Annotated in this window: 122 protein-coding genes, 1 pseudogene and 1 other annotated feature (1 of these 124 running past the window's edge); of the genes and pseudogenes, 102 read left to right on the top strand and 21 right to left on the bottom strand. The window is 34.7% G+C overall.

The window, feature by feature from the left end:
* Positions 1-2490, top strand: the final stretch of a protein-coding gene (locus tag Q5Y73_RS16655; protein WP_305993051.1) for a fibronectin type III domain-containing protein. The gene continues 2541 nt to the left of window position 1, outside the view; 2490 of the gene's 5031 nt are visible here — the last part of the coding sequence; its start codon lies beyond the left edge, outside the window; its stop codon occupies positions 2488-2490.
* Between the two features lie 226 nt (positions 2491-2716).
* Here Q5Y73_RS16655 and Q5Y73_RS16650 read toward each other — a convergent pair whose 3' ends face one another.
* Positions 2717-3025: a hypothetical protein gene (locus tag Q5Y73_RS16650; protein WP_305993050.1), complete on the bottom strand. Its 309-nt coding sequence runs from the start codon at positions 3023-3025 to the stop codon at positions 2717-2719.
* A gap of 91 nt (positions 3026-3116) precedes the next feature.
* On the opposite strand from Q5Y73_RS16650, the pseudogene Q5Y73_RS16645 reads away from it, so the two are divergent.
* From Q5Y73_RS16645 to Q5Y73_RS16635, 3 genes and pseudogenes are all read left to right on the top strand, one after another.
* Positions 3117-4038: pseudogene (locus Q5Y73_RS16645) on the top strand (TIGR01777 family oxidoreductase).
* 57 nt (positions 4039-4095) lie between these two features.
* A complete protein-coding gene (locus Q5Y73_RS16640) occupies positions 4096-4605 on the top strand; it encodes a hypothetical protein (protein ID WP_305993049.1) in 510 nt (169 codons plus the stop codon).
* A gap of 58 nt (positions 4606-4663) precedes the next feature.
* Positions 4664-5056 carry a barstar family protein gene (locus Q5Y73_RS16635; RefSeq protein WP_305993048.1) on the top strand — a complete coding sequence of 131 codons (393 nt, stop codon included), beginning with the start codon at positions 4664-4666 and terminating at the stop codon, positions 5054-5056.
* Here Q5Y73_RS16635 and Q5Y73_RS16630 read toward each other — a convergent pair.
* Both Q5Y73_RS16630 and Q5Y73_RS16625 read right to left on the bottom strand, forming a co-directional pair.
* Positions 5016-5966 (bottom strand): helix-turn-helix transcriptional regulator, encoded by a 951-nt coding sequence (locus Q5Y73_RS16630; RefSeq protein ID WP_305993047.1) that lies wholly within the window; start codon positions 5964-5966, stop codon positions 5016-5018. The genes Q5Y73_RS16635 and Q5Y73_RS16630 overlap by 41 nt on opposite strands.
* 158 nt (positions 5967-6124) lie before the next feature.
* Entirely contained in the window at positions 6125-7711 is a 1587-nt protein-coding gene (locus tag Q5Y73_RS16625) for a multicopper oxidase family protein (protein ID WP_305993046.1), read from the bottom strand.
* Positions 7712-7891: 180 nt separating this feature from the next.
* Between Q5Y73_RS16625 and Q5Y73_RS16620 the strand changes: the two genes are divergently transcribed.
* The 6 genes from Q5Y73_RS16620 (at position 7892) to Q5Y73_RS16595 (ending at position 12865) form a co-directional block, all read left to right on the top strand.
* Positions 7892-8389, top strand: a complete 498-nt coding sequence (locus Q5Y73_RS16620) for a GyrI-like domain-containing protein (RefSeq protein WP_305993045.1) — start codon at positions 7892-7894, stop codon at positions 8387-8389.
* A gap of 97 nt (positions 8390-8486) precedes the next feature.
* Complete coding sequence (locus tag Q5Y73_RS16615; RefSeq protein ID WP_305993044.1) at positions 8487-8960, top strand: DinB family protein; 474 nt, start codon at positions 8487-8489, stop codon at positions 8958-8960.
* A 57-nt stretch (positions 8961-9017) separates the two neighbouring features.
* Positions 9018-10196 (top strand): MFS transporter, encoded by a 1179-nt coding sequence (locus Q5Y73_RS16610; protein ID WP_305993043.1) that lies wholly within the window; start codon positions 9018-9020, stop codon positions 10194-10196.
* A gap of 89 nt (positions 10197-10285) precedes the next feature.
* A complete protein-coding gene (locus Q5Y73_RS16605) occupies positions 10286-10633 on the top strand; it encodes a YciI family protein (protein ID WP_305993042.1) in 348 nt (115 codons plus the stop codon).
* On the top strand, positions 10620-11096 hold the full coding sequence (locus Q5Y73_RS16600; RefSeq protein WP_305993041.1) for a DUF5680 domain-containing protein: 477 nt from the start codon (positions 10620-10622) through the stop codon (positions 11094-11096). The genes Q5Y73_RS16605 and Q5Y73_RS16600 overlap by 14 nt, the downstream gene beginning before the upstream one ends.
* Before the next feature lie 74 nt (positions 11097-11170).
* Positions 11171-12865, top strand: coding sequence for a M3 family oligoendopeptidase (locus tag Q5Y73_RS16595; protein WP_305993040.1), 1695 nt, complete (start codon positions 11171-11173; stop codon positions 12863-12865).
* A 56-nt stretch (positions 12866-12921) separates the two neighbouring features.
* Here the strand turns inward: Q5Y73_RS16595 and Q5Y73_RS16590 are convergent, their stop codons facing one another.
* Positions 12922-13455, bottom strand: a complete 534-nt coding sequence (locus tag Q5Y73_RS16590; protein ID WP_305993039.1) for a hypothetical protein — start codon at positions 13453-13455, stop codon at positions 12922-12924.
* Positions 13456-13699: 244 nt separating this feature from the next.
* On the opposite strand from Q5Y73_RS16590, the gene Q5Y73_RS16585 reads away from it, so the two are divergent.
* The 9 genes from Q5Y73_RS16585 to Q5Y73_RS16545 all read left to right on the top strand — a co-directional run bounded on the left by Q5Y73_RS16585 (position 13700) and on the right by Q5Y73_RS16545 (position 20973).
* The gene (locus tag Q5Y73_RS16585; protein WP_305993038.1) at positions 13700-14686 is read left to right on the top strand and encodes a quinone oxidoreductase family protein; all 987 of its coding nucleotides are present in this window, start codon (positions 13700-13702) and stop codon (positions 14684-14686) included.
* Positions 14687-14890: 204 nt separating this feature from the next.
* A complete protein-coding gene (locus tag Q5Y73_RS16580) occupies positions 14891-15892 on the top strand; it encodes a peptidylprolyl isomerase (RefSeq protein ID WP_305993037.1) in 1002 nt (333 codons plus the stop codon).
* 116 nt (positions 15893-16008) lie between these two features.
* Positions 16009-16296, top strand: coding sequence for a Dabb family protein (locus Q5Y73_RS16575; RefSeq protein ID WP_305993036.1), 288 nt, complete (start codon positions 16009-16011; stop codon positions 16294-16296).
* Positions 16286-17761, top strand: a complete 1476-nt coding sequence (locus Q5Y73_RS16570; RefSeq protein WP_305993035.1) for an MDR family MFS transporter — start codon at positions 16286-16288, stop codon at positions 17759-17761. The genes Q5Y73_RS16575 and Q5Y73_RS16570 overlap by 11 nt, the downstream gene beginning before the upstream one ends.
* A 326-nt stretch (positions 17762-18087) precedes the next feature.
* Positions 18088-18516, top strand: a complete 429-nt coding sequence (locus Q5Y73_RS16565) for a DUF86 domain-containing protein (RefSeq protein ID WP_305993034.1) — start codon at positions 18088-18090, stop codon at positions 18514-18516.
* A gap of 105 nt (positions 18517-18621) precedes the next feature.
* Complete coding sequence (locus Q5Y73_RS16560; protein WP_305993033.1) at positions 18622-19251, top strand: helix-turn-helix transcriptional regulator; 630 nt, start codon at positions 18622-18624, stop codon at positions 19249-19251.
* Between the two features lie 142 nt (positions 19252-19393).
* A complete protein-coding gene (locus Q5Y73_RS16555; protein WP_305993032.1) occupies positions 19394-19810 on the top strand; it encodes a hypothetical protein in 417 nt (138 codons plus the stop codon).
* Positions 19811-19839: 29 nt separating this feature from the next.
* Positions 19840-20457: a hypothetical protein gene (locus Q5Y73_RS16550; RefSeq protein ID WP_305993031.1), complete on the top strand. Its 618-nt coding sequence runs from the start codon at positions 19840-19842 to the stop codon at positions 20455-20457.
* A 75-nt stretch (positions 20458-20532) separates the two neighbouring features.
* On the top strand, positions 20533-20973 hold the full coding sequence (locus Q5Y73_RS16545; protein WP_305993030.1) for an Hsp20/alpha crystallin family protein: 441 nt from the start codon (positions 20533-20535) through the stop codon (positions 20971-20973).
* A 105-nt stretch (positions 20974-21078) separates the two neighbouring features.
* On the opposite strand, the gene Q5Y73_RS16540 is transcribed toward Q5Y73_RS16545, so the two are convergent.
* The 5 genes from Q5Y73_RS16540 to Q5Y73_RS16520 form a co-directional block, all read right to left on the bottom strand.
* Positions 21079-21183 carry a sporulation protein YjcZ gene (locus Q5Y73_RS16540; protein WP_305993029.1) on the bottom strand — a complete coding sequence of 35 codons (105 nt, stop codon included), beginning with the start codon at positions 21181-21183 and terminating at the stop codon, positions 21079-21081.
* A 173-nt stretch (positions 21184-21356) separates the two neighbouring features.
* A complete protein-coding gene (locus tag Q5Y73_RS16535) occupies positions 21357-21464 on the bottom strand; it encodes a sporulation protein YjcZ (RefSeq protein ID WP_305993028.1) in 108 nt (35 codons plus the stop codon).
* Between the two features lie 179 nt (positions 21465-21643).
* Positions 21644-21748 carry a YjcZ family sporulation protein gene (locus Q5Y73_RS16530; protein ID WP_305993027.1) on the bottom strand — a complete coding sequence of 35 codons (105 nt, stop codon included), beginning with the start codon at positions 21746-21748 and terminating at the stop codon, positions 21644-21646.
* A 184-nt stretch (positions 21749-21932) separates the two neighbouring features.
* Positions 21933-22037: a sporulation protein YjcZ gene (locus Q5Y73_RS16525; RefSeq protein ID WP_305993026.1), complete on the bottom strand. Its 105-nt coding sequence runs from the start codon at positions 22035-22037 to the stop codon at positions 21933-21935.
* Between the two features lie 89 nt (positions 22038-22126).
* Positions 22127-22246 carry a sporulation protein YjcZ gene (locus tag Q5Y73_RS16520; RefSeq protein ID WP_305993025.1) on the bottom strand — a complete coding sequence of 40 codons (120 nt, stop codon included), beginning with the start codon at positions 22244-22246 and terminating at the stop codon, positions 22127-22129.
* Positions 22247-22524: 278 nt separating this feature from the next.
* Between Q5Y73_RS16520 and Q5Y73_RS16515 the strand changes: the two genes are divergently transcribed.
* From Q5Y73_RS16515 to Q5Y73_RS16375, 29 genes are all read left to right on the top strand, one after another.
* The gene (locus tag Q5Y73_RS16515) at positions 22525-22944 is read left to right on the top strand and encodes a Fur family transcriptional regulator (RefSeq protein ID WP_305993024.1); all 420 of its coding nucleotides are present in this window, start codon (positions 22525-22527) and stop codon (positions 22942-22944) included.
* Between the two features lie 70 nt (positions 22945-23014).
* Positions 23015-23233 (top strand): membrane protein insertion efficiency factor YidD, encoded by a 219-nt coding sequence (yidD, locus tag Q5Y73_RS16510; RefSeq protein ID WP_305993023.1) that lies wholly within the window; start codon positions 23015-23017, stop codon positions 23231-23233.
* 154 nt (positions 23234-23387) lie between these two features.
* Positions 23388-23640 (top strand) — a binding site (T-box leader).
* 385 nt (positions 23641-24025) lie between these two features.
* Complete coding sequence (gene metG / locus Q5Y73_RS16505; protein ID WP_305993022.1) at positions 24026-26008, top strand: methionine--tRNA ligase; 1983 nt, start codon at positions 24026-24028, stop codon at positions 26006-26008.
* 200 nt (positions 26009-26208) lie between these two features.
* Positions 26209-27363, top strand: a complete 1155-nt coding sequence (locus Q5Y73_RS16500; RefSeq protein ID WP_305993021.1) for an MFS transporter — start codon at positions 26209-26211, stop codon at positions 27361-27363.
* Between the two features lie 115 nt (positions 27364-27478).
* Complete coding sequence (locus Q5Y73_RS16495; RefSeq protein WP_305993020.1) at positions 27479-28435, top strand: metal ABC transporter solute-binding protein, Zn/Mn family; 957 nt, start codon at positions 27479-27481, stop codon at positions 28433-28435.
* 36 nt (positions 28436-28471) lie between these two features.
* Entirely contained in the window at positions 28472-29179 is a 708-nt protein-coding gene (locus tag Q5Y73_RS16490; protein ID WP_305993019.1) for a cytochrome c biogenesis CcdA family protein, read from the top strand.
* A gap of 97 nt (positions 29180-29276) precedes the next feature.
* Positions 29277-29705 (top strand): transcriptional regulator MntR, encoded by a 429-nt coding sequence (mntR, locus tag Q5Y73_RS16485; protein ID WP_305993018.1) that lies wholly within the window; start codon positions 29277-29279, stop codon positions 29703-29705.
* A gap of 220 nt (positions 29706-29925) precedes the next feature.
* Positions 29926-30741, top strand: a complete 816-nt coding sequence (locus tag Q5Y73_RS16480) for an alpha/beta fold hydrolase (RefSeq protein WP_305993017.1) — start codon at positions 29926-29928, stop codon at positions 30739-30741.
* Positions 30742-30803: 62 nt separating this feature from the next.
* Positions 30804-31592, top strand: a complete 789-nt coding sequence (locus Q5Y73_RS16475; RefSeq protein ID WP_305993016.1) for a hypothetical protein — start codon at positions 30804-30806, stop codon at positions 31590-31592.
* Positions 31593-32100: 508 nt separating this feature from the next.
* Positions 32101-32568: a hypothetical protein gene (locus tag Q5Y73_RS16470; RefSeq protein WP_305993015.1), complete on the top strand. Its 468-nt coding sequence runs from the start codon at positions 32101-32103 to the stop codon at positions 32566-32568.
* A gap of 1 nt (position 32569) precedes the next feature.
* A complete protein-coding gene (locus Q5Y73_RS16465) occupies positions 32570-33598 on the top strand; it encodes a phage tail sheath subtilisin-like domain-containing protein (protein ID WP_305993014.1) in 1029 nt (342 codons plus the stop codon).
* Positions 33599-33630: 32 nt separating this feature from the next.
* Complete coding sequence (locus tag Q5Y73_RS16460) at positions 33631-34068, top strand: phage tail tube protein (RefSeq protein WP_305993013.1); 438 nt, start codon at positions 33631-33633, stop codon at positions 34066-34068.
* A 141-nt stretch (positions 34069-34209) separates the two neighbouring features.
* Positions 34210-34608: a phage tail assembly chaperone gene (locus tag Q5Y73_RS16455; protein ID WP_305993012.1), complete on the top strand. Its 399-nt coding sequence runs from the start codon at positions 34210-34212 to the stop codon at positions 34606-34608.
* Positions 34609-34793: 185 nt separating this feature from the next.
* Complete coding sequence (locus Q5Y73_RS16450; RefSeq protein ID WP_305993011.1) at positions 34794-37058, top strand: hypothetical protein; 2265 nt, start codon at positions 34794-34796, stop codon at positions 37056-37058.
* A 12-nt stretch (positions 37059-37070) separates the two neighbouring features.
* Positions 37071-37718: a LysM peptidoglycan-binding domain-containing protein gene (locus Q5Y73_RS16445; RefSeq protein WP_305993010.1), complete on the top strand. Its 648-nt coding sequence runs from the start codon at positions 37071-37073 to the stop codon at positions 37716-37718.
* Positions 37715-38677 (top strand): XkdQ/YqbQ family protein, encoded by a 963-nt coding sequence (locus tag Q5Y73_RS16440; RefSeq protein WP_305993009.1) that lies wholly within the window; start codon positions 37715-37717, stop codon positions 38675-38677. The genes Q5Y73_RS16445 and Q5Y73_RS16440 overlap by 4 nt, the downstream gene beginning before the upstream one ends.
* 21 nt (positions 38678-38698) lie before the next feature.
* Positions 38699-39124: a DUF2634 domain-containing protein gene (locus tag Q5Y73_RS16435; RefSeq protein WP_305993008.1), complete on the top strand. Its 426-nt coding sequence runs from the start codon at positions 38699-38701 to the stop codon at positions 39122-39124.
* Positions 39124-40206 carry a baseplate J/gp47 family protein gene (locus tag Q5Y73_RS16430; protein ID WP_305993007.1) on the top strand — a complete coding sequence of 361 codons (1083 nt, stop codon included), beginning with the start codon at positions 39124-39126 and terminating at the stop codon, positions 40204-40206. Before Q5Y73_RS16435 ends, Q5Y73_RS16430 begins: the two co-directional genes overlap by 1 nt.
* Positions 40196-40765: a YmfQ family protein gene (locus Q5Y73_RS16425; protein ID WP_305993006.1), complete on the top strand. Its 570-nt coding sequence runs from the start codon at positions 40196-40198 to the stop codon at positions 40763-40765. The genes Q5Y73_RS16430 and Q5Y73_RS16425 overlap by 11 nt, the downstream gene beginning before the upstream one ends.
* Positions 40735-41211, top strand: coding sequence for a DUF2577 domain-containing protein (locus Q5Y73_RS16420; RefSeq protein ID WP_305993005.1), 477 nt, complete (start codon positions 40735-40737; stop codon positions 41209-41211). Before Q5Y73_RS16425 ends, Q5Y73_RS16420 begins: the two co-directional genes overlap by 31 nt.
* 29 nt (positions 41212-41240) lie before the next feature.
* Positions 41241-43175, top strand: coding sequence for a hypothetical protein (locus Q5Y73_RS16415; protein ID WP_305993004.1), 1935 nt, complete (start codon positions 41241-41243; stop codon positions 43173-43175).
* Positions 43176-43239: 64 nt separating this feature from the next.
* Positions 43240-43440: a BhlA/UviB family holin-like peptide gene (locus tag Q5Y73_RS16410; RefSeq protein ID WP_371320225.1), complete on the top strand. Its 201-nt coding sequence runs from the start codon at positions 43240-43242 to the stop codon at positions 43438-43440.
* Between the two features lie 11 nt (positions 43441-43451).
* Positions 43452-44207, top strand: a complete 756-nt coding sequence (locus Q5Y73_RS16405) for an N-acetylmuramoyl-L-alanine amidase (protein WP_305993003.1) — start codon at positions 43452-43454, stop codon at positions 44205-44207.
* A 454-nt stretch (positions 44208-44661) separates the two neighbouring features.
* Positions 44662-45105 (top strand): sigma factor-like helix-turn-helix DNA-binding protein, encoded by a 444-nt coding sequence (locus Q5Y73_RS16400; protein WP_305993002.1) that lies wholly within the window; start codon positions 44662-44664, stop codon positions 45103-45105.
* Entirely contained in the window at positions 45086-45583 is a 498-nt protein-coding gene (locus Q5Y73_RS16395; RefSeq protein WP_305993001.1) for a hypothetical protein, read from the top strand. Before Q5Y73_RS16400 ends, Q5Y73_RS16395 begins: the two co-directional genes overlap by 20 nt.
* A gap of 379 nt (positions 45584-45962) precedes the next feature.
* Positions 45963-46904, top strand: a complete 942-nt coding sequence (locus Q5Y73_RS16390; protein ID WP_305993000.1) for a patatin-like phospholipase family protein — start codon at positions 45963-45965, stop codon at positions 46902-46904.
* Between the two features lie 419 nt (positions 46905-47323).
* On the top strand, positions 47324-47638 hold the full coding sequence (locus tag Q5Y73_RS16385; protein ID WP_305992999.1) for a serine hydrolase domain-containing protein: 315 nt from the start codon (positions 47324-47326) through the stop codon (positions 47636-47638).
* Between the two features lie 54 nt (positions 47639-47692).
* Entirely contained in the window at positions 47693-48130 is a 438-nt protein-coding gene (locus Q5Y73_RS16380) for a GNAT family N-acetyltransferase (protein WP_305992998.1), read from the top strand.
* A gap of 36 nt (positions 48131-48166) precedes the next feature.
* Positions 48167-48691, top strand: a complete 525-nt coding sequence (locus Q5Y73_RS16375; protein WP_305992997.1) for a 2'-5' RNA ligase family protein — start codon at positions 48167-48169, stop codon at positions 48689-48691.
* A gap of 96 nt (positions 48692-48787) precedes the next feature.
* Here the strand turns inward: Q5Y73_RS16375 and Q5Y73_RS16370 are convergent, their stop codons facing one another.
* The 3 genes from Q5Y73_RS16370 to Q5Y73_RS16360 all read right to left on the bottom strand — a co-directional run bounded on the left by Q5Y73_RS16370 (position 48788) and on the right by Q5Y73_RS16360 (position 50826).
* On the bottom strand, positions 48788-49354 hold the full coding sequence (locus tag Q5Y73_RS16370; protein ID WP_305992996.1) for a DNA-3-methyladenine glycosylase I: 567 nt from the start codon (positions 49352-49354) through the stop codon (positions 48788-48790).
* 148 nt (positions 49355-49502) lie between these two features.
* On the bottom strand, positions 49503-49814 hold the full coding sequence (locus tag Q5Y73_RS16365) for a hypothetical protein (protein ID WP_305992995.1): 312 nt from the start codon (positions 49812-49814) through the stop codon (positions 49503-49505).
* Between the two features lie 25 nt (positions 49815-49839).
* Complete coding sequence (locus Q5Y73_RS16360) at positions 49840-50826, bottom strand: DUF1385 domain-containing protein (protein WP_305992994.1); 987 nt, start codon at positions 50824-50826, stop codon at positions 49840-49842.
* A gap of 219 nt (positions 50827-51045) precedes the next feature.
* On the opposite strand from Q5Y73_RS16360, the gene Q5Y73_RS16355 reads away from it, so the two are divergent.
* From Q5Y73_RS16355 to Q5Y73_RS16335, 5 genes are all read left to right on the top strand, one after another.
* Positions 51046-51531, top strand: coding sequence for a YqhR family membrane protein (locus Q5Y73_RS16355; protein WP_305992993.1), 486 nt, complete (start codon positions 51046-51048; stop codon positions 51529-51531).
* A 219-nt stretch (positions 51532-51750) separates the two neighbouring features.
* The gene (gene aroQ / locus Q5Y73_RS16350; protein ID WP_305992992.1) at positions 51751-52239 is read left to right on the top strand and encodes a type II 3-dehydroquinate dehydratase; all 489 of its coding nucleotides are present in this window, start codon (positions 51751-51753) and stop codon (positions 52237-52239) included.
* Positions 52199-53275 (top strand): M24 family metallopeptidase, encoded by a 1077-nt coding sequence (locus tag Q5Y73_RS16345; RefSeq protein WP_305992991.1) that lies wholly within the window; start codon positions 52199-52201, stop codon positions 53273-53275. Before aroQ ends, Q5Y73_RS16345 begins: the two co-directional genes overlap by 41 nt.
* A gap of 28 nt (positions 53276-53303) precedes the next feature.
* Positions 53304-53861, top strand: a complete 558-nt coding sequence (efp, locus tag Q5Y73_RS16340; protein ID WP_305992990.1) for an elongation factor P — start codon at positions 53304-53306, stop codon at positions 53859-53861.
* 46 nt (positions 53862-53907) lie between these two features.
* A complete protein-coding gene (locus tag Q5Y73_RS16335) occupies positions 53908-55161 on the top strand; it encodes an aspartate kinase (RefSeq protein WP_305992989.1) in 1254 nt (417 codons plus the stop codon).
* A 347-nt stretch (positions 55162-55508) separates the two neighbouring features.
* Here Q5Y73_RS16335 and Q5Y73_RS16330 read toward each other — a convergent pair whose 3' ends face one another.
* The 3 genes from Q5Y73_RS16330 to comA all read right to left on the bottom strand — a co-directional run bounded on the left by Q5Y73_RS16330 (position 55509) and on the right by comA (position 57871).
* The gene (locus Q5Y73_RS16330) at positions 55509-55973 is read right to left on the bottom strand and encodes a DUF441 domain-containing protein (RefSeq protein WP_305993099.1); all 465 of its coding nucleotides are present in this window, start codon (positions 55971-55973) and stop codon (positions 55509-55511) included.
* Between the two features lie 337 nt (positions 55974-56310).
* On the bottom strand, positions 56311-57021 hold the full coding sequence (gene comB, locus Q5Y73_RS16325) for a 2-phosphosulfolactate phosphatase (RefSeq protein WP_305992988.1): 711 nt from the start codon (positions 57019-57021) through the stop codon (positions 56311-56313).
* A 49-nt stretch (positions 57022-57070) separates the two neighbouring features.
* A complete protein-coding gene (gene comA, locus Q5Y73_RS16320; protein WP_305992987.1) occupies positions 57071-57871 on the bottom strand; it encodes a phosphosulfolactate synthase in 801 nt (266 codons plus the stop codon).
* Positions 57872-58065: 194 nt separating this feature from the next.
* Here comA and Q5Y73_RS16315 point away from each other — a divergent pair, with 194 nt between their 5' ends.
* The 10 genes from Q5Y73_RS16315 (at position 58066) to Q5Y73_RS16270 (ending at position 66095) form a co-directional block, all read left to right on the top strand.
* Positions 58066-58329: a YqhV family protein gene (locus tag Q5Y73_RS16315; protein ID WP_371320224.1), complete on the top strand. Its 264-nt coding sequence runs from the start codon at positions 58066-58068 to the stop codon at positions 58327-58329.
* A gap of 78 nt (positions 58330-58407) precedes the next feature.
* Positions 58408-59394, top strand: a complete 987-nt coding sequence (spoIIIAA, locus tag Q5Y73_RS16310) for a stage III sporulation protein AA (protein WP_305992986.1) — start codon at positions 58408-58410, stop codon at positions 59392-59394.
* Between the two features lies 1 nt (position 59395).
* Positions 59396-59914 carry a stage III sporulation protein SpoIIIAB gene (spoIIIAB, locus tag Q5Y73_RS16305; RefSeq protein WP_305992985.1) on the top strand — a complete coding sequence of 173 codons (519 nt, stop codon included), beginning with the start codon at positions 59396-59398 and terminating at the stop codon, positions 59912-59914.
* Between the two features lie 12 nt (positions 59915-59926).
* Positions 59927-60130, top strand: a complete 204-nt coding sequence (gene spoIIIAC, locus Q5Y73_RS16300; protein ID WP_160643633.1) for a stage III sporulation protein AC — start codon at positions 59927-59929, stop codon at positions 60128-60130.
* Between the two features lie 9 nt (positions 60131-60139).
* Entirely contained in the window at positions 60140-60529 is a 390-nt protein-coding gene (gene spoIIIAD, locus Q5Y73_RS16295) for a stage III sporulation protein AD (protein WP_305992984.1), read from the top strand.
* 16 nt (positions 60530-60545) lie between these two features.
* A complete protein-coding gene (spoIIIAE, locus tag Q5Y73_RS16290) occupies positions 60546-61715 on the top strand; it encodes a stage III sporulation protein AE (protein ID WP_305992983.1) in 1170 nt (389 codons plus the stop codon).
* Positions 61716-61733: 18 nt separating this feature from the next.
* A complete protein-coding gene (spoIIIAF, locus tag Q5Y73_RS16285) occupies positions 61734-62438 on the top strand; it encodes a stage III sporulation protein AF (protein ID WP_305992982.1) in 705 nt (234 codons plus the stop codon).
* Positions 62439-62455: 17 nt separating this feature from the next.
* Positions 62456-63082: a stage III sporulation protein AG gene (gene spoIIIAG / locus Q5Y73_RS16280; protein WP_305992981.1), complete on the top strand. Its 627-nt coding sequence runs from the start codon at positions 62456-62458 to the stop codon at positions 63080-63082.
* 109 nt (positions 63083-63191) lie between these two features.
* Positions 63192-63857, top strand: coding sequence for a SpoIIIAH-like family protein (locus Q5Y73_RS16275; protein WP_305992980.1), 666 nt, complete (start codon positions 63192-63194; stop codon positions 63855-63857).
* Between the two features lie 336 nt (positions 63858-64193).
* A complete protein-coding gene (locus Q5Y73_RS16270; protein ID WP_305992979.1) occupies positions 64194-66095 on the top strand; it encodes a M14 family metallopeptidase in 1902 nt (633 codons plus the stop codon).
* Between the two features lie 114 nt (positions 66096-66209).
* On the opposite strand, the gene Q5Y73_RS16265 is transcribed toward Q5Y73_RS16270, so the two are convergent.
* The 3 genes from Q5Y73_RS16265 to Q5Y73_RS16255 form a co-directional block, all read right to left on the bottom strand.
* Positions 66210-66617 (bottom strand): NUDIX hydrolase, encoded by a 408-nt coding sequence (locus Q5Y73_RS16265; RefSeq protein WP_305992978.1) that lies wholly within the window; start codon positions 66615-66617, stop codon positions 66210-66212.
* A gap of 697 nt (positions 66618-67314) precedes the next feature.
* Positions 67315-67935 (bottom strand): hypothetical protein, encoded by a 621-nt coding sequence (locus Q5Y73_RS16260; RefSeq protein ID WP_305992977.1) that lies wholly within the window; start codon positions 67933-67935, stop codon positions 67315-67317.
* Between the two features lie 316 nt (positions 67936-68251).
* A complete protein-coding gene (locus tag Q5Y73_RS16255; protein WP_305992976.1) occupies positions 68252-69409 on the bottom strand; it encodes an NAD(P)-binding domain-containing protein in 1158 nt (385 codons plus the stop codon).
* Positions 69410-69589: 180 nt separating this feature from the next.
* Between Q5Y73_RS16255 and Q5Y73_RS16250 the strand changes: the two genes are divergently transcribed.
* The 20 genes from Q5Y73_RS16250 to Q5Y73_RS16155 all read left to right on the top strand — a co-directional run bounded on the left by Q5Y73_RS16250 (position 69590) and on the right by Q5Y73_RS16155 (position 91593).
* Entirely contained in the window at positions 69590-70975 is a 1386-nt protein-coding gene (locus Q5Y73_RS16250; protein ID WP_305992975.1) for an ABC transporter substrate-binding protein, read from the top strand.
* A 140-nt stretch (positions 70976-71115) separates the two neighbouring features.
* Positions 71116-71994, top strand: coding sequence for a carbohydrate ABC transporter permease (locus Q5Y73_RS16245; RefSeq protein WP_305992974.1), 879 nt, complete (start codon positions 71116-71118; stop codon positions 71992-71994).
* Complete coding sequence (locus Q5Y73_RS16240; RefSeq protein WP_305992973.1) at positions 71995-72813, top strand: carbohydrate ABC transporter permease; 819 nt, start codon at positions 71995-71997, stop codon at positions 72811-72813.
* Between the two features lie 7 nt (positions 72814-72820).
* The gene (locus tag Q5Y73_RS16235; protein WP_305992972.1) at positions 72821-74602 is read left to right on the top strand and encodes a cache domain-containing sensor histidine kinase; all 1782 of its coding nucleotides are present in this window, start codon (positions 72821-72823) and stop codon (positions 74600-74602) included.
* On the top strand, positions 74599-76203 hold the full coding sequence (locus Q5Y73_RS16230; RefSeq protein WP_305992971.1) for a response regulator: 1605 nt from the start codon (positions 74599-74601) through the stop codon (positions 76201-76203). Before Q5Y73_RS16235 ends, Q5Y73_RS16230 begins: the two co-directional genes overlap by 4 nt.
* A gap of 30 nt (positions 76204-76233) precedes the next feature.
* Entirely contained in the window at positions 76234-77826 is a 1593-nt protein-coding gene (nagZ, locus tag Q5Y73_RS16225; RefSeq protein ID WP_305992970.1) for a beta-N-acetylhexosaminidase, read from the top strand.
* Positions 77827-77993: 167 nt separating this feature from the next.
* On the top strand, positions 77994-78467 hold the full coding sequence (locus Q5Y73_RS16220; protein WP_305992969.1) for a hypothetical protein: 474 nt from the start codon (positions 77994-77996) through the stop codon (positions 78465-78467).
* A 35-nt stretch (positions 78468-78502) separates the two neighbouring features.
* Entirely contained in the window at positions 78503-79006 is a 504-nt protein-coding gene (locus Q5Y73_RS16215; protein ID WP_305992968.1) for a hypothetical protein, read from the top strand.
* A 35-nt stretch (positions 79007-79041) separates the two neighbouring features.
* Positions 79042-79515: a hypothetical protein gene (locus Q5Y73_RS16210; protein ID WP_305992967.1), complete on the top strand. Its 474-nt coding sequence runs from the start codon at positions 79042-79044 to the stop codon at positions 79513-79515.
* 853 nt (positions 79516-80368) lie between these two features.
* Positions 80369-81196 (top strand): electron transfer flavoprotein subunit beta/FixA family protein, encoded by an 828-nt coding sequence (locus Q5Y73_RS16205; protein WP_305992966.1) that lies wholly within the window; start codon positions 80369-80371, stop codon positions 81194-81196.
* Positions 81196-82221, top strand: a complete 1026-nt coding sequence (locus Q5Y73_RS16200; RefSeq protein WP_305992965.1) for an electron transfer flavoprotein subunit alpha/FixB family protein — start codon at positions 81196-81198, stop codon at positions 82219-82221. The genes Q5Y73_RS16205 and Q5Y73_RS16200 overlap by 1 nt, the downstream gene beginning before the upstream one ends.
* Complete coding sequence (locus tag Q5Y73_RS16195) at positions 82214-83509, top strand: FAD-dependent oxidoreductase (protein WP_305992964.1); 1296 nt, start codon at positions 82214-82216, stop codon at positions 83507-83509. The genes Q5Y73_RS16200 and Q5Y73_RS16195 overlap by 8 nt, the downstream gene beginning before the upstream one ends.
* 2 nt (positions 83510-83511) lie before the next feature.
* Positions 83512-83808, top strand: a complete 297-nt coding sequence (locus Q5Y73_RS16190; RefSeq protein ID WP_305992963.1) for a ferredoxin family protein — start codon at positions 83512-83514, stop codon at positions 83806-83808.
* 355 nt (positions 83809-84163) lie between these two features.
* Positions 84164-86035 carry an asparagine synthase (glutamine-hydrolyzing) gene (gene asnB / locus Q5Y73_RS16185; RefSeq protein ID WP_305992962.1) on the top strand — a complete coding sequence of 624 codons (1872 nt, stop codon included), beginning with the start codon at positions 84164-84166 and terminating at the stop codon, positions 86033-86035.
* A gap of 159 nt (positions 86036-86194) precedes the next feature.
* Positions 86195-87691 (top strand): UDP-N-acetylmuramoyl-L-alanyl-D-glutamate--2,6-diaminopimelate ligase, encoded by a 1497-nt coding sequence (locus Q5Y73_RS16180; protein ID WP_305992961.1) that lies wholly within the window; start codon positions 86195-86197, stop codon positions 87689-87691.
* A gap of 192 nt (positions 87692-87883) precedes the next feature.
* Positions 87884-88729, top strand: a complete 846-nt coding sequence (locus Q5Y73_RS16175; protein WP_305992960.1) for a helix-turn-helix domain-containing protein — start codon at positions 87884-87886, stop codon at positions 88727-88729.
* 75 nt (positions 88730-88804) lie between these two features.
* Positions 88805-89239 (top strand): SRPBCC family protein, encoded by a 435-nt coding sequence (locus Q5Y73_RS16170; RefSeq protein ID WP_305992959.1) that lies wholly within the window; start codon positions 88805-88807, stop codon positions 89237-89239.
* A 238-nt stretch (positions 89240-89477) separates the two neighbouring features.
* Positions 89478-90080, top strand: a complete 603-nt coding sequence (locus tag Q5Y73_RS16165) for an HAD family hydrolase (RefSeq protein ID WP_305992958.1) — start codon at positions 89478-89480, stop codon at positions 90078-90080.
* 67 nt (positions 90081-90147) lie between these two features.
* Complete coding sequence (locus Q5Y73_RS16160; RefSeq protein ID WP_305992957.1) at positions 90148-90345, top strand: hypothetical protein; 198 nt, start codon at positions 90148-90150, stop codon at positions 90343-90345.
* 495 nt (positions 90346-90840) lie between these two features.
* Complete coding sequence (locus Q5Y73_RS16155) at positions 90841-91593, top strand: polysaccharide deacetylase family protein (protein WP_305992956.1); 753 nt, start codon at positions 90841-90843, stop codon at positions 91591-91593.
* Positions 91594-91775: 182 nt separating this feature from the next.
* Here Q5Y73_RS16155 and Q5Y73_RS16150 read toward each other — a convergent pair whose 3' ends face one another.
* Both Q5Y73_RS16150 and Q5Y73_RS16145 read right to left on the bottom strand, forming a co-directional pair.
* On the bottom strand, positions 91776-92741 hold the full coding sequence (locus Q5Y73_RS16150; protein ID WP_305992955.1) for an NAD(P)-dependent alcohol dehydrogenase: 966 nt from the start codon (positions 92739-92741) through the stop codon (positions 91776-91778).
* Positions 92742-93078: 337 nt separating this feature from the next.
* Positions 93079-94044 carry an NAD(P)-dependent alcohol dehydrogenase gene (locus Q5Y73_RS16145; RefSeq protein WP_305992954.1) on the bottom strand — a complete coding sequence of 322 codons (966 nt, stop codon included), beginning with the start codon at positions 94042-94044 and terminating at the stop codon, positions 93079-93081.
* 241 nt (positions 94045-94285) lie between these two features.
* On the opposite strand from Q5Y73_RS16145, the gene Q5Y73_RS16140 reads away from it, so the two are divergent.
* From Q5Y73_RS16140 to Q5Y73_RS16075, 14 genes are all read left to right on the top strand, one after another.
* Complete coding sequence (locus tag Q5Y73_RS16140; protein ID WP_305992953.1) at positions 94286-94687, top strand: Rrf2 family transcriptional regulator; 402 nt, start codon at positions 94286-94288, stop codon at positions 94685-94687.
* A 249-nt stretch (positions 94688-94936) separates the two neighbouring features.
* A complete protein-coding gene (locus Q5Y73_RS16135; protein WP_305992952.1) occupies positions 94937-95842 on the top strand; it encodes an NAD(P)/FAD-dependent oxidoreductase in 906 nt (301 codons plus the stop codon).
* Between the two features lie 964 nt (positions 95843-96806).
* Positions 96807-97193 (top strand): hypothetical protein, encoded by a 387-nt coding sequence (locus Q5Y73_RS16130; RefSeq protein WP_305992951.1) that lies wholly within the window; start codon positions 96807-96809, stop codon positions 97191-97193.
* Positions 97194-97228: 35 nt separating this feature from the next.
* Positions 97229-97969: a DUF4405 domain-containing protein gene (locus tag Q5Y73_RS16125; protein ID WP_305992950.1), complete on the top strand. Its 741-nt coding sequence runs from the start codon at positions 97229-97231 to the stop codon at positions 97967-97969.
* Between the two features lie 146 nt (positions 97970-98115).
* Complete coding sequence (locus Q5Y73_RS16120) at positions 98116-98970, top strand: DUF3179 domain-containing (seleno)protein (RefSeq protein ID WP_305992949.1); 855 nt, start codon at positions 98116-98118, stop codon at positions 98968-98970.
* Positions 98971-99233: 263 nt separating this feature from the next.
* Positions 99234-99641 (top strand): hypothetical protein, encoded by a 408-nt coding sequence (locus Q5Y73_RS16115; protein ID WP_305992948.1) that lies wholly within the window; start codon positions 99234-99236, stop codon positions 99639-99641.
* Between the two features lie 110 nt (positions 99642-99751).
* Positions 99752-100141, top strand: a complete 390-nt coding sequence (locus Q5Y73_RS16110) for a VOC family protein (RefSeq protein ID WP_305992947.1) — start codon at positions 99752-99754, stop codon at positions 100139-100141.
* A 370-nt stretch (positions 100142-100511) separates the two neighbouring features.
* Entirely contained in the window at positions 100512-101822 is a 1311-nt protein-coding gene (locus Q5Y73_RS16105; RefSeq protein ID WP_305992946.1) for a substrate-binding domain-containing protein, read from the top strand.
* Positions 101823-101841: 19 nt separating this feature from the next.
* A complete protein-coding gene (locus Q5Y73_RS16100) occupies positions 101842-102606 on the top strand; it encodes an ABC transporter ATP-binding protein (protein ID WP_305992945.1) in 765 nt (254 codons plus the stop codon).
* Positions 102593-103297 (top strand): ABC transporter ATP-binding protein, encoded by a 705-nt coding sequence (locus Q5Y73_RS16095; protein WP_305992944.1) that lies wholly within the window; start codon positions 102593-102595, stop codon positions 103295-103297. The genes Q5Y73_RS16100 and Q5Y73_RS16095 overlap by 14 nt, the downstream gene beginning before the upstream one ends.
* A 41-nt stretch (positions 103298-103338) precedes the next feature.
* Positions 103339-104208 carry a branched-chain amino acid ABC transporter permease gene (locus Q5Y73_RS16090; protein WP_305992943.1) on the top strand — a complete coding sequence of 290 codons (870 nt, stop codon included), beginning with the start codon at positions 103339-103341 and terminating at the stop codon, positions 104206-104208.
* Positions 104205-105248: a branched-chain amino acid ABC transporter permease gene (locus tag Q5Y73_RS16085; RefSeq protein ID WP_305992942.1), complete on the top strand. Its 1044-nt coding sequence runs from the start codon at positions 104205-104207 to the stop codon at positions 105246-105248. Before Q5Y73_RS16090 ends, Q5Y73_RS16085 begins: the two co-directional genes overlap by 4 nt.
* 81 nt (positions 105249-105329) lie before the next feature.
* Entirely contained in the window at positions 105330-106169 is an 840-nt protein-coding gene (locus Q5Y73_RS16080) for an alpha/beta fold hydrolase (protein WP_305992941.1), read from the top strand.
* Between the two features lie 338 nt (positions 106170-106507).
* Complete coding sequence (locus tag Q5Y73_RS16075) at positions 106508-108532, top strand: extracellular catalytic domain type 1 short-chain-length polyhydroxyalkanoate depolymerase (protein WP_305992940.1); 2025 nt, start codon at positions 106508-106510, stop codon at positions 108530-108532.
* 52 nt (positions 108533-108584) lie between these two features.
* Here Q5Y73_RS16075 and Q5Y73_RS16070 read toward each other — a convergent pair whose 3' ends face one another.
* The gene (locus Q5Y73_RS16070; protein WP_305992939.1) at positions 108585-109196 is read right to left on the bottom strand and encodes a TetR/AcrR family transcriptional regulator; all 612 of its coding nucleotides are present in this window, start codon (positions 109194-109196) and stop codon (positions 108585-108587) included.
* Between the two features lie 227 nt (positions 109197-109423).
* Between Q5Y73_RS16070 and Q5Y73_RS16065 the strand changes: the two genes are divergently transcribed.
* The 5 genes from Q5Y73_RS16065 to Q5Y73_RS16045 all read left to right on the top strand — a co-directional run bounded on the left by Q5Y73_RS16065 (position 109424) and on the right by Q5Y73_RS16045 (position 115197).
* Positions 109424-110722, top strand: coding sequence for a GntP family permease (locus Q5Y73_RS16065; RefSeq protein ID WP_305992938.1), 1299 nt, complete (start codon positions 109424-109426; stop codon positions 110720-110722).
* 84 nt (positions 110723-110806) lie between these two features.
* Positions 110807-112012 carry a thiolase family protein gene (locus Q5Y73_RS16060; RefSeq protein ID WP_305992937.1) on the top strand — a complete coding sequence of 402 codons (1206 nt, stop codon included), beginning with the start codon at positions 110807-110809 and terminating at the stop codon, positions 112010-112012.
* 32 nt (positions 112013-112044) lie between these two features.
* Positions 112045-113607 (top strand): ATP-dependent acyl-CoA ligase, encoded by a 1563-nt coding sequence (locus tag Q5Y73_RS16055; RefSeq protein WP_305992936.1) that lies wholly within the window; start codon positions 112045-112047, stop codon positions 113605-113607.
* Between the two features lie 39 nt (positions 113608-113646).
* On the top strand, positions 113647-114393 hold the full coding sequence (locus Q5Y73_RS16050) for an SDR family NAD(P)-dependent oxidoreductase (protein ID WP_305992935.1): 747 nt from the start codon (positions 113647-113649) through the stop codon (positions 114391-114393).
* A 36-nt stretch (positions 114394-114429) separates the two neighbouring features.
* On the top strand, positions 114430-115197 hold the full coding sequence (locus tag Q5Y73_RS16045) for a 3-hydroxybutyrate dehydrogenase (protein WP_305992934.1): 768 nt from the start codon (positions 114430-114432) through the stop codon (positions 115195-115197).
* Positions 115198-115343 lie beyond the last annotated feature (146 nt).

Raw genomic sequence — 115343 nt, 5'->3', positions numbered from 1 at the left:
AACTACGCTGTGATTCAATGGGATGACTCCACAGATGATCGAGCTGTGGTTGGGTATGATGTTTTTGTAAATGGGGTATACCATACTTCGTCTGTTGAAAGTGAAGCTATAGTGGAAGGTTTATCTGTCACAACCGAATATAGCATTACGGTAAAAGCTAAAGATCAGGATACGATTTCTGAAGCTAGTGCTCCATTGATAATTACAACTACAATTGTGGATACTGAAGCACCTGCAATACCACAAGGTATCGTTAGTTTGAGTGAAACTTTTAATTCGATTACGTTAAGTTGGAGTGCTTCATCAGATAATATATTAACGGTAGAATATGATATTTACAGAGATAATGTGAAAATAGCAACATCTGAAGAGACCAGCTTCAAAGATACTGGTTTAGAAGCAGTAACAGTCTATGATTATCAAATTGTGGCAAGAGATGCTGAAGGGAATGAATCTCCACGGAGTGTAGTGACGAAACTGAGATCAGGATTTTTACCTGGACCTGGATATACACAAGAAATCGTGGAAAGCTCTGAAACTGAAGCTACCTTCTATCTCTATCCTAATAGCAGTATTGACACGGCAATATTACATCTACAAGTTGTTGGAGGTCCATTGGATAACCCTACATTAATTGAAAATGATGGAGTATTTTCTTATAATGCTTCAAACATTCCAGAAAATGCATCTCTTGAATATAGCTTTACAACCATTAGTAATGGTGTAGGTACAGATTCAGAAGTATTTAGCTATACAATGGGAGAGTTTGTGAATCAAGAGCCAGATTTAGACCCACCAACTGCACCATCTAATTTAGCTGCTTCAGGAATTACGGAAAGCACAGTAGATTTAAATTGGGATGCTTCTACAGATAATGTGGGAGTAGCAGGTTATGACATCTATCAAGATTCAACTTATATTGCCTCAACTACATCCACAACCTACACAGTAACAGGTCTTTTATCAAATACAACCTATACTTTTGAAGTGAAAGCGAAAGATGAGGCAGGGAATGAATCGAGCATAAGTAATTCAGCAACGGTTACAACAACTGCACCAGATCCAACTGCTCCAACCTCCCCACCTAATCTAGCTGCATCAGGAATAACAGAATCAACAGTAGATTTAAGTTGGGATGCTTCTACAGATGATGTTGGAGTTGTAGGTTATGATATTTATCAAAATTCAACTTATATTGCCTCAACTACATCCACAACCTACACAGCAACAGGACTTGCTGCAAATACAACCTATACATTTGAAGTTAGGGCCAAAGATGAGGCAGGGAATGAATCAGTTGGAAGTATAGTCTCAGCTACTACCTTAGAATCTTCATCTGGAGGAGAGACTATCATTGACGAAGATGATTATACAATTGAAATTGTAGATGAAGGATCAACAGTTACATTAAAATTCACACCAAAAGGAGCAACCTCAAGTTTTGTTGATTTGCATTATAAGGTGAACAACGGGGGGCAAATCAATGTTGGCACAGTAAACAATAATGGAACATGGGATTATGAGATAACAGGAGTAAGTGAAGGAGATGAGATTGATTTCTCCTATACTTACACCTTAGGGACACCTGCGTATGATTCACCAACTTATAGTTACACAGTTGGCTCTTCAGGTGGTGGAAATCCAGGAGATACAACCCCCCCAAGCGCACCATCCAATCTAACTGCAACAGGGATAACGGAAACGACAGTGGATTTAAGCTGGAATGCATCGACAGATAATGTAGGGGTAACTGGTTATGATGTTTATCAAGATTCAACCTATATAGGATCACCCGCATCTACATCATTTTTAGTAACAGGGCTTACAGCTGATACAACATATATGTTTGAAATCAAAGCCAAAGACGAAGCAGGGAATGAATCTTCTGCGAGCAATAGTGTGAATGTAACAACAGCTACGTCAGATACAACTCCCCCAAGCGCACCATCTAATATAACCTCATCTGGAATTACAGCAACCTCAGTGGATTTAAACTGGGATGCCTCCACAGATAATGTCGGCGTAACTGGCTACGATATCTATGATGGAGCCACGAAAATAGGTACGACTGCATCCACAACCTTCTCAGTCACTGAATTAACATCCAATACAACGTATACATTTGAAATAAGAGCAAAGGATGCGGCGGGAAATGAGTCTGCTGGTAGCTCAATTACAGTCACTACCTTAGATGCTTCTTCTGGAGGAGGAACCACCATTAATGAAGATGATTATACAATTGAAATCATTGATGATGGTACAACGGTGACAATGAAATTCACACCGATTGGAGCGACGTCCAGCTTTGTAGATCTTCATTATAAGGTGAATAATGGTGGACAAATCAATGTGAGAGCGAATGACATAAACGGTACGTGGGAATATGAAATAGTTAACTTAACTCAGGGAAATGAGATTGATTTCTTCTATACGTATACATTAGGCACCCCTGCTTACGATACCCCTTCATATAACTATACGGTTCAATAAAGAGAGCATGAGAACGTGATAAACGAATAATGAATTTCATAAGAAAACCGTCCAATTCGGACGGTTTTTTTACTTAAGAATAAGTGAGGTATAATATTGTTAATCTATTTTTTGTATAATAGATAGAAAAAAACACCAAAAATCGGTGTTCTGTTATATGCTTAAAAGAAGGATTCACATAAGTTTTCAAGAAGAGGTTTGAAAGTTGATTTACTGTTAGAACTGATTAAACTAACAATAATACTATAACAAGCAAAAGGAACAGAGATAAAACAAGAATGCCTCCACCGCCAAAAAAGAAACGATAGTTGTGTTGTGGGTAGTATTGTTGATTTGGATTGGAGACTCTTAAATATAAATTTTCTTGATCAACATTCACGATCGTACCCTCAAATATTTGTCCATGAATCGTTTGGATTCTAACCGGTTTGTTCATATGCTGCATGGCAATATGATAAGCTCTATTTCTAAAGTTTTGCATGGATTCCACCTCTTGACGAGAGGCTTGTAAAACAGCTTGCTCTTGTTGATACATAAATGACATCCTCCTCACCTTATTATACTTATATGTATTTTCATTCGTGTTGTGATATGATGAAAAGTTTAAAATGAAAGGAAGTTTATCCATGAAGATTGGGATCACAGGCGGTACCGGATTTATTGGAAAACATCTAACAAGGTTTTTTTTTGTCACAGAATCATAAAGTCATTATATTTACACGTAAACCTGATGCTTATGAGACAGATCACAAAAAACTTGAATACGTTGAATGGTCTTCGGACTCCATAACTTCTCTAATTGATAAAGCTGAAGGAATAGATGTTTTTATTAATTTAGCGGGTGAATCTATCAATAATGGTCGATGGACTGACAAACAGAAGGAAAGAATTATTCAAACCCGATTACAGGTAACAGATACCCTTACGAAGTTATTTAGTGAATTATATGATAGGCCAAAATTATTTATCAACGCATCTGCAGTAGGTTATTATGGTACATCTGCAAATAAAACCTTTACGGAAAAAGATATTTCTAAAAGTGATGATTTCTTAGCTACCACTGTTCAGCAATGGGAGAACCATGCATCAAAAGCAGAGAAGTTAGGAATACGAACTGTTTATGCTCGTTTCGGTATTGTACTAGATAAAAATGATGGTGCATTTCCTCGTATGGCTTTACCTTATAAATTGTTTGTAGGTGGGAAGGTTGGCTCAGGGAAACAATGGCTGTCTTGGATTCACATTAAAGATGTAGTAAATTTAATAGACTTTATTATACATCATGAAGATATAAATGGTTCGGTTAATTTCACAACTCCTCATCCATTAAAAATGAATGAATTTGGAAAAACGATCGGAGAAGTGCTTGGTCGTCCTCATTATCTTCCTGCACCTAGCTTTGCATTAAAAATGATATTAGGTGAGATGAGTACGTTAGTTTTGGACGGACAAAAAGTACTACCGAATAAAGCGACTAAGGCAGGATTCAAATTTGAATTTCCTACTCTAAAAGAAACATTAATGGATATTTATCGTAGTAGTAAATAGTGGATGACCGACTAATTAACGTCAAATCTCGTTTTGGGGACTGGAGGTTTTATGAAGATGGAAAATAATATTGTTTATTTTAAAGAAAATTTCTTCTCATCAGGTCTGACAGATATATATTCTGAGCAGAAGGAAAAAGTAGGAGAGTTGGATTTAAAAAGTGCTTTTTCATCCAGCATTGATGTACGTGATGAAAAAGGATTTACAGTTATAAAAGGAGGATTTCGTTTCTTTAGCAACAAATGGGTCATGAGTGATCGTATAGGACATGAATTAGGGATAGTTAGGGCTAAGATTTCATTGTTTTCAAAAAGATATGTTTACGAAACTAGAAGTGATGAATACTATATTACTTCTCCCAGTTTTTCTAGACAATATGAAATTCTAGATGATAAGCAGAAGTTAGTAGCAGAATTTAATAAAATCAACGGATTTTTTGAGTCTGCTGCTTATAAATTAACGAACAATTCATCAAAGTTATCTACACCTGAACTCATTGCTGTTGTGATGGGGGTAAATGCAATAAGAAAAAGGCATAATTCAAATGGAGCAAGTGCGACCACATAAATACTTAAAGTTACTATTTTATGTGCTGAAGAAGCAACTCCCGACTATGTAATATAGTATGTCTGACTTAATATATTTACAAAAACTAAGTGAACCATACTTTCATATAGCGTTTGGTACCGAAAGTGATTTATGTAACATGCATTGGAAGTCATATTTTCGTATTAATCAGCAAAAAATAGTCTCAAAAATGATAAGAGCTTCTAAATGCAAATCAGTAGACACTTTATTTGATGAATTTTCAGCAGCTTTTCAGTTTCCATATTACTTTGGTCAAAATTGGGGTGCTTTTAATGAATGTATAAATGATTTAGAGTGGATGAAGGGTGAAAATTATATATTATTCATAAGCAATGTAAATGAATTGTTAGAAAATGAAAGTGAAAGTGAGATGATCTCACAACAACAACTCACAAATAAACCCCTCTCAAATCCTCCAACTTCTCTTTGATATAACCAACCATCTCAGGTGGTTCAATAACTCGAGCATGTTTCCCCATGTTAAAGAAAAAATCTGCAAAGTACTCTATATCATTTTTTCTTAACTTCATGTTTAACTCTCCACCCCCATCCTCACCCTCATTAAGGTGACTATCTAAATAGGGGTCCATTTGACACCTTCTAAACCCTTCCTTTGTAAATCGAACCTTGATTTGAATCAATGGATTGGATTCATCATTTTGATCGTAATCATACCAGTTAATCACATTATAACGGCTTAAATCTACAGTGTTTTGCTCTTCAGATTCTTTTAAATGCATTATACGATCGGCTCGAAACAAACGAATATCCAACCTTTTAAAGCAATAAGCAGGACAATACCAAAAACCGTTTTGAGAATAGACACCGATGGGTTGAATTTTACGACAGCTGGTTTCTTTTAATGAATCATACTTGATTTCGATTACTTTTTGTTGAATGGCTGCTTCTAATAATGCTTGCAAATATGGGGATGATTGTTGCCTTGTTGGTGTCCAAAACACAATTTTATCTTTCATTCCGTCAATTCTATTTTTAATATCCTTAGCTAGATGATGATAAAACTTATTTAAAGCAGACACAGAATCTGCTTCAAATGGAATATCTTTGTAAAATTGCAGGGATTGATAGGCAAAAAACATCGCAATGGCTTCTTTTTCAGTAAAAGTGATCGGAGGAAGCATTCTTTCTTTAAGTATTGTATACCCTCCTGCAGCACCCACCTCTGAATACAAAGGAACACCGAGTTCCTGTAAATCCAGCAGATCTCTTTGAATCGTTCTTAAAGACACATTAAATTCATCTGCTAGCTGTTTTGCTGTAAATTGACGTTTGTCATTGATATACATAATCAGTTCAACTAAACGTTTGGATTTATTCATGTTAAGCTTCAAGCTCCTATAGGTTATTTGAATGATTCAATCTCTATAATAATAATCTCTCACAAAATTACGACAAGATTTGTCGTAATTCAATAATAACCTTTATTTTTAAGAAAAATCAATTCATTTAGGAATTTAAAATTGCAGTGTGGTATACTTCACTTTTTTGCCTTATTTAGTTTAAAACGGAAGAGTGTTTTGATTTTATCAAAAATTCTATTTCCATTAGTTATAACTTTATAAGGTCTCATCATTTCATAATCTTCATGTTCTAAAATATGGCAATGAAATACATATTTCCCTGGATAGGGCTGAAACTGTGCGATGATTCGGATGATCTCACCAGGACTAGAATTAACCGTATCCTTCCAGCCAATTTCGTTTTTTGCTGGAGGTATTTTTTCACCAGTCATTTTTATTTCTCCTGTTTTTAAAAAAAGGTCTTGGTCATATGGCTGTCTGTCTAATATTTGCACGTTCACTAAATGGAGATGTAAGGGATGGATGCTTACGGTTGCATTGATGAATGTCCAAATCTCTATATTTCCTAATTCCGGTTTTTCTGTAATAGGGTCATCCCATCTTTTGTTATCTATTAGTACAATTCTTCTGCCTATTTGATCCAGTGTCCTATCTAAAGTCAGCGTTCTATTTTTTACTGCATCTTCTTCTTTTAAAAAATATACGTTTCTTAATTTGTTAGGTATTTTACTCAGATCAGCTCCTTTAAGGGGAAGTACGATACGAAATTGCATAATTTGACCCGTAGTCTCTGTGAAAATTTTCCCTTCGTTTGGATATTCTTCAGGAGCTAAATTTAACATTACGATTTTTCTTGCTTGGTTGGTTGAAAAATCTATGATGACATCTGCACGTTCTGCGGGACCTAATAAAATCTCTTCCATAATGACTGGTTTTTCTAAAAAGCCTCCATCATTCCCAATCTGTATAAAGGGCTGATGATTATCAAGTTTTAAAATATAGTATCGGGAATTGGACCCATTTAAAATACGAAAGCGGTATTTTCGAGGTTCAACTTCTAAATATGGCCATGCTTTTCCGTTAACCACAATAGTGTCTCCAAAAAATTTCGGAGTAGGTTCGAAGGCATCAGAAGGTTGATCTGGGTAATTGAGTGAGCCATCTGGATTTAAAGTTCGATCTTGAATCATAAGCGGAATTTCATATTTCCCTTTTGGAAGAGATAACGAAAGTTCATTTTTGTCTCTAATCAAATAGAACCCTGCTAATCCCGCATAAATATTTAGTCTAGTTATACCAATTGTATGGTCATGATACCAAAGTGTAGTGGCTTCATGTGTATTGTAGTAGTGATAAACCTCCTGAGTAAAATCTGACCCAACTACTCTATAGCCATTCGTAAACCAAGCATCTGGGTATCCGTCACTATCAGCAGGAGTGATGCCTCCATGAACATGTATGACTGTTCTTACCTCAGGAGTATCTCCTTCTGCACCATGGATGGTTTTATCCACAGTAAAAAGATGTTTTGGAGGTAGATCATTCATCCATTTCACCTTTACTTCTTCAAACTGTTTAACTTCAAATGTTGGACCAGGATAAAACCCTTCAAATCCCCATACTAGTGTATCTGGCAAAGAGCTGTGTATGTTGAAGTAAAATTGGTTCATTCTCATTTCATAATAAGTTACTCCATTGATTTTTTTAGTAGGTTTCGCTATGGGGGGGATCGTTAATTTGTCAATGTATTTGATAAGGTTCATTGAAACACCTCAATTCCCTTTCAAAAGTGATTTATTTTAAACTCATTATCAGTTTATTAAGGATGATCAGAAGTCATTCACTTTATAAATTAGAACTTTGCATAACTACGACATGATTTGTCGCAATTCAATGATAACCTTTATTTGTAAACAAAATGAATCCATTTGGGAGGAATTAAAATGAAAAATCAAACTTCAGCGTTAGTACCTACGTTTGTTAAAAAGGATGAGTTCAAAATTGCAGGATTAGAGTGTCGTGCCATAATGAAGGAGAACGAAGATCAACAAGAATTAGGTCAGTTATGGGGAGCGTTCATGGGAATGTTGCCAAAAATAGAAAATAAAAAGAATGAAAATGTCACCTATGGATTAAGCTTTGATTTTGACCAACAAACGGGCGAATACTCTTATGTAAGTGGAGTTGAGATCGATGATTCAAACATTTCTTTGCCAGATAAAGTTGTTGTTAAAACAATTCCTGCAAGTCGTTATGCTGTTTTTACGTATAAAGGGGATATGAGTGGAGTGGGAGCAGCTTTTAAGTACATTTATGAAACATGGCTGCCTCAATCTGGTGAAGTGCCTGCTGCTGATTTTTCATTTGAGATTTATGATGAAAGATTTTTAGGTCCAGAAAATGAAAATTCAGAAACTGAGATTTACATTCCTCTTAAGTAGAACATTGAGATCTATAGTGGGAGCTAATAATGTTGGTTCCCACTTCAAAAAAAGGAATTTTTTTAATTAATAATTATATTTTATGAGGTGATCCATCATGTCAAATGAAAAAAAAGAATTGTTAGTGAAATTCAACCAATGGACTAAATTTGTAGAAAACCTTAAAGATGAAAGAGATGAAATATGGAACAAACCTATTGCGGTAGGGAAATGGACGATTAGAGAAGTGGTAAGCCACATCATGCTGTGGGATCAAATTTTTTATGAAAGAGCGATTGATAAGATTGCAAATCAAGTTCCATTGACGTTGAAGCATACTAACTTTGATGAATTCAACGAGCAAGCCAAACAATATGGCAGAACAACAAGCGTTAAGACACTATCAGAGAATTCTATTTTCTATAGGAAGAAAATCATAGAACAAATAGAAACACTTTCAGATGAAAATTATAACAAAGTTTATACAGATAAAGAAGGAAAAGCCTTTCATGTGACTCAATATCTTAAAGATTTTTTGTGGCATGATAAACATCATATGGATCAAATGAAAGAGTGCTTGGGGCTTAAATGAGATGCTCTAAAAGTCTTTCTAAATAAATTTATATTCAAGGAGCCTACTACCAATTATATGAAGAGTTTAAGTAGAAATTCAAAGTTATTGCTATATGGGCAGGCTTTATCTTACATGGGAGATTATTGTGTTTTACCAGCTTTACTGATCTTATCCACTTATTATCAGGATTATTGGGTGGTTTCAGGTGTAATTATCGTGAGAAGTATTCCATTCATTATTCAACCTTTTTTAGGTGTATTCGTAGATAAATTCAATAGAGTAAACATCATGTTTTGGACAGATTTGATAAGAGGGGGGATTTTCCTTGGTATTATATTATTGCCTCAAGGGGAATACCCCATTTTATTCTTAGTGCTTTTATTATTCTCTTATGGGAGTGGTGTTTTTTTTAATCCTGCCAGATTATCTGTCATGTCTTTATTAGGAGATGATATAAAAAAAATAAACACTATTTTTGCGAAAGCGACAACACTTTTTGTCATTATAGGGGCACTTATTGGAGGGGCTTTTCTTGTTTTAGGAACTGTAAAAGCTGCTGTTGCTTTTAATGCACTGACCTATTTTGTTTCAGCCAGTTTTATTCGATTGATCAAATTACATAAACAAAAGGTTGTTAAAGCTCAGGGTGAAAAAATGTATTTATCACTGATGGTAGGGTTTAAAGAAATTTTACATAATTCATTCGTATTAAATGCTGTATTTACTTTGATGACGATGGCTTTTTTATGGGGCATTGTATACAGTTATTTCCCTATTGTGAGTCAGTATTTTGGAAAAGGTGAAGTAGGAAACTTCCTTCTTACTATGGGGATGGGGATCGGAGGTTTAATAGGAGCATATCTAGTAAATAAATGGGGGTTTCATAGCCATAAAGGGTTGCTATATTTTGTATTTCTGAGTCTAATCTCTCTAGCTGTATATATGTTTTCAATTGAGTTTATGATCACATTTGTTTCAGCCGTTTTCTTTTTCATATCGATGGAGTATGGAGAAGTGATTTCGAAAATTAAAATTCAGGAAAATGCAGCAAATGAAATCCAAGGCAGAGTATTTGCAATTTGTGAATCCATCATTGGCATTTGTATGTCTATTGGGTCAACTATGATTAATTTTATGAATCCATTGCTTATTTTAATCTTGATGATAGTTATGATGTTAGGTCTTGCTATACATACGATTACAGTTAATCATTTATATCTTAAAAAATCTAAAAGCTTAGATGTAACCACGTGATTGATTGTAGTCTATTTAATAAATTTGATTGCTCAATATGATGTATAGAATTAGGATCTGCTCAATCATTTATAAATGGAGGAAACCAAGTGAAAAAGTTTGTGGTGATTTTAAATGATAAACAAAGAGGAACGTTAAATAAAAAGTTGTTATTTCAACACGTTGAGTATCTTCGTAAATTAAAACGTAGTGGAAATCTTCAATTATGTGGACCTTTTAAGGATGATAACAAAGCTATGATGATTTTAGTATGTCACGAAAAGGAAGAAACAATAAAAATGGTTAATAACGATCCATTTGTAAGAGACAGATATTATGCCTCTTATGAAATATATGAATGGATTGAAGCTAATAAGGATAACAATTGGTTAGTGGACACTCCTCAAACAATGAACAATATAAATAAGGTTAGGAGAATGTACAATGGAAATGAATAATAATGATTTGCTCATCTTTTTAGTTAAAGCAAAAAAAGAAACCTATGCTTCAGGGACGGGACAGTTTTCCACATCAGCTCTTTTAGAAGGTTCACATCAACTTGAATATGAACAAGGAGATTATTTGTATCGAGATATTTATTACGGCAGTCATTTTTTTGTTGGGCAAGAAATAGTATACTTTAAAGGTAAACCTATTTGGTCTATGAGTTACGCTGGTGGGACTACGATTGAACTGGATCAGGAAACCCTAGAATTTTTTCCAAAGTTTCATAAAAAAGCAATGCGACAAATATCTGAAAGAAACCCGTTTCGCGGACCTAATGAATTTTACGAAGAAGAGTATACATACACTGACAAACACGAAGGTGACATTGAAAGATTCACAGGTATAGAGAAGATATTACAATCGGACTTAGAAATCTATCAATTAAATTATACTGGTGGATTGATTCATCGTTAAAATCATAATGAATTGGACTGATTCAGTTCATAATAACTCAAATCGTTATAGAGTTATGGAAAGGAAGAGACAGAATGAAATTTTCAGAATTTACGTATACACGACCTAATATGGAGGAGATCTCTTCTCAATTTGAGAAGGTACTAATGCAATTTACGGGTTCAAATTCAGCGGATGAACAAAATGCTGCGATGAAAGCGATCTATACGATTTATAATGATGTTTATACCATGTTTCACATTGCAAGTATTCGTCATTCAATAAACACTAAAGATCAGTATTATAAATCAGAACAGGAATATATGGATGAGGCAATGCCTGTATTCAATGAGCTGTTTTCAAAGTTTTATAAAGCTTTGATCGAGTCGAAATATCGTGACGAACTAGATAAGAAGTGGGGAAGCCATTTATTTGATTTAGCTGAACTAGAAATTAAAACCATGTCTCCTGAAATTGTTGAAGACTTGCAGCAGGAAAATAAATTTTCCTCAAGATATTCTGAACTCATTGCAAGCGCTGAAATTAATTTTGATGGTAAAACATATACTTTAGCTCAATTATTTCCTTTTACGCAATCCGATGATCGTGAAACGAGAAAAAGAGCAAATGAAGCTAAATATACATTTTTTTCAGAAAACGAAGCAGAGTTAGATCAGCTCTATGATAACCTAGTTAGCATAAGAACAAAAATTGCAAAAAAACTAGGGTATAACAATTTTGTAGAGTTAAGTTATGCTCGTTTGAAACGAACAGAATATGGTGCCGAGCAGGTTGCTGCATTTAGAGATCAAGTACATCAATATATCGTCCCTATTGCTACTCAATTAAAAAAACGTCAGCAGGAAAGATTAGGCTTAGACAATCTAAAATATTATGATGAGAATTATGATTTCAAATCAGGGAATGCAAAACCAAAAGGAGATCCTGATTGGATCGTGGCTAATGGACAGACAATGTATGAACAATTATCCAAGGAAACGGATGAATTTTACTGTTTTATGAAGAACGGAGAGCTCATGGACCTATTATCAAGAGACGGGAAAATGGCTGGTGGTTATTGTTCATTTTTGCCTAACTATAAATCACCTTATATTTTTGCTAATTTTAATGGTACATCTGGAGATGTTGATGTATTAACACATGAAGCAGGGCATGCCTTCCAAGTGTATAGCAGCCGTCACTTTGAAAACCCTGAATATACTTGGCCAACCTATGAAGCTTGTGAGATTCATTCTATGAGTATGGAGTTTTTTGCTTGGCCTTGGATGGAGTTGTTTTTCCAAGGAGATACGGATAAATACAAGTTCTCTCATTTAAGTAAAGATACGATGTTCATCCCTTATGGTGTAGCAGTGGATGAGTTTCAACATTTCGTTTATGAGCATCCAGAAGCAACGCCTAAAGAGCGAAAATTAATGTGGAGAGAAATAGAGAAAAAATATTTACCTCATCGTGATTATGATGGCAATGAATATTTGGAACAAGGCGGCTTTTGGTATCAACAAGGTCACATCTTTGAAGTTCCGTTTTATTATATTGATTATACCTTGGCGTTAATCTGTGCATTTCAATTTTGGAAAAAGATGAACGAAGACAGGGATCAAGCTTGGGAGGATTACACTCATTTATGTAAAATAGGGGGGAGTAAACCATTTTTGGAGCTGGTCAAAGAAGCTAAATTAAGCTCACCATTTGAGGAAGGAACGGTTCAATCTGTAATTAATGAAATTGAGTTATGGTTAAACAATATCGATGATACAGCATTGTAATGAATTTCATCGGATCATTTCCCCAATATAAACAAAACTCGCCACTTGGCGAGTTTTTATTTCTTGAAAAACTTTTTTCTACAGCAAAAATGAGTTTTTCTAAAAATAGTTGTGCGGTTGAATAGGGTTATTGCATAATCACCTTCAAAATTTGACCTACTGATAAAACCTCTGGCTTCAGTTTCGATAATGACTTCTCGACATGGCGGTTGAGGGTCATCGGCTTGCATGATCACAGTAACAATGGGCAAAAATGAAACAACTTCATTTTGAGCAATAGCCTCATCAAAAATAATCGTTGCTGCTTTTTGGTCAGGAGCAATATTAATAGATGTTGTTCCTAGTGGAACCTCTGGACCTGGTACTAAATCTAAGATGATTGTATTTGTATCTGTTGTTAACTGAAAATCTAAGGAATCAAGCGTTACAACCGCATCTGCAGGTGGATCTACAGCGTTTAATATAGTATTCACTTCTAAGTTGAATACCTGTTCAGGGCATATAATCGCAGGCACAATCGTTTCAATGGAACCAGAATTAGCTGGTAGTGCCTGCATATCTACATTTTGTTTTTCACAGTTATTCTTCAATTTCTTCATCTACTTTCTTTTTACTTCACTCCTCAAGGTACTCAATAATGTGAGACAAGTTTTTATTTTCGGGGACCCAATATTATTCGGTTACCTTTGAATTACTTTTCTAGGAGTTTTGTTATAACATTGTATGTCCTTTGCTGACATTATGTTATGAATCAGAGTGAAAATGGTTCATAGTTTATTCAAATTGTGTTTTATGGTTTAATATGGAAAGGCAAACATAAAGGGGGAAACTATTGTGAAAGCAATTATAGTATCTGAATATGGTTTACCTGAAACCATGAAATACATAGATTTAGAGACTCCAACGATTCATTCTAAGCAAGTTTTGATACGAGTAGAAGCTACAAGTGTTAATTTTGCGGATATAAAAGCTAGATATGGTAGAAAGGGAAAGGGGGATCTTCCTTTTATTCCTGGTTTAGATGCAGCAGGAGTCATTGAGCAGGTTGGTACGGATGTTAAGCATCTAAAAGTAGGACAACGTGTAATTGCTTTTCCTAAAAAGGGATCTTACGCAGAATATGTAGCTGCAGATGGTAATCTTACGTTTGCGATTCCTGATAATGTAGATTTTCACACAGCAGCAGCTTGTCCAATCGTTTCCTTTACGTCTTATAAACTCTTAGCAGATGTAGCTAGACTAAGAGAAGGTGAAACTGTTTTAATACATGCTGCGGCGGGTGGAATAGGGACCACTGCAATTCAGTTGGCTAAGATCTTAGGTGCTAAACAAGTAATTGGAATGGTAGGAAGTTATAATAAGATGGAGATTGCTAAAAGAGCAGGTGCAGATCATGTGATTTGTCATGAAGAAGAGGATTTTGCTAATAAAGTAAGAGAGTTAACAAATGGTGAGGGAGCAGATGTCATATTAGACTCTATCTCTGGAAAAGTAACAGAAAAAAGTTTGGAGTGCCTAGCTTATTATGGGCGCATAGTTCATTTTGGGAATTCTAGTGGAGAAATAGGGAACTTTAAAACGCAAGATCTTCATTCTAGCTGTCGTTCTGTGCTTGGATTTAGTTTAGGAACTACTAGAAACAAACGTCCAGAGCTCTTAAAAGAAACTGCGAATCAAGTGATGAAATATATAGCAGATGGTAGTTTGGAAATTGTGATTGGAAAACGATTTAAGTTGGAAGAAGCTGTTGAAGCTCATCAGTGGGTAGAGAGTAGACGAAGTACTGGAAAAGTTTTGTTGGAAGTTAGGAAAAGAGATTGATAGGAAGGAATTAAACTACTATGAGATACAAAACAATAGAGTTGTTCTCGAGAGGGACTTTTGCGGTTTGTGTAAGTGGAGCGAATAAGAATAACTCTATTGTAATCAAATCATTTATATTATTTTAATGTCCAACTCTGCGAAATCTGATATAGTTACTAAAGTGCTAAAATACATGTAAAATTATTAGGAGGAAACATTAGAATGAATCAAACGAAGAACAATTCAAAAATATGGATTATCATATCACTTTTCATTGTTGGTTTAATCGCTTTGGCAGTGGTGACTGCACTTGATAATAACCCATCAGCTGATAAGGATAACAATACAACAGATACAGAATTATCTAACGAGAGTAATGAGGAACAATCTTCTTTAGACTCTGAAATCGTTGCAACAGTGAATGGAGAAGAAATTAGTCAGGACAAGCTTTTTGACTTAATGGTTCAACAGTTAGGTAAAGAATCTACAGATGCATTGATTCAGCAGTTGATTGACGAAGCTTTAGTGTCACAGGAACTTGAGAAGGAAGGATTAGCGGTTACAGAAGAAGACATTGCTAATGGCGTAACGAAAGAAATTGAATTTTTTAAATCTTCATTTGGATCTGATGAAGAAGTTGAGGCTTATTTAATGCAATACGGTATGTCTTTGGAAGATTATGAAAAATTAGTCGAAGACATGATCCCATTCCAGCTTCAAATTGAAAAATTATTTGAGTCCAAAGTAGAAGTGACTGAGGAAGATGTAGCAGCTTATTATGAAGAAAATCTTGCTTACTATACAGAAGAAGAGCAAGTGCAAGCATCTCACATCTTAGTGGAAACTCTAGAAGAAGCTGAAGATTTATTACAGCAAATCAATGATGGAGCAGATTTTGCAGAACTTGCTAAGACGTATTCAACCGACCCAGGAAGTGGTGCGAATGGTGGGGATTTAGGTTTCTTTGGAAGAGGTATGATGGTACCAGAATTTGATGAAGCAGCGTTTAACTTGTCAGTTGGTGAAGTTAGTGAAATCGTACAAACTGATTTTGGATATCATATTATTAAAGTAACCGATAAAAAAGAAGCAAGTAAAGCAACATTAGAGGAAAAACAGGAAGAAATTAAAGAAGAATTAACGAAAGTAAAAACAGGTGAAGAATATCAGTTATGGATTGAAGAAACTAAAACAGGATCAGATATCGAGGTATTATTTAACTAAACCTGAACTTTAATCAAAGAATATACACCATTCCCTTTGGACAAAAGGATGAATGGTGTTTTTATTTTTGATATAATAATGAACACATCATTCGAAAAAGGAAGGAGATATTATATATGATTAAACATATCGTGTTTTTCAGATTAAAAGATGGAAGTCCAGAAAATATTGCGAAAACAAAAGATGTTTTGATGAGTATGGAAGGTAAAATTCCAGAAGTACACCATCTGGAGGTTGGAATGGATGTTATTCGTTCAGAACGTTCTTATGATTTGTCTTTAATTGTAGAGGTTGACTCATTGGAGGATCTTGATAAGTATCAAGTACATCCAGTACATAAAGAAATTATAGAATATATTGCGCAAGTGAAGGAATCTGTTGTCGCTGTAGATTATGAAGTATAGACCACTTATTCTAATCTCCATTATGCTCGCGATGTTTATGTCAGCGATTGAGGCTACAATTGTTACAACAGCTTTGCCTAGCATCGCAGCAGAGTTAGGTGGTTTTTCGTTATATAGCTGGGTTTTTTCCGTATACTTATTTATGCAAGCGGTCACCGTTCCAATTTATGGAAAGCTTGCTGATTTGTATGGAAGAAAACCTGTTTTTACATTTGGTGTGATTACATTCTTAGTTGGTTCTATATTATGCGGATTTGCTCCAAGTATGTTTTATTTGATCATATTTCGCTTTATTCAAGGGTTAGGTGCAGGTGCAGTTCAACCTATTGCAATGACGATTGTTGGAGATATCTATTCCTTGGAGGAACGTGGGAAAATTCAAGGCTATTTGGCTAGTGTTTGGGGGTTTTCTGCAATCATTGGGCCAACCTTGGGTGGTTTTTTAGTGGAGTTTGTAGATTGGTCTTGGGTATTTTGGATTAATCTTCCTATAGGAATTATTGCTTTGTTAGGCATACTTGTTTTTCTAAAAGAGGAATTTGATAAAAAGCAGCACAAAATAGATTATGTTGGGACAACCCTTTTGGTTGTATTTATAAGTGCTTTGATGGCTGTATTATTACGAGGTGGAGTCACATGGCCGTGGCTGTCAGGTCCAATATTTATACTGCTATTTATGGCAGGTTTTGCTTTTCTTTTATTTATTATGCAGGAAAAAAGAGCGGAAGACCCACTTATGCCAATGTGGATTTGGAAGTATAGAGTGATACTCATTGCAAATGTTGTTTCTTTGATTACGGGAATTCTATTAATGGGTATATCTAATTTTTTACCAACCTTTGTTCAAGGTGTGATGGAGAGAACACCTAAAGAAGCTGGGTTTGTATTAGCGGTCATGTCCATTGGTTGGCCAATAGCCTCTACGATAGCAAGTAAAACAATGATGAAATTCGGTTTCCGAAACATTGCATGGATAGGAACGGTATTTTTAATATTAGGTTCAAGTTTATTTCTGTTTTTAAATCAACAAAATGGTGTTGTATTTGGTAGTGTTGGTGCTTTTTTGGTGGGGATCGGTATGGGACTCACAAACACTATTTTTACAGTGGCTATTCAAAGCAGTGTGGAGTGGCGAAATAGAGGTGTTGTGACAGCCTCCAATATGTTTATGAGAATGATGGGTACAACGATAGGTGCTTCATTATTTGGTGGAATTATAAATATGAGAATGATTCAATATCTGGAAAATCTTCAAATATCAAAAGAAATGGATCTCAACCTTGATATAACCAATAATATATTAGACCCAGATAAGAGAAAAGAACTGTCTAGTGATGTAGTGCAAGCGTTGCAGGACGGATTAACATTTTCATTACATACTGTTTACTTGATCGTATTTGCACTTGCAATACTAAGTTTTATTTTTGTCAAATATATGCCTAAGGTACCCACAAAAGTGAAGTGAAGCTTTGCAGCATTATCCTATTACTTTTGCGGGGCACGATCAAAATGATACCCAAGTGAGTGAAGTGAATCAAAGAAGCGAATCAAACAAGCATAATCCTATTACTTTTGCGGAGTCCGATCAAATGAAACCCAAGTAAGTGAACTAATTGTAAAGTTGTTTTCTAATTTTTATTTAAAAAAGGATGATGAAGTTGGAATTAAAAGATGTCATGGAAGCTTTAACAATATTATTGGTGATTGTTCTTACTTTTATTTTTATTATAGCTTGGGCAAAAATGAAAAGTAAAAAAAGACGAAAGTAAAAAAGAATGGGAGAAAAATGATATGTATTATGTCAATCAAGATCAGATCAATTTAAGGTTAGAATTTATCGAACGGCTTGTAGAAATGATTCCTGACTCTATAGAAAATCAAAAAGAATCCCCTTCTGTTATTAATGGTTTGGCTCAGGAGCGGATTTTACATTTAGCATTGGAGTCTGTTACAGATATCGGTAGTTATATCATTGATGGATTTTTGATGAGGGATGCAAGCAGTTACGAAGATATTATTGAAATTATTTATGGGGAAAAGGTATTTCCACCTCATTTGTTAGAGCCTTTGTTAAGTTTAGTAAAAATGAGAAAAAAATTAGTACAAGAGTATTTTAATTTTGATCAAAGTGAAATTTTTCCTTTGCTTTCACAATTGCCGGATATTCTTGCTGAATTTTCACAAAGTGTAAAGAATTATCTAAAGCAAGAGATCATCTGATATCGCTCAGCTCTCTTTCTGCCTAACTTATGATACATATATGTTTATTAATTTACTTATTCTTATAAATGCGTTAAAATGAGGATATGTAAAGGGTGATGTATAATGAATCAAGAAGCTTCCACTCGAAAAATAATACTTACAATGTTAAAAACAAAAGGCTCTTTAAGTGTCAGTGAAATGGCTAAACAATTGAGCATTACTGAGATGGCCGTAAGAAGACATCTAAATACGTTAGATCGAGATAAATTGATTACCTCAGAGTTAGTTCGTAAATCGATGGGCAGACCAACTCACATATACTCATTAACTAAAAAAGCCGATGATTTATTTCCAAAAAACTATCATAAATTGACTCTGGATATTCTTGATGAGTTGATAAGTGAGTTTGGTAATGATGCAGTGGATAAGTTATTTGAAGGAAGAGAGAATAAACTTTTTATAAAATATGATCAAAGAATGAACGGAAAAACATTAGAAACAAAAGTTGAAGAGTTGGTTGAAATTCAAAAAGAAACAGGATATATGGCAGAGTGTGATTTGGATGAACAAGGCAATTTTGTTTTAATGGAATACAATTGTCCTATTGCCCAAGTAGCTGACCAATATCAACAGGCTTGTGATTGTGAGTTGTCCTTATTTAAAAAGTTATTGGAAACCGATGTAGAGCGTACAGAATGTATTGCTAAAGGCGGGAATAAATGCACTTATGTTGTTCAAAATAACGAGAATTAAATATATTTTTTAAAAAATGAAGTGTTCAAATTTTAGAATACTTCATTTTTTTGTGTCAAATTACAGTTGTGCTTCCTATAATATAGAGTATTAACTGGGCAAATGACTAAATTTGCTTAAGCGGTAAATTGGGGTGAAATGTATGCTCATTGAAATCGTTTTGATTCTCATTTCAGCATTTTTATGTTTATTGATTTTGTTAATCGTATTTATGTTGATCTTCAGCTATCGTTTTGTAAAGCAATTTTCTAAAGTGATTAAACAAATTGAAAAATCAACAGTTGAAGGGGCAGATTTGATTCAAAGTACAGCACAAATCACGAAAGAAATTAAACCATGTATGGACTCGACAAAATCAATGATTGAAACCATAAATAAACTGGTTGATTCTTTTCAACATACAGCTTCTTCAATACAGAAGAAATCTGACTCTGTGACTAGTACATTAGCATCCAACTTAAAAGAAACGTCTAGTAACAAAGAAAATCAAGACAGCAGTATCTCATATTTTGTGAATTTGGCCTCTACTACTATAGACATGTGGAAAAAACTAAAATGAACTTGTAGATTTTAAAGGAGAGGATTTGTGTGTCAGACGATATTAACAGTAAAGATTTATTACTTGGTATATTGATAGGAGGTGTTTTGGGTGCAATTGCTGTAAAGTACTTAGGAGATACGGGAAAAGTGCAAAGCTCTAGCAGTGTTAGTACTTCCAGAGAAAAAGGTAATAGTGAGGATGAGCCTGCTGAAGGCTTCGCCAACAATGTTAATGTATCAGGAAAAGCAGTAGCAACTAAATTTAACAGTCCACAAGTATTCCCCTTTACAACTCAGGCTCAAAATATGAATGATGATATAGACGTGAATACAACTCCAGTCATCAAAGCAGAACCAAGTATAGAAGAGAAACCAATTCCAGTCATCAAAGCAGAACCAAGTATAGAAGAGAAACCAATTCCAGTCATCAAAGCAGAACCAAGTATAGAAGAGAAACCAATTCCAGTTATCAAAGCAGAACCAAGTCCAGAAGAAGAACCAATTCCAGTCAACGTGAAACCAATAACGGATGTAAAAGAGGAAACAAATTCAGGGTTAAATGAAATAGATTTTATTGAAAAGCTTGAACTGTCAAATGATCTACGGACTAAAGATAAGAATAACAATAAAAAAAGCAAAAAGAAGTCTAAAAAGAATAAATCGTAAAATAGACATGTGCCTACACCTAATGCCCTTCACCTTCGTATTGTATAAGTAAAGGTAATAAAGGAGGGGTGTAAGATGTCATGGTTTTCGCGTCATATGAAAGATATTGATCAGATTCAGCAATCTTTTCATAAAGCATTAAAAGTAAGTGAGGATATGGTTGGACAAATTAATCAATTATTTCTAGATGGACCCAAAACAGAAGTAATTGAAAAAGGCAAGAAAGTTGTCGTAATCTTAGAAGTTCCTGGTATGGAAAAAGAAAAGAAGACCGATTTTTCAGTTCGTTCTACTGGAAAGAACATGTATTTGAAAGGTTTTTTACATCAGGATGCAAGCATTAGTGGTCATTTTTACAGCGAAAGAAGAAATGTAAACTTCACAAGATATATACCATTGCCTTCTGCTGTTAAAGAAAAACCATTGTCAATTAAGTATCAAGAAGGATTATTAAAACTTGTTTTTGATAAAAAGAAAGATGAATCCGAAAATAAGTGGTATAACTTCAGAATTTAAAAAGGAAGTGTCTAATTTTATAAGTTCATTATAAATAAATAGAGTCCCGTATTATACGGGACTCTTGTATGATTTGAATATTTTCTTGAAGTTCCACCTTTATATTTATATAAATACTCCAGCAGCTAAAATGATAACTAATAGGATAAAGAGTACTAATACTATCGCTGCACCAACACCAACACCAACACCTTTTCTATATGCGCTCATATTGCTCCCTCCTTTTTATAGGATAATATAGTCTATTCATATGTACCAACTTTGTCATGGGTATATATCCTTATAAAAAAAAAATAGACGGTTATCCCTAACCTTCAGATTTCAATGGAGGAAAAATTTAGATCCCGCTTTATCGGCGGGAATCTAAATAAAACATGTTATTTTTAAATAACAAATGCAGCAGCTAAAATGATAACTAAAAGAATGAATAAAACTAACACGATAACTGCAGCTCTACCTGCTCCACCATATCCTCCACCACATGCGCTCATTTCTTCACCCTCCTTTGTAAATGAGATAATATATAATATGATGAGCTTTACTGTCTCGTATAGACGAATAACTTCTTTTATAAAAATGTGTATATGTCATATGCCATGATTATGTAATCAACAAGATGATCTTAACCAAAGCGGGGAAAAATTCATTTCCCCGCTTAAAGTAACTTAAATTAAACATGAACACCAGCAATTAAAATGATAACTAAAAGGATGAATAAAACTAATACAATACCTACGGAACTTGAACCTCTTGAACCACATCCATATGAACTCATATTTTTTACCTCCTTTGTAAATGGAATAGTATATATTATGAGCTCTATACTTGTCCTGTTTGGACGAATATCTTAAGATTGTAAAAATGTGTGTCTGTCCCTTAACGATGATGATTATGTATGGAAAAAAGGGGATTTGTGCTTTCAGTGGGGAAAGAGTAATCCCCACTGGAAACATTTATTATTAGATATAGATACCAGCAGCTAAGATGATAACTAAAAGAATGAAAAGAACTAATACAATACCAGCTGCTCTGCCTAGACCGTATCCTCCACCACATGCGCTCATTTACTATCACCTCCTTTAAAGAGTATACATTCTATAAAAAAAGAGATTTTAGACAGTTCATCAAACTAATTGTTGTTTTTATATCTTAACTAGATGTAGATGCCTGCAGCTAAAATGATAACTAAAAGAATGAATAATACTAATACAATAACTGCAGCTCTACCTAATGAACTTCCGTAACCATACCCACCGCCGCCATATGCACTCATTTGTCTGCACCTCCTCCTTTTTGAAGATAATATACAATATGTAGTAGACGCTTGTTCTGAATAGACGAATACCCTGCATTGAAATAAAATGGACGTTTATCCCGTATCTACAGTCCGTCTCATCCTTGAACCAGCTTCAATCCATTAGTATTCTATACAAGCTTTTGATTTTTCAATATAGGTCAAGTTTTTTCAATTTACACTTGAATATGTTAATCATATTTATGTATTATAAGTTCTATAGGTGATTATGAAGTGTTACTGTGAAGGAAGGTTAAATGATGTTAACGATGGACGAAATATTAACCTTACTGTCTAAGCAAGGTTTTAAAGTTACAGAACAGCGCAAATTTTTAATCGAACTTTTTATTAATAATGAAAATTATTTAACAGCAAAAGATGTCTACAAGAAGATGTCCTATAAATATTCAGGGTTAAGCTTTGATACTGTTTATCGAAATTTAAGGTTGATGAAAGAAATAGGAGTAATAGAGCAATTTGTATTTGAAGATGGCATTAAATTTAAAATACGTTGTGAAGATGATTCACATCATCATCACTTAATTTGCCTCGAATGTGAGAAAACTTACTCCATCAATTATTGCCCTGTACAATATGTACCTGAATTACCTGACGAATTCCAAATTGTAAACCACAAATTTGAATTGTATGGATTTTGCAAAGAGTGTCAAAATTAAATGATTTGAAATTGTCTAAACATTAGTATTATAAAACGAAGTGCAGTGGATAAAGGGGGGACATGCAGTTATGATAAAAAAAATTTGGATGGCACCTATACATTTTTATAGAAAATTTATTTCTCCTCTAAAACCCCCAACGTGTCGTTTTTATCCTACATGCTCACAATATGCTTTAGAAGCTGTTGAAAAACATGGGGTAGTGAAGGGTACTGCATTAAGTGCAAAAAGAATTAGTAAGTGTCACCCGTTTCACCCAGGTGGTATTGATCATGTGCCTGATAAATAAGTTAACTTGACTTTTATAAGAAATATTATGTATATTTTATAACATAAGAATTTACAAACTCCGTTAGGAGTTTTTGTTCTAACATCATATTTCGTAAGTTTACAAATTCAATGTTTACTATACTTAAGAAAATATATTGCCCAGTATTTTGGGTTGAATTCCTATGAATGGATAAGTACAGTTTTTACACTATGACAGAGAGCCGGGGGAAGCTGAAAACCGGTATAGGAGAAAAAGCTGGAAAATGGTCCAGGAGGATTTGTCGTCGAGTGGTTTTTAGTTCTTGAAACGATAAGGCGATAACGGATTCCTACGTTAAAGGGAAGTCATTGACTTACTGAGCCTTTTGCTTGTAAAAGTAAAGGGGAAGTTGGGTGGTAACACGTGAGAAAGCTCTCGTCCCAAATGGATAGGGCTTTTTTTAATACCCACATAAGTGAATAGCAACAGTAGAGACTGGCAAGTTAGCTAAGTAGGGTCGTTAGATGAAAAGTGTCCATTGCCATGTATCGTATCAATGGTTACTTTATCTTCATAAAACGATCATGAATGCTTTCCCCATATATCAAACAAATGAAATAGAGGAAAATAATAGCCTTATTTTGTGATTCTTCTTGATTTCAAACAAAATAGAGGAAAAAAAGGGTCTTAATTTACAGTTTATAATGAATTTTGTAAAGAAAAGCTTAAATAAGTCCAAAAAGTTCCCTAATTTTTTGAATATGGAGAGGAATGTATGAAATAAGACCTAATTTCCCTTATTTTTCAAAGAAATTTTAAGGAGGAAATCAAATGAGTGAACAAAGAAAAAGCTTTTACATTACAACACCAATTTATTATCCAAGTGCAAAATTACATATAGGGCACGCCTATACAACGGTTGCAGGGGATGCAATGGCTCGTTATAAACGTTTACGTGGATATGATGTCATGTATTTAACGGGTACGGACGAACATGGACAAAAAATTGAGAAAAAAGCACAGGAAAAAGGGGTTACACCGATACAATTTACAGATGAGATTATAGCTGGAATTAAAGAACTTTGGAAAAAACTTGATATTTCCAATGATGATTTTATTCGTACAACGGAAGATCGTCATAAAATCATAGTGCAAAAAATCTTTGCAAAATTTGTAGAACAAGATGATATTTATCTTGATCAGTATGAAGGTTGGTATTGTACCCCTTGTGAATCTTTCTTCTTAGAACGTCAGTTAGTAGATGGGAAGTGCCCAGATTGTGGTCGTCCTGTAGAAAAAATCAAGGAAGAAAGCTACTTTTTTAGAATGAGTAAATATGCTGATCGATTACTGGAGTACTATGAAGAAAATCCAGATTTTATACAACCTGAATCACGAAAAAACGAAATGATCAACAACTTTATAAAACCAGGACTTGAAGACTTAGCTGTCTCACGTACTACCTTTGACTGGGGAGTTAAAGTGCCAAATAATCCAAAACACGTTGTGTATGTATGGATTGATGCATTGAGTAATTATATTACTGCATTAGGTTATGGAACAGAAAACCAAGAAAAATATGACAAATTCTGGCCGGCAGATGTTCATCTGGTTGGAAAAGAGATCGTTCGTTTCCATACTATTTATTGGCCGATTATGTTGATGGCATTGGATTTACCGTTACCGAAAAAAGTATTTGCACACGGTTGGTTATTGATGAAAGACGGTAAAATGTCAAAATCTAAAGGAAATGTGGTTGATCCAGTTACACTGATTGATCGTTATGGATTAGATGCGCTCCGTTATTATTTATTAAGAGAAGTACCATTTGGATCAGATGGAACCTTTACACCTGAGAATTTTGTGGATCGTATTAATTTTGACTTAGCAAATGATCTAGGAAACCTTTTAAATCGTACAATTGTGATGATCGACAAATACTTCAAAGGAACAATCCCTGCGTATCAAGGTCATGTTACTCAGTTTGACGAACAGCTGCAAAATACGATAAAGGAATCGGTAGAAGAAGTTGAGCAAACGATGGAAAAGATGGAGTTTTCAGTAGCTTTAGCGTCAATTTGGAAAATGATCAGTTTCACAAATAAATATATAGATTTAACCCAACCATGGATGCTTGTTAAAGATGAATCAAAAAGAAAAGAACTTGCTTCCGTAATGGTTCATTTAGCAGAATCACTGAGAATCAGTGCGATTTTATTACAGCCATTTATGACACAATCTCCACAAATGATTTTAAAGCAGTTGGGAATACAGAAAGGTGAATTAATAAATTGGGATAGTATTTATACATTTGGGCAAATTCCTAAAGATACAATGGTTCAAAAGAATGATCCTATCTTCCCTAGACTAGAAGTTGAAAAAGAAGTGGAGTATATCGCTAGTTCTATGGGGGGCGGTAAAAAGACCGTGGAACCTGCTAAAGAAACTAAAAAGGAAAAGGTTCAAATGCAAGAAAAGAACGGAGAAGCACAAGAAATTTCCATTGATGACTTTGCGAAGGTTGAACTTAGAGTAGCCCAAGTTACAGCATGTGAGCCTGTGAAAAAAGCAGATAAGTTATTAAAACTTCAGCTCGATTTAGGATACGAACAACGTCAAGTTGTATCAGGAATTGCTAAACACTATACACCAGATGAATTAGTAGGGAAAAAAGTGATTTGCGTAACAAATTTAAAACCGGTTAAACTTAGAGGCGAACTTTCTCAAGGCATGATCTTAGCAGCATCAGAAGGGGATCAATTAACATTAGCTACAGTAGCTGAAAACATGCCGAACGGTGCATTGGTCAAATAATTGGACATTTGATATAAACAAGTTTGAAACTCGGATTTGGGCCACTAACAATGGACCGAATTCGAGTTTTATTTCGTATTTTTTCCTAGTTATAAAATGATCTTTTCGTGTTATAATGATATGTATTTTAATTCGATCTTTTTTATCTCCCTTTAGTATAAAAGGGAGCTTTTATAATTTGAAATTTTAGAAGGGTGATTATGAATAATTTAAAGGATATTCACATATTAAAGTTGTTTCTTTTTATATTTTATATGAGTATGGGAATCATTGTTACTTATCTTCCTTTATATTTTGAGGCCGTGGGATATTCTAAGGTTCAAATTGGAACATTATTAGGAATAGGTCCAATAGCAGGAATTGTGTCGAATATTTTATGGGGAGTGATCAGTGATAGATTTCAAACCGTAAAAAAAGTGCTCATTATTCTTTTATTTGGACAAATGATAATGCTTTTATGGTTGTGGCAGGTAGATCAATTTTCGATTACATTAATAGTTATTTTGTTTTTCTTTTTCTTCCAAAACCCTGTTATTTCTTTGTCTGATAGTCTTACACTGTTGACTATAAAAAACACGAAATCTAGTTACGCAGGAGTCAGGGTATGGGGATCTTTAGGATTTTCTTTCTCAGCACTTGTCATGGGGTTTATTTTAAATAGAGTAGGGATGGATAAAACTATATTTTTATTATTCATCACCACAGCAGCTGCTTTTTTCCTTACATTCGGATTGAGAGACCGTCAAGGGTCTGTTAAAAAGATGGAATTTTCAGGGATATTTAATTTACTTAGATCTAAAGAATTATTGTGGTTTCTTTTGTTGATTTTTGTTATTTCAATCTCCCATCGTACAAATGATCATTTTATATCTCTATATTTGAAAGAACTGGGAACTGAAGAAAAATGGCTAGGATTATCACCAATGGTTGCAGCATTAAGTGAAATTCCAGTTTTATTATTGTTGAGCAAATATGGCCATCGTTATAAAGAGCTGCCTTTGCTTGCAGTAGCAGGATTAGCTTATACATTAAGATATGTTCTAACTGCAGCTTTGGACAATCCATATCTAATTATTGGAGTGCAGGCTCTTCATAGTATTTCATTTGGCATATTTTTAATAACAGCCATTCGGTATTTATCAGGGTTGATTCCGGACGAATATCGTTCAACAGGTTTAGCCGTATTTACAGTAATTTGGGCAGGGCTAGCTGGTATGAGCAGTGGAATGCTTGGGGGCTGGTTGTATAATCAATTCAATGGAGAAACGCTTTATTATATTGCTGCTTTATTAGGCTTTATATCAAGTATTGGGTTTTTTGGTACACATTTGTATAAAATGAGAACAAAATCTTAAAAAATAGTTGTTATATAAAAAAGATATTGACATCTAAAAATATCTCCATGTATAATTCTGAGTGTAAATAGTAATTATTACGATTTAGTAATTGAGTTTACTGGGGGAGATTGAAATGCTTAAAAAATTTAATATCGTATTTATGATTCTTTTTATATTTTCAATTATATTGGTGGGATGTGTTTCTGAACAAACTTCAGAAACTATAGTAGAAGCAGATGATAAAATTGATATTGTGACGACCTTCTATCCATTATATGATTTTGCTGAAAAAATAGGAGGGGAATATGTAAATGTTCAAAACTTGGTTCCAACGGGTGTTGAACCTCATGATTGGTCACCAAAAACAAGAGATATGATCCAAATTACAGAAGCAGACCTTTTTATTTATAATGGGCTTGGTTTTGAGAGCTGGATTGAGAACTTTTTCTCTACCTTGGATGGAGATACAAGCGTTGGGTTGGTTGAAGCTAGTTTAGGAACAGAAAAATTAGGCTCAGAGCTTGAGGAAGGTCATGAGGATGAAGATGATCATGAAGAAGAACATGGTGTTTATGACCCTCATATTTGGTTAAGTCCTGTTCAAGCAAAGATATTGGCGGAAAATATTAAACAAGGATTAATAAACATAGATCCTACGCATAAAGATGATTATGAGGAACGTTTTATAGAACTTTCTAATCAATTAGATGAGCTTCATTTAAAGTACAAAGAAGTTTTGGAGAACACTTCTAGGAATGATTTTGTTGTTTCTCATCAGGCGTATGGATATTTAGCAAATGAATATGAGTTAACTCAACATTCTATTATGGGATTGTCGCCAGATGCTGAACCTACCATTCAAGATTATAAAAACATCTCCATTTTTATTGAGGAAAATAATATTCAATATATTTTATTTGAAGAATTAGTTTCTCCTAAACTTGCAGAATCATTAGCAAAGGAATTAAACATTGAAACGCTTGTTCTAAATCCATTAGAAGGATTAACTGAAGATCAAGCGAAAAATGGTGACGATTATTTTACAATTATGGAAAGTAATTTGACAAGCTTGGAGAAAGCTCTACAATAAAAGGAGATCAAAAACTTTTATTTGAAGGAGATCAATATGGAGCTTAACATCTGGGTTGCATTTTGGGCAGGATTGGCTTCCTTTATATCTCCGTGCTGCTTACCGTTATACCCTTCTTATATTTCTTACATTACAGGGGTATCGGTAAGTAATTTAAAAACGGGGCAGAGTAAAGAAGTTCGGTTGAAAACCATGCTGCACACTTTATTTTTTATATTGGGCTTTTCAGCAGTTTATTATACATTAGGGTTATCTGCTGGTTTACTAGCTGAGTTGTTTATTGGCTATGATGAACTCCTTACTCAGATTGCAGGATTGCTTATTATTCTAATGGGATTATTTTTAATGGGGATTTTTAAACCTCAGCTTTTAATGAGAGAGATCAAGTTTAAATGGGCATCCAAACCTGCAGGATATTTTGGTACATTTTTAATTGGAATTGGTTTTGCTGCGGGTTGGTCACCATGTGTAGGTCCTATCTTAGGCTCTATAGTAGCATTAGCAGCTACTGAACCTGGAATTTGGTTTGATTTGATTACTGCTTATACACTTGGATTTGCGATTCCATTCTTCATCATGGCATTTTTTATAGGATCAACAAAATGGATATTAAAGTATTCAAGTGTTGTTATGAAAATAGGTGGAGTAATGATGATATTCGTTGGAATTTTATTATTCACAGGTCAAATGGCTAAAATTACAATCTGGTTGAACAGTATTACCCCTAGCTGGCTGCAATTTTAAGCACTCAAAATATGGTCACTATTAAAATTTGATTGACTTGCTTGTCAAACATAAAGCGTGTATGATACTAAGAGGAAATGAGTAAGGGGGAATCGATTTGGCCACACCCAGCATGGAGGATTATCTCGAACGAATTTACATATTAATAGATGAAAAGGGTTATGCTAGAGTATCAGACATTGCAGAGGGTCTAGAGGTTCACCCATCATCAGTAACAAAAATGATACAGAAATTAGATAAAGATCAATACCTTATCTATGAGAAATATAGAGGATTAGTATTAACCCCTAAAGGTAAAAAAATGGGAAAACGTTTGGTGGCTCGTCATCATTTGTTAGAAAAGTTTCTAAGCACTATCGGAGTTCAAGTGGAAAATATATATAATGATGTTGAAGGGATCGAACATCATTTAAGCTGGGATTCGATCACTTGTATTGAAGCACTTGTAGAATATTTTGATTCTAATCCTCGGCAAGTTGAGGAATTAAATAAAATTCGTGAAGAACTTAATAAAGATGATCAATAGAAAAAGGACTCAATTGCTCGTTTAAGCGAGAATTGAGTCTTTTTTTTGTACTTTAATTTGTAAAAAAATCTTCACGTTCTCATGCTGTAAGACTCCCTTTACTTCAAGGGGGCGCCGATTTCGCATGCTGGTAATTCATTGAAAAAATAATACCATTTGAATTCCTCTTTAAATCTATGTAATATATACTAGACTAAGTCGATTACAACTAGGAGGAACCATGCTTCATCATACTGTGCATAAACATAAATTTTCAAAAGATTGGATTGTTTTTCTACATGGCATCGGTGGCGGATCTGCCACATGGTATAAACAAATCGCAGCGTTTCGAAAGGAATTCAATTTAGTTCTCATTGATTTTAGAGGGCATGGAGGTTCTACTGATGTTAAACCAGAACTGTCTGCATACCATTTTAAAGATATAGCAAAAGAGGTAATAGAAGTATTAAATACATTAAATATAAAGAAGGCTCACTTTGTCGGGCTATCGTTTGGTACCCTTGTAATGTATGTTTTAAACAACATAGCCTCTGATAGAATTTCTTCTATGGTACTCGGAGGTGCAATAACGAGAGTTACTAAATTTGGTAGAGTATTATTTGAATTAGGTAATGCTTGTAAAAACATGGTGCCTTATATGTGGTTATACAAATTGGCAGCTTACATATTGATGCCAAAGAAAAACCATCGGAATTCAAGAAATGTATTTGTTAAACAAGCGTCAATGTTAGGAAAAAGCGAATTTTTAAAGTGGTTTAAGTTATGTAAGCAAACGAACAAAATTTATCCGTCTATGGATACTACGATTCAAATTCCTAAGCTGTATATCATGGGTAGTGAGGATCATATGTTTATTAATTCTACCTTAAAAGATACAAGCAATGATACGAATAGAACCGTTCATATTATTGACAATAGCGGGCATGTATGCAATATAGATAATTATAGGGAATTTAATAAAGTGGCTATCGAATATTTAAATGAACAAATCATGTCAAACCCATTTGAGTTGCATAAATCTAGTTCTTCTTTTTAAAAACAATATAATAGAATAATTATCACCAAAACAAGCTATACATCAACAGGAGGTTATACATCATGAAAAAAGTGGTAATTGCAAGTGGAATAGCGATAGCGTTAATTGGTGGGGTTGCTGTTAGTAATCTTGCAATGAATGATAGTGGAGTTACGTTATCTGAAACAGAAGAAGCAGGGAAAACAGAAGAGAATCCTATATTAAGGAAGGATCTAGAGAATTTTGATGAAATAATGACGGAGCAAATGTCAAAGTTTAAAGGTCTGAATGATGAGAGTATGTATAATTTGTTAAATCATACATTTGAAAATACAGAGTGGACTTTTGAAAGTGATGATTATAACATGATGCTCTTTCATGGCACACAGAATGATAAAGAATACTATATATTCTTTAATTATCAAAAAGAATCTATATCTATAATATTAGATGGAGAAAGCATAAGTAAATCAAAAGAAGAATTTAATGATTGGTTAAGTCAATTTGCAATAAATGATAGTGAGGTTACATTATCTGAAACAGAAGATGTAACGGAATCACAAGAGAATCCTATATTAAGGGAAGATCTAGAGAATTTTGATGAAATAATGACGGAGCAAATGTCAAAGTTTAAAGGTCCGAATGATGAGAGTATGTATGATTTGTTAAATCATACATTTGAAAATACAGAATGGACTTTTGAGAGCGATGATTATAATATGATGCTCTTTCATGGCACACAGAATGATAAAGAATACTATATATTCTTTAATTATCAAAAAGAATCTATATCTATAATTTTGGATGGAGAAAGTATAAGTAAATCAAAAGAAGAATTTAATGAATGGCTAAGTACGGGTTTTCTATCATAAAAGAAATTTATTTATTTTAAACTTTTTCTATTTAACGTCTTCAAATATAAAAATTAAATAGTCGATCTCAAATTTAGAATCCATTTTGAATAAGCTTATTTCAAAATGGATTTTTTTGTTCGCCATCTCTAAAATATTATTAATAATAGGGGTATATTTTTCCTCGTTTCAAACTCTCTCTTTATGCCAAAGTAATTACATCTAAGATTCATGATTTACAAGAATTTAGGTTCCAAAGACTATATTTAGCTTCATAGATTTCAGTAGAAGCAATTTTACTTAAAACAAGTACTTCAAGTAATACTGCTTCGTGAAATGATGAATGCAAAGTATATGATAGGGTCTTTTTTTGTTGAATTTGAATCAATGGAGGTGGATGCATGAGGATGAAGTAACCGAAAAAAATACCATTGGAAACAAACAGGAATAGGAGCAAGAAAATGATCTTAGATAGTATAACTAGGCATAAAGAGTTAGGGTAAGATTGTTGCCCATAGGGGATGAAGATGTGGTTATAACTGAATATTTTGAAACCATTGAGAATTTTTTACTGACATTCTCTCTTACTAGAAAGGTGGAGAAGCATAAATTTGCTGAAGAAGTACCCCCAGAGACATTGATTATTCGTCACAAAGAGGATTCAAGAAAGGTTCAAACCCCTTATCAGTATGTAAAGCAATGTCAATTTGAACTAGAGTATGTTGATTCATCAGCCAAGAAAGTTCTAGAACAAATAGATCGACTAAGCAATGTATTATACGAAAAAAGATATCTTTCAAATGCTGCTAGTTTGGAAGAACAGAAGTTTATACATGTGGACTCTTTTACATTCACTGGTCCTTCACGTGTAGGAGATTATGTATCATGCAGTGGATTACTCACTGTATCAGAGACGATATCATTACCAGAAGAAACTGTTGAGAAGATGAGAAACATCCACACTACGTATAGACAATTAAATGAAGGAGGAATGTAAGATGTCAGGTGGAACATGGAATCCAATTTCTTTACCAAATCAACCAGGATTATATTTAAATTTTGTAGAATCAGCCGTGGCACAAATTCAAGGGGGGAGTCGTGGAACGGTTGCGATCCCTTTATTAAGTTATAGCGGATCAGCAGAAGCAGGAAAGGTCTATTCTATAGAAAAAGAAAGTGAAGCAATCCAATTATTCGATACAGAAGGTGTGCAGTCTATTCAGTTAGCTCTGCAAGGTGGTGCAAAAGAGGTACTCGTTTACACAATGCCAGAGTCACCGCAAGAAGCAGATTATGCTACGATGCGTGATGTTCTAGATACTTACCCTTTTAATGTATTTGTATTTGATGGCGAGGCTGATGCAACACAACAAACAAATATTCAAACATGGGTGGAAAACAATAGAGGAGATGGAAAACACTTCTTGGCAGTATTAGGACGCAACGATGATTCTGATGCTCCTGTAACTAGACAGTACGGAGATGACTATATTATCCACCTTATTAACGGAGTTAGCAAAGAAGAAAAAGAATTCACATCTGCTCAATTTGCACCATATATTGCGGGTCACATTGCAGGCACAGCAATAAATAAATCTATTACTTATTCACAAGTATTCGTGGATGATGTGAATGTTCGTTATAAAAATTCAGATGTAAAAACAGCGCTAGATAATGGTGGACTCGTGCTTGTTCACGATGGGGACAAAGTGAAAATTGAACAGGGAATTACTTCATCAGGAATTAAGATTAGAGCTATCGGTGCTAGACAAGCAGTAGCAACAGATATTGCAAAGACAGCGGCAGACTCATACATTGGTAAATTAGACAACAATGAAGATGGTCAGAAAGCACTTATATCAGCAATTAAGGCGTATTTAGAAACATTAGAAAATGCGAATGTATTAACGGATATATTCGTAGAGCTAGACCCAGATCGTGCTTCTGTTGGAGATTCAGTATTCTTACGCATTAGTTATAGAGAACTGGATTCAATGGAACGTATTTTCCTAAATATCAATATTTAAAATAACGAAGAAGAAAGTGAAGGTGAGTATAAATGGCATTAAATGCAACTCGTACGATTAATGGAACTTTTGGAGAAGTATGGCATGATGGTGAATGGTTAACTAATATAAAAAATGCTGAAGCAACAGTAGAATTGAACAAGGAAGAAATTCAACGTGCAGGGACACGTTGGGTTGCCCACAAGGTTACAGGATTAAGTGGCAGTGGTAGCATGACTGGGTACAAAATAACAACAGAGTTAATTGAAAACATTGGGAAAATTGCTGATGATCGCAACGGTGTGTTTATAACTGAACTCATTTTAGCATTAAAAGATCCAGAATCTTTCGGAGCATATCGTGTACGTCTGAAAGGTGTGCAGTTTGACAATATTCCATTGATTAACTATGAAGTGGGCGCAATTGTGGAAGAAGAACTTCCATTCACATTCACAGGATACGAACTGTTAGATACGGTTAGTGAAACATAATGTATTTGATCAAACAAAAGGCGAGTTTTCCCTGGACTCGTCTTTTTCTTTGTATAGGAAAGTATAACTTCTCAATGTATTAATCTATTAAATCTATTATAGCTAGCAATAAAAGTATATAACCGAAAGGATGAAACATGGATGAAGAGTAAAAAGAACGAAGACGATGTGTTACGTATTTTATTAGATGCTGATTTAAGACCTGAGAAAGAGATATTTATGAAACGCTTTAATCTCCATTTTCATATCCAAGCATTAGATGGAAAAACAATCAATAAAATACGTGAGCAAGCGAGTTACCCAGTCAAAGGTGGGGAGAAGCAAGTTGATGATGAAAAGTTTGGTGCATTAGTTATTGAAAAAGCTTGTTTGATCCCAAATTGGACAGATAGTCAGTTATTAGAAGCTTTTGGTCCAACACCGATAGATGTAATTCAGAAAAGACTGTTAGCGGGAGAAATTTCAAAACTATCGAACGAAATACTAGCATTATCTGGTTTTACCGATGAGGATGAAAGCTTAGATGAAATAAAAAACTAATTAAATCAGGTGGTGCTCCGTATTTATTTCATATCATTTTCCAGCGTCATGGACTGCCGCCTGATGAACTTTATGCTAAACCCATAGGAGCACAAAAATTTATGTTTGCTTCCATGCTTTTGCAGTTAGAAGAAGAAGAGAAAGAACAGAAACGGTTGATGCGTTTAAGGAAAGGAGGGTAAGATTTGGCAAGTACAGAAGAATTGAATCTATCAACTAATTACTATGAAAAATTAGTACAACCAGTAGACCAAGTGTATAAAAAAGTAATAAACATGTTTGCACAAACAAATCAATGGATAAATAGGTCTACTGAAGTTGTGGGTCGTTTGAAAGTGCAGTCTCAAGCATTAAATACGAATGCTGAAAAAGTAACAACTACCATTAATGATATTCAAAGTATGGATGATTTGGCACAAAACACTTGGCAAGATACTGTGAATTTTGGAAGTACCATGCAAAAATCGCTTAAAGATGCCCAAAACCTTGGAACCAGCATGATAAAGTCATGGCAGGAGGCAGAGAGTTTTGGTCAGCAAGTAAAAGATATTTGGTCCAATTCACGGAGTATAGAAGATAAGGGAATAAAGACATGGAGTGAAGCTCCTTCAATGGACGATGTGAATTATTCTACATGGGATCAAACAAACCGTTTTGTAGACACTTTTGAGGATTCTTTGAAGAAAGTAGAAACATATGCGGATAAAGGAAAGGGGATATGGGGTCAATTTAAAGAAAATTCGGGTTCTTTTATAGGAATGTGGAGCAAGCCCGAAGGTGATTCTTCTAACAATGCAGCGGCGGTATTTGACAAGCTAGAAGAGAAATTGACACCAATGTTTCTGAAAACGCTCACCTTTGTCAACAACTCACTTCAAACTGTACAAAAAACGAAATCAATGCTTTCAAAGGTTGGAGAATTTGGGAAAACTGCAAAGAACACATGGAAAGAAGGGTTAGAAGTAAGCAAAGCACTTCAAGGGACGTTTCAAAAGGCCAATAATATAGGCAAGACAATGATGTCAACATGGAAAGAAGCAGGTCAATTCGGAAACAGAGTTCAAGGGATCTGGTCTAGCTCATCAAATGTAGGAGATAAGATCATCGCAACCTGGCAAGAGGCTTCTGCATTTGGTTCCATTGTAAAGGAAACTTGGAATCAAGCATCATCATTTGCTAAAACGTTAAAAACCTCTTTTGACAGTGTTCAAAAATTTGCGAAAACAGCGAAAGGAACATGGGATCAAGCAAGAAAACTTCCCCAACAATTATCAAAAACTTGGAAGAATCATGCAGACTCAGCTTCGGAACCATCTACAACCATTAATAAGAAAAAGCAGAATGCCAAAGACTCATCTAACAAAATGAAAAAGGCTTCTCAATCAGTAACTACAAAAAACAAAAAAAAGATGAGGCAACAGGTCAAAGAACCTATAAATAAAAAAATCAGTCAGAAGAAGAAGAGAAAAGGTAGAGGCGCTTCTGCTTTGATAGGAAGTATAGCTGGAGATTTATTATTAGGCGGAGGCAGTAACGAAGCTGCATGTTGTTGTGGCGGAATGTCGTCTTCAATCCTTGGAATAACAGCCAACTTGGATAAAGAGAGAAAAAAGCAAGATGTAAAGGATTCATCCAAAAAAATGAAAAAAGCCTCTAAACCAGTGACATCTAATTCGCTAACTAAGTCGTCCAATAAAGTAGCCAAGGTGGCTGTAAATCATGCTTCCCATTTAGTTAAAGGAGCTAAATCCATGGCTAAGGGAGCGTCAAAACGTATACCGATAATTGGTACTCTGATAAGTGCTGCCGACATTGCTAGTGCAGATAATAAGAAGAGAGCCATCGGTGAAACAGCAGGTGGTGTTATTGGAGCTTCTCTTGGTGGGGCGATAGGTTCAGTTATCCCAGTTGTTGGTACTGCAATCGGAGCAACAGTTGGAGGTGCCCTCGGTTCTTGGGCTGGCGGCAAACTAGCTACAATGGATATGGACAAGGTGAAAGAAAGCTTCAATTCTATAAAAAATACAGCAGTACATCAATTAGATAAGATGACGTCGTTTGGACGTTCTGTCATGGATAGAGCAAAAACATTAGGTTCCACAATTTTGAATAGTACAAAAACAATCGGTTCATCACTCTTACAAGAAGCTAAAGAGCTGAGTTATACAGCAATGAAAAAGACACTTGATCTCTTTGATTTCAATTGGGATATAAAAAGAATTGAAAATATTAGAGTTCCCAGCTCATATATTCCGTACCAATCTAATGTTACAAATATGAACTCAAATCAATCAGTTGATCGTAGTGAATTTGGGATGCAAAAGAGTAATCATACGTTTAACATAACGGTAAATTATTCAGGGAAAAATGCTGAAATTGAACAAGACGTAGATAGGATAGTGGATACAATGGTTCGTAAACTTCGCATAGCAAGCATGTCATTTGTATAGGAGGTGATGCTTGTGCAATTCTGGTTAACCTTTAATAACGGAGCAGAAAAAATTCAATTACCTGTAAATCCACAACGAATTGATGTAACTAGTGGTCATCAATTTTCTGATATTCAAGTCTCTCAATTAGGTGAATATACAATCATAGGTGATAAACAGCTTAGAGAGTTTCAAGTTTCATCCTTTTTTCCAAGAGATTATCATACGTTGTATTGTGAATATGAGGCACTGCCAGATCCGTGGCAAACCGTAAAAAAAATTCGATCATGGCAGCATTCAGGAGAACCATTGCGGTTCATTGTTACTGAAGGGATTGGAAAAATAGACAAGATCAACGTATTATCAACGATCCGCTCTTTTCAATATGAGGAAAAAGCAGGGAGTCCAGGTGACGTTTATTATAGTATGACTTTAAAAGAGCATCAATTTGTGAATTTCAAAAAAGTGGTAGATGAATCCACATTACAAGAAGCACGCCCTGGTACGATTAAACAAGTAAGTAACTACACTGTGAAGGTAGGAGACACACTGTGGAAGATAGCTCAATCCACACTTGGGGATGGGAGTTTATGGAAAAACATTCACAGTGCCAATATCGATATCATCGGTCCTGATCCAAATCAGATTAAACCGGGTCAAAGATTGGTGATTCCATCATGAAAATTGAAGTACAGTATAACAAAGAAATGTACCTTGATCCACTAGTGACTTCCATTACGTGGTCTGGAGACAGCAAGCAGGCATTTCGCAAATTGGAGCTGCAGTTGTCAAATACAATCAATGGGAAAGAACCAACTGTCATCATAGAGAAAGGTAGACTATTGCGATTTTTAAAAGATGATAAGGAATTGTTTAGAGGGGTGATCTTCTCTTATTCTATCCAGTCTGATGGAAATATGAGTATTACAGCCTATGATGAGAATATTTATTTAACAAAGAATGTCGATACGAAGAAATTTACTAATATGACAGCCTCCTCAATCATCAAACAGCTTTGTAATGACTTTGGTATTTCATTTGGATTTATTGAAGATACAGGATATGTCTTCCCTAAATTAATCATGCGCAATAAAACAATTTGGGATATGATGAATACCGCTATAACAGAAACGAGTAAACAAATCGGCAGACGTTTTATTTTAATCTCAAAAGAAGGGAAGTTACAACTTATTGAACAGAAGCGGAATGTGGTCGAATGGGTCTTACAAAGTGGATATAACATTTTAAACGCATCCTATTCTGAGTCTATTGAAGATTTACGGAATCAGGTCAAAGTAATGAGCGCTGATCATGAGGATCAACCCATTTCAACCATTGTTGAAAATCAATCCTTAATGCAAAATTATGGTTTAATGCAACATATCGAGGAAAGTAATGTGGATCATAACGCTTCACAGAACCAACAATTGGCAAATCAATTGTTAAAAGACTTGAGTAAAGTGAGTGAGGAAGCAGAGATTGAAGCCTTAGGAAATGAAGAAGTAATTGCAGGATCCATTATTCATGTTTCCGAAACTATGACGAACTTATCAGGCAATTATCATGTATCAACTGATACGCATACATTTCAAAACAAGGTACATCGAATGAGATTAAAGATAGATAATATGAATCATTAAATAAAGAGGGTGGTGAATCTTATGGCACTAAGCCCAATAGCTGAACTCATTACTAGAGAAACAGAAGCAGATACAATGACGACCATTAAAACAGTCTATCCTTCTAAGACTTATAAGTTTGATTTTGATACAGGAGAAATAAAAGGAAATATAGATGGAATGGAAGCGATTAAACAATTTGTAAGAAAGGCACTCTCTACTCCTCGATTTCGGTATCTTATATACACTAATCAATACGGGAGTGAATTAGAGGATTTAATTGGTCAAAATATTCCTGATGAGCTGGTAGATGCAGAGGTCCCACGATTGATAGAAGAAGCGATCTCTTATGATGACCGCATTCTTGCTGTAAGTAATTTCAGTATTTCTCGAAAAGGAGATGCACTATACGCCACTTTTGAAGTAGATACGGTAGATGGAACGATAGAACAGGAGGTGAAAGTATAATGGGGTATGAATCAGAAACCAAAGAAGTGATATTAGAACGAATGCTCAGTAGCTCACCAGCAACGATTGATCAACGTGAAGGGTCTATCACCTATGATCTTCTCTCACCAGCTGCGATTGAACTTGCTGAAACTTACATTCAACTAGAATTAACTTTAAAACATGGCTTTGCTGATACTACCTACGGTGAATATTTGGACAAGCGCTGTAGAGAGATGGGGGTAGAAAGGCATTCTGAGTTACAGTCGTCTGGTAAAGTTAGCTTTACTAGTGATTATGAAATTGTGATTCCAAAAGGAGTCCGTGTTTCAACAGCAGTGACTGTAGATAGTGATCCGATTTATTTTGAGACAATAGAAGAAGGGATCATCGGGAATGGAAATTCATCAATTGATATTACTGTAAAAGCTGAAGAAGGTGGAACATTAGGTAATATTGGTGCGAATCAAATAAGCCTTGTATATGGAGAGTTGAGCGGGCTGGTTCAGGTTGTGAACGCTGATTCATTTGATAATGGAGTAGATGAGGAATCCGATGCAGATTTATTGAACCGTTATTTAGTACGTGTACAAAATCCTTCAACAAGTGGGAATGTTAATCATTATTTAGAATGGGCCAAAGAAATTCCAGGAATTTCAGATGCTGTCGTTGTTCCGATTTGGAATGGCAATGGAACTGTAAAGGTGATTCTTCTTTCAACTGAAAAATCAACACCAGATCAAACCATTATTGATCATGTAAGGCAGCACATTGAATCCGTACGCCCGGTAGGGGCAGAAGTAACTGTAGTTGGAGCCCCAGAAGTTGAAATTACGATTGATGCTTCTATTGTATTAGATCAAGGATTTGAGTTGGATCAAGTTAAAGAACAAATTACAGAGTACGTAAGAGAGTACCTTGTTTCTTTGGCTTATCGTGATTCTTTAGTTAGATATTCACAAATTGCCAGTACTATATTAGATATTGATGGAGTTCTAGATTACGTTGGATTCACTATGAATGGAGGTACGTCCAATATCCATGTCTCTATTGAAGAAGGGGAAGTGGCTGTGTTAGGTGAGGTGACAATTAGTGAAGACTGATAGAGATATTGAGCAGCAGATGCTAGATTACTTACCAAAATATTATCAAGAGTCTGTAATAGGGACTAATGTAATTTTGCAGGAAGCTGAAGAAATAAAGGGCTTAAATGAAGAGATTAGTGAGGTTCTTCAACAGTTTTTTATTGAGACAGCAACATGGGGATTACAGCATTGGGAGCGAATATGTGATTTAGTGACAGATGAATCTAAATCATATGAAGAGCGGCGTTCAGTTATCCAATCCAAACTGCGTGGAATTGGAACTGTCACTGCAGCTTTAATTAAAGAAGTAGCTGAATCCTATGGGCATGGGGAAGTTGCCGTAGAAGAAGTCCCTCAAGAATATAGTATTGACATCACATTTATTGGAGAATTGGGTATACCAACGAACTTGGAAGATATTCAACAGGCACTAGCAGAGATCATTCCTGCTCATCTTGGGATTGAATATGTCTTTACCTATATGACTTGGGACGATCTAGACTCATATAGGCTAACTTGGAATGAGTTAGATAGCAAGAATATAACATGGGATCTATTAGAAACCTACAGAGAATAGTGGAGGTGGATCATATCGAACGTTTAGAAGGAAGTTCCTATAGTCAACTCATCCAAATGTTCAGAATATTCGGATTTAATAAAGAGGTTGATATTGAATTAGCAACAATAAAATCTACCGATCCATATAAAATTCAAGTAGATAATATGAAAATTATGCTTGAAGAAGAAGATATGATTATAGCTGAGTCCTTGCTTGAACACAAGAGAACATTACGTATAGAAAGTCAAGATATGACATTAGATTCAAAGGTAACAAATCACGATATAGTAAGCACTAGTCCACATGGACCATGTCAAACTACTTTCACCCAAATAGGATTAGATGCAAAAGTGACTGGTGAATCTGTGGAGGTCACAATTGAATCACCTCTTGAAGTGGGGGATCGAGTCATTATTGCATCGATAAGTAATAATCAAAAATACATTGTACTAGATAAAGTATAAAGTATTGGTACAAAGGAGGAGATCGAGTAATGCCAGAAGTAACACCAAACCTGAGAATCAACAAACCTTTGGGGAATGAAAATGTCTCACGTGAGGCTTTTAACGAGAACTGGGATATTATTGACGAGAATGCAGCCACAAAAGGCGAGCTTGATTCCCATACAAATAATACGACACAGCACCTTACAACGAATGAACGCAGTGCTTGGAATGCAAAAGAAACACCCTTAGGTGCACAGGAGAAAGCAGATTTTGCAGAAGAAAACGCTAAGTCCTACACAGATCAAAAAGTATCTTCCATTCAACTGACTGCTGAAAATATTAGCATAGAAGATGACGAAGGACAGTTCGCTTCTGAGAATGTTGAAGGAGCCTTATCAGAGCTTTTTCAATCTGTCAGTGATGGAAAAACGACGCTTGCTGCCGCTATTACTGACATGGGACAAAGTGTTTTTGGACATTATACCTTTGCGCAATTGGCAGCAGCTATAAGCAATATATCTGATGATGCAACAGCATCAGCTTCACTTGTCCTTACAGGAACAACGTTTTACCAAGGTGGAGAAAAAAGGACCGGAACCATGCCCGACAGAGGTGCGATGACCTATACACCAAGTACATCCAATCAAACTATTCCAGAGGGATATCATAGCGGATCAGGACAAGTGGAGGGAGACACTGATCTTAGAAGTGAGAATATTAAAAAAGGGGTTAGCATTTTCGGAGTAAATGGAGCCTCCGATGTAGTGGATACAGGGGATGCTACAGCAGTTGAGGCGAATCTTCTACTCGGTACAACTGCGTATGTCGATGGATCTAAAATTACAGGAAGCATGCCCACCCGAGGCGCAATGACTTATACCCCAAGCACATCCAATCAAACCATCCCAGAAGGATATCATAGCGGATCAGGATACGTGGTTGGAGACGCTGACCTGAAAAGTGAAAATATTAAAAAAGGGGTTAGCATTTTCGGAGTAAACGGAGCCTCCGATGTAGCGGATACAGGGGATGCTACAGCAGTTGAGGCGAATCTTCTACTCGGTACAACTGCGTATGTCGATGGATCTAAAATTACAGGAAGCATGCCCACCCGAGGCGCAATGACTTATACCCCAAGCACATCCAATCAAACCATCCCAGAAGGATATCATAGCGGATCAGGATACGTGGTTGGAGACGCTGACCTGAAAAGTGGAAATATCAAAAATGGGATCAGTATATTTGGAGTAAATGGAGCCTCTGATATAGTGGATACCGGAGATGCTACAGCAGCAGCATCAAGTATTTTAACAGGGAAAACTGCATATGTAAACGGATCTAAGGTAACAGGAACCATGACAGATCGAGGTAATATAGTAATTACGCCTAGCACATCGAATCAGAGTATTTCATTAGGTTATCATAGTGGCTCAGGTTACGTAGTAGGAGATGCTGATCTTAACGCAGCAAATATTAAAGCAGGTAAAAATATTTTCGGGGTATCTGGATCGTTTACTAGTGATGCCACAGCGATAGCAAGTGATATTGTTAGCGGGAAAACAGCATATGTGAATGGGAACAAAATCACAGGTACTTCGAACAGAAAACAGTGGGCTACTGGAACAGTAAACTTAAATATTGGGTATTCAACAACGGATAATGTGACAATTTCAAATTTACCTTTCACTCCTACTATTCTTAAAATTGTTGGAGGATCAACATTTGTAGGGGGACCTTTAGAAAATAGAGTAGAAGGAGGAGATGCTGTTTATATTTCTAGTAATCTATTTGTGTTGTCACAAGGCAGATATGTCTATGAATATTGGGATGAAAGATGGCAAGAGCCTATTTTTAGGGAAGTGACATTGAATATAACTTCTTTTTATCCTACATCTAATGGTTTTTACTTTGCACATGCAGGAGCAGGCAATTCTGCGTTTTTAAATAATACGGTTTCATTTACTTGGACCGCTATTGAATAGTGTATTCTAGAAGCGATTACTATCTTTATTGCTAACTTTGAAAAATGTAAAGTGAGGTGAGGAAATGGATATGGAAAAGGAATTTATTACATTTTTTATGACACAAGGACCATTTGCGGGACTATTTGTTTGGTTATTATATACAACAAAAAAAGAGGGGAAGGAGCGGGAGAATCGACTCCATGCCCTGCTTAATAAGTTTTCAGAAAAGTATGATTTAATTATAGATAAGATCGATAAACTTGAAAATAAGATGAAGGGTTAGATGGTGAGCTAATGTCAAATAAACCATTTAAAATTGTAATCGATGCGGGACATGGAGCAGAAACACCTGGGAAACGAGCACCTGATGAAAGTTTAAGGGAATTTGAGTTTAACAGAGAGGTTGCAGCCTATGTTCAAGAGAAGTTGCTTCAGTATCAGGGAGTAGAAACGACCTTCACACATGCAGATGACAGGGATGTTCCGTTAATGGAACGAACAATTGCAGCGAACAATTGGTGTGCAGATTTGTTTCTATCCATTCACGCTAATGCTTATCGTGATCATTGGAATGACGCAACTGGAATTGAAACATTTGTATATAAATCTCTTCCAGCAACAAGTGTTGAACTTGCTAATTATGTACAAAATCAGCTGGTACAATTAACAGGGAGAAGAGATCGGGGAGTGAAAGGAGCAAACTTTCATGTATTACGTGAGACGGAGATGACATCTATCCTAGTTGAGTGTGAGTTTATGACGAACAAAGAATCATGTGAGTTGTTAAAGTCTGATGAATATCGACAACTATGTGCTGAAGGAATTGTAAATGGAATTGTAAAGATGTATCGTCTCAAATTAAACAACAAAAGTAAATTCACAGATGTAAGTGAGCAACATTGGAGTTATTCAGAAATTCAAGAAGTTGCTGATTTAGGGATTATGAATGGATTTACGGATGGGGCATTCAAACCGTCTCAAACACTGACTCGATCAGAAATGGCAGTCATTGCCTCCAGAATCATTCACTATATCAATGCTATTAGATAATATGTAATGATTTTTTCAGCTTATAATTTTTGGGAATCCCTTCTTTATTCAAATGATAGATAAGGTTTACAATAATAAATCAATAAAAATTGATTATATCTCAGAAGACCTAAAATGATTACAACAATTAGATTTCAAAAAATTAGTGAATTTTGAAATCAGTAAGAGGTTCATAGATTTCGTGAATGGCGACTATGAACCTTATATTTCCATATAATTCTATATTTTTGTTGACAAAATGATATCAAACACTTAAAATTAGAACATACGTTCCTATTTTTGTGTTGTTTCCTAGTTTCTATTAGAAAATTCTTAGTTAAAGATGCATTTGAAATAAAAATATGTCTCTTAGTATTGCAAATGATTTAGTTTTTGGTGGTAATATATAACAATTTTGATCATTGTCCCAAATAGAGCAAAAATTACTGTGATAGTCTAGGAAGGAAGTGAGAAAATGAAGATGCAATTATTAAAAGTGAAAAAGACGGTCAATAAGAACCAATTTCGTGCGAGTTATGCGTTAAATAGTATAAAAGGGATCAGAAAATTGTTAAAGGACCAATTTATCATTTCTAATCGAAGATATAAAGGAGATACAAAAGCAAGCGACATTTTACTTGATTTAAATATGGCGATTGAACAAGCAAATCTAACAAAAAGACAGGCTGAAACCTTCATATTAGTGTATGGATATAGACAATTACCTCAACAACAAGCGAGTGAAATACTTGGAATTTCACAGAAGCAAGTAAGTACTCATCTTCAAGGTGCTTTAACAAAGATTACTCAAGTATACAAGGACTGGAATTATAATGAAGTAGAAGTCAAGGTTTGTTCAGATCATCATTCATATGATCATGGATGGGAAGGTGATGTCGTTGAAAGTTATACAGGATGAATTTGACCAGATGGTGGATCTGTTAAGAGAATGTATAAAAGAAGGAAAGTGTTTTACATTTAATTCAACAAGTTATGACGTTCAATTGAGAGTAGAACGGATACGATGCATTGAATCCGTGCTTGAGGCACACCAACAAGAACCCTTTACCCCATATTTGTTACAAACATTTGCTGATTTAATCCTATATGAGGAATTAACAGATGCAAATCCTTATAAGGTACAAAGTGAAGATTATCCAATAATGAGTAGTTGGCAGTTTCATTTGCGCCAACAACGTGAATACAATATTATTTTGGCTGAAGAGATGGACGTCAATTATATGAAGTGCAACCCTCCTGTACGTAGGAAACGAACCGCTAAAGAAGAGTGGATTCGCGAGAAAAACGATCAAGAAAGATTGCGAAAAACAAATGTTGTTTACAATCACTTTTCTAATCCAGGCCCAATTAAAATGTACAAATATAAGATGAATTAAAGATTTAATAGAAATATCATTGATTATCTTAATCCAATGTAATTATGATTTAAATCTATATCATTTAATCCAATATTATTTAATAAATAATAGTAATAAGGATACACTTCTTGTTAATATCCAAGAAGTGTAAAATTTTAATCATTTGAGAAATTATCAATCCTTACTACAGTTTCTCCCCTACAAAGTGTCCTATATCGTCCTCCCTTTCATTATATATAAATTTCCAATTATTATTTTAATTCATTCCTCATATCATTCATTCCTTTTTAAATTTTAATATTCCGAGAATATGGTCGTGTATTTAACAGGTCTAAATACATCCCATTACCGCATAAAACATAGATAGGAACATTCCTTTCTTAAGGGGTTGTATGAGATGAAGGTAAATGCTGTTTTTGAAGGCGGTGGTGTCAAAGCCATAGGTTTGGCAGGGGCTGTAAAAGCAGTTGAGGATCAAAATATAGTTTTTAATCAAGTAGCCGGAACCTCATCTGGCGCCATAGTTGCATCTTTAATCGCAGCCGGATATACATCTCAGGAACTGAAGGAGTTAGTTATGTCTACTCCTTTTTCTTCTGTTGTGAAAAAAACTTGGGTGCATCGCGTTATCTATCTAGGTCCTGGAGTCCGTGTGTTTTTTAAAAAGGGATTATACTCCGGTGATCCTTTGGAGGAATGGATTGACCATAAATTGAAGCTTAAGGGAGTTGAAACTTTTGGAGATTTAAATCAAAATCAGCTTCGTATTATTGCTTCTGATATTACAAGAGGGAGAATACTAGTCTTACCTGATGATATACGACAATATGGTATAAACCCCAACCAATTAAGTATTTCTAAAGCTATTCGAATGAGCACAGCGATTCCTTTTTATTTTGATCCGATCAAATTGAAAAAAAACCATGACAAACAAACGTATTATATCGTTGATGGAGGTATATTGAGTAATTACCCTTTATGGTTATTTGATAAAGAAGCAAGAAAAAGAGGGGTTCAATCTAAAATTCCTACACTAGGTTTTAGGTTAATCGGTAAACATACTAATGTCCCTAGAAAAATAATCGGACCGATCAGTATGTTCCAAGCCTTATTTTCTACAATGATGGATGCTCATGATGAGAAATTTATTGAAGATCATAAACGTTTTAATACGATTCAAATTCCAACTTTAGGAGTAAGAACAACAGATTTTAAAATATCTAATGAAGAATGCAATCGACTATTTGAATCTGGCTATCGAGCTGCTGAGAAATATATATCGAATTGGTCTTACTCAGAGTATCTCAAATATTATGAGCAATATTTAGAATATTTTTGATGACTTCAATGCTGTACAGTTAGTCTTTAATAGCTAACTAACGTTCTAGTTAGCTACTAAGATGTCGTAATTTTATATTGTAAAACCTCATCGTTATAAACTCACCTTCAATCTCAAAGACATCCTCCCCTATTAACTGTCTCAAAATATATTCAATATATAAATCATCCAATCTCTCATTAATTCTTCTCTATTAAAATATCATAGGATTGTTTCAATATTAATCTACCGAGTAGATTCGTCTGTGTGGTAATACGTTCACCAGTTTGTTCATAATGCAGGTTATCTTATGGCATATTTGATTATGAAATATCTTCTCTATTTATAAAAAATGGAACATCATCTAAAGTTGATATTAGAAGAATGCTGCTAGAAGTTATCATCTCAAAAGTTAAACATTAAAGAAGGGATGAATTATTATGCCTATAAATAAATTTGATATCAATTCTATCGTAACAAATACAGTAAAGGAAACAAATTTTTCTGGTGTTATTTTAATAGAAGATGCTCTACTAACTCCACACATCTGTGAAGAGAAGGATGAAAATTATGGATATGGGGTGTGGATTCGTAAAAAAAATAATGAAGTTTTTAAGTATCATGTAATGGGATATGATCCAGGTGTATCTTTTCATTCCTCATTTTATCCAAAAAGTGAAGTAAAAATGGTTATAGTTTCAAACAAAGCTTATGGTCCGTACAAACTTACAAAAGTAATCGAAGAAGAAATCTGATAAGATTATTAAGTTGTGGTACTTAAACAAATATAGTGAGACGAGAGTGAAACAATGAATCTAACTTTTAAAAACATTAATCAAAATAATTGGAAAGAATGTATTGCATTAAAAGTACATGAATATCAAGAAAGTTTTGTAGCCAGCAACTGGTACTCCTTATTGGAAGCAAAGTATCAGGGTGATCAAAACCCTCTAGCCATTTATAATGATGAAATGATGATAGGCTTCCTTATGTATGGAGTTGAACCTGAAACACAGCGGTTGGAATTATGTAGATTTATGATTGACAAGAAATTTCAACAAAAAGGTTATGGGAGAGCTTCATTAAATAAACTGTTATCGTTAATAAAAGAGAAGTATGGAGATATAGATTTCTATACAAGTGCAGAGCCTGATAATATTAACACTATAAAATTATACGAAGATGTTGGTTTTATAAAAACAGGAGAAGTCATGTGGGGTGAAATAGTATTAAAAATTAAACTATAATTAACATATAGAGAAAATTGAAATGAGGATTATAGAGTGAAATATTTCATAGGAATCGTACCACCAGAAAATATCAAAAATGAGCTTATACATTTTCAAGAACAATGGGGAAGTAAGATGAATATAGAACCTCATATCACCGTAAAAGCACAAGGTGGTTTAACTTCAGATGGAAATTGGCTGCATGACATAAAAAGAGTTTGTGGAGACTTCCCATCCTTTGATTTAACTTTAAGAGAACCAGCTTTATTTGGTCAGAGTGTTTTATATCTAAGGGTAGATTCTAATAAAGTACACAAACTCCATAAAAGTTTAGTAAAGGCTATCTCACCATCTGAAGAAATGATTATTCAGTACTTTGAATTAGAGGCTTATATTCCACACTTAACTATTGGACTAACCGAGTGGGGGTTGAGTGAAAAAGAATTATCGAACATGAAACATAAGGCAGTTGAACAAATAAAACTAGATCAAACCTTTGCAGTGACCTATGTTAGGATATATAAACAGGATGATTCAAATACATATGATAAGTTAATTGATATTCCCCTTCTGAAGTAGGTATTTCCAAACCATTCTCACGTTCTACATGCTGTATGACTCCCTCATCTTCAAGGGGGAGTTAAAAACTCTCCCTCTGAAAGCAAGAATTCTTTATTAAGATGAAGACTTATAACTCACGCAGTCTAATACATGATCATTAACCATTCCAACAGCTTGCATGAAGGCATAACAAATCGTCGATCCGGCAAATTTAAAGCCACGTTTTTTCAAATCTTTGCTAAGAGCATCACTTTCCGGTGTTGAACTAGGAACTTCTTCAATAGAATGAAAATTGTTCTGAATGGGTTTCCCTTCTACAAAAGACCAAATATAATCGGAAAATGAACCAAATTCTTCTACCACTTTAAGGAAACTTTGTGCATTTGTAACGACAGAGCGTATTTTTAAACGGTTACGAACAATTCCCTCATTATTTAATAAACTTTGAATTTTATTTTCATTATATTTTGCAATTATTTCTGGATTAAACCCATCAAATGCCTTTCGATAATTTTCTCTTTTTTTTAGTATGGTATACCAGCTTAGTCCAGCCTGTGCTCCTTCTAAAGTTAAATATTCAAATAATAAACGGTCATCATATATCGGAATCCCCCATTCATAATCATGATAATGAATATATAAAGGATCGCCATTTACCCAATCACATCGTTTAACAGTCATGTCTTCGCCCCTTTCAATTTCATTCTATAATTATTTCTGACTTTCAATTAAAACTATATTTTCAAAATTGCTGCCATCGTAATGATCATAGTATCCAAATGCAATAAAAAAGGAATGATCAATGATGCGATCATTCCCCGCTTGCCACTCAATGAAAAGGATAAGATTCTTCCTCGTCATCTTTATCATCTTTGTCATTTTTGCTCTTGTTGCCATCAATCACTTTAAATTTATGTTTTCTTCTTTTTTTACGCTGCTGTTTTTTCTGAATTTTAGCCACGTTTTTGTAATTATGATTGTTGCGATATCGTCTTGGAGGAAATTTATATAAGTAAAATACGAGTCCAAAAACTAAGAGTGGAATAATAAAACTCTTAGGGTTTGTAAATGCAGAACCCAAAAACCCAATAACAATAAGTCCCAAAATCACATAAAATACGATTCTTTGACGCGAATTCATAAAAAACGCCTCCGCTCATGCAACTTTATACAATCATTCTGTTTTCAGAATTTCCATTTTTTTGATCAAGCTCTAACATATGTTTAAAAGATGCGATAGATACTTCAACTTGATCATCTGTAGGCTGTTTTGTAGTTAACTTTTGTAGCATAAGTCCAGGATAACCTAAATATCTCAATACTGGGATTTCACGTAATGAATTAGTGAAACGTAAAACTTCGTATGATACACCAATTACAACAGGCAACAACACTAGACGCTGGATAATCCGTCCCCATAAATCATTATATGGCCAATAGGAGTCGTAAGGGACCAATAAAGCAAAAATAGAATAGATGATAACCCCTAAGATGACAGTAAAGACCATAAAGCTGCTTCCACAACGATAATGTAAAGTACTATATTTTTGAACATTTTCTACAGTTAATTCTTCATTATTTTCATATGCACTAATGACTTTATGTTCTGCACCATGATACTGAAACAATCTTCTGATGATTGGAGTGAAGGAAATAACATAGATATAACCCACTAGCAGCATCATTTTTATTATTCCTTCTATAAAAGTGTGAAGGACTTGATTGTCTGGAGCGAACCTTCCGAATAAACCAGCCTCGATAAAAACAGGAAGTAATGTAAAAACAAATTTTCCGAAAAGAAAGGACAATACACCAACGACAGCTACGCCAAGAATCATGGTTAAAGAATTAGAAAGTCCTTTTTTCTCTTCTTTTTTTACCTCTTCTCCTTCTTCCTCAGCAAACACTTCAGCGGAAAAATTAAGATGAGATGCTCCTTTAGCACTTGCTTCTACAATCCCTACCATTCCCCGTAATAAGGGAATCTTTTTCAACGTTTGTACCCATTTTTTATCTCGTTTTGGAACTGAGAAAAAATCAATTTCGTTATTGCTTTGTCTGCGAACAGCTGTTACATTTACGGTTTTTCCAGCGAACATAACACCTTCAATAACCGCCTGTCCTCCATAAATACCGCGATTTTCTTGTGACAAAGAAGTCACCCTTCCTATTTAAATAATATAAGAACAATCTTCTAGATGTTGAAAACTGATCTTTTTGAATTGAAACAAAGATAACAAAGTAGGTAATACTCCTATTGTAGCGAATTATGAAATATATTTCTACCGTTCATTTGTTAAAAAAACTAAATAATGATAATTAATGATGGGAATAATTGAATCGAAGACTTTGTTAATGAAAGGAATCGTTGCATGAATGATGATAAACAAAACAAAAAACGTACAAATCGATTTACTTTTGCTTTAAACCTAGGTTTTTTTGCTGGATTCATTTGGGGATTAGTACACCAGGCTTTTTATTATTTAACGTTTACTAAAATTAGTTCTTCTTTTTTAGCTGAGCCCTTTTTTAAACACAAGTTTATCGATTCATGGCCTGGTTTTTTTACTGGATTGTTGTTTTTTATTTTATTTTCAATTATTTGTGCCTTCATTTATACATTATTGTTCAGTAAAGTGAAAGGTGCATGGTTAGGGATCGTTTATGGGCTTTTTTGGTGGGCTAATCTATATTTATGGATTGGACCAATGACAGGGATGATGAAATGGATCAACAATATGGACATTAATTCGATTATTTCAGGAGTATGTCTCTTTATTTTGTGGGGGATTTTTATCGGATATACTGTTGCTATTGAATTTACTAATGAACAAGCTAGGGAGCCTTATAAAAATTGAATGGTTTAATAAAGTTTTACAAATTATTTTATAATAAACGTGTTTCTATGAAAGTGAAGTAAACATTTTATAGGATTCATTTTATTACTTTGTAAGCCCTTCTATAGGTGATTTTGATTATTTTAGAAGATAAAAAAAGTTCTCATAACTTAGAAATGTATGTTAAAATGAGGTTTTGAGGACGATGCTCGAATTCATGGTGAAGAGGTGAATGTGAGTTTGAAAAAGATATTGATATTAAACGGTCCTAATTTAAATATGCTCGGGATTCGAGAGCCTGGTGTGTATGGATCACAATCTTTAGCAAGTATACAAGAAAATCTAAAGATTTTAGCAGACACTTTAAATGTGGAATTGACTTTTTTTCAGTCAAATGTTGAAGGTGAAATCATAGAAATAATACATAAGGCTTATGGTAATATGGACGGAATTGTAATCAATCCAGCTGCATTTACTCATTACAGTTATGCAATTAGAGATGCTTTAAGTGCAGTGAAGCTTCCAACAGTAGAAGTCCACCTATCCAATATTCACCAAAGAGAATCTTTCCGACACATCTCCGTGACTGCTCCTGTAGTAATAGGTCAAATTTCAGGCTTTGGAGCACACAGTTATGAATTAGGCTTGATGGCTTTACATAATAAATTGATAGAGAGGGTAAATGAAGATGGAAAAAATAAGAATCCAGCAAATCAGGGAGAAACTTAATGAATTAAAGCTTGATGGCATTTTCATTACAAATCAATACAACAGAAGATATATGACAGGTTTCACAGGATCAGCAGGTTATGTTTTAATTACTGCAAAAGAAGCTGTTTTATTTTCAGATTTTAGATATAAATCTCAAGCACCACAGCAGGCAAAGGATTTTGAATTTGTAGAACTTGGGAGGACCTCTCCTTTAAATACGGTGAAGTTAAAACTAGATGAGTTTGGAGTACAAAACTTAGGGTTTGAGCAAAACGATGTGAACTTTGCTTTTTATACAAAATTAACAAAAGAATTTGAAGGTACTGCTTTAGTACCAACTGATCTTGCAGTAGAAACTTTAAGAATGATAAAGGATGAATCAGAATTAAAAATCATGCAGCAAGCAGCGGATATTGCTGATCATGCCTTCTCACATATTGTTAACTTTATTAAACCAGGATTATCTGAAAAAGAAATTGCACTTGAACTCGAATATGTAATGAGAAAGAATGGAGCAGCTTCATCCTCTTTTGATATTATAGTTGCTTCAGGGGAGAGATCCGCTCTACCACATGGAATTGCCAGTGAAAGAATCGTACAGAACAATGAATTTGTAAAATTGGACTTCGGTGCCATATTCAACGGATATTGCTCTGATATTACGAGAACAGTATTTGTAGGTACTCCATCTGAGAAACATAAAGAAATTTACAGTGTTGTTTTAGAGTCCCAGTTAAATGCATTGAATAATTTAAAGGCTGGAATTACAGGTAAAGAAGGAGACGCTCTTTCTCGTGATGTGATTGCAAAACATGGCTACGGTGATCTGTTTGGTCATGGATTAGGACATTCTCTTGGTTTAGAGGTTCACGAATCTCCTAGACTAAGTCCAATGTCTGATGAAGTATTGAAACCAAATATGGTGCTTACTGTGGAACCAGGTATTTATGTTCCAGATTTTGGTGGGGTTCGCATCGAAGATGATGTTGTGATTACAGAATCAGGTATTCATAACTTAACTCATTCTACAAAAGAATTTATCATTATAAACTAACATTGAAACTTATCAGGAGGGAAAAATTATGGTATCAGTAAATGATTTTAAAACAGGATTGACAATTGAAGTAGATGGGAATATTTTCTCTGTATTAGAGTTCCAGCATGTTAAACCAGGAAAAGGTGCAGCTTTCGTTCGTTCTAAGCTTAGAAATCTTCGTAATGGAAACATTGCAGAAAAAACATTCCGTGCTGGAGAAAATGTTGGTCGTGCGCATGTTGATACGAAAGATATGCAGTATTTGTATTCAAGTGGTGATGAGCATACCTTTATGGATTTAGAAACTTATGACCAATTTAACTTAAATGCAGATCAATTGGAGTGGGAACTTAATTTCTTATTGGAAAATGCAAATGTTAAAATTGTAAGTTATGAAGGTGAGATTTTAGGAATTAATTTACCAAATACTGTAGAGCTTAAAGTTGTAGAAACAGAACCAGGAATTAAAGGAAACACTGCGACAGGTGCTACGAAAAATGCAAAACTGGAAACAGGATTGGAAGTACAAGTGCCATTGTTTATTAATCAAGACGATACATTAGTTATTAATACAACAGATGGAAAATACGTATCTCGTGCTTAGTTGACATTTGGAGTTTATAGAGAAACAGGGGAAGGAGTGTGGAGAATTGTCTTTAGTAGTCATGAAATTCGGTGGCAGTTCTGTAGGGAGTGCAGAACGAATAAAAAAAGTTGCTGAACGAATTATAGAGAAAAAACAAGAAGGTCATCAATGTGTTGTTGTTGTTTCTGCAATGGGTGACACTACTGATGAACTAGTCGATTTATGCAATCAATTAACAGATCATCCACCAGCTCGTGAAATGGATATGTTATTATCCACAGGCGAGCAAATCTCCATGTCATTATTGTCTATGACCATTCAGAATTTGGGTTATCCAGCTATTTCATTAACTGGCTGGCAAAGTGGAATGACAACAGACTGCAATCATGGAAATGCAAAAATCGTAAAAATTGAACCAAAAAGAATTCAGGATGCTTTGGAGAAAGATAATATAGTGATTGTGGCTGGATTCCAAGGGTTGTCAGAAGATGGTGAAATTTCGACTCTTGGAAGAGGTGGCTCAGATACAACAGCCGTAGCATTGGCGGCTTCAATTAAAGCTGATCTTTGTGAGATCTATACGGATGTTGATGGGGTTTATTCTACTGATCCTCGAATTGTAAGAGTGGCTCAAAAGCTGGATGAAATTTCATATGACGAAATGTTGGAATTGGCACAGTTAGGAGCTGCGGTTCTTCATCCAAGAGCTGTGGAATATGCCAAAAATTATAATGTACCATTAGTTGTGCGTTCTAGTTTTAGTCATAATGAAGGAACATTGGTTAAGGAGGGTAACGCAGTGGAAAAAAGTATGGTCGTTCGTGGTATTGCATATGACAAAAATGTGGCTAGAATCAGTGTGCTGGAAGTTGAAGATATTCCAGGAATATTAGCGACTGTATTTGGTGCATTAGCAGATGCAGAAATAGATGTAGACATCATTGTACAAAGTGGTGTTCGCAACGGAGCAGCGGATTTTTCTTTTAGTATTGCAAATACAGATGTAGAAAAAGCAATGGTGGTTATGGAGGACTTGAGGTCTACCGTTACATTTAAAGAAGTAACTTCTGAAACAGATCTAGTAAAAGTATCCATTGTAGGAGCAGGGATGGTAAGTAATCCTGGGGTTGCTGCTAAAATGTTCAGAGTTATATCTCAGCAAGGAGTTAGTATTAAATTAGTAAGTACTTCAGAGATTAAGACTTCCTGTGTTATTGATCGAGATAAATTAACGGAAGTGATATTGGCTCTTCATACAGCTTATGGATTAGATACAACTCAAAAAGCTTTTGTAGGTGGTCCTAAAGAGAGAAGATAATAAATGTACCCCAAAAAGTGGAGAAAAGCTCTGTAGCGAAATCCGATTACTTTTCGGGGATCCCAACATCCAGAAGCAAACACTAAATAAGGCGAAGCGGAGCCGAAACTAATAGACTCCTAAAAGTAAGAAAAAGTAGCTTCGAATTGCTATTTTATTAAATAGCGGAAATTGAGGGTCTTATTTTATCAAAAATTTATAAAAAGCATATAAAATAGAGGAAATTGTTGGCCTTATTTCATTACATTTAGCATTATTTGAGCAAGTACTGTGAAATAAGACCCTTATTTTCCTCTATTTTTAGTTTGAAATGAAAAAACGTTAAAATAAGACCCTATTTCCTGTATTTAATTGAAGATTTCAAATATATATTGTGTGATTTTTATCAATAATGCGGTAATACCTGCTGCCATCAGTGGTCCCACAGGTATTCCCTTTAGAAAAATAATGCCAAAGATAGAACCAATGACTAGACCCACAATCATTTGTGGGTCTAGTTTTAACATCTCCAAACCCCTGCCATTCATATGTGTGGCGATGGCCCCTCCAATTAGTGCAATGATTCCTGGCCATGAGGTAAATACGGCAATGATATCTTTATATGTAATTTTGTTGTTAGCAAATGGGACTAATACGGCCATTGTTAAAAATAATAAACCAAATTCCAATCCTCTTCGTTCAATTGCAGGTAAATATCTTTCTAAGCTGATTAATTTTATGATTAACAACAAACAAGCTGCAATAGTAATGATATGTGATCTGCCAATTAAGCCTATTAATATGAGAATCACTAAAAGAACATCACCGTTCATCATAATAACGACCCCTATTCATTAATTAAAAAGAACTACATAGAACGGTTCAAAAAGTTTGTTTTTTTTTCAGCATCAGGAATGACTATAGCTTGAAGTTTTAGAAGTCCAGTGTTTTTCGGGTCTCCGAAAATTTTATAAATTACAATACTAAAGCTGTTTTTCATTTCTAAGGTTTATGGCAAGAACAGCCTATTCTTCATCAAGAGCACCAGACTTCCCTAAATTAATTTGTTCTGGCTCCTACAAAAATAATAGGAATAATCTAGAAAAGAACTTTTTGAACAACGTTTTACCTCCATTTAATGTATGAACAGCTTGTATCCTTTAGAACAATCTACATAGAGACCATGATATTGTCTCTTAAAATCGGAACAACGGAATATTCATTTTGTTTTGTGCAAAAGATCACATCTTCTTTTAAACCCATCTTGCATAGTTTTTTTCCATTACTACAATTTAAAATGGTTTTCTGCAATTCATTTTTTGCTTGTAAAAAACTTAAATACATAGCAGAACTGAAGTCACTAAGCTGAATTTCTTCCTCTTGAAGCTGATTAAGTTCATGGATGATTAATCCAGCACACAATCCATCCTCTAAAGAAAATTTATCCTGAGTGCCGGCACACATCAAAACGATATCTCTTTTTAATTCAATTGCTTTTTTAGCACATTGGGATGCATTCAGAATAGTTCCAGCAATCACATGAGCTGCTTTATGTGATTTTTGAATAGCTCGGGTTCCGTTAGAGGTGGTCATAATAATTCTTTTACCGTTCATGTCATGATTTAAAAACTCCAAGGGTGAATTACCTAAATCAAATCCAGTGATTTTTTTACAATATCTTTCACCACTTAATAACTCATTTTTTATATTAAAGCTTTTGGCTTCGCTTACTGTTTCCACAGGAATGATTCCTTCACTTCCGTTTTCCAATGCTGTAACGATGGAACTTGTAGCTCTTAAAACATCAATCACAATAACTGTTTTATTGATAAAGTTGTCTGATCTTGCTTCGTTCACATTCGGAACGATCTCGATCTGCATTGTTTTTTCACCTCCTCAAATAGACTGCAAAACAGAGCTTTATCGATCTCTATTTATGTGCTAAATGAAAAGTATCTGACCGTAAACCTCTTCTGATAGATTCAAGAGCAAAAACTTCCTCAGGTGAGATATTTCCTAAGTTAGCCCTAGGACCTAAACTATTTATAAATAAAATTTGTTGTGACTTTAGTGGAGCCTCCCACAAGATTTTGTCTGGATCAGTGACACTGTTCATAATTTGTACAATGTCATCTGTACTGCATTTTCCGTTCTCATCAAAAATTCCTACCTCTACACCTGATTCTCTTCCTTCAATTGTGACTAGACTTGCTCCTTTTTCGATATCAGAGTGAACAGTGTGGGTAAGTTCATTAAAGTTGATCTTCGTTCCCTTTCTTTTTTTACCATGTTCCGTAACAACCATGAATCCCTCTTCGGTGCCGTATTTGATCAAATCATCTCTAAACTGACGACTCAAATCTATCGTACCATCTGAAACTTCAACCCCATTAAATCCAAGTGATTTTATCATTTTAAAGTAGGAATTCACACAATTTTGACTAACAGCTACCTCCATAAAGGTGCCTCCTGGTGTGATCGTAATCTGATGTTTTTTTGCTAGTCCAATTTTCTTTTCTAAAACATCTTTAGGGTATAAAGGAGAGGTTCCAAAACCTAGTTTGATGATATCGATGTATTCGGATGCAGTATTTAAAAAGTCTTCGAAAGCTAATAGTCCCATCCCCTTATCAATCACCATTGTGATTCCTGTTTTTCTAGGTTTCAGTGTTCTTTCACCAATGGGATCCATGAGTTTTTTTTCCCAATCCAAATCTGAGACGATACGCATGTCAATTCTCCTCACCGTATATAAATGTATGTGACCTGTGAACAATATATGCAAAAATCTATAGTGATGTGCCCAATTTGAGTTGATATTTGGATGGTCATTTTTCATGAAAAGCATTCTAAATTAAAAAAACAATCATATAAATAGTACAAGCTTCGATATTGAAAAAGAAAAAACTGGGGGACCTAAAGAAATTGAATAAGTTCGTATTCAGTATGGTTGTATTACGTTTATTATCTGGCAGCATTGAGATTATAGCTGCTATAGTCATGTTTCGATTGAATCAAGTAGAAAAAGCATTAATGGTAAATACAGGTCTTGCACTTGTAGGACCTATCATTTTGATTACTACTACCTCCATTGGACTTATTGGTATAGCTGATCGTTTGTCCGTAAGTAAACTTTGCTGGATCTTTATTGGAGTTAGCTGTATTTTCATTGGCATTGTTAAAAAGTAAAAGAGAACTTGTCATATTTGGCGTGTCCCAGCATACATATGTTGTAAAGTTATGGACAACTTGGAGGGAGAATCCTAAATGATAGAAGCTGTGCTCAATTTGCTGCCTGACACATTGAAATCCATTATGAATCGAGTACCTAGATCCATCTTGCATCAAATAGAAGAGATTCGTATTCGAGAGAATCGACCTTTAGAAATTGTGTACTCTGGTACGTATCATTTTATTTCCAATCAAGGCCAAATGTTAAATAGTGCAAAGGGCGCTTATCAGCCTAATCATCAAGATATTTTAAAATTTTTAAATATTGTTACCAATCATTCAATGTATACGATTGAAGAAGAATTGAAAAGAGGGTATATCACAGTTAAGGGTGGACATCGGATAGGTTTGTCAGGCAGAACTGTACTTGAACATGGTTTTGTAAAACAAATTCGTGATGTAAGCAGCTTTAATATAAGAATTGCTAGAGAAGTGATTGGAGCAGGTGAGCAGGTACTGCCTTCTATTATGGATGTGCAAAGGAAAAGCATTTACCACACATTAATCATTTCCCCCCCGCAATTAGGAAAAACAACACTTCTAAGAGATTTATCACGAATGATCAGTTACGGGTTATGGAACAATCAGGTTTCATGGAAAGGGTTGAAAGTAGGAATAGTGGATGAACGATCTGAAATCGCAGCTTGTTATAAAGGAGTACCTTATTTTGATGTAGGTCCTAGAACAGATGTGTTGGACAGTTGTCCAAAAGCTGAAGGCATGATGATGTTAATCAGATCCATGTCCCCTGAAGTGATGATCGTTGATGAAATAGGAAGGGATGAAGATGTGAAGGCCATTCATGAAGCAGTTCATGCTGGTATTCGTGTAATAACAACTTCACACGCCTTAAATATGGAAGATATCAAAAATAGACCTATATTAAAGCAACTATGCAATGAGGGAATATTTTCAAGATATGTTGTGTTAAGCAGAAGACAAGGGATAGGAACAATCGAAGAAATATTGGATGAAAAGGGAAATCGAATGATGCAAAAATCAGTGGATAAAGTGAGAGGATAACATGTTAAATCTCATTGGTGCCATTTTTATTATCTTTTCAGGAACAATGATAGGGTTTTATCAAGCTAATCAGTATATCAATCGTCCTAAACAAATTCGTCATATGATCCATGCATTACAACGATTAGAAACAGAGATACATTACGGCTTCACTCCACTGCCAGATGCATTAGAGAAAATATCAAACATCATACCAGACCCGATTGGAACTATATTCTATCAAATTAAGCAGCAGTTAGTAGATCATATTGGTGCCACTGTAATCGATACATGGCAAGAGGTATTTAGTAGGAATTGGAGAAAAACAGCATTCAAAAATGTAGAGAAGGAAATGATACTGCAGGTGGGGTCAAGCCTAGGTATTTCTGATCGAGAAGATCAAATAAAGCATTTGCGTTTAGCCATCACTCAACTGCAAAGTGAAGAAGAAATGGCGAAGGATGAACAAAATAGATATGCAAAAATGTGGCGCAGCTTAGGGATGTTAATCGGAGTCTTAGTCGTCATCATCATGCTTTAGGATGTGAAATAAATGAATGTAGATATTAATATGATCTTTCAAATTGCAGGGATCGGAATCATAATTTCAATGATTCACACTGTCTTAAAACAGATGGGTAAGGAAGATATAGCACATTGGACGACGTTGATTGGTTTCATAATCGTTTTGTTTATGGTCATTCGACTCTTAGATGATTTATTTCAAGAAATTAAGACGATTTTTCTTTTTCAGTAGGTGAATGCTTTGGAAATCATTCAAATCGTAGGACTTGGGATTATTGCAACAATTCTAACGCTTGTCATCAAGGAGCAAAAGCCACTGTTCGCTTTTCTATTAACGGTCTTTACTGGTGTTATCATTTTTCTTTTTTTAATTGGGAAGATATCTTCTATTATTCAATTACTGGAAAAGTTAGCCGAACAATCAAATATAGATATGGTATTTTTGAAAACCATTTTAAAAATTATTGGGATAGCTTACATTGCAGAGTTTGGTTCACAAATTGTCAGAGATGCTGGTCATGAATCCATAGCTTCTAAAATTGAATTAGCTGGAAAAATACTTATTTTATACATGGCGATACCAATTATAACAGTCATTATTGAAACAATTATCAAACTGTTGCCTACCTAATTTGGGAGATGAAAAGATGGCTCGCTTAATCCGATATATACTACTGATTTTAGGATTCATATTTTTAGGGGGAGAGGTTATATATGCTGATTCTCCTACAGACATCATTATGAAAGAAACAACTGAAAATTTAAATACAGATCAAGTAGAACAATATTGGAAGAAGCTGCTTCAGGAGTATGGTGGTTATTTTCCGGGAAATAATCCTAGTTTTATGGACATGATTCTCCCAGGTGGAGAAGGATTCAGTATTTCTCAAATATTTAAAGGATTGCTTCAATATTTCTTTCATGAAATTTTATATAATGGAAAGCTTTTAGTTACGATTGTTATTCTAGCTGTGTTCAGTATGGTACTAGAGACATTGCAAAGTGCATTCGAGAGAAATTCAGTAAGCAAAGTAGCCTATGCAATCGCTTATATAGTACTCGTAATTATTGTGATTAATAGCTTCACTGTAGCGATTGGTTATGCTAAAGAGGCAATTGAAAATATGATCCATTTTATGATTGCTATGATCCCTCTGCTGTTAACATTGCTAGTGTCTATGGGGAGTTTCGCTTCAGCATCGATTATGCATCCACTCATTATCTTCATGATTCATACAACTGGGACATTAATTTATACCGTTGTATTTCCATTATTGTTTTTCTCAGCAGTGCTGCACATCGTGAGCTCAATATCTGAAAAATACAAGGTAAGTCAATTGGCAGATTTACTTCGAAATATCAGTGTAGGCATTTTTGGAGCATTGGTGACTGTTTTCTTAGGTGTCATTTCTGTACAAGGTGCGACAAGCGCAGTTAGTGATGGGGTCACTATTCGAACTGCAAAATATGTGACAAGCAACTTTGTACCAGTCATTGGGAGAATGTTTTCGGATGCTTCAGATACTGTCATAGGAGCTTCTCTCTTAGTGAAAAATGCAATTGGTTTAGTAGGGGTTGTCATTATTATTTTTCTATGTGTGTTTCCAGCCATTAAGATCTTAACATTGGCTTTAATATATAACTTATCCGCAGCGATCATGCAGCCTCTGGGAGATAGTCCCATTGTTAACTGTCTTTTTACAATTGGTAAAAGCATGATCTATGTATTTGCAGCATTGGCAGCCGTTGGGTTGATGTTTTTTCTAGCCATCACAATCATTATTACAGCTGGAAATGTTTCTGTCATGATGAGGTAACGAAGGAAGGGAATAAAATTGCTGCACTGGTTAAGCAGTTGGTTAAGAGAAATAATACTAGTCATTCTTCTTGCAAGCTTTGTAGATTTAATTTTACCAAGTAATAAAATGCAGCGTTATGTAAAGGTGGTTATCAGCTTATTCATCCTTATGACAATTTTATCCCCAGTCGTTTCACTTTTGAAGGTGGAATGGGATTTTGAGCAATTAAACAACGAGTTTCAGCTTGAAGATATTAATACCAATGGATATGAACCCATGTCAAACATAGTAGAAGAGGGAGAAACGTTAAAAGGTAAAAATGAGCAGCAGACAAACCAAATTGTCCAAACAAAAATAGAAGAAATGGTATATACACAATTAGTAGAGCAAATGTCGTTAGCTGTTCAAAGTGTAAATGTAGATTTGTCTATTGAAGCTAACAATGAGCCTAAAGTGAATGAGATGACCATCATACTAAAATCACAAACAGAAACAAATAGCACATTGGATGCATCTGAAATACAACCTATCGAGGAAGTTCAACCAGTTGTTATTGATATTCAATTAAATGATATGGGTGAAAATGATTTAAATGATGTTGATGAACAGTCTAATAAGGCAGGGGAAACAACTGAGGAAATGAAACAACTTGAAATAGAAGTCACTTCTTTTTTAGTGAGTCAGTGGGACATTTCTTCAGATCAAATAAATGTGATATATGAATCCCAACATGGGTTATAAAGGAGGTGGAGTTAACTTTGGGAAAGCTACTAGGATTTATTGAAAAATGGGTAGGAGGTGGAAAAGGGGGAGAAAAACGCATACAAACCTTTAGATGGTTGCTTATCATAGGTTTAGTTGGCGTGATGCTGATGATACTGAATTCATTTATTAACGTAGATACAATTGGTGAAGACTCTCAAAGTGATCGTGCCTCCCCAGAGATCACAAGTGAACCCGTAATGGGAGGAGATAAACAAAATTCACCATTCGCTGAATATGAAGAACATTATGAGATGGAATTAAAAGAAATCTTAGAAAAAATAGTAGGGGTTGGAAATGTTGATGTAATGGTTACTATTGATTCAACAGAGGAAATGGTAGTAGTTGAAAATAGAAGGGATTCGCAACAGACTACAACTGAAAAAGATACAAATGGTGCGACAAGAAACATTACAGATGTATCTAGAAGCGGTGAAGTTGTGCTCTCAGGTAATGAGACACCTATTATTGAAAAGAAAATTAATCCCCCAATTCGTGGTGTGTTAGTTGTGGCACAAGGTGCAGAAAATTTAACAGTCAAGGAAATGATTTTGGATTCTGTTCGAAAAGGGCTGGAAGTTCCTGCTCATCGCATTCAGGTTGTGCCAAGAAAACAAAATTAAACAATGAAACGTTTAACTAACCTTCTATAGGGAGGAAAAAATCTATGGATGGAAGTTACTTTATATAGAAGAAAAAAATAATATTAATTATTTATTAGGAGGTCAAACAATGAGATCAAGAAGACAAACAATATGGCTAGTATCTATGTTAAGTATTATGGTGGTGTTGTCAGGGTATTACTTATTTACTGAGGATGTTAACGAAGTGGATTTGGCAGGAGATATTACAGCTGATATGAATGAAGGAGAGTCAACTGACATTACGATGGATTCTAGTATTATTTCTGATGAAGATTCATTAGAGTGGTTAAGTGAAAATGTGGTTTCAGAAGAAACGACGACTTCTGAAGAAATGGTTATGGAAACAAATGAAGAAACAACAGCTAAAACAGATGAAGAAATATTAATTCAACTACAAGAACAAGATTTAGGTGCTGATTATTATACTGCTACTAAATTACAACGAACTGAAGAAATAGGTAGAGAAATAGAAAATTTAATGGCAGTCATTGATACTGCTGAGAATGCTGAAGTTGTATCAAAAGCTTATGATGACTTGCAAGTTGTGGAAGATAAAGGAACTAAGGTGGATTATATAGAGGAGCAATTAATGCAGACTTATCCTGAAGCTGTCGTGACGGAAGAGAATGATCGTTGGAAGGTAGAGGTACAAACAAGTAAGATAGAAACTAGTGAAGCTGTTTCAATTATCGATTTAGTTGTAAGTCAATTAGAAATAAAACCTGGGCAGGTTACAGTTACAGTTAGACAATAAGAACAAATTACAATTAAGAAACCTTCAAAATCACTAGAAAAGTGGTTTTGGAGGTTTTTTTGCATGGTCATACAGAGATCAGTTCATCCATGAACTGTCTAACTAAATCACCTAAATGAAAAATAATGTTTAACCACAAGTATAAGAAATTAGATCCATAGTCATGTGTTAAAAGTGATCTATGGCTACAAGAAATTTTTTCCTTCATATTGAAAGCTGTAATTTTATTTTTTCAGAGACTAAAGTCCCAAATTTCTAGTTTTATTTCCATAATTATACATATTTATATTTGTAAAGGAATAAGATGTTTTGAAAATCACTAGAAGGAGGATGAAAATGAGGAGATTTAAAGGTTTACGTTTATTATTTACAGGAATACTTATGTTATGTCTAGTAGCAACTCCACTCATTACACCCGTCTTTTCAGTTGTAGATGCAAAACAAGATGAAAAAAAGAAAGAAAAAGAGGAAAGAACTACTTTAAGAATTGATAATGTTACAACAAAAGAAGATCGAACTGAAATTGCAAGAACAGGGGTTATCATCGAAGAAATTGGAGAGGATTATGTAGTTGTCATTGCTCATCCATTAGAAGTGGAAGAATTGCAAAAGCTGGATTATCCGTTAACTGAACAAACTGGTGAACAATTGCAGGCACTGGATTTTCCAATTTCTGATGCTGACTTTCACAATTATGATGAGATGGCGCAGGTTATTGATCAAGCAGCTCTAGACCATCCAAATATAGTCGAAAAATTTAGTGTAGGTCAATCATTCGAAAACAGAGAGCTTTGGGCTGTTAAAATTAGTGATAACCCTATGCAAGATGAAGATGAACCTGAAGTGTTATATGTTGGTCTTCATCATGCTCGTGAGCACTTAACAGTAGAAATGACATTGTATTTATTGGACTTATTCACAGACAATTATGGTACAGATGCTCAAATTACAGAGTTAGTTGATAATAGAGAAATTTATATCGTATTTAATTTAAATCCTGATGGAGGCGAATATGATATAAGGAATGATACCTACGATATGTGGCGTAAAAACCGTCAAACGAATAATGGTTCCAGTTATGTTGGTACAGATTTAAATCGAAATTATGGCTACAATTGGGGATGCTGTGGAGGTTCCAGCGGGAACACGTATAGTGATACATACAGAGGAAGTAGTCCTTTCTCAGCCCCTGAAACGAATGCATTCCGAAATTTCGTGGATAGCAGGGTCGTGAATGGTGAGCAGCAGATTTCAACTGCGGTCAGTTTCCATACCTATGGCGAATTAATTTTGTATCCTTATGGTTATACGTATACAGATGTGCCTAGTGACATGACACAAGATGAACATGATGTTATGGTTACGATGGCTAATGCTATGGCAAATACAAACGGATATACTCCTCAACAGTCTAGTGATTTATATATTACGGACGGAGACATGACAGATTGGACATTTGGAGAACACAATATCTTTTCATTTACATTTGAAATGTACCCAGTATCATCTAATCCAGGGTTTTACCCTCCAGATGAGGTTATCGCAGCAGAAACAGCTCGTAATAAAGATGCTGTATTATACTTAACAGATAAAGCAGATTGCCCATATGATGTGATTGGAAAGGCTGGGCAATATTGCGGAGATGATGGGGGAGGAGGCAATACAGAGATTATTTTTGAAGATGATTTTGAATCTAATAAAGGGTGGACATCAGACCCTAACGGAAGTGATTCTGCCACTACTGGAAATTGGGAACGCGCTAACCCTCAATCTACTGATTATAGTGGACCAAAACAGTTAGGAACGACAACTAGTGGAAGTTTTGGATTAGTGACAGGAGCAAGTGCAGGAAGCTCAGTCGGAGCCAATGATATAGACAATGGAAATACAACCATTCGTTCACCTGAAATAACATTACCAGCAGACGGAAATTTATCTTTATCCTTCTATAGTTATTTCAGCCACTATTCAAATGCCACTAATGCAGATTATTTCTCAGTAAGTGTAATCCTAGAAAATGGTTCTGGGGATACTCTGTTTGAAGAACTAGGAGCAGGAGTGGACCAAGATGCAAGTTGGTCTTATCAAACATTAGATTTATCTCCTTATGCAGGCCAAACCATTCAGATTCAGTTCGAAGCAGCAGATGCGAGTGGTGGAAGTCTTGTTGAAGCGGGAGTAGATGATTTGAAAATTGAACAAGAAATCATAGCAGCAACAAACCTTAATATAGATTAGATAATAAAAAGCTGTCTACCATTAATAAAGGTAGACAGCTTTTTACTAATTTATTGTGACACTATAAAGTGAGTATTAAAGGGGTTCATCATCCTTTGAATTAATTATTATGAATCAAAATGTAATGTAAAAAGGGTGGAGATCTTCAGTTAAACAATATTCAATTCTTTGTCTAAAATTTTTCCATGTTACCATTTCTAAGGCTTTTTCGATAGGGAAAAAACCTACTTCAATACTCTCCGAACTTGTTGTCGGTTCTCCTCCAATTGGTTTAGCTAAGAATAATGTGTTACATATAGAACCATTTACATTTTGAAATATGCCACAAAATTTGGTGACTTCAATATCTATACCAGACTCTTCTTTTGTTTCCCTGATTGCTGCATCTTCCAAGGACTCTCCTTCTTCAACTTGTCCACCTGGCATTTCCCACCCTCTACGAGGACCCTTTATTAATAAAATTTCTTTATGTTCATTTATTACGATGGTTGCTGCTGAAATAATATGTTTTGGTGGTTTCATTGATTTGTTATCCTCCGATATTAAATAAAAGTTGTTATTCTTTTATCTTCTTAAACGTTGAATTTTCCATAAGTTCACTTATTCCAAAGATTATATTTATAATATATGGAAAGTAAGTTTTTTAGCAATAGTAGATGACTTAAGCAGGTGAGAACAATGATTTACAGTATATAGAATGTGATAAAAAAGTAGATAAGGACGTGATGAGAAAAAATGAATGGAATTGATTATGGATTATTTATTTTATACACTCCAAAAAAGTGAAGATTATTTTATATTTTAGAATAATAAAAAATACACACTTTATCATATTTTATGAAACATTAAATATATATTTACAAGGGTTAGTCTAAATGTTCCAATTCCAAAAATATGGGGATGGTTGCTGTGGCTTATCGAGTAATATATGTTTTGTTGTCCAGTATATATTTAGTTTTTGTTTTGTTTGCTTCAATACAATTGTTTGTTAATGATGTAAGTTTTATAAAGTGGCTTACTTCCATTGTAGTTGGAGGTTTGTTGTTATACATAATCAGTCATATCTATCATAAAAAGAGAAATGACTCTGACATGAGACAGAGTTCAAATAGTGACTTTCTATTTATTTGTCTATGTATTTTTATCATTGTTATCATTATTCTTAAAATACTAACTAGGTTAAGTGGAACTTTATACTGGTAACGTCAATAGTTAGAGATTACATATTAAAATCTAAATCTACTTGTAATTCATGAAACAATTCCTTCAGATCTTCAGTTGATTGTTTAACAAAGCTGTCAACTCTATCCATTGTTATGTATTCATTTTGAATTTTAGGCTCATGATTTGGATTTTCTAGCCATTCAAAAATCTTGTGTCTCCATTTTTCTAATTCATTTATTTCATATAATCCATCTAACTGCAATAGGGGAGAGTTTTTAATATCTTTTACTAATTGATTTTTCCATTCTACTGTACGATATAGGTGGAAATCCATTTGATTTTCTTCTTGCCATAATCGATCTTTCAGTGATACATCGTGATTTGATATTTTAAGTTTTAGCTCAGCCCATTTTAAATCTACGAATATATGAGCAATATATCCTAAAAGAAATTGAGAATATTGTTGATCTATTATTTCATCTCCTTTGTTAATACGAATGAAATTAAAATAATCCTCTATATTCGGATTTTTCCCTAAATGAGATTTAACTTTTCCCTTAATATCGTTATCACGCACTAATACAGCATCGGGGGCGATGCTGCCAAGAAGAAATGCTGGATCTGGATGTTCTAGATATTGAAAAGCAACTGAAAAATGTGTCATTGGCCATGGCATTTATATCACCTTTATTAAAAAGAGTTTTATATATGGGTAATAATACCATGGAGATAGAAATGAAATCTATTGTGTGATGAATATTTATAACACATTTTAGCATCAATTTGATAGAGAGGTGAGAAAAAAAGATATTATAAATATGAAATTGTCGTAAAAAATAGGTATGTATATACATAGGTAATCGAAAAAGCTTATGAATAAAAATGAGACAAAGAACAAATGAACATTGTTTCTTCATTTGCCTCTGTCTCTACATTTTTCTTCCTCAATATATAAAGTTTGCTAGATTAAGAAAATTACTTTAATGTTTGTTTTAACAACATCCCACAGTTGTTTTTCCTTCTAATTGCTCAGAATCGCAACTTGCATTATCTGTAGCTTCTTTTTTGTTTACATTAGAAATACTGCATACTCCAGTTTCAGGTAATCTTAATTGCACTTGCTCCGAACTTTCAATATCTCCTGTTAAATAAGCAACAACAGAGCGAGCCTGTTCATATCCAGTTGCTAATAAAAAAGTAGGTGCCCTACCATAACTTTTTGCTCCAATGATATAAAAGTTTTTTTCAGGTTGTCTTAACTCCTTCTCTCCATGAGGTCTAACTGTTCCACAGCTATGAATATTTGGATCAATCAGTTCAGCTAATTCAGGTACAGATTCTAAAGAAGGATCACTTGCATGCCTTATCTCTTTAAGCATATTAAAGTTAGGTCTTGAACCTGTATTTGAAATGATTTCATCTATTCCAGAAATCATATGATTTTCATCATCTTTTACACCTAAAACACTTAATTTATGGTTTGAGTCTCTTTGAATGGAGTGAATATACAATGGTGTGTGTACTATGACTTTTCCAGTTTGAACTAGCTCTTGAATGCGTGATCCTAGTTTACCACGGGCAGGAAGTGCATCATTTTCTTTTCCTCCATAAGCTTCACTAAGCGTATTTTTTCTAAGAGCCCAAACTAATTTTGTGTTTTCGTTTTGTTTTTGTAGCTCAGCAAGCTCTAATAGAGCATTGATGGCTGAATGACCTCCACCCACAACTAATGTGGTTTTTCCTTCGTACCGTTTGCGATTTTTGCCGAGCACATCAGGGATACCATAATAAATTTGATTTTTAGCTTCTTGTTCTCCTTCTGCATCAATGCCTCCAGATCCGATTGGATTTGGGTTTTGCCATGTACCTGTAGCATCTATCACTGCTTTTGTTTCATACATATGAAATGCATTGCCTTCTTGAACATGAATGACAAATGGAATATCCTCTCGACCAAATGTTTTCACTTTATCTAAACCTTTTCTACCAATAGAAATGACTTTACTATTTAAATGAATATGTGGTTTAAACTCTGGTAAGCTACTTAATGGGGCTAAGTACTGTGATACAATTTCCCCTCCTAAAGGTAATTCATCTTCTATTGGAAGTGGGATCTCATGTTTTATTAATAGTTCCTTTGCTATTGTCAATAAAAAATCAAAAAAAGTTGATATAGATTTTCATAACACTTGTGAAACAGAGGACTGTTCATGATTAGAGAATTTTATCCCCTTATCTTTTTATTTAGACCTCCCTTTAAATAACGTTTTCTCCCTATAATAATTACAAGAAACAAATTGTTTAATCAATCTCTTGAGGAGGGTCTATAAATGAAAAAATTATTGCTTATAGTTTTGATGTTAACGTTTGTTAGCTCCATCGTATTATCTGGATGTGGTACAGATAGTGAGACAAGCACTGAGGACACGCCAACAGATACAGCAGAAGATAAAACAAAAGATGAGCCTGTCATCCTTGATGAAGCAGATAAACAAGAACCTGTTACACTCACTTTACGTCATACCCAAATTGGTGAAGGCAAACAGAGTCGTCTTGTACTATTGGAAGATGCGGTAGCGGATGCAGAAAGTAAGTTGGAGCATGTTACATTTGAATTAGAAGCGGTTGATCATGAAGTGAATCGATTTGATAAACTGCCAGCTGAAATGGCTGCAGGAAATCAACCAGATATTTTTGATTTGTTCGGAGGTACGGATACGATTAGATATGCCAAAGCAGATCGATTGCTTCCATTAAATAGTATATTAGACGAACTTGGGTTAACGGATCAATTTATTGAGCTAGGTGAATTTACGGTTGATGGAGAGATTTACGGTCTACCAATTGGAGGTTTTACAGAAGGATATTTTTATAGTAAACCCATCTTCGAGGAATTGAGCGTCGAACCCCCAACTACATGGGCTGAATTAGAAAATATAGCCACCAAATCTAAAGAAGCGGGTTATGTACCATTTGCGATGGCTGCACAAGGTGCATGGGTTCCTATGATGACAATGAATACGCTAGTTGGTCATTCAGCAGGACCTGACTCCATTCAAGGTTTAATTGATGGGACTCACAAATGGACAGATCCAGAGATCGTTAATGCCTTTGAAGTATTGCAGGATTTCGTAGCGAAAGATTACTTTAAACAAGGTTCGTTAGGTTTAGATTATGGGGAACAGCGCAATCAGTTAATTACTGGAGAGGCAGTAATGATGTTTGATGGCAGTTGGACCAGCTCTGTATTTACAGATCCTGAACAAGCGGGTGATATGCTTGGAGATGTTGGTTACTTCGGTATGCCAGGTGTGCCAAATGGTGTGGGAGATCAAACAGCAGTAAATGCAGGTTTCTCAAACGGATACGGTTTTTCATCATCCATTGCAGACGATGAAAACAAATTAACAGCTGTGAAACAATTTATTCAAAGCATGTATAACGAAGAGATGCAAAAACGTGGCCTTATTGAAGATAATGTAATTCCATCTATGAAAGTTTCAAATTTATCAGGAGTAGATCCATTAATGTCAGAAATCATTGAAGTGATGAATTCTGCTGGAGGTGCTTTCCCTGCAATTGATGGAGTGGTTCAAGCAGAAGTAAATACAATACTTGGAGAAGGAATACAACGAATTCTTGGTGACGATGTAGATCCATTAGAAATGTTAGAGGAAGTACAGCAAATTCAAGAAAAAGCGAATCAGGAGCAGTAAACGATAGATATAAGATAAGTTTGAATTTTGGAATACAACAGTAACCTTCAAAATATATGGCCACCTTCCTCCATTTTCTTCAGAAGGTGGCTTAATTTCTATCACATGATAGGGTTAATTTAGAATTGGAGTGGACTCTGATGAACAAAACTTTAAAAAACCCCCTGGTATACATTTTATTTTTACTCCCTACAATATTGCTTTACTGTTTATTTATGGGGGTGCCTGTCATTCAAGCCTTTTATTATGGTTTTACAGATTGGGATGGTTTAAATCCACACATTTTTAATGGATTAGAAAATTTCAAGGAAGCATTCAGCGATTCAGATTTCTGGTTTTCGTTGTTAAATAATGTATATTTCATCTATTTTTCGATTGTCATACAGCTTCCAATCATTTTGTTCCTTGCTTTATTAATTAGCCAAGTAAAAAGGTTCAAAGCTTTTTATAAAACCGCGGTATTCATTCCTTCCATTTTATCAACAGCTGTCATAGGCATACTATGGGGATTTATCTATGAACCTGATTCAGGTTTGTTAAATCAATTTTTAGCTCTTTTTGGAGTTGAAAAGATATATTGGTTGTCTGATAAAAACACGGCGATGATCTCCATATTAATCACAAATGCTTGGCAATGGACAGGGTTTTATATTGTGTTGATTTTAGCAGCTATTTTAGGAATACCAAAAGATCTACTAGAACAAGCAGAGATTGATGGTGCTACAACTTGGAAAAAATCAACTCAAATTATTATTCCTTTAATTAACCCTATTATTATTGTGGTGATGTTATTGTCCATTGCAGGAGCTATGAAAGCTTTAGATATTGTTTGGGTGATGACAGAAGGTGGACCGTTTGGAACGACGGATGTTATGGCAACTTACATGATTAAAGAAGCATTTCGAGAGTATCAATATGGTTATGGGAATGCGATCGCTGTACTTATTTTTATTTTTACACTCCTAATCACCGGAATATTTCAATGGATCACAAAAAATAAAGAGAGGATTGAATACTAAATGAAAAAAATATTCTCTCATATGATATTAATGTCGTATATACTAGTGATATTAATTCCTTTTGTGTTCGTATTATTTTCCTCTTTAAAAGAAAATAATATTGAAATTGTAACTAACCCTTGGGGGTTTCCGTCAACCTTCCATTTTGACAACTATGTGATGGCTTGGAACAATGCTAAAATTGGTACTTATTTTTTTAATAGTTTTTATATTTCTGTTGTTGCATCTCTAGTCACATTAGGATTTGGCGCCGCAACATCCTATGCACTAACAAGAATGAAATTTATCAAACTCAGCAAATTTTTCTATACGTTTATTTTATTAGGTCTTGTAATTCCTACAGGTTCGTTGCTCGTACCATTGTATAAGTTAATCACGGATTTTCATCTATATAATACACATCTTGCTCTTATTCTCCCTTATGCTACCTTTGCATTGCCTGTATCTATTTATATTATTTGTGCTTTTATGCGTGCGATTCCAAGTGAATTAGAAGATGCAGCCATGATAGATGGGTTAGGTGCATTTGGATTATTTATAAAAATCATTTTACCGATCTCTATCCCGCCGCTCGTCACGGTATTCATTCTAAACTTTCTTGGGAATTGGAATGAATTTGTCATGGCAAATTTCTATCTATCGAGTGAACATTTAAGAACATTACCTGTTGGTATGGTAGGGTTCAGAGATGCTTTTAATACTAATTACGCTCAGTTGTCCGCAGGGATTATGTTTAGTGTTGTACCTGTACTCATCATCTACAGTGTTTTACAAGAAAAGATCATTGAGGGGGTAACTGCAGGCAGCGTGAAAGGATAGGATGAATTTGAAATTAAGTCAGAAAATATTAATTGCTTTTTTTGGATTCATTATTATTCCATTGTTTTTAGTAGGTTTGACAGGTTACTATATTGCGCTTCAATTTATAGAGGAGAAATATAGTGAACAAACGAAATTGACTTTAAATGCAGTTTCTCAGAACATACGTTACATTGTACAGGACATCAACAATTTTTCGGACTCTTGGATTGTGAGCAATGATATACAGACTCTATTTAAAGAGCCAGTTACTACTGAATTAAGCAAAATAAAAGCAGAGAAAACGATATTGCAAAGTTTGCTGACACATCCAAATGTACAGGTGGCAACATTATATAATTTCAATGATGAGATTGTAACATCAGCAAAGAATGAAAATTTATATTCCATCCCTTTTGAAAGACTGGTTAACTCTGAAGTATATGAAAAAATGTTTGGATATACAGGTAGACCTATTTGGGTCACCCCATATGAAAATGAGACATTTTCAGCTGCTCAAAATTTATATACTCATGTGCGTGTAGTAAAGGATTTTTATACACTAGAAGACCTTGGCATGATTATGCTGCAAGTTGAGCTTCGAGAATTAATGAATATATTTAAATCATATGAACAGAATGGTCAAATTCCTGGGCAGCATTTTTTGCTGGTGAATGATCAAGGAACTATTTTTTTCGATCAGAAGAATTTATATGAAGGTCGTAATATTTTTGATCTGTTATCAACAGAGTTATCTTTAAATGAAAGATTTACGAGCTATAAAAGCGACTTTGATGGTGAAGAGAGCATTGTTTCCAGCTATCAACTTCGGATTGAAGAAATGATTGGTGGAGATTGGCACTTAGTATCCGTGACTTCTTGGGCGTTTTTAACAGAAGAAACAAATTCCATTTTAAAGTGGATTGCACTCATTACATCATTTTGTATTATCAGCGCATTGTTGTTTAATTTGTTTTTTGTTAGAGGAATTGTTCAGTCTATTATTCAGATTGTGAAAGCAATGCGTCGAGCAGAAAAAGGACACTTAAATGTGATGGTTTCAGAGAAGGGAAATGATGAAAGAACCGTTTTAGCTAGGGGATTCAATCACTTAATTCAAAGAATTCGATCCTTAATTGAAGAAGTGAAACAGGAGCAAGATAGAAAAAACAAAGCTGAATTGATGTTGATGCAGGCTCAGATCAAACCTCATTTTTTATTTAATACTTTAGAATCCATTAATGTATTGGCGATTCAGAATGAAGGTGAAAAAGTAAGTCAAATGGTGCAAAGATTAGGAAATATTTTAAGAATCAGTTTTCATGAACAAGAAGAAATTCATATGAAACAGGAAATTGAACATGTCAGAAGTTATTTGGAAATTCAAAAGTTCCGCTTTATTGATCATTTTGATTATGAATTTGACATCCAAGAAGAGATTCTAAAATCGAGTATTTTGAAGTTAACTTTGCAGCCCTTTGTAGAAAATAGCATACAGCATGCATTTGAATCAGCACAGCATAAAGGAAAGATACGGATTATTGGGAAAAAAGAAGGGGATCGCATTGCCATTTATATTGAGGATAATGGAAAAGGGATTCCAAATAAAATTTTAGAAAAGTTCCAATATGGACAGGATTTAATAAAAGATCAACTTTCTCATGATATTACAAACGGTTTAGGTATCAAAAATGTAGCTGAGCGGTTACGAATTCACTATGGAATGATGTACGGGGTTTTCATTTGCAGTGATGAACATGGAACAACGATAAAGTGTGTTATACCTCTGGATAAGGATGTGATGGCATGAACTTAAAATCGTTGATCGTTGACGATGAAATTCATATTGTGAAAAACTTACAGGCGGTTCTTCCTTGGAAAGAGATGGGGTACATGACTGTTGAAACGGCAGTAAATGGGCAAGAGGCGTTAGATATTGTCACTCAGCATGGAGAAGTAGATCTTATTTTGTGTGATATCAAAATGCCAGTGATGGATGGATTAACGTTCATTAATCAACTTAGAGGGCAAAATGATACATGTGAAATTATATTATTAACTGGATTTCAAGAGTTTAGCTATGCTCAAAAGGCGATTGAATACAGAGTAAGAGAATATATTTTGAAGCCAATTGATTATTTAAAGCTGGAAGATACGATTTATCGTTTAACCAAACAAATTAAACATCAAAAGCAGTCTAAAATGACTCAGAAGAAGATGGACAGCATTGCAGATTTAGCTTATGAAAAAGTATTCTACGATGTCATTATGAACTATTCATCAGCTCAAACTTATACATTAAATTTAAATGAGGATAAAAATGAGTTGCAATCCAAGCAGTTCTATTTAATATTAATCCATATTGAGGAGTATTTTAAAAAATCAATGGAATGGAGTCAGAACGAAAAGAAACTATGGAACTTCGCAGTAAAAAATGTATTACACGAAAAATTGGTTTATTTTGTAGATCGGTCTACCGTACTGCAAACTCGTGATGGTGAATGGTGTGTCATATTAGAGAGGGATTCTAATACATTTCATAAAAATAACATAAATGAAATGATGGAACACCTTGAAGAAACGGTTCTAAAATATTTAAAATTTAAAATCAATACTGTCCATTGGGAAAAACCGATCACGATGACATTACTTTCAGACACATATCAAAAATTACAAGCGATCATCGTATTAAGTTCAAATAAAGCTTATGCTCCAAAAGAGGCTTCAGCAAATTCCACCTCACATTTTTCCATGTGGAATGTTGTAAAGGAATTAATTACGGGGTTAAAACAATCAGATCGAAATAAAGTAGAAGCAGGTTTAGATCATTTAATTAAAGAGATTAATAGGATAACGGAACATTCATATCAAACCGCACAGCAGGTTTTACATTTTATGATTTTGCACTTCATTCGAGAAATGAACGAGCTTGGTATTATTGACGCTGAAGAAGAACAAAGGTTTTGGAATATGCTAAAACACAGCAGTTCAGTAAATGATCTGTTACAAGCCATAAATGATTTAGTTTATTTTTGTTTGGATAAAATTAGCAGTAAAAAAAGCAGTGATGTCTTGATGATTTCAGCAGGTGATTATATTCAACATCATATTTCGTCCGATCTAAGTATTGATGAATTGTCTGATTATTTAAAAATTAGTCCTAGTTACTTCAGCCTTTTATTCAAACAGCATTTTCATATGACTTTTGTAGAATATGTGACGAAGCAAAGATTGGATTTAGCTAAATCATTATTAATCATGACAGAAAATAGTATTACTAAGATTGGTAAAATGATTGGATATGCGGAACGGAGATATTTTACGAAAGTGTTTCAGAAATATGAAGGGTTGTCACCTTCTGAGTATAGATTGAAATTTAGTGAAGTTAAGGATGGATTGAATTCAAGATAGAAGAAGTTTCAACAAGAATGGAGGGAAGAAATGAATATTCGAAATATGACTTTGAAACAAAAAATAGGACAGATGTTGATGTGTGGATTCGATGGATTTCAAGCAACAAAGGAGATAGAACAATTAATTAAAAATTATCATATTGGTGGGGTGATCTATTTTCGCAGGAATGTATCAACAATTGAACAAGTGCATCAGTTGTCTGTTTCTTTACAGGAGATAGCTAAAAAGAATGGTGAATCTCCATTGTTTATTAGCATCGATCAAGAAGGTGGAATGGTAAATCGAATAAATCAAGGAGTGACCTTGTTTCCAGGAAATATGGCGTTAGGTGCAGCACATGATCCGAATTTAGCATACCAAGCTGCAAAAATTTCAGGAGAAGAGCTACGCTTAATGGGCATTAACATGAATTTGGCCCCATGTTTAGATGTGAATAACAATCCAGCTAATCCAGTGATAGGTGTCCGTTCTTTTGGTGATAATGCTACATTTGTTGGGGATATGGGTTCTGCTATGGTAGAAGGCTATCAGGCAGCGAATGTTTCAGCTGTAGTAAAACATTTCCCAGGGCATGGAGATACAAATGTAGATTCACATTTATCTTTACCCGTTATCTCCCACGATTTAAATCGCTTGAATGAAGTTGAATTAGTTCCGTTTAAACAAGCCATAGCTAATGGTGTAGATGCCGTTATGACAGCTCATATTTTGTTTCCTGCTATAGAGTCAGAGCATAAACCATCTACTCTTTCTAAAAGTGTGATAACAGATTTGTTGAGGAAAGAACTGGGGTTTAATGGTGTTGTGGTTTCGGATTGTTTGGAGATGAATGCCATTTTAGAAGAATTCGGTATAGCTGAAGGTGCTGTTTTAGCAATTGAAGCGGGAGTTGACCTATTATTAGTTAGTCATTTATATGAAAGACAGGTAGAAGCATTTGAAGCTATATTCAATGCAGTTCAAACAGGGAGGATTTCAGAAAAACGCATTCACCAATCTGTTGAAAGAATTTTAAGGTTAAAACAGGAGCGAAAAGGATCTCAATACGATCTAAATTTTAGTGATGTTCAATCCAAGTTAAGATCAGAAACCAATTTAAAAACAGCAAATGAAATCACAAAAAAATGTGTCACATTGTTAAAAGATGGTACGAATCAGCTTCCTTTGGATTTGAGTCAGAAAACACTAATCATATGGTCTGAGGAAACAATGACAAGTCCAGTTGATGATGTTGTAAATGAGGTAATTACCTTGGGAACCGTTTTAAAACAAAAGATGTCAAACTTAGTTGAATATAAAATAGAATCAGCTCCTACCAAAGCCGCGATGCATCAAATATTAGAGATGGGCACTAGTTTTAAACAAATCGTAATGGCTACTTATGATGCTAAATCATCTCCAAAACAAGCGGAGCTAGTTAAGATATTGTACGAAAAGTGTGAAAAAGAGAACATAAAATTTATTGCAGCAGCTACTAGAACCCCCTACGATATACAAGTTTATCCAGAGGTAAGAACATATCTAGCTTGTTATGAGAATCGTCCCATGATGATTGAGGCTTTAGCAGATGTATTAATTGGAAAGCAGCAAGCTGTAGGTAGATGTCCTGTTGAACTATAAAATTAAGATTGCATCCACAAAATGGAAGTGTGTTTCAGTAATAGCTGGAACACACTTTTTATTTCTACACAGATGCGGAATTTTTTACTTATACAGAACAACAGTCCAATCTAACTTTATTAAATTGAATATAATATCAAAACTTATGTAGATAGGAGGTTGAAATAATGGGACAGTTTGACAAAACAATTTGTGATTGTTGCGTATGTCCGATGCAGTGTGTATTAGAACAGTTAATTGGTCAATTCGTTGGAATAATTACGACTAGAGAAGGAAATGAACTTACGATTAACAATGTAGATGATTTTACCGTATTTGCTACTGATGGGGCAAATCAAAATTATTCGATCCCAATCTGTAATGTATCTGCGGTATTTTCAATTCCTATTTCCCTACAAATCGAATTAAAACCTAGCAGAACTAATGTTAAAGGAGAATGCAGCTGCTGTGAGGATCCTACAAATAGACTGCTAAATACTTTAAGCAGAAGCCAAGAGTTAGAATTTACATTTTTAAATGGCAGTACTAGTGGATTCATTAGAGATATAGGAGAGGGAATCGTCCTTGTTGAAAGTGGAGGATTTCTAGAGGCAATTTCCATTTGTTATTTAAATAAAATCAATACACCTAGCCCATTTTAATTATTTATTATAACTATGAGAAAGGAGGTATCATTATGGGTGTTTTTGATGAAAGTAAATGCGAATGTTGTGTATGTCCGATGCAGCGTGTCTTGAAGAAAATCATGGAACAAACCGATCAAACGGTTTCCATAATTACAACTACAAATAGGTCTGATGATGTAACCATTACAGATATAAAGGATTTTATCTTGTTTGGTACTCAAAGTTTTGAAGGTGGAGTAATAATTGATGTGTATTTTCCAATTTGTAATGTATCTGCAGTTGAATTTTCACCTTCTCTTCAACTTCAGTTAACACCGAGCAAGGATAACCTCAAAGGAGAATGCACCTGCTGTGAAGACCCTGCCAATAAACTATTAAATCGACTTAGTAGAAGTGAGATGTTCAGTATTTCTTATTTAGATGGCCTTTTAAATCAAGCTACGATTGTAGAGGTTGGAGAAGGAATCGTTATTATTTTTGATGCGTTTAGTGGTAATTTACAAGCGATCTCTATATGTCAAATAAATGAAATAGGTCCAGCAACCCCTATTTAATATCGATAAATTCTACAGAAAGGAGGTAACATAAAATGGGTGTTTTTGATGAAAGTATCTGTGATTGCTGTGTATGTCCGATGCAGTGTGTATTAGATCAACTAAGGGACGAATCAGTTGAAATTTTTACAACCACTGTCTCAAGAGGAATAACTATAAACAATGTTGAAGACTTTATCCTTACTGGTGAATCGAGTGGAGACATGTTTTTCTATCCAATTTGCAATGTCTCGGCAGTTCGATTTCTGTCAGATGTTCCACTAAATTTAAAACCAAACAAGAAAAGTACTGGGGTATGTAGTTGCTGTGAAGATCCAACAAATAGGAGGTTAAATGAAATAGATAGAAATGAACCTGTGAATATTGATTTTTTAAATGGTTTTGTTAATGGTAATTTTATTACAGATATTGGGGAAGGGATTGTTGTTGTTCAAGATACTCCTGGTAGTCCAACTATGACCGCAATATCAATTTGTCAAATTACTGATGTGATCACGAATTTGGATTGATTTTAAAACAATAACCACTTAAATAAATAATCACGTACGTTTTAAACATGTATCTACAGAAATCTTTTAGTAAAGTAAAATTAAAGGTACTTGAGATATTCAAATACCTTTAAATTACATAAGCTTAATGTCATCATTCCCTTTTATCAATCATATTTTTAAACCTTTAATTAGGCATTAGACCGATTTTAAAATGGCAATAAAATTTTTCTCAAAATATTCAAATAATTATGATATAATAATATGTGAAAATAATAACTTTCACAATCAACGACATTAAATCCCACCAATGAATTGCGTAAATAGCTATGTACTTAAACATAAACATAACTATACACACAAGAATTCCGCAGAAATGTTTTAAACAGCCACTCACAACAAGAAATCTAATTTAACCACTATATAAATTCAACATAATTCAACTGATCTAATTAACAATTTTTCAAATTACTTCATTTATGTAAACACTTACAAAATGTAACTGACTCATAATATATTCTGTAACCCTGCAATGTTTTCATATAAATAAGGAGTGATTGTTTCACTACTTTCTTGTAGTGAACTTCGATACAAGTACGTCTTGTTTTGACAATGTAAGTAATATATACTCACAGCCTAAATTTATAGACGTTTCATGCTCTTAATAAATGTTTTATTACATCCATGTATTTTACTTTTCGTGTAAAGGCTATTTTGTATCGGTAAATTCAATACTAGTCAATCCATAAACCCACCTAATCAATGCTTATGATAACCAGTAAAGGTGGAGACCATTGCAGATCTAACTATGTGAATACAATCACAAATTTGTGATTGATATATATTTCATTTTACAAGGGGGAAGATACTAGACATGCATATCGTAGTTTGCGTAAAACAAGTACCTGACACTCGAATCATTAAAGTAAATCCAAAAACAAATACGTTAGACAGAAGAGGAATACCCGCAATTCTCAATCCTTTTGACTCTCATGCCGTTGAAGCAGGTGTTCGATTAAAAGAAAAGTATGGGGGTTCCGTTTCTGTAGTATCGATGGGGCCGCCTAATGCTGTAAAGATGATTAGAAAATGTGTAGAGATTGGAGCAGATGAAGGTTATCTTATCTCAGATCGTTTTTTCGCTGGGGCAGATACATTAGCAACAAGTTACGCACTTTATAAAGCGTTTGAAAAAATGCTGGAAGAAAAACCAGTAGATATTATCATTTGCGGAAAACAAACCATTGATGGGGATACGGGTCAAGTTGGACCAGGAATTGCTAGAAGATTGGATATTCCCCCAATTACAAATGTGATTGAAATTAAAGAAGTGGATGAAAAAGCAAGAAAAGTAATCGTAAAACGTAAATTAGAAGATGGTTACGAGATGATTGAATCCAGTATGCCTTGTTTATTAACAGTGGAGAAAGATATCAATCCAGTTTCCTATTCCCCATTACCGAATATGATCAGAGCAGCACGTTATGAACCAACCATTTGGAAAGTGGATGATTTAAACGATGTAGATAAAAAACAGCTTGGTTTAAAAGGATCACCAACGATTGTTGCCAAAATGTTTGCCCCTCCAAAACTAGAAGGCGGAAAAAAAATAGAAGGAAATGCGGAACAGCAATCGCGGGAAATCGTATCTTTGTTACTTGAAAAACCGGAACTTTTTGAGAAAAAGAGGGGTGGAGCTTGATGGAAAACAACAGAGGTGTATGGGTATATATGGAACAAAAGGAAGGACAGATTGTAAACGTCTCCTTAGAATTGCTGGGGGCAGGACGTAAGCTTGCAGAGAAACTTGATGTTCCTTTATCTGGTGTTTTGTTAGGAGATAAAGTCAAACATTTAATTCCAACCATATTTGAATATGGAGCAGATGAAGTGTATGTGATGGATGATCCCATCTTAAAAAACTATCGCACCGAATCTTTTATGAAGGGTGTCAATTATTATGCAGAGAAATACCAGCCTGAAATTTTTCTGTTTGGAGCTACGCCTAATGGGAAGGATTTAGCTAGTGCCGTTGCAACAGATTTGTGTACGGGTTTAACAGCAGATACAACGATGCTGGATGTAGAAGTGGAAACGAGATTGTTAGAAGCGAGTCGACCAGCTTTCGGTGGGAATATTATGGCTACGATTTTATGTAAAAAACATAGACCACAAATGGCAACCGTCAGACCCAAAGTAATGAAAGCCCTTCAACCTGAAATGGGACGTAAAGGAAAAATTATTGAAGATTCTTTGAATGTGAAAGAAGAAAGCTTGCGTACAAAAGTATTGGAAATTGTGAAGGATACAAAGAAAAAGTTGAAGCTGGATGAAGCGGACATTATCGTTGCAGGTGGGAAAGGACTTGGAGACGAAAAAGGTTTTACGTTAATTCATGAATTAGCAGAAGTTTTAGGTGGCAGTGTTGGCGCGAGCCGCGATGTTGTTGAAGCAGGTTGGGTCGGACACGACCATCAGATTGGTCAGACGGGCATTACAGTTACACCGAAAATTTATTTTGCCATTGGGATATCTGGAGCCGTACAGCATGTTGTTGGAATGAAAAATTCAGAGCTCATTATTGCTATTAATAAAGATCCAGATGCAGCAATATTTGACGCTTCTACTTATTCAGTTATTGGAGATGCACTAGAAATTTTACCGATTCTAATTGAAGAATTTAGAGCAGCATTAAAACAAGAGGATGGTGAACTGAAACATGCCTGAAAAATTTGATGTGATTGTGGTAGGAGCTGGACCTTCTGGTACTTCATGTGCTTATAAATGTGCGAAAGCAGGGTTAAAGGTTTTACAAATTGAACGTGGAGAATACCCTGGTTCGAAAAATGTAATGGGTGGTGTGCTTTATCGCAAACAAATGGAAGCAGTCATTCCAGAATTTTGGAAGGATGCACCTGTAGAAAGAGCGATTGTTGAGCAAAGAGCTTGGATGTTGGATAAGAACTCCATGGTCACGACTAGTGTGAAAAATAACGATTGGGAGAAAGAACCCTGCAATAACTATACGATTTTAAGAGCCAAATTTGATCAGTGGTTTGCAAATAAAGCAGTTGAAGCAGGTTCCTTATTAATAAATGAAACTGTAGTGTTGGAATGCATAGTAGAAGACGGAAAAGTAGTGGGGGTAAGAACGGATCGTCCAGATGGGGATGTTTATGCAGATGTGGTTGTGCTTGCAGATGGTGTCAACTCGCTATTAGCGAAAAAATTAGGCTATCATAACGAACTTAAACCCGAAGAAGTTGCACTTACCGTAATGGAAGTTTTGAATTTACCGAAAAACGTCATTAATGATCGATTTAATGTTACGGATAATCAAGGGGTTACGATCGAACTATTTGGAGACGCAACGAAAGGGAATTTGGGAACGGCTTTTATATATACAAATAAAGAAAGCTTGAATCTTGGGGTAGGAACTACTCTATCAAGTATGATTAAAGCGAAAATGAAACCTTATGAATTAATAGAATATGTGAAAAATCATCCCATGGTGAGACCTTTTATTGAGGGAGCGGAGTCAGCAGAATATTTAGCTCATCTGATTCCAGAGGGTGGATTTTACTCCATGCCGAAATTGTATGGAAACGGTGTACTATTAGTTGGAGATGCTGCACAGATGGTGAATGGGATTCATCGTGAAGGCTCCAATATGGCAATGGCTTCAGGAACATTAGCAGCTGAAACTATCATTGCAGCCAAAGAAAAAGGAGATTATTCAGAAGAGACTTTATCCAGTTATAAAACAGCCATACTTGATAGCTTTATCGGTCAAGATTTGAAAAAGTATAAGGATGCAAATCACACCTTTGAAGAGCAGCCACAATATTTTAAAGATTATATTCCAATGATTAATCGTGCCGCAAGCAGCTTTTTAACCGTTGACGGCACTTCAAAAAGAGATAAACAAAAGGAAGCTATAAAAACATTTACCAAAGAAAAAGGCACATTTACAGTTGTGAAGGACCTGTACCGTGCATGGAAGGTGATGAAATAAAAATGGAAGAAAAGAAAAATGCGCAAACGATAGAAGAAAAGCAATATCTCATTCGATTCAAGGCAGATACAGAATCACATTTGCATGTTTTGAGTCATGATGTTTGTATAGAAAAATGCCCAGATAAGCTTTGTACCATATTTTGTCCAGCAGAAGTGTACAAGTGGGAAGATATTCGGATGCATGTAGGGTATGAGGGGTGTCATGAATGTGGAAGCTGCCGTATCGGCTGCCCACATGAGAACATCAAATGGGAGTATCCTAAAGGTGGGCATGGGATTGTGTTTAGATTAGGATAGGAGAGGTTAGTTATTCTCGGATTAGAAATAAAAAAAAGATTTAAGCTTAAGGCACTGCTGTTATGGCAGTGTCTTTTTTTATAAGATACCCAAAAAAGTTAAGCTTTTATAGCTTATTCCGATTACTTTTTCGGGGTCCAGAACATATAGTCATCATTAGACATGGTTTAAAATAGAATATACCTAAAACATTTTGAAATTATGTTATTTCTTTCTTTTTAGTGGAAATAATATGATTGTGAGTACCACTTACCAATAGCAGGTTTTGTGATTCATTTAGGTTCAATGAAACAAAGGAGTTAATAATGATGGTTTAAGCATATGAAATTGATAATAGTGAAAGGAAACCAAAAGTATGTGTGGAATTGCTGGTTTATTATATTTTGATGATAGAGAACCTTCCCATGATATGTTGAACAAAATGGCAAATGTAATGATTCATAGAGGTCCAGATGATTGTGGTTATTGGAGTGACAATGCTGTAGGGTTAGCTTTTCGCAGATTATCTATCATTGATCTGAAAGAAGGACATCAGCCTTTGAGTAATGAGGACGAATCTGTTTGGATCATTTTTAATGGAGAAATCTATAACTATAAGCAACTGCGAAAAGATCTTAAAGAAAGAGGGCATCAATTCAAAACAAACACAGATACCGAAGTAATTGTACATTTATATGAAGAATACGGTGAGGGATGTGTTCATTATTTAAGAGGAATGTTTGCCTTTGTCATTTGGGATCGTAATAAACAATTGTTGTTTGGTGCACGAGATCATTTTGGTATTAAACCTTTCTATTATTATAGGAATGAACAACAGTTCATCTTTGGATCAGAAATAAAAAGTATTTTAACAGTAGACGGATTTGAAGGATCTGTTGATCATGAAGCTTTATTTCAATATTTAACATTTCAATATGTTCCTGAACCCAAAACAATGTTCAAAGGTATTTTTAAACTACCCCCGGCACATACCATTAAAGTGAGTTCGAATGGAAAAATACTACTGAAAAAATATTGGGACCCTTCTTTTGAACCAAAACAACGTCCTCTTGAGGAATTTATTGAAGAAACACGTGAGCGTATGAAGGATTCAGTTATTCATCACATGCAAAGTGATGTTCATCGAGGGTGTTTTTTATCAAGTGGAATTGATTCTACCGCTATTGCAGCCTATATGAAATCTGTTGAACCGATAAAAACTTTCTCCGTTGGATTTGAAGGTCCTAATAACGAAACTTTAATTGCTCAACAAACTGCAGATTATTTAGGTACAGATCATTATTCTAAAATGATATCTATGGAAGATTTTTTTGAAAGTGTTCCTAAAGCTATTTGGAATCAAGATGAGCCTGTTGCGGATCCTTCCGCCGTAGCATTGTATCATGTAGCTAAACTAGCTAAAGAGCATGTTAAAGTTGTCTTATCAGGTGAAGGGGCTGATGAGCTTTTTGGAGGGTATCGAATTTATAGAGAACCTCAAGCATTACAAGCACTATCGTGGCTACCCATGAAAAGCTTGCTTAACCGTATATTTCAAATGTTACCTAAGGGAATGAAGGGTAAAAATTATTTATTAAGAGCTACGACACCATTAGAGCAACGTTTTATTGGAAATGCAAAAATCTTCAGTGAGGATTTAAAAGGAGATATCCTAAATATAGGTGAAGAGAGTCTACATTTATTAGAAAATTCATTACAAATAGCAAACCGATTTTATCAAAAAACAAAACACCTAGATCCAGTTTCAAGGATGCAATATATTGATTTGAATTTATGGATGCCTGGTGATATTTTAATGAAAGCCGATAAAATGACAATGGCTCATTCGTTAGAACTAAGAGTCCCTTTTCTAGATAAAGAGTTATTTGAACTAACTCGTCAAATTCCTGTGAACTATAGAATATCAGAAGGAACAACTAAGTATGTACTGAGAAAAGCGATGGAAGGGATTATACCAAATTTCATCACGAATAGACCTAAATTAGGGTTTCCTGTACCTTTAAGAGATTGGCTTAAGCATAAACAAGGAGATATCATTTTAGAACAAATATTATCTAGTGACATCGAACCTTACATCAATTTAGAGTATGTAGAAAAAATGTTAAGAGAACATAGAAATGGGAATGGGGATTATTCCAGAAAAATTTGGACGATATATGTCTTTGCTTTGTGGTATGAAACTTACTTGTCGAGCAGCAAAGAATTAAGTCCTGTATTTGTAAATTGATCCTCTCTGAAAAGACAGTTTATATTTCTAAAAATTTATTAACATATTATATAGTAATAATTATTTGTTTGAAAAAGATACATATGAACATTGAATATGATTTTGTTGTTCTTATATATAAAATCGGTACAACCATCCTTAATAAGGAGGAAGAATTTTTTGAAACTTTATGAATTGTTACAGCTCATACCAGGTAGTCGTATAGTAGGAGATTCTAATAAAAGCATACAAGGGATTGAAGTGGATTCAAGGTTAGTGAAACCTGGAGATTTATTCATTTGCATTATTGGTTTTCAGATGGATGGACATCACTATGCCTCCCAAGCGATAAAACAGGGTGCAGCTGCTCTTGTCACTAATTATGAATTAGATGTAGAAGCTCCTCAAATTATTGTAAAAAACTCTCGATTTGCATTAGCCATATTTTCAAACCACTTTTTTAATTATCCCAGTCAAAAATTAAAACTAATTGGTGTCACAGGTACCAATGGGAAAACTACGACTACATATTTATTAGAAAAAATCTTACAGGACCGTGGTTTTCAAACAGGGTTGATGGGAACGATTGAAATGAAAATTGGAAATCGATCCCATGAGGTTAAAAACACAACCCAGGATGTATTGGAACTACAGCGAAGTCTTAGTCGAATGGTGGAATCGGGGGCTCAATATTGCGTGATGGAAGCTTCCAGTCATGGTTTAGAGTTAGGACGAGTAAAGGGTTGTGATTTTAAAACAGCTATTTTTACGAATCTCACACAGGATCATTTGGATTTTCATATGACAATGGAACAGTATAGAGAAGCTAAATCACTTCTTTTTTCAAGGTTAGGAAATATTTATAATGAAGATCCTGAGAAAAGGAAAACAGCGATATTAAATGCAGATGATCCATCCAGTGTTTATTTTGAAAAAGTGACCGCAGCACATGTAATTACATATGGAATTGATCAAGAAGCGGATGTTCGTGCGAAAGATGTGAAAACCTTCTCAGAAGGTACTTCATTCAGATTAGAGTCGTACGCTGGCAATGCTAATTTTCGTTTAAATCTAATTGGGAAATTTAGTGTTTATAATGTATTGGCTGCCATTGCTGCAGCTTTAGCTGAAGGACTGAACTTACAAGAAATAAAATCCTCTTTAGAGGCTGTAGAGGGTATAAATGGTCGCTTTGAAAAGGTTTCAGAAGGACAGGATTTTTCAGTGATAGTGGATTATTCTCATACCCCTGACAGCTTGGAGAACGTATTAACAACGATTAAACAATTTGCGAAAAGGAAAGTAATATGTGTATTTGGCTGTGGAGGAGATAGAGATCGAACAAAACGCCCTATGATGGGAGAGATCGTTGGTAAATATAGTGATTATTGTTTGATTACATCTGATAATCCAAGAACTGAAAATGGTTTAGAAATATTAAAAGATATTGAACCTGGTGTTATTAGTGCAGGAAAGTCCAAAGATCAATATGATTTATTCGTAGATAGAAAGCAAGCGATTGAAAAAGCAATTGAGATGGCAAATTGTGAAGACGTAGTTTTAATTGCGGGGAAAGGCCATGAGAATTATCAAGAAATAAATGGAATTAGATACGACTTTGATGATCGATTAATTGCTAAAAAAACTTTAAAAAAGTTTTCTGTGAAAAGACTATAAGTAACATGGATTGGAGACTTCTGCCCGCCCTCATTGAAATACTCCCATTTGATCATTCTGAAACCAGTTCATCTATAAACAGGTAATTCCTGAATTCGTACATTCATTAGTAAAAAAAACCATTGAAAGTAAGGCTCTCTTTACATATGTTAAAATTGTATCTAACAATGAGTAAAATAGAGAGGAAACTTAATGTTCATACCATACACACCCAAATACCCATTATCATTATTTATTGACTGTTTGTGGCGAGTAAAAGGACAAACTGCCACTGGAAAAGAAAAAATACTTCCAACTGAACATATGGAATTGATTATTAACTTTGGAGGTTATCATAGAGCGGCAATGAACCCATCAAATCCAGAACATTTTCAAATCAATAAAGAAGCTTGGATTGTTGGTCTACATACACAGCACCTTTTAGTAGAGTCCCTAGGAAATAGCGATATGATCGGAATACGATTCAAACCTGGTGGAGGCAGTGCATTTTTTGATTTCTCTATGAAGGAGTTAGAATCTAAGATTATAGACATGTCTCTCATATGGAAGTCCTTTATTCATGAAGTTAGGGAGAGAGTGTACGAAGAAGAGAATATAAATAACCAGTTTCTTATTTTAGAAGAGCTTTTATTGAAAAAATTAAAATATAATAAAGAACGTTTTAAAATTATATCACCTGCTTTAGATGAGTTGAACGAGATGCAATCCAATACATCGACTCAATTTATAAGTAGAAAAATTGGCGTAAGCCAAAAACATTTAATTCAAAAATTCAATGAAAACATTGGATTAACTCCAAATAAACTTTTACGAGTGCTTCGTTTTCATCAAGTTCTAAACTCGATTGACCCTTCTAAGGATGTTTCATGGTTGGAAGTAGCGTTAACAAATCAATATTATGATCAGGCTCATTTTAATAAGGACTTTCAAGCTTTTACTGGAATGTCTCCAACTGAATATATCTCTTCGAGAAAGGAAATATATGGAGAGGAATTGCAAAAAGGGGAAGATGTTAAATTTGTACCTTTGAACAGGTAAAGAATTTACAAGAGATTTTTCAGGAGAAGAAATAAGATAATATCATAAATGAAAATGATCTGGGAGGACAAAGAAATGAGTGAAGTTTTTTCTGAAAGTACTGTAGTGAATGAAAATATAGAAGAGGTATGGGGATTTTTAATAGATATGGAGGAAAATGCTTCAAAATGGATGCCAAACATTCCATATATGAAAAAGAGTTCAACTGGACAAGTGAACAATGGGACAAGTTTTACCTTTAAAGCAAGAGGTAAAGAACAAACTTCAACTATTACTCAATTTAATCCTAATGAAAAATTTACATTAACCTCAATTCAAGGTGATTTTCGAGCAGATTATACGTACTCTTTAACAAAACAAGCAGATAACACAACAAAGGTTTCACTTGTAGCAAAATGCGAAGCATCGGGTATGATGAAAATGGTTGCACCACTAATCAAGATCGCCATTAAAAAAGCAGATGGTGGTCAGTTAAACACTTTGAAAAAGGTTATTGAAAAAGGGAAATGAATTAAAGAGTAGAAATAAACATATAGAAGAGTAAATTATGTAATTATAATGACATCGTTTAGAACGATGTCATTATTTTGTTTACAGAATAAGTTAACATGTTAACGACTTCTTATCATTCAGAGTGGAAGGCATGTGGTAGAATATGTGGGGAATTGGTGGAAATAGCATCTATTTTTTTGGGAATTTGAATCTACTTTTTGAGTACTTTGAAAAAATTAGGAAAGGGGCAAAAAATTTGAGTTCAAAACCACAGTTGATTTTTGATATGGGAGGGGTATTAGTAACAAATTTAACACCACCATTTTGGCAAGACTTAGCCGATCAATATTCTATCCCATATGAAACTTTGAGAGCGAAATATAAACAGAATGTAGGTGCTACGCTATGGTCTGGGGGGATTTCCGAAGAAGATTTTTGGCTATGGTTAATCAGAGAGTTTCCAACCATACAAATAGAAACAGCACAAAAATTTTTGGAATTGAATCTGAAACCTTTGCCTGCTATCAAACATCTCTCCAAGTGGAGTCTACATGCTGATATTCATATTTTAAGCAATCATCGAGATGAATGGTTGAAACCGATTTTAAAAGATATTAAGGAATCTCTTAAAACTGTCTATGTATCTAGTAATATTGGTATTAGTAAACCTGATGTTCGTATATTTGAACATGTTCATGCTAGTTTTAACTATAAGCATAAAATTTTGTTTGTAGATGATAAGGAGAAGAATTTAGAAGAAGCGGCTAAACTTGGATGGCAAGTTTTACTGGCTGATGAGCATGGGGAGTGGGTTGAAGAGGTTGATGTTTTTTTGGAGAGAAATAAGAATAAAACTTGAAACGATTATAGATAGATCGTATTATAGCAGTAATAGTGAGAAATTGAAATTGAAAGGATGTCATTCGATGGATAAAATGATGGACAAGTTATCAATAAAAGGATTAATAGAACAAAGTATAAATACAGACGCAAAAATCATTGCCTTAACAAAATTATTAGCTGATCAAGGTGTGATTAGCTTAGAGGATTTTAATGAGGAACATAAAAAAGTCATGAAAAAATTCGATAGTTTAATGGATCAGTGGAGTAAGTCAGAAGAATAATGAATTAGTGTATTAAAAAAATAAATGAGAATCTTAAAAGATGATTTCCGATCGGATTCATCTTTTTTTAATATATGAAAAACATTTATGATATAAATTAGCTTAATGTAATGATAATAGATGTAAAAATAATCAAAATTGATTGTTCTAATAAACATAAGTAAGTAGGTGTTTTAAATGAATTATTATAAATTGAGCAAAGAAATTTCTTATGTTTTACGTCACGCTCCTTGGATGTCTCAACCTGGATAGCAGTAGATCAACCCTATGAAAAAATACTTAGTGATACAGACTTGAGGTGAGAAGTCTAGAGTTTGTCCTTGTTATAATAAAATAAATATTTCATCTCCTAAAGTCATTATTCAGTGATTTTTTTCTTCTTCCCATAATGGATAAAAACATCAAAATAAGCACACCATACTTGTACCAAAGTTAAAAAATGTAAAATGAGTTTACTATCAGGGAGTAGTAGATAAAAGATGCAGGTGGACTATTTTGAAGAAAAAGATGTTTTTAATATTAATTGTAATTGTTCTCTTTTTATGTTCCTCCAACTTAATTTTTTCTAAGGAACCCCCAACTCATGGGACTTATCCACTACAAATTAAATACCCAAAACTTATGCTTTATAGGGGAAATTCTGATTTTAAACAAATTGCTCTAACCTTTGATGATGGACCTGATCAACGTTTTACTCCAAAAATTTTAGATGTTCTTAAAAAACATGATGTTAAAGCCACTTTTTTTCTGTTGGGGGTACGTGTTCAAAAAAACCCTAATGTTGCAAAAAGAATTGTTCAAGAGCAGCATGTAGTTGGAAATCATACATATTGGCATCCTAACTTAGTTAAATCAGGTGCATTAGACTTGACATGGGAAATTAAAAAAACAGAGCAACAAATTAAAGAAACGACGGGATATGAAACTACATTATTTAGATCGCCTTATGGAATTGCAAATGATAAGTTAGTCCAAAAGCTAGCAGAATTAAATTATCGAGGTGTAGGCTGGTCGGTGGATACAGAAGATTGGAAAAGCTTGCCGTCAAAAAAAATAGTCAGTAATGTAATTAACAACATTCACTCTGGTGGAATCATACTGATGCATAGCGCAGGGCACTGGACCCAAGATCTATCAGGTACTGTAAATGCATTGGATCGATTAATACCTGCTTTAAAAAAGGAAGGATATGAATTTGTATCAATTCCAGAAATGTGGGATCGTATGCCTGAAAATGACTTGAAATGAAACATAGAAGAGGCTGGGACATAAGTTGAAATCTAGCTGGTTTTTGTACAATAAGCATAATTAAAACCGCATGAAATCAAGGTTTATAAATTTGATTTCATGCGGTTTATTCATTTTTGCTGGGTTTTGTCCCAGCCTCTTTTACTAATTCCAAGTTCATATAAATAGCGCTGAAAAAGTTTTTAAGTTGTTATAACTACATTTCCTTTTTTGTGTCCTTTATCCACATATTCATGAGCTGAGGCAATTTGTTCTAAAGGATAGCTTCTATCTATAACTGGTTTTATTTTACCCGTCTCAGCAAGTTCCCCTAAGAAAGCTAAATCTTCAGCGCTGTCAGGTGTTATGCCGTAAGCTACTTTTTTACTGCCTATTTTAGAAGTCCATAGAATATGAACAAGCGTTGGAAAACGGAGGGACGCGGTAACAAAATATCCAGTTTGATTTAGAGAATTTTTACTGCGTGAAAACGAAGTTTTACCAACCGTATCATAAATAATGTCATAAGTTTCACTGTTTTTGGTGTAGTCCTCTTTTGTGTAATCAATGACTTTATTAGCTCCGAGAGATCTTACCAATTCTAAATTCGAAGTACTGCATACCGCAGTAACTTCTGCCCCAAAGTGTTTGGCAAGCTGGATTGCATACGTGCCTAAACTTCCGGAAGCTCCATATATAAGCACTTTTTTCCCGCTTTGGATATTTCCTTTTCTAAGGAAATATAATGAGGATGCTGCCCCAAAAGGAATCGCAGCTGCTTCCTCATAGGTAATATTGGTCGGTTTTATTGCTATTGGTCCATTTTCACGTAAACTTATGTATTCAGTATAAGTACCTTTTCCACAAAATCCAAAAACTTGATCTCCTTTTTTAAATTGTTTTACATCTTTCCCTACTGATTCAATCTCCCCTGAAAAATCCATTCCAAGTATCGTTTTTTTAGGTTTTGCTAAACCAATGGCCATTCTTGATATAGGCCAAAGAGGCAATCTCTTTCTACTGCCAGCTCGCATTTTCGAATCCCCGGAAGAGACTGTTCTTGCATGTATTTTAATTAGTACTTCATTATCTTCCAGAGTAGGTTTTTCTAATTCCTGCATTTGAAGAACATCCGGAGATCCATACTTAGTATAAACAATGGCTTTCATAAGTTATCTTCCCTCATTTCCTTGATTTGGTTATTTGTTTTTAATACGTACTCAGTTTCATTTGGTTTCTTTATAAATTGAATATTCAAACTTTTTTAAAAAGAAGCATAAAATGCTAACAAAGGAGGGGCTTTATGGAATTTATAATCAGTTTGCTAGGATCTATTTAATCTAATATGTCTAGCCAACCACATTTCACATGGAAGGGTGTGAATTTGTAACAATCCTAGAAATGTGGGGTCGTATGCCTGAAAAAACTTGAAATGAAATATAGAAAAAGCACCTCTGGGGTGCTCTATTACTAATTCCAAGTTCAAATAATTAACTGAAATAGACTTTATGATGTGATAACTACATTTCCTTTTTTGTGTCCTTTGTCCACATATTCATGAGCTGCAGCAATTTGTTCTAAAGGGTACCTCCTATCTATGACTGGTGTTATTATACCTGTTTCTGCAAGCTCTCCTAGGAAAGTTAAATTTTCCGCATTGTCAGGTGTGATTCCGCTTACTATTTTTTTTCTGCCTATTTTAGAAGTCCATATGATTTGAACAAGTTCAGGGAGATGGATGACAGCTGTAACAAAATATCCAGTTTGTTTTAGAGAATTTTTACTACGTGAAAACGAAGTTTTACCAACCGTATCATAAATAATGTCATAAGTTTCACCGTTTTTGGTGTAGTCCTCTTTTGTGTAATCAATGACTTTATCAGCTCCTAAAGATCTTACCAATTCTAAATTCGAAGTACTGCAAACCGCAGTTACTTCTGCCCCGAAGTGTTTGGCAAGCTGGATTGCATACGTGCCTAAACTTCCGGAAGCTCCATATATAAGCACTTTTTTCCCGCTTTGAATATTTCCTTTTCTAAGGAAATATAAGGAGGAAGCTGCCCCAAAAGGAATCGCAGCTGCTTCCTCATAGGTAATATTAGTTGGTTTTATTGCTAATGGTCCGTTTTCTTGTAGACTTATGTATTCAGCGTAAGTTCCTTTTCCACAAAATCCAAAAACTTGATCTCCTTTCTTAAATTGTTTTACGTTTTTACCTACCGATTCAATTTCTCCTGAAAAATCCATCCCAAGAATAGTTCTTTTTGGTTTTATTAAACCAATAGCCATTTTTGAAATGGGCCATAAAGGCAATCTTTTTCTACTGCCATTTCGCATCCTCGAGTCCCCGGAAGAGACTGTTCTTGCATGTACTTTGATTAGTACTTCATTATCTTCTAGAGTAGGTTTTTCTAATTCCTGCATCTGAAGAACATCCGGAGATCCATACTTAGTATAAACGATGGCTTTCATAAGTTATCCTCCTTTATTTTCTTGATTTGGCTATCTATCTTATTTACTTTTTCAATGTTATTTGGTTTCTCTATAAATTAAATATTCAAACTATTTTATGAGAAGAAGGATAAATTGATGACGAAGAGGGATTTAATGGACTTATCCCAAATTTATCTAATTTAATAGCAAGTTGACACTGAATTCAAATAAAGGTTATTATAGATATATAAAGTCTGTAATTGGGAGTGGATCCATCAACATGAAGTATTCAAAAGCTACAAACTATGCTCTTCATACCATGCTTTTTCTTGCAGTAGCCACACCAAATAAACTTGTCAGTGTACATCAATTAGCAGAATGGCAAAAGGTTTCACCTACTTATTTGTCTAAAATTTTGACCAAGTTAGTTAAAGAAGGCATGATTGATTCTTCCTCAGGGGCTAATGGAGGATATTCACTTAAATCAAATTGGGAGGATATCTCTTTTTTAGACATCATTCATGCGATAGAAGGTAAATCATCATTGTTTGACTGCTGTTTAAACGAAGAACCAGAATGTTTGATAAAACAAACGATGCTTTCGGCAGAGGAAAAAATGGAAGATGAGTTAAAAAGTCAAAAGTTAGTGGAACTTGCTAAGAAAATTAAAGTGGATATATGATCCACTATTTTTTTAATTATATTAAAGATATAAAGAGTCTTTAATATCTTTAATGATGCTCTGCTTGTTGCATGATCTCTATTTATGAGCAAAATAATAACCACCTGATTTTCCCTGATAAGGTCATCTAACGAAGTGATGGAGCTTCATCTAATGAAGTATTCGACTGTTTTTTCGACAGACTCCGTTAGGAGTTTTTGTTTTTAGGACAACAATATAAATATAATAGTTATGGAGGAATGTTTATTTATGGATTTATTTGATTGTGCAATTATAGGTGCTGGACCAGCAGGGTTAAGTGCAAGCTTGGTATTAGGAAGATCACGCAGAAAGATTGCTTTATTTGACAATGGGACTAATCGAAATCAAGTGACTCAGGAATCACATGGTTTTCTTACTCGTGATGGAATTAAACCTGAAGAATTTAGGGAGATTGGATTAAAAGAGCTAAAAAACTACCCATCTGTTCAGTACCATGCAAAGACGGTTACAAATATAACCAAACAATCGAGTGGTGTATTTACGATTTCAACATTGGATAATCAAAAATATTCAGCAGAAAAAGTTGTATTAGCAGCGGGTATTCAAGAGATATTCCCTAAAGTTCCAAATATAAAACAATATTATGGAAAAAGTCTTTTTAGCTGTCCTTATTGTGATGGGTGGGAGTTAAGAGATCAACCTTTAATTATTATTTGTGATAATGAAGACTATGTTATGCATATGGGGAAACTGATTTATAACTGGACTAAGGATTTAGTAATAGCGACTAATGGTTTAGAGTTGTCTAGTTCAATTATGAATGATTTACGCCGGAAAAATATTAGTGTGATGACAGAACCTATCAAGAAACTCTGTGGTGAGGATGGTTATTTAAACAAAGTTGAATTTGCTTCAGGTTATGAAATTCAAAGAACTCGAGGTTTTATCGTTCCTTCCTTCTTTAGGCCTAATCAGTTTGCAGAGCATCTTCATTGTGAAGTTCAAAACAATGGTGTAATTGAAACAGATGAATCAGGGCGAACATCCCAAAAAAATGTTTATTCAGCAGGAGAGACATCTGCATTAGGTCCGTCTTCTTTAATGATAGCTGCAGGTGAAGGTAATAAAACAGCAGTAGCTGTAAATATGGATCTTATAAATGAAAGATTTTGAAATGAGTTTCTATTTTTATGAAATCGTAATTATGGAAAATAATTATTGTTAAATATTGTAATTTTGATATAAAATATTGATATGTATCTAAGAGCTGAACTTCCAACAAGTAATCGCCCTCTAAATGATTTGTACCCAAATAATCTAAAGCAACTTTTTTATTTCCACATTCAATTTTTTTTGATGACCTTTAAAAATCTTTGTAGGAATAGGCCGGTTAGGGTCCTGACGTTTCTCTAAAATTTTTGCGGTTTCTTCATGTGCAATAATTTTTACATCTTAAGGAAACATGGAAGCTGAGCCAATATGATCGATATGTGCATGAGTTTAAATGACATATTTTACAGGTTCATCAGTAACTTCTTGAATCGCATCTAAGTATTTAGTTCCAAGGGTAAAATCCATTTAAAGGTGACAAACGTACTGTCTGTCGACGAACAACCATTTCCACTATTTGTAAACACTTGAGGAAAATTAATTTTATTAAATTCATTATGTTTAAAGTGTACCTCTTTGTAAAGGACATTTTAAAAAAAGACTAAGCAGCTTTACTAAGATGATCTCTGTATAATAGTTCATATAATTCTTTAGATTCTATTGTTTTACATTGCTTTATATAAGCTTCATCTTTAAAGTGACCAAAGAATGACTCTTAGGATGCATTATTCCAACAGTTGCCTTGCCTTGACATGGATTATCCTAACTTATTTGTCCTCACCATTTATAAAATGATCAAACTTTTTTATAAAAATAAATTAGTTATCTCAAATTTAGAATCCATTTTGATCAATTTTTTTTCAAAATGGATTCTTTTTGTTAGTTATCTGTTTTCTTATCGTGTATACGTTTGAATTCTTGTGCTTAGACTAAATGAACAAAGAATTCAAATCCCTCCTTTTTTTGTAGTACGAAAAATGTTACAATGTATTTATATTTTTTGTGCTACAAAAAAAGGAGTGTTTAGATGAATCAAATAACCTTTTCTTCATATGAAGAATTAGAGCAAATGTTGAAAGAAAAATTTATTAAGAAAGCAAAATTTATTGGCTTAAGTGAGGAAGATATTGAACAGTCTATAACCTATAAAAGGAAATCGAAAGAGCTTTGGGACAAGCATAATTGTCAACAAATTATTGAAAAGCATGGCACTGTTACAATAGAGGTTTGGATGGATGAAGAAGGAAATAGGAGAACAAAAAGAGGAAGACCCAGAAAAGAAGAGTCAGAAAAACTAAATTATCCATTACATGTTCGTTTGGATGAAGAATCATTTAGTAAACTAAATGATTTTGCAAAGGAACTTGATGTAAATTTTTCCACGGCAATTAGAATGATTTTGAAAAATTTATAGCATAATAAATGTAAATATTTTCAGGAGGATTGAAAATGAGAAAAAATCGTTTTAAGTTTTGTTTTGATTTATCGATGGCAATTACATTTATCTTAATATTTGCTCCAGCCGTTACTAGTGTAGCTTTTCATGAAATAGCTAGTATTTTTTTGGGAGTTGCATTCATTGTTCATTTAGTTTTAAACAAAGATTGGATCATTGGAATGAGCAAAAAAATATTCTCCAAAAGCATCAAAGGAAAATCCCTACTCTCTTATCTATTAAATATGACTCTTTTAGTGGATATGTTAATTATAATGGTAAGCGGATTATTAGTTTCAGAGGTGGTTTTACCTAATTTTAGATATTTTACAGATATAAATTGGCTCGCCCTTCATATTATTTCGTCTGTCCTAGGACTGTTAATAGTCGGAATCCATTTAGGATTACACTGGAACTGGATCAAACAAATTGGAAGCCAGTTCTCTAAATTGAAGAAAATAGTTTCTTTTCGTAAACCTTATAGGAAAGTATTGCTACGTATATTATTAATTATTGGGACGGTTTTTTTGTTTGCACAAGTATTTAAACTGACTTCCTCAACGATTGATTTTTTTAGTGGTCCGAGTTTAGAAGAGAGTGGGGGAGCTGAAGGGGATAAAAACCTTTTTTCAGTTAATCTAATAGGAATTTTACCTATTTTCGCCATCTATGCATGTCTTTTAGGTTCAGTTGCTTTTTATACCCATTTATTAGAAAAGAGAGCCATGAATAAGAACCATAAAAGAACTTCCTAATCGAACTAATGTTATATTTGGGGCACTATATAACAAATCAGTTTAGTGAAGGAAAAGGCGATATATTCAAGATAGAGGAACGAGTTTACAATCAAAGATATTTATTAATTTTATAGCTAATAATGGATAATGAAGGAGAAATTAACTTGAATACTTTTGATACTAAACGAGCAATTCTACATGAAAAAGACCTGTTCCCTCGTTTTAAAGTCAAGAATCATAACGATAAACTTGAGGAGCTACTAAAAAATAAGAATATAAAACCAAACGATGAACTTTTAGTCATCGAAAGAAATGGACAAAAGCTTGCGTTTCCAATTGCACAAATCGCCTATCACCATGTCGCACAGGGGGAACTATCAGGAGAACCCTATTTAGTGACTTTCTGTGGTATTTGTCATAGTGGAGCCGGGATGGTTCCCGTCATTGATGGAAAAACCTATCATTTTGCAGCCCGTGGGATGTACAACGGAACTGTCCTTTTAGGAGATGATGAAACTCACTCCTTTTGGGATCATATGACAGGCAAATGTGTCCATGGGTCTCTATTAGATAAGCAAATGGATGTCTTTCCAATTCATCATTTCATAGTGGAAGATGCACTTAAAAAATGGCCTGATATTCAGATTGCGTTATCAAAGCCATTAAAGAGAACAATATTCAAACGGACATTCATATGGTTGATCCTTAAAATGGGATTTTTCCCTCGACATTTTCGGAGAACTATGGAAGCTCCTGATGAACGATTACCCAAAATGACAAGTGGACTGGGTGTCATAATTGATGGGGAAGCAAAGTTTTATTCAGTATCATCTGTAAAAAAACATAAAATCATACAAGATAGCATTTCAGGACATTCTATTGTTATCAAGTTTAATAGTGAGCGTTTTCCAATGGCTACTTTCGATGGCATGGAACATAATCGCCCACTAATGCAGATATATTCGAAGTGGTATGGATTTTCTCTTACTTATCCAAAGTGTGCTATATACAAAGAATAATTAAATTATCAACCTTCTTCTGGTCATTGGATATCGCCACCTTCAATGGCTATTTTATATTTTTATATACTCATATAGGGGTGCGACAAGAATTACTTCTTTTTGAACCACTCACAAATATTTAGGAAAAATCCATTTTTCTTGATTGAAGAGGATAGTTTTTAAAACTATTTTATCGAGGAGAAAGAAATTGTGGTTTTACGCCGTTAGATAATACTGAGGACACTGCTGAAAAATTGTGGCCTATAATCAAAGGTATTATTATGACAAGTATTGAGAATAATCAAAATCTAATTATTGAAGGCTGTTATATATTACCTCATCATATTAAGGAGTTTGATCAAAGCTATTCGAATAAAATAATTTCAGTTTTTCTAGGTTTTTCAAACTATTATATTAATGAGAAGTTTACTTCCAATATAGTTGAGTATAGGAATGCTGTAGAAAATCGTAGATATCCAGAAGAAAGAACAATTGCGGATTTGATTAATGAACATAGTGATTTTAGAAGAAAATGTTTAGATAACGGTGTTAATTACTTTGAAATTGATAAAGATTACCAACAGGAAATTATGAAAGTTTACAACTTTATAGAGAACCAAAAACTTGCAATTGAATATAGGCATAACAATACACTCTTATTTTTCTATCAAACTCTTTTAAAGCAATAACAATTCCCTTATAATGGAATTGTTATTGTTAATATTGAAACCTCTAGAACCTTTCTTTAATATGTATATATTAAAATTAGTAAAAATTAGAATAGGAGATGTGAAATAAGATGCAAAACCAGAGTCCAATAAAGAATCATGTTGGTGAAATTTTTATCCATGTTTCAGATATGCAGCGTGCCATTAAATTTTATAGTGATTTGTTAGGTCTACCTCTACAAAAAACAGCACATGAAGGGAATATATATCAAATAATCACAACAGGTTCTACTGGCGTTTTATTAGATAGTCATAGAAAAGATGAACCAAATCAAAATAATAAACCCATTCTATTTTTTGATACCGATCATATCCATAACTCCTATGATCATATAAAAAGTTTAAATGTTGAAATTGTAAGTGAAATTGAAGTACATGAGAACATTTCTTTTTTTACGCTTAAAGATCCTGATGGGAATGTGTTGATGGTGAATGAGGATAAACGGAAAATTAATTTGTGAGTGGTAATGAAGGATTCTACGATATTTCTGAGAGACTCCGATAGGCGTTTTGTTCAATTATGAGACTTTCCATTCCATTGGAAGTCTCATTTTATTTTATAAGCTTAAAATGTATTTGTTTAAATTTTTAGAATATATTGACGAATGAATGAACAGGGTATATCATATATCTATAAAGACTATAGTCTGCGACTGAAGTCTCTGGAATCAGATTTGCATATATGGATATTAATGGATATCTAGTTTATTCATCCCATACATTTTGTAAGCGTTTTAAATTCAAGAAATAAACATGTATCATACATAAAAAAATGTACACATGCTCAAGGAGATGGAAACCGTATTTTAAAAATTTGATAGGGGGATTCTCATGAATGTTAAGTTGAAAATGATGTTTAGTATTTTAACCGTTTTTTTACTTGTTTTTTCTATGGCTTGCGGTTCTACAACTACCAGTACCGAGCAAGGGCAGAGTGATACTGAATCTGATGAATCTACGAATGCAGAAGAAACTCCAAGTGAAACTAGTGAACAAAGTGAATCTGCTGCAGAAGAGTCTGAGGAAAAGGGAGTTATCAAAATAGGTGTATTAGCTTCATTAACTGGACCTTTAGAAGTATACGGTAATCAGACATTGAGAGGATTGGAAATGGGGTTTGATTATGCGACAAATGGAACGGGGGAAGTTGCAGGTAAAAAAATAGAAATTGTGTATGAGGATACAGAAACGAAACCGGATATCGCTGTTCAAAAGGCTACTCGATTATTAGAAGATGAAGGGGTTGATATCATTGTAGGCTCCACTTCTTCAGGGGATACGTTAGCAGTGCTTCCAATTATGGAGGAGTATGAAAAGGTGATGATCGTTGAGCCAGCTGTTGCAGATAGTATAACAGGGGCGAATTGGAATAAATATATTTTTAGGACAGCTCGAAATTCATCACAGGATGCAGTAACTGCAGCTCAAGCTATTGCTGGTGATGTAAGCGAAGGAGTGAAAGTGGCTACACTTGCTCCTGATTATGCCTTTGGGCATGATGGAGTTTCTGCTTTTAAAACTGCCGCAGAATCACTTGGAGCAGAAGTAATATTAGAAGAATATGCGGATCCAACAGCTGTTGATTTCACTTCAAATATCCAGCGAATTCTTGATGCAGATCCAGATTATTTATTTATCGTATGGGCAGGTGCAAATACACCATTTAATCAAATCGCAGATATGAAGGTGCAGGAAAGCGGAATTCAAATTTCAACAGGGGTACCAGATATAGGAGCTTTATACGGATTAGAGTCTATAATCGGAATGAAAGGATTTGCTGTTTATCATCACAGCTTACCGAGCAACGAAGTAAACGATTGGTTAGTGGAGGAGCATCAAAAAAGATTTGATGGAGAGTATCCTGATTTATTTACACCAGGAGGAATGTCAGCAGCGATTGCCATTGTAGAGGCTTTGGAGAAAACAAATGGGGATACGAACGGTGATGTTTTAGTAGAAACATTAGAAGGGATGTCTTTTGAAACTCCGAAGGGGACGATGACGTTTAGAGCAGAAGATCATCAAGCAATGCAAACGATGTATTCTGTCAGTTTGGAAAAAGTGGATGGCTATGATTATCCAGTTCCTGTTCTGATTAAGGAATTAAGTCCAGAAGATACTGCACCTCCGATTAAAAATTAATATAAAAAGAGGGAGATCTATGGATACTATCATTGAAACAATAAATGTAACAAAATCGTTTGACGGTCATGAGGCCGTCAGCGATGTCAGTTTAAAGGTGAGTAAAAATGAGTTGAAATCTATTATTGGACCTAATGGTGCTGGAAAAACAACCTTGTTTAATTTACTAAGCGGACAGCTTAAACCAACAGCAGGGGAGGTTTTGCTTTCAGGTGAGCATGTGACCTCACTTTCTCCTACTTATCGAACTCGAAAAGGAATCGGGCGATCCTTTCAAATTACGAATGTGTTTCCAAACTTGACGTGCTTTGAGAATGTACGTTTAGCAGTTCAATCCAAAGAAGGGGTTTACTATAACATGCTCTCTCATTTTACAAGTCATAAAAAAATAAATGATCTCGCACACGAGGTTTTAAGCACGGTTTTACTGGACAGTAAAGCAGAAGAACTTGCTAAAAACTTAGCACATGGGGAGCAAAGAAAGCTTGAGATTGCCATGCTGCTGGCACTCGATACTGAAGTATTATTACTTGATGAACCGACGGCGGGAATGTCCATTGAAGAGGTTCCAAAAATTTTAGAAGTGATCAAACAAATCAAGGAAACACAGAATCGGACGATCCTGCTCATTGAACATAAAATGGATATGGTTTTAGATTTATCTGACAGTATTACGGTGATGTTTAATGGTGCTCTTTTGGCAGATGGAAAGCCAGAGGAAATCATGGCAAACGAACAAGTTCAAACAGCTTACTTGGGAGGGTTATATAATGAGTCTTCTTAAAGTACACAATATTGATACAAATATTGACCAGTATCACATTTTACAAGGGGTATCATTTGAGGCGAATCAAGGTGAGGTCACTGTATTACTCGGTCGAAATGGAGCTGGAAAAACAACAACCCTCAGGTCCATTATGGGATTAAATCCAGTCCGTAGTGGGACGATCTCATTTAAAAATAAAGAAATTCAAACCATGGCAACCCATAATATTGCAAATGAAGGGATTGGTTATGTACCGGAGGACCAGCGAATTTTTAGCGGTTTAACCGTAGAAGAGAATTTAAAGGTGGCAATGAAAAAGAAAGATGAACAAACACAGAAACGTTTTGAGTATGTCTTAGTGCTTTTCCCAGATTTAAAAAAATTACTATATAAAAAAGGCGGCTATTTAAGCGGAGGACAAAAACAAATGCTTTCCATTGCAAGAGCCTATGTAAACAACTGTGAACTTTTGCTTATTGATGAACCTAGCAAGGGACTTGCACCAATCATTGTAGAAAAAGTAATGGAATCGATTCTAGATATGAAAGACAAAACGACAGTGGTTCTCGTTGAACAGAACTTTATAATGGCTAGTTCTATTGGGGATAAATTTTATATTCTCGATGATGGAAAAACAGTCCGTAATGGAAAGATGAGAGAGTTGAAAGAGGATGAAGCTTTAAGACGCCAATATCTAGGTATTGCATAGAGAAAGATGAGCACGGATTCTATTCGAAAGGAAGTGAATCAATGGATGCCATTATAAATATAACCATTAACGGTCTTGCAACGGGAATGCTGATCTTTTTACTTGCTGCTGGATTAACCCTTATATTTGGATTAATGGATGTATTGAATTTCGCACATGGAGCCTTGTTTTTATGGGGAGCTTACGCTGGAATTTGGGTTTTTACTCAGACAGACAGTTATCTTTTAGGGGTTTTTGCTGCTGTGATTATAGGCATTTTGCTAGGATATCTGCTAGAACGATATATCATACTTCCTGTATACGGAAACCATATTAGACAGATAATGATCACCCTAGGAGCAATGCTTGTTTTAGGAGAGTTAGTCAAAGTGGTGTGGGGACCTAACGTAATGATTGCAAATACCCCTGCCATTTTAAGCGGAAGCTGGGAATTTTCGGGAATCCTCATTATTAAATACCGATTATTTGTAATTTTTGTTGGACTCCTTGTGTTTCTTGGGCTGTTATTCCTTCTAAATCGTACGAAACTTGGCCTTGTAGTAAGAGCAGGTGTGATGGACAAAGAAATGGTGCAAGCTTTGGGCATTAATATACGTAAAGTTTTTTTAGGAGTATTTATATTAGGAGCTGCCATGGCAGGTCTTGCAGGAATTTTATTAGGTCCATATACTGGGGTGGTTTATGCAGAAATGGGTCTTGAATTCGGACTCTTAGCTTTTATTGTTGTCATCATCGGTGGAATGGGAAGTGTTGTAGGATCAGCTGTTGCTGCATTGCTTGTAGGTATATTAGGTTCTTTTGCCTCTTATTATTTGCCAGATATCTCGCTAGCAGTAAATATGCTTTTGATGTTGATTGTTCTAATCTTTAAACCCTCTGGTCTTATGGGAACAAAGGAGGCAGTAAAATGAATAAATCTACCATCGCGTTGATCGTATTAGTGATAGGTTTGATTTTATTGCCATTTATTCAGGATTCTCGTTCCATATTAATATTAATGACACAAATTTTTATATTAGGTGTTTTTGCAATGAGTTATAATCTATTACTTGGTTATACTGGCATTATTTCATTTGGCCATGCGATGTTTTTTGGAATTGGAGCTTATTCTATCGGTCTTATCATGAGATATTATGAACCTACTTATTTATATTTTTTGTTTGCCGTTGTCACTACCCTTATATTAACTGCTATTGTCAGTTATCTCGTCGGATTATTAACCCTTCGTTTACACAGTCACTTCTTTGCTATGTTCACATTCGCTATTGCTGGACTATTTTTAGTAGCTGCAGAAAAATGGCGCTCGCTTACTCTTGGAAATGATGGAATCACTTTTAAAATACCGGATTTTTTTAAGGACCGCGTCATCTTTTATTTATTGTCACTCGGGTTGCTTGTATTAGCCTATCTTTTTTTTAGAAGGTTTACACAATCTCCTTTTGGGAAAGTCTTGCAAGCTATTCGTGAAAATGAAAAACGAGTGGAGTCATTAGGTTATCGTGTATTTCATTACAAAATTATCGCGAATGTGATCTCAGGAATGATCGCGGGTTTAGCAGGTATATTTTATGCTGTTAGCTTGCGATTTGTAAATACGTCGGTTTTTTCAACAGAGATTACTTTAGATGCACTAATGATGACGATTATTGGTGGCGTAGGTACCTTGTTTGGACCTATTCTAGGCTCTGCTATCGTTCAGTTCGCACAGTATAGTTTGATGGATCTTGCAAAAGTGCATTGGATTTTTGAAAGATGGGTCATCCTGTTTGGCATTATCTATATTGTTGTTGTAATGTTTTTCCCTTCAGGGATTGTAGGAACAGTTAAAACTTGGTTTACAAGAAGAAACAAACAGATTTTGGGAAAGAAAAAACCAGAAGGCAAAAAATCGATGGAAAGCTCAAAAGCTGATGCAATGAAAAACATACTAAAGGGGGAAGTAGATGGGTAACTCAGAAATTTCATCCCTAAGCTGCCGAGCTATTTTAAGAAAAAAATGGTCTCACGATCTACAAAGAGGAGTTGAAAAAATTTGAGAGATTTAAAAGTAAAGGTCAATGATATAGATCTGCATGTTGTAGATTATGGAGGATCTGGAAAAAACGTATTTTGTGTACATGGACTGACTGCTAACAGTAGATACTGGGATGCTTTTGCTGAACGGATGGTGGATCACTATCATGTGTTTGCATATGACATCCGAGGTAGGGGAAATAGTGAAAAACCGCTGGAAGGAAATCATATTACACAGCATGCCTCTGATATTGCAGGTCTAATTCAAAAGCTAGAACTGAATAATGTAATTCTTGTGGGTCATTCTCTAGGCTCACTCATCGGTGTTAATTTTGCTGTACATTACAAAGACCTTCTTTCACATTTAATTCTAGTAGATGGTGGGGTTGAGGTAGATCCAAAGGTCATTGGTACGATTAAACCTGCACTTGATCGATTAGGGAAAGAATACAATGATTTTCAAAGTTATTTAGAAGAAATGAAGCAAAATCCACTGTTATCTGAGTGGAATGAATATATGGATCAATACTATTATTCGGATGTTAAACATCTTGATAACGGTCATGTTGTATCAAAAGTAAGCAAGGAAGCGGTCAGACAAGAAATTGAGGGTGTTGGAAATATGAATTTAAATGAACTGCATGCAGGTATAGAGTGTCCAACACTTTTATTAATGGCGCAAGACTGTTTTATGGATGGGCAAACCTTCGTCGTATCACGGGAAAAGGGTCAAGAGTTAGAAAATACGATTCCAAATAGTCGATTTGTTGAAATAGAGGAAGCGAATCATTACACGATTATTTTAACAAAATACGAGGAGTTGGTTTTTGAAGTAAATCGTTTTTTAAATGATTACTGATTCCTTTAGTTTAGAGGAGGTGGGAAAAGGGTGAAGTTTGAAAATTTTATATAGGAAGGTAGGTATTCATAAAATAATAAAAGAAGTACGTCAACCTAAGTATATAAAACGTTGCACTTAAGAGGGTTCACTCATCCCTATAAATCGAAAATGTGTTAGATGAATAGAATGATATCCTAGAAGATTACCTTTATTCTATCAATGAATCTATTTCACTACTCAATATATTAAAATATCAAACGATAGGTTGAAGTTCCACCCAAAATAAATAAGAAGTGGGTTTAGGGATTGGAGACTACTAACATGGTGATATGAAATATATTAAAAGAGGTGTGAGTATGAAAAAAGTTTTATCCATTATTCTTACTCTTAGTTTATGTTTTATGACATTTGGTTTATTGCCTCAAACTTCTTATGCAGAAGGATCTTTTATCTCAGGTTCACATGGAGGTAAGAGTTACAAGTTATATATTCCTGACGGTTATGATGCTAGCAATACTTATCCATTAATGGTTATGATCCATGGGTGTACACAAGATGCAGACATATTGGCTGAAGATACACAAATGAATGCATTAGCAGATGAACAGGGTTTTTTAGTGTTATATCCTGAGCAAGATGCCGGATCCAACTCAAATAAATGCTGGAATTGGTTTGAACCTTCTCATCAGTCTAGAGGCAGTGGAGAACCTGCTGTGATTGCTGGTATGGTGAATATGGTGCAGGATAATTATTCAATAAATAGTGAAAAGATTTACGCAGCTGGAATCTCTGCTGGTGCAGCTATGACTGTGATAATGGGCGCAACCTATCCGGATTTGTTTGCTGGAATTGGGGTTAGTGCTGGGTTGGAATATAAAGCTGCAACAAATGTATTTTCTGGATTATCAGCGATGACTAATGGTGGACCAGATCCAGAACAGCAGGGTGAGGTAGCTTATAATGAAATGGGTTCAGCTGCACAAACAGTGAAAGTAATGGTATTCCATGGAACCTCTGATACATCCGTATATCCAATTAATGCAGATCAAATTATTTCTCAATGGGCAACAACGAATGATTTAGCTCATAATGGTCAGAAGGATGGATGGATTGATGATACAGCAGATGAAACCATAAATGGGCAGGTTCCAGGGGGAAGAAGTTATACGGTGACTAAATATCATAACTTAGATGGTGTAAGTTTGATGGAAAAATATATTGTTGACGGAATGGCTCATGCATGGTCTGGTGGGAGTCCAAATGGAAGTGCGAATGTAGATCCTGATGGACCTGATTCAAGTAGAATCATGTGGGAGTTTTTTAATGGAATGGATGATCCTGCGCCAGATACTGAACCTCCAATTACAGTGGCAAGCTCTGATAGTGGCACTTATAACTCTTCCATTCAAGTAGAACTGACAACAAATGAAGAAGCAACAACTTATTATACGATAGACGGTTCAGAGCCATCAACAGGTTCATTAGTTTATACTGATCCTATTACAATCTCTGAGACAACAACATTAAAGTATTTCAGTGTAGATTTGGCAGGGAATACAGAAAACACTCAAGAGAAAAGCTACACGATAGATCCAAATAATACGGATACGGAACCGCCAATAACCACAGCAAATCCAAGTGGTGGAACGTACACTTCCTCGATTCAAGTAGAGTTAACGATAAATGAAGAAGCGACAACTTATTATACGTTGGATGGTTCAGAACCAACCTCAGGATCTACGGTATACACAGAACCTATTCCAATTTCGGTAAACACCACTTTGAAATTTTTCAGTGAGGATGTAGCTGGAAATGTAGAGAGTGTTAATGAAGAGGTTTATGTTATTGATGAGGTTCCTAGTTCTTCATTAGTATTTGATGCTAAAACAAATGAGATTGGTTATGCAGGAAAAGTGCTGACAGATGGAACAGGTTCAAACATAAAGGTAGGGACAAGGGGAGGTCTAAGCTTAGATTCATATAGAGGCATACTTTCTTTTGATACATCCAGCTTAAGCTCTGGTGATGATATTGAATCCGTCACCTTGCGTTTATATCGAAAATCTTTAACTGGGGATATATCTTCATTAAGTTTAGATATTAGAGAAGGGACTTTAGGTTATTTTGCTTCATTAGAATTGGTAGATTACAGTTCATTACCTGACAGTTATAATATAGCTAGCTTCAGTGCTCCATCTGAAGATACTGAATTTGTGGATATTACCATTCCATCGAGTCAATTCCATAATATAAACAAAATTGGTAGAACACAATTACGAATAAAAGCAAGTACAAATGCAACTTTTGATCCAAATATCATTGAGTTTTATGGATCTGAAGTAGATGACTATATACCACAGTTATTTATTGAATTGAAATAATGAAACATTAATAAAGTGCATTCCGATGTGCTTTGCGGTCTGCACTTTATTTTTAACTGTTCGTTGCTTTCAACCCTTCAAGGAGCAGTTTGATTACGTCTAGACTTTCTTGTACTAGGTCATATTTTTCATCCTCGTATAAACACCAGTCGTATAATGATCCTCGTATATTACGTGTTACAAGATTCGTGATTCGATCAGGGGATATTGTGTTTTTAAATTCACCATTTTCTTGTCCCTTTTCAACAATTTTATGTACGATATTGAAATATGGACGGCTTTCATTAATAAGAAATTGGCTAGTATTCGGATCTATTGCATTTGTGTAGATGGTACGTATAAGATCTTTTCCTAAATAATCTCTTAAATATTTCATCTGTGTTTCCGTTAACTTAAGGATTTGCTCACTTGCATCTATATGCTCAGGCATTTTTTTCATAAAGTCTAAGTAAAAGTTGTCTATTTCTTTAAACTTCTCCAAGAATACTTCATGTTTTGATTTGAAATGGGTATAAAATGCACCTTTTGAAGTCCCAGAAACTTGAACAATTTCATCAACTGTAACATTGTTGAACCCTTTTCTTCCAAATAAATATAGAGAAGTATCTAATATTTTCTGTTTTGTTTTTAAAGCTTTTTGCTGTCTCATAGTTAACTTTTCCATTTTGAAACACCTTTCTACTAAAAATAAATGATCAAAGTAGACTTGATAAACTACTACTAATAATCAAAATATTTAGACTAATATTTTATAGTATATCATATATTTCATTAAAGACTACAGTCGGTGACTAAAGTCTTTAAAATAATGTTATTCAATCGTTTAATAAATTATTTTAGGAAAGGAGAAAAAATTATAAAAGTTTTTATGATAAAAGGAGGATACGTTGAATGGACATTTGGGAAGTTATTGTTATTTTTATATCTTTAGCACTTCTAATTGTGTTGGCTTTACGTGGATTTAGTATTATCATCATTGCTCCTTTAGCTAGTTTAGTTGTAATTCTGTTTACAGGTATGCCTATTCTAGGAACATTGCAAGATTCATACATGGCTGGATTTGTGAGTTTTGCCGGTAGGTTTTATCTCATCTTTTTATTTGCATCTATGTTTGGAAAATTCATGGAGGATAGTGGTGCAGCCAAAAAAATAGCATTATCCATTATGAAAGTAACTGGAAAGGCGAAAAAATTGAATGTCATCTTAGCCATTGTTTTAATTAGTGCAGTTTTAACTTATGGAGGTGTCAGTGTTTTTGTGGCTATATTTGCAATCATGCCGATAGCAAGACCACTTTTTAAAGAGCTAGACATTCCATGGACATTATTTGTAGGTGTATTTTTCTTCGGTACAGCGACTTTTACAATGACCATGCTCCCAGGGACACCTGCGATTCAAAATATTATTCCAACACAATACTTTGGTACAACAACTATGGCGGCTCCTTTAGTTGGTATAGTGGCTGCAATAACCGTCATCCTTTTCAACATATATTACTTGAAACGACAATTAAAAAAGGCAGAAGAAAGAGGAGAAGGTTACGGAGTTGAAGACGATGATGTGGAAGAAGAGAAAGAAGATTCTAAACAACTTCCCCCAATTTGGCTTAGCTTGCTTCCACCTATATTTTTGTTAATTGTATTAAATATCATGAAGTTAGATGTAGTTTATACCCTTATTTTATCCGTTGTTTTTTGTATGCCAGTATTTTGGAAGTACATCGACAGCCAAATTAAAACCCTTAATCAAGGTGCAGTAAACACGGTATTGCCTATAGTGAATACAAGTGCTGATGTAGGTTATGGTACTGTAATTGCAGCAACTGCAGGTTTCGCAGTATTGTCAGGTGCATTAGCGAGCCTGCCGGGAAGTCCACTTATATCCCTTTATGGTGCAACCACTTTACTAGCTGGAGTAACTGGTTCTGCATCTGGGGGACTTGGTATCGCAATGGAGGTTTTAGGAGAGCAATACTTGGCATTAGGAGTAGCACCAGAAGCATTGCATAGGATTGCTTCTATTGCTGCAGGAGGGTTTGATGCACTTCCTCATAATGGTGCAGTTATCACAGCGTTGGCAATTGCAGGTTTAACACATCGAAAGGCCTATAAACATATCTTTTTTACGACTGTAGTGGGTCCTGTCATAGCGGCTGTCCCAGCCATTATTCTTGCCATCATGATCTATTAAATTTATGAAAATTAAATACCACCTATATAGGAGGGCGGTTGTTATAAATAAAAAGAGACTATAGTCTTTAAAGCGGGTGATAAATTGGAAAAGGTTAAAGTTATTTCAGGAGTACGATCTCCATTTGGAAAATTTGGAGGTTCACTTAAAGATTTTTCAACAATATCCTTAAGTGCTCTGGTCATGAATGAGGTTGTTCGGAGATCACAAATTCCTACATCAGAAGTTGAAGAAGTGAATTGGGGTGTATGCACTCAATCTGAAGCTAGGGAAGTACTGGCGCCAGTTATTGCACGACAAGCATTGCTGAAGGCTGGATTGCCCGATAACACGGTTTCTATGACTATAGATAAAGCATGCTGCTCAGGGTTAGCTTCCATATCAGAAAGTGCCAAGTCGATTCAGCTTGGAGAGGTGCATACAAGTATAGCAGGTGGTGCAGAAGTGATGAGTAGAACGCCTATGGTTATTAGAAATTTGAGATGGGGAAGTCGGCTTGGTGATGTAGTCATACGTGACCCTGCCTATGAAATTAAATACTACGATTATAATTTAGTTTCCATCGATGCCTCTGATGTGGCGCTCGAATATGGTGTAACTAGAGAAGAACAGGATATTTGGGCTTATGAAAGCCATCAAAAATGGCGAACTGCTAATCAAGCAAACAAATTTGATGATGAATTGATGTCAGTGACGATACCAAAGAAAAGAGAAGCGGACATTTTATTCCAAACGGATGAATTCCCTAGACCAACTACAACCGTAGAGAAGCTGTCTCAACTACCTACAGTGTTAGGAAGTAAAACGATTACAGCGGGGAACGCACCAGGTTTAAATGATGGGGCAGTAAGTGTAATGTTAATGTCTGAACAAAAAGCCCAACGTTTAGGAAAAAAACCAATAGCAGAAATCATCAGCACAGCAAGTGTGGCAGATGATCCTAGGATGATGGCTACTGTTCCAGGATTGGCAATCAAAAAAGCTTTGACTAAGGCTGATTTGAATATAAAAGATTTAGATTTCATTGAAATTAATGAAGCCTTTGCAGCCGTGCCTTTGGTAAGCGCGCTTATTTTAACTGAAGGAGATAGAAATCAAGCAAAACAGCTTCATAACAGAATGAATGTAAATGGTGGGGCTGTTGCCATAGGTCACCCAGTTGGTGCAAGTGGAGCAAGAATATTATTAACTCTAATTCATGAATTAAAGCGTCGTGGTGGTGGGTATGGTGCAGCTAGCATTTGCGGAGGTTTAGCTCAAGGCGAGGCCATGATTGTAAAAGTGGACTAGACATTATTTTCTATGAAAGGGGAGATGTTGAATTGTTAGTTTCAGAGAAAACAGCTGTTGAACTGATTAAAAAAAATGCAAAAAAAATACCGAAACAAACCTTTTTGCAATTCAATGAAAACACGTATACTTATTCTGAACTGAATCAGTTCTCAGGAAAAGTTGCAAACCACTTAAGAAATTTGGGCATTAAAAAAGGGGATCATGTAGCTCTTATGATGAAGAATTGTCCAGAATTTATATGGATCTGGTTTGGGATTGCAAAACTCGGAGCTGTGATGGTCCCCATCAATATCAATATTAAAGGAAATAGTTTGCGTTATATTCTTCAGCACTCAGATTCAAAATTGCTAATTGCGAATAAAGAGTTTTTGGAAATCATAAACTCTGCTTTTTTATCGAATCCTGCTTTAAAACCAATTGAACTGGAGTTTTTTATGACAGCAGCACTTCAGGAGAAATCTGTTTTAAAAAAGTCCCCTTCTATTAAAGTAAACGATCCTATGGCCATTATTTATACCTCAGGTACTACAGGTGTTCCGAAAGGTGTTGTCTTACCACATTTCTCATATGTTCATACAGGAAGTTTATTTGTAGAAGAGATGATGAATATAACGACAGATGATACTCTTTTTACTTGCTTGCCGCTGTTTCACTTGAATGCACAGCAGCTTTCTGTCATGGGTGCTTTGGTTGCGGGGATAAAGCTTGTTTTATCGGAACGTTTTAGTGCTAGTAGTTTTTGGCAGGAGGTTTATGAAAGTAAAGCGACCATATTTAACTATATCGGTTCAATGCTCACGATTTTATATAAACAACCGTATTCCCCATATGAGAAAATTCATTCCGTAAACAGATCTTTTGGAGCAGCTGCACCTGAAGAAACCTGGAGTGATATTGAGGAGAGATTTGGATTCACGATTATAGAAGGTTATGGTCTAACTGAAACAGGAACAATGGCTTTATGCAATCCACCTGAAAATATAAAAGTAGGGTCTATTGGAAAGGCAGTAAGACATGTAAATGTGAAGATTTTTGATGAAAACAATCAAGAGTTGCCTTCAAATCAGGATGGAGAAATTGTAGTTCAACAAAAAATGGATCATACGATGTTTCAATCCTATTTTAGGATGCCTGAAAAAACCTCAGAAGCAATGGAAGGCGGTTGGTTTCATACAGGAGACAGGGGATTTATGGATGAAGATGGTTATTTTTATTTTAAAGATAGAATGAAAGATTGTATAAGATATCGAGGTGAAAATATTTCATCGTTCGAGATTGAAAGGGTGGTGAATAATTTTCCAGAAGTGTTTGAAGGAGCTGCAATTGGGGTTCCTTCAGAGGTAGGGGAAGAAGATGTTAAGGTTGTATTGCAGCTCCAGCCTAGCATCAAAAATTTTGATTATGAACGATTTATTCGTTATTGTGAGCAAGAATTGGCTTATTATATGATCCCTCGGTATATCGAGATAAAAGAAACGCTTCCTAAAACCGCCACACAAAGAACTCAAAAATATGTTTTGAAAGAAGAAGGAATCGGGAATTCATGGGATCGTGAAAAATCAGGTATCAAACTCAAACGGAAAAGCAGCTAGAATAATTGCTAATTAAATTAAAAGGAGTTTAAAGCAAGAATGGACTTGGACTTAAATAATAAAGTAGCCATCGTTACGGGTGGGAATAGTGGTATTGGTAAAGCAATAGCGGTTAAGCTTTTAGAAGAAGGAAGTTCTGTTATTGTGATGGATAAACATTTAGATCAGGAAACTGGATTAATAGAATCAAATCATTATTTTAGTTATGCATATTCAGTCGACGTAACAGATAAAAAGAACGTAGTAGAAGTAGTTAAGAACACTGTCCAAAAGTTTGGGAAAGTAGATATTCTTATCAATAATGCAGGCGTATTCCGTGATGAAAAGCTTATTCACATGACAGAGGAGGATTGGAATCTTGTTCTAGATGTAAATTTAAAAGGAACTTTCAATTGCATTCAAGCTGTCAGCCCTTTTATGATGAAGCAAAAGTACGGGAAAATCGTGAATGTCTCTTCCATATCCTATAAAGGTAACTATGGTCAGGCAAATTATTCAGCTTCTAAGGCAGGAATCGTGAGCTTAACCAAAACAGCTGCGATGGAATTTGCACCTTATGTAAATGTAAATTGTGTAACTCCTGGACCGATCAATACCCCCTTATTTCAATCCATGAATGAGAAAAGCAAGAATAAATGGGTGAATAAAATCCCTTTGGGTAAAGTGGCTGAGCCTGAAGATGTAGCAAATTGTGTATTGTTTTTATCATCTGATGTTTCCAAGTTTGTTACAGGTGTTATTTTGGATGTGGATGGCGGTTTAACAGCTGGGATCAATTTAAGATGACTGATCCATTTTATAATTTCAAAAGGAGGTACGATAATGACAGGAAAGAAACAAAGGACGGTTTTAATAACAGGTGCAGCAAGAGGAATAGGATTGGCAATGGCAAAAGCGTTTGTTGATCATGGAGACTTTGTAGCGATAGGTGATTTAGACTCTCAAGAAACCGAAGAGGCAGCTAGTCAAATTGGTGATGAAAATGCAATGGGATATGCACTAAATGTTGCTGAGGAATCTTCTGTGGTAAATTTCGTTGAACGTGTTACAGCTGAAAGAGGGACAGTAGATGTTATAATTAATAATGCTGGTTTACAATATATTTCAAAAGTAGAAGAATTCCCTTTAGAAAAATGGAACCTATTAATTGATGTTATGCTTACTGGGCCTTTTCTTTTAATAAAACACACGATGCCATATATGAAAAAACAAAAATATGGACGAATCATCAACATTTCATCCGTTCATGGTAAAACAGCGTCACCATATAAGTCAGCCTACATTTCCGCTAAACATGGTTTAGTTGGTTTAACTCGAACGATTGCACATGAAGGGGCGGAGCATGGAATTACTTCTAATGCTATAATGCCAGGTGTAGTAGATACATTGATCATACGAAATCAGCTTGCGAAGTTAGCTCATCAGGAAGGAATAACGGAAGAAGAAGCATTAAACAAACATATGCTTCATAAACAAGCGATTAAACAAGCAATAAAAGCAGAAGACATTGCAGCTTGCGCAGTTTATCTTGCATCTGAGGGGGCTGCACTAGTGACAGGGGAGTGCATTAGTGTTTCTGGTGGATGGTAAAGAATAGAAGGAACATTTAGTAATGGATTGAAAAATTATATTTTTTTGAATTAAAAGAGACTACAGTCTCTAAAAAGAGTTTTGTTGTTATCAAATGAAAGAGTGATTATGCTGAGGAGGAAAACTATGAAAACTGAAGAGATATT

Origin of the sequence: Chengkuizengella axinellae (assembly GCF_030730905.1) — a bacterium.
Taxonomy (GTDB): Bacteria; Bacillota; Bacilli; order Paenibacillales; family KCTC-33759; genus Chengkuizengella; species Chengkuizengella axinellae.
The sequence above is the reverse complement of the archived record's forward strand: the minus strand, read 5'-3'. Positions and strand labels throughout refer to the sequence as shown.

Bases quoted from the DNA above. Each gene is read 5' to 3' on its own strand.
- Q5Y73_RS16475 (WP_305993016.1), top strand. From the start codon at position 30,804: ATGAAAAAAGTGGTAATTGCAAGTGGAATAGCGATAGCGTTAATTGGT.
- Q5Y73_RS16240 (WP_305992973.1), top strand. From the start codon at position 71,995: ATGAAAAAAATATTCTCTCATATGATATTAATGTCGTATATACTAGTG.
- Q5Y73_RS16205 (WP_305992966.1), top strand. From the start codon at position 80,369: ATGCATATCGTAGTTTGCGTAAAACAAGTACCTGACACTCGAATCATT.
- Q5Y73_RS16130 (WP_305992951.1), top strand. From the start codon at position 96,807: ATGAATCAAATAACCTTTTCTTCATATGAAGAATTAGAGCAAATGTTG.
- Q5Y73_RS16460 (WP_305993013.1), top strand. From the start codon at position 33,631: ATGGCATTAAATGCAACTCGTACGATTAATGGAACTTTTGGAGAAGTA.
- Q5Y73_RS16090 (WP_305992943.1), top strand. From the start codon at position 103,339: ATGGATGCCATTATAAATATAACCATTAACGGTCTTGCAACGGGAATG.
- Q5Y73_RS16575 (WP_305993036.1), top strand. From the start codon at position 16,009: ATGATTAAACATATCGTGTTTTTCAGATTAAAAGATGGAAGTCCAGAA.
- Q5Y73_RS16515 (WP_305993024.1), top strand. From the start codon at position 22,525: ATGATGTTAACGATGGACGAAATATTAACCTTACTGTCTAAGCAAGGT.
- Q5Y73_RS16270 (WP_305992979.1), top strand. From the start codon at position 64,194: ATGAGGAGATTTAAAGGTTTACGTTTATTATTTACAGGAATACTTATG.
- Q5Y73_RS16145 (WP_305992954.1), bottom strand. From the start codon at position 94,044: ATGAAAGCCATCGTTTATACTAAGTATGGATCTCCGGATGTTCTTCAG.
- Q5Y73_RS16490 (WP_305993019.1), top strand. From the start codon at position 28,472: ATGGAGCTTAACATCTGGGTTGCATTTTGGGCAGGATTGGCTTCCTTT.
- Q5Y73_RS16250 (WP_305992975.1), top strand. From the start codon at position 69,590: ATGAAAAAATTATTGCTTATAGTTTTGATGTTAACGTTTGTTAGCTCC.
- Q5Y73_RS16200 (WP_305992965.1), top strand. From the start codon at position 81,196: ATGGAAAACAACAGAGGTGTATGGGTATATATGGAACAAAAGGAAGGA.
- Q5Y73_RS16260 (WP_305992977.1), bottom strand. From the start codon at position 67,935: ATGCCATGGCCAATGACACATTTTTCAGTTGCTTTTCAATATCTAGAA.
- Q5Y73_RS16365 (WP_305992995.1), bottom strand. From the start codon at position 49,814: ATGAATTCGCGTCAAAGAATCGTATTTTATGTGATTTTGGGACTTATT.
- Q5Y73_RS16065 (WP_305992938.1), top strand. From the start codon at position 109,424: ATGGACATTTGGGAAGTTATTGTTATTTTTATATCTTTAGCACTTCTA.
- Q5Y73_RS16535 (WP_305993028.1), bottom strand. From the start codon at position 21,464: ATGAGCGCATGTGGTGGAGGATATGGTGGAGCAGGTAGAGCTGCAGTT.
- nagZ (WP_305992970.1), top strand. From the start codon at position 76,234: ATGAATATTCGAAATATGACTTTGAAACAAAAAATAGGACAGATGTTG.
- Q5Y73_RS16620 (WP_305993045.1), top strand. From the start codon at position 7,892: ATGAAAAATCAAACTTCAGCGTTAGTACCTACGTTTGTTAAAAAGGAT.
- Q5Y73_RS16630 (WP_305993047.1), bottom strand. From the start codon at position 5,966: ATGAATAAATCCAAACGTTTAGTTGAACTGATTATGTATATCAATGAC.
- Q5Y73_RS16610 (WP_305993043.1), top strand. From the start codon at position 9,018: ATGAAGAGTTTAAGTAGAAATTCAAAGTTATTGCTATATGGGCAGGCT.
- spoIIIAC (WP_160643633.1), top strand. From the start codon at position 59,927: ATGAATGTAGATATTAATATGATCTTTCAAATTGCAGGGATCGGAATC.
- Q5Y73_RS16140 (WP_305992953.1), top strand. From the start codon at position 94,286: ATGAAGTATTCAAAAGCTACAAACTATGCTCTTCATACCATGCTTTTT.
- Q5Y73_RS16115 (WP_305992948.1), top strand. From the start codon at position 99,234: ATGACAAGTATTGAGAATAATCAAAATCTAATTATTGAAGGCTGTTAT.
- Q5Y73_RS16625 (WP_305993046.1), bottom strand. From the start codon at position 7,711: ATGAACCTTATCAAATACATTGACAAATTAACGATCCCCCCCATAGCG.
- Q5Y73_RS16105 (WP_305992946.1), top strand. From the start codon at position 100,512: ATGAATGTTAAGTTGAAAATGATGTTTAGTATTTTAACCGTTTTTTTA.
- Q5Y73_RS16570 (WP_305993035.1), top strand. From the start codon at position 16,286: ATGAAGTATAGACCACTTATTCTAATCTCCATTATGCTCGCGATGTTT.
- Q5Y73_RS16160 (WP_305992957.1), top strand. From the start codon at position 90,148: ATGGATAAAATGATGGACAAGTTATCAATAAAAGGATTAATAGAACAA.
- metG (WP_305993022.1), top strand. From the start codon at position 24,026: ATGAGTGAACAAAGAAAAAGCTTTTACATTACAACACCAATTTATTAT.
- Q5Y73_RS16175 (WP_305992960.1), top strand. From the start codon at position 87,884: ATGTTCATACCATACACACCCAAATACCCATTATCATTATTTATTGAC.
- Q5Y73_RS16500 (WP_305993021.1), top strand. From the start codon at position 26,209: ATGAATAATTTAAAGGATATTCACATATTAAAGTTGTTTCTTTTTATA.
- Q5Y73_RS16615 (WP_305993044.1), top strand. From the start codon at position 8,487: ATGTCAAATGAAAAAAAAGAATTGTTAGTGAAATTCAACCAATGGACT.
- Q5Y73_RS16345 (WP_305992991.1), top strand. From the start codon at position 52,199: ATGGAAAAAATAAGAATCCAGCAAATCAGGGAGAAACTTAATGAATTA.
- Q5Y73_RS16135 (WP_305992952.1), top strand. From the start codon at position 94,937: ATGGATTTATTTGATTGTGCAATTATAGGTGCTGGACCAGCAGGGTTA.
- Q5Y73_RS16330 (WP_305993099.1), bottom strand. From the start codon at position 55,973: ATGAACGGTGATGTTCTTTTAGTGATTCTCATATTAATAGGCTTAATT.
- Q5Y73_RS16195 (WP_305992964.1), top strand. From the start codon at position 82,214: ATGCCTGAAAAATTTGATGTGATTGTGGTAGGAGCTGGACCTTCTGGT.
- Q5Y73_RS16565 (WP_305993034.1), top strand. From the start codon at position 18,088: ATGTATTATGTCAATCAAGATCAGATCAATTTAAGGTTAGAATTTATC.
- Q5Y73_RS16190 (WP_305992963.1), top strand. From the start codon at position 83,512: ATGGAAGAAAAGAAAAATGCGCAAACGATAGAAGAAAAGCAATATCTC.
- Q5Y73_RS16430 (WP_305993007.1), top strand. From the start codon at position 39,124: ATGGGGTATGAATCAGAAACCAAAGAAGTGATATTAGAACGAATGCTC.
- spoIIIAA (WP_305992986.1), top strand. From the start codon at position 58,408: ATGATAGAAGCTGTGCTCAATTTGCTGCCTGACACATTGAAATCCATT.
- Q5Y73_RS16555 (WP_305993032.1), top strand. From the start codon at position 19,394: ATGCTCATTGAAATCGTTTTGATTCTCATTTCAGCATTTTTATGTTTA.
- comB (WP_305992988.1), bottom strand. From the start codon at position 57,021: ATGCAGATCGAGATCGTTCCGAATGTGAACGAAGCAAGATCAGACAAC.
- yidD (WP_305993023.1), top strand. From the start codon at position 23,015: ATGATAAAAAAAATTTGGATGGCACCTATACATTTTTATAGAAAATTT.
- Q5Y73_RS16085 (WP_305992942.1), top strand. From the start codon at position 104,205: ATGAATAAATCTACCATCGCGTTGATCGTATTAGTGATAGGTTTGATT.
- Q5Y73_RS16210 (WP_305992967.1), top strand. From the start codon at position 79,042: ATGGGTGTTTTTGATGAAAGTATCTGTGATTGCTGTGTATGTCCGATG.
- Q5Y73_RS16520 (WP_305993025.1), bottom strand. From the start codon at position 22,246: ATGAGTGCATATGGCGGCGGTGGGTATGGTTACGGAAGTTCATTAGGT.
- Q5Y73_RS16215 (WP_305992968.1), top strand. From the start codon at position 78,503: ATGGGTGTTTTTGATGAAAGTAAATGCGAATGTTGTGTATGTCCGATG.
- Q5Y73_RS16095 (WP_305992944.1), top strand. From the start codon at position 102,593: ATGAGTCTTCTTAAAGTACACAATATTGATACAAATATTGACCAGTAT.
- Q5Y73_RS16230 (WP_305992971.1), top strand. From the start codon at position 74,599: ATGAACTTAAAATCGTTGATCGTTGACGATGAAATTCATATTGTGAAA.
- Q5Y73_RS16435 (WP_305993008.1), top strand. From the start codon at position 38,699: ATGGCACTAAGCCCAATAGCTGAACTCATTACTAGAGAAACAGAAGCA.
- Q5Y73_RS16530 (WP_305993027.1), bottom strand. From the start codon at position 21,748: ATGAGTTCATATGGATGTGGTTCAAGAGGTTCAAGTTCCGTAGGTATT.
- Q5Y73_RS16640 (WP_305993049.1), top strand. From the start codon at position 4,096: ATGGAAAATAATATTGTTTATTTTAAAGAAAATTTCTTCTCATCAGGT.
- Q5Y73_RS16100 (WP_305992945.1), top strand. From the start codon at position 101,842: ATGGATACTATCATTGAAACAATAAATGTAACAAAATCGTTTGACGGT.
- Q5Y73_RS16560 (WP_305993033.1), top strand. From the start codon at position 18,622: ATGAATCAAGAAGCTTCCACTCGAAAAATAATACTTACAATGTTAAAA.
- Q5Y73_RS16390 (WP_305993000.1), top strand. From the start codon at position 45,963: ATGAAGGTAAATGCTGTTTTTGAAGGCGGTGGTGTCAAAGCCATAGGT.
- Q5Y73_RS16370 (WP_305992996.1), bottom strand. From the start codon at position 49,354: ATGACTGTTAAACGATGTGATTGGGTAAATGGCGATCCTTTATATATT.
- Q5Y73_RS16600 (WP_305993041.1), top strand. From the start codon at position 10,620: ATGGAAATGAATAATAATGATTTGCTCATCTTTTTAGTTAAAGCAAAA.
- spoIIIAE (WP_305992983.1), top strand. From the start codon at position 60,546: ATGGCTCGCTTAATCCGATATATACTACTGATTTTAGGATTCATATTT.
- Q5Y73_RS16380 (WP_305992998.1), top strand. From the start codon at position 47,693: ATGAATCTAACTTTTAAAAACATTAATCAAAATAATTGGAAAGAATGT.
- Q5Y73_RS16405 (WP_305993003.1), top strand. From the start codon at position 43,452: ATGTCAAATAAACCATTTAAAATTGTAATCGATGCGGGACATGGAGCA.
- Q5Y73_RS16635 (WP_305993048.1), top strand. From the start codon at position 4,664: ATGTCTGACTTAATATATTTACAAAAACTAAGTGAACCATACTTTCAT.
- Q5Y73_RS16125 (WP_305992950.1), top strand. From the start codon at position 97,229: ATGAGAAAAAATCGTTTTAAGTTTTGTTTTGATTTATCGATGGCAATT.
- Q5Y73_RS16480 (WP_305993017.1), top strand. From the start codon at position 29,926: ATGCTTCATCATACTGTGCATAAACATAAATTTTCAAAAGATTGGATT.
- asnB (WP_305992962.1), top strand. From the start codon at position 84,164: ATGTGTGGAATTGCTGGTTTATTATATTTTGATGATAGAGAACCTTCC.
- Q5Y73_RS16400 (WP_305993002.1), top strand. From the start codon at position 44,662: ATGAAGATGCAATTATTAAAAGTGAAAAAGACGGTCAATAAGAACCAA.
- efp (WP_305992990.1), top strand. From the start codon at position 53,304: ATGGTATCAGTAAATGATTTTAAAACAGGATTGACAATTGAAGTAGAT.
- Q5Y73_RS16070 (WP_305992939.1), bottom strand. From the start codon at position 109,196: ATGGAAAAGTTAACTATGAGACAGCAAAAAGCTTTAAAAACAAAACAG.
- Q5Y73_RS16385 (WP_305992999.1), top strand. From the start codon at position 47,324: ATGCCTATAAATAAATTTGATATCAATTCTATCGTAACAAATACAGTA.
- Q5Y73_RS16275 (WP_305992980.1), top strand. From the start codon at position 63,192: ATGAGATCAAGAAGACAAACAATATGGCTAGTATCTATGTTAAGTATT.
- Q5Y73_RS16525 (WP_305993026.1), bottom strand. From the start codon at position 22,037: ATGAGCGCATGTGGTGGAGGATACGGTCTAGGCAGAGCAGCTGGTATT.
- Q5Y73_RS16545 (WP_305993030.1), top strand. From the start codon at position 20,533: ATGTCATGGTTTTCGCGTCATATGAAAGATATTGATCAGATTCAGCAA.
- spoIIIAB (WP_305992985.1), top strand. From the start codon at position 59,396: ATGTTAAATCTCATTGGTGCCATTTTTATTATCTTTTCAGGAACAATG.
- Q5Y73_RS16355 (WP_305992993.1), top strand. From the start codon at position 51,046: ATGAATGATGATAAACAAAACAAAAAACGTACAAATCGATTTACTTTT.
- Q5Y73_RS16245 (WP_305992974.1), top strand. From the start codon at position 71,116: ATGAACAAAACTTTAAAAAACCCCCTGGTATACATTTTATTTTTACTC.
- Q5Y73_RS16495 (WP_305993020.1), top strand. From the start codon at position 27,479: ATGCTTAAAAAATTTAATATCGTATTTATGATTCTTTTTATATTTTCA.
- Q5Y73_RS16465 (WP_305993014.1), top strand. From the start codon at position 32,570: ATGTCAGGTGGAACATGGAATCCAATTTCTTTACCAAATCAACCAGGA.
- Q5Y73_RS16420 (WP_305993005.1), top strand. From the start codon at position 40,735: ATGGGATCTATTAGAAACCTACAGAGAATAGTGGAGGTGGATCATATC.
- comA (WP_305992987.1), bottom strand. From the start codon at position 57,871: ATGCGTATCGTCTCAGATTTGGATTGGGAAAAAAAACTCATGGATCCC.
- Q5Y73_RS16580 (WP_305993037.1), top strand. From the start codon at position 14,891: ATGAATCAAACGAAGAACAATTCAAAAATATGGATTATCATATCACTT.
- Q5Y73_RS16410 (WP_371320225.1), top strand. From the start codon at position 43,240: ATGGATATGGAAAAGGAATTTATTACATTTTTTATGACACAAGGACCA.
- Q5Y73_RS16075 (WP_305992940.1), top strand. From the start codon at position 106,508: ATGAAAAAAGTTTTATCCATTATTCTTACTCTTAGTTTATGTTTTATG.
- Q5Y73_RS16045 (WP_305992934.1), top strand. From the start codon at position 114,430: ATGACAGGAAAGAAACAAAGGACGGTTTTAATAACAGGTGCAGCAAGA.
- Q5Y73_RS16265 (WP_305992978.1), bottom strand. From the start codon at position 66,617: ATGAAACCACCAAAACATATTATTTCAGCAGCAACCATCGTAATAAAT.
- Q5Y73_RS16170 (WP_305992959.1), top strand. From the start codon at position 88,805: ATGAGTGAAGTTTTTTCTGAAAGTACTGTAGTGAATGAAAATATAGAA.
- Q5Y73_RS16415 (WP_305993004.1), top strand. From the start codon at position 41,241: ATGCCAGAAGTAACACCAAACCTGAGAATCAACAAACCTTTGGGGAAT.
- Q5Y73_RS16110 (WP_305992947.1), top strand. From the start codon at position 99,752: ATGCAAAACCAGAGTCCAATAAAGAATCATGTTGGTGAAATTTTTATC.
- Q5Y73_RS16595 (WP_305993040.1), top strand. From the start codon at position 11,171: ATGAAATTTTCAGAATTTACGTATACACGACCTAATATGGAGGAGATC.
- Q5Y73_RS16050 (WP_305992935.1), top strand. From the start codon at position 113,647: ATGGACTTGGACTTAAATAATAAAGTAGCCATCGTTACGGGTGGGAAT.
- Q5Y73_RS16220 (WP_305992969.1), top strand. From the start codon at position 77,994: ATGGGACAGTTTGACAAAACAATTTGTGATTGTTGCGTATGTCCGATG.
- Q5Y73_RS16650 (WP_305993050.1), bottom strand. From the start codon at position 3,025: ATGTATCAACAAGAGCAAGCTGTTTTACAAGCCTCTCGTCAAGAGGTG.
- Q5Y73_RS16455 (WP_305993012.1), top strand. From the start codon at position 34,210: ATGAAGAGTAAAAAGAACGAAGACGATGTGTTACGTATTTTATTAGAT.
- Q5Y73_RS16150 (WP_305992955.1), bottom strand. From the start codon at position 92,741: ATGAAAGCCATTGTTTATACTAAGTATGGATCTCCGGATGTTCTTCAA.
- Q5Y73_RS16440 (WP_305993009.1), top strand. From the start codon at position 37,715: ATGAAAATTGAAGTACAGTATAACAAAGAAATGTACCTTGATCCACTA.
- Q5Y73_RS16540 (WP_305993029.1), bottom strand. From the start codon at position 21,183: ATGAGCGCATATAGAAAAGGTGTTGGTGTTGGTGTTGGTGCAGCGATA.